This is a genomic window from Blastocatellia bacterium (genome assembly GCA_016713405.1).
Lineage (GTDB): Bacteria > Acidobacteriota > Blastocatellia > Chloracidobacteriales > JADJPF01 > JADJPF01.
In genome coordinates, this window is sequence record JADJPF010000016.1 from 1 (window position 1) to 109,258 (window position 109,258).

A 109,258-nucleotide genomic window follows, 5' to 3' on the forward strand; every position below is an offset into this window, starting at 1 on the left:
AGGTATGACAATGACAGGGGAAATCTTGGGAACACCTTGTTATATGTCCCCAGAACAAGCTCGTGGGCGCATTAGCAGTTTAGATAGACGCACAGATGTTTATTCACTTGGAATAACTCTATATGAAATACTTGTTCATCAGCTACCTTTTGAAGGTTTTAGCCCGATGGATATTTTGTTAGAAGTCTTAAATAAAGAAGCTCCTCTTTTAAGACAAATAGATCCAAACATTCCAATACATATAGAAACAATAGTTGCTAAATGTTTAGAAAAAGACCCTCAACGTCGTTATGAATCAGCAAAAGCATTAGCCGAAGATCTAAACCGTTATTTAGATGGGACAGCAATTCAAGCAAAGCCTGTTAGTTGGTCTTATCGAATGATACAAAAGGCCAAAAATCATAAAATTGCTGTTGCTTCTTTAGCTGTTGCGTTAATAGTTGTATTGGTTTCTGCTGGTGTTAGTTTAAGGACAAGACTAAATGCTGCTCAACAAGCTTACTTAGCACAACAATTTGGTCAAGAAGTAAAAGAAATTGAAAGCATTATGTTATTTGGAAATGTTTTACCTTTGCATAACTTAAGTAGAGAAAAGGATTTAGTAAAACAAAAAATAAAAGATATAAGCCAACAAATGTTAAAACTAGGCACTTTAGCAGAAGGGCCGGGTAATTATGCTTTAGGACAAGGCTATTTGGCTTTAGGTGATTATTCTAAAGCTAGAGAGCATTTAGAAATAGCTTTAGCTAATGGTTATAATAGTCCAGAAATCAATTATAGCTTAGGTCAAACCCTTGGCGCACTCTACCAAGAAGCTTTAATTGAAACAGAACGTATTACAAACTCAGAACTTCGTAAAGCACGGGAAGAACAAATAGAAAAAGAGCTTCGTAGTCCAGCACTTTTATATTTACGCAAAAGCAAAGGCTCAAATCGTGTTTCACCTGCTTATGCAGAAGGTTTAGTAGCTTTTTATGAAAAAAATTATATGGATGCTTTGGAGAAAACCCAAAAAGCTTTTAGTGAAATACCTTCTCTTTATGAAGCAAAAAAGCTAGAAGGTGATATTTATGTAAAATTAGCTGATAGCAAACAAGAAACAGGAAAATACCAGAAGCAAAAGAAGATTATAAAAGGCTGGAGAAGCTTATAAAGTTGCTATAACAATTGGAGAGAGTGCTGGAAATGTTTATGAGGGGAGAATGTCATAGATATTCCAGAATAATGGAAGTAGCAATTATAAATAGTGAAAAAGATCTTTATCAAACAGCTTATCAAGAAGCCTTATCTGCTTGTGATAAAGCTTTAATTGCCAATCCAGAAAGCGCAACTGCATATCGAAAAAAATCCCGCGTTTTTTGGCGACGTGGTGAAGAAATCATAAGCACAAATCAAGATCCAACAGAATATTTAGACAAAGCTATTGAAATGGGCCAAAAGGCTATTTTCTATAATGATAAAGATATTTATGCTTATAATAACTTAGGTAATGCATATTTAAAGAAGGCTACTTACCAACAAAAAATAGATTTAGATCCAGAAGAAAACTTAAGTTTAGCGGCAGAAAACTATCTTAAAGCAATTGAATTAAACCCTAATTTTGCTTTTACTTATAATGGTTTAGGGCTTGTTTATTGGCGTAGAGGTGCTTACTTAATTGAAAATGATAAAGATGGATGTCCTTTTGGATAAAGCAATTGAAAGTTACCAAAAATCTATTGCACTAAGTCCAAACTTTCCTGCTTATAATAATATTGGTCTAGCGGCCTGGGCCAAAGGTAATTATGAAATTGAACATAAAATAGACCCTATAAAATCTTATGATTTTTCAATTGAAAACTTACAAACTGCTATTAAACTTAACCCTAGGTATCCTGCTATTTATGATTCTTTAGCACTTAGTTATACTACCAAAGGAAATATCCTACTAAATAGAAATTTAGATCCTCTAAAGTTATTTGATCTAGCAATTGAGTGTAGTCAAAAAGCGATAAGCATGGATCTGGACGGAGTAGAACCTTATTACAATTTAGGTGTTACTTACAACAAAAAAGCTCTTTATTATTTGATGCAAAATCGTGATCCACAGGAATTTCTAAACTCTGCTAGAGAGGTATTAAAAACAGCTAATAAAATAGATTCTGATGATGCAGAAATTTACTTAGAACAAATTTATTCAGAAACTTTGGCAGCGCGTTGGCAAATATTACAAAATCAAGATCCAAGTAAATTTATTAACCAAGCTAGAACTATTTTAAGAAAACTTTCTAGTGAACCAAGTTCTGATTTTTACAAATCTATGTCAGAAACTTACTTATGGCAAGCAGATTGGCAAATGAAAAATAATAATAAAGCTGTAGAAACTATTAATATGGCAATAATGCTAATCAACAAAAGTTTAGAAATTGAACCTGAAAAGGCAGAATTTTTGGCTATAAATGGACATTTAGCTTTGCTTAAAGCCAAAGAGGAAAAAGATAAAACTAGAGACTTAGCAAAAGAAGCTGAAAAAATGTTAGAAAAAGCTATAGCAAAAGATTTGTTATTAAAATATTACGAGCCTCTTTTGATAGAAGCTCGTAACTTACAAAAATAGATAATGGCTAAATCTTACTTAGGGTTTTAAGCAAGGTTGAACATCCATAAAAAGTTTTATTAAATCTGTTTCCAATTGACTTGTATCAGCAATAGTTGCAAGTGATGTTAATAAACTATTTTGAATAATGGTTAGTTGAGTATTATTAATACCTGCAACTAAAACTAAATTGTAGAAACTAGCAACTAGGTTTTCTTTTTCTAAAGGGTCTATTTTTCCATCATCTATAACAATACTTAAATCATCAATAAATTTCTGCAATGTTTTTTGTCCAAATGGATTTAGATCCTGAGATATTAATTTCAAATCTTGAATAAACATTTGCAAAGCATTCTTAAAATTATTTGGGCTAGTTTGTGTAGAAATACTAGAAAGAGTAGTAAAAATATTTTTTACATCTATTAAACCTTTTGAGCCACAATCTGAAGATGCTAAAGCTGTCACCATTGTACAATTAGTTTTTGCAACATCAGTGCTAGTAGTTGAAATAGGTGAGTCTATTTTTTTTACAGTGTTTTGAATTGCCATATTAGTCAAATTCAATATACCATCACGTGGTTTACCTTTTGGTTTTTCTCCTATTTTGATGGCTAAATCTTTACCAAATAAATCTAAAATATTATTAGGGCCAGATAAGTTTATTTCTATATTTGCAGGAAGTAACTTGGCGGCAATAGCAGGATTTTGTAAGCAGGGAAGATTGGCTAAGATTCTATTAGGGTCAAATTCTACCTTTCCATCACCAATAATTAACTCTCCACTAGGAGCAACTTCCACTTGAGTAGTAAAAATTACATCAACAGCAGCAAAAAGACTTTCAGGACAACTTATTGAGTCAAAAGTATTTTTTCCTTTAGCAATATTTATTACTGCATCGCCAATTATATCTACTTGATTGATTGCAAGGCTTATAAAAAAGCGGTTAGCACTAATAGGAGATGTAGGAAGAAATTGTACTGAACCATAATGAAAGTCATAGCGTCCTTTTGTTGTAAGGTAAAAGATAGCTTTCCGCTATTTCCTTTAAGCTCTAAAAATGGCACTGCTCCTAAAACTGCTGGAGGATTAATATCAAAGTTTTGTTGAAATTCGTTAAGTTTATCATTTAGCTTTGGATCCGTTACAATTTGCACTTGGGCTAAAATATTAGTATTAGGTAATAATAATATAAAACAAATGGCAAAAACACATAAACATATGAAAATATAAAGATTGTAGTCTTTTACCCATACTCTATTCTCCTTAAGATTAGTTTGGGGTTTATTATTTTCAGCTAATGAATGCTAAGTTATAAAAAGCTTAAATAAAATTAATTTGTTATCCTAAGACTAAAGACAAAAATTTTTTATTCAATATAACAAATTAAATAAAACTTTTTGCAAAATTAATTGATTCATTTATTAAAGTGATAAATTAACTAAAAGACAGAAAAATATGTTTATTAGCAACTTAGTAACAAGTAGTATTATTAGCTTGGAGCGTTACTAGTTATGGCTAATATAACATATACAACACAAGACCTAATTGATTTAGCACTTAAAAAAAATTTACTTAGCCAGGAAAAGTTAACAGAACTAACAGAACTAAAAATAGTTGACCTGGATAGAGAAAAATTTCTTGATAAGATGCAAGAGTTAGGGCTATTTACTGAAACTGCTAGTAATGAGCTAAAAAGAGAACTTTTAATACTTAGCGAGTTAGACTTATTTAATTCAAACCCTACTTTAATTAAACAACATAATGAATTATCTGTTGAAAACCCTACTTATGATTACAAACTTTCTACACAAGATAATGTTCAAACTATCTTTACCCAAACTTCAGTAGAAAAAGATCCATTAAAAACATTTGCAACTGATAGCAAAAATACTATTAGCCGAGACACGCTTTTTTCTACGTCCAAAAAAATTTCTTCCTCTCGTAATAGCCTGTCAAATGAAGAAAAAAACATATTAAAGAAAATAGGGCGTTATGAAGTTTTTAAGCTTTTAGGTCAAGGGGGAATGGGAAGCGTCTATAAAGCTTATGATGTGGCTTTAGATCGTTATGTAGCATTAAAGTTTATTCATAATAATGATAGTGGAGCTAAACAAAGGCTGATTTTAGAAGGACGAACACAAGCTAGAGTAGATCATCCTAGTATTTGTAAAATATATGAAATAGGTGAAATTGGTAGCGAAATTTTTGTTGCAATGCAATATATTGAGGGCAATACACTTGCTAAAGTTGCCAAAGAATTAAGCTTAGAAGAAAAATTAAAACTAGTAATAGATATTGCAGAAGGCTTGGACGCAGCACATAAACAAGGGCTAGTCCATCGTGATATAAAACCTCAAAATATTATGGTAGAAAAAAAGGCAGATGGTACGCTGCAAGTATCTATCTTAGATTTTGGTTTAGTAAAAGAAGTTTCTAGCAAAGGTATGACTGTTACAGGTGAAATCTTAGGCACTCCTTCTTATATGTCTCCTGAGCAAGCTAGCGGTCAAGTTAATAAAATAGATAGACGAACAGATATTTATTCTCTAGGTGTTACACTTTATGAAATATTAGTTCATAGGCTACCTTTTGAAGGAATTAATCCTATGGATATTTTATTTAAGGTCTTAAATAAAGAAGCTCCCACCTTAAGACAAATAGATCCAAGTATTGCTGTAAATTTAGAAACCATTGTTGCTAAATGTTTAGAAAAAGACCCTCAACGCCGTTACAAAACAGCAAAAGACCTAGCCGAGGATTTAAGACGCTTTCTAGGTGGTAGTGCAATCCAGGCAAGACCCGTTACTTTGTCATATAGAATTTTTCAAAAGGCTAGAAATCATAAGACAGCCGTTATTTCTATAATCCTTACTTTTGCAATAATAATAGTTGCTGCTATTAGCAATTTACGAACAAGATTAAATGCCGCTGAACAAGCCTTTTTAGCTCAAGAATTTGGTCAAAAAGTAAAAGATATTGAACAAACTATGCTGATTGGTAATCTTTTACCTCTTCATGATTTAAGTAGAGAAAAAATTTAGTAAAACGGCAAATAGCTGATATAAAACAACAAATGCAGAAATTAGGTAAAGTTTCTTCTGGCCCAGATAATTATACTTTAGGTCAAGGCTATTTGTTTTTACACGACTATGCTAAAGCTAAATAACACTTAGAAATAGCTTTAGCTAGTGGTTATAATAGCCCAGAATTTTACTATAGTTTAGGTCAAACCCTTGGCGCACTTTATCAAGAAGCACTTATGGAAACTGAGCGTATTACAAACTCAGAACTTCGTAAAGCTCGAGAAGAACAAATAGAAAAAGAATTACGTGATCCTGCCCTTTTATATTTACGTACAAGTAAAACCTCAACTAATATCTCTCCTAGTTACGCAGAAGGATTGATAGCTTTCTATGAAAAGAACTATGAAAAAGCTTTAGAAAAAGCTCAAAAAGCTTTTACAGAAATACCTTTTCTTTTTGAAGCTAAAAAACTAGAAGGTGATATTTATATAAAGTTAGGAGATCTTAAACGAGAAAAGGGAAATTATCCACAGGCAAAAGAAGCTTATAGTAAAGCTGGAGAAGCTTATAAATTGGCTGTAACTATTGGAGAAAGTGCCGATAGTATTTATGAAGGGGAATGTGATCAATATTCTAAAATAATGGATGTAGGCATTATAACTAATGATAAGGAACTCTATCAAACAGCTTATAAAGATGCTATTTCTGCTTGTGATAAAGCTTTAATTGCTAATCCAGAAAGCTCTCCTGTTTATCGTAAAAAATCACGTGTTCTTTGGCGGTTAGGTGAAGAAGTAATGAATACTAATCAAGACCCTACAGAATATTTTGATAAAGCTGTTGCAACAGCCAAAAAAGCTGTTTTTTATGATAATAAAGATGCTTATGCCTATAATAACTTAGGTCATGCTTACGTAAGAAAAAAAATCTATTGAAATAAGACCTACTTATTCAGCTTATAGTAATATTGGCTTAGCAGCTTATCATAAAGCAGATTATGAAGCTAAACATGGAGTTGACCCTGCAAAGTCTTACGAGCTATCAACTAAGCATTTAGAGGAAGCTATAAAACTTAATCCTAAACGTGCAGAAGCTTACAACTATTTAGCTTTAACCTCTATGGGTAAAGCTAATTTACTAATGAATAAAGACTTAGATCCAAGTAAACTATTTGATTTAGCAATTGAGTATAGCCAAAAAGCTGTAGAGTTAGATCCTGATACAGTAGAGCCTTACTATAACCTAGGGCTTATTTATAATAAAAAAGCTTTTTATTATTTAACTAAAAACCTTGACCCTACAGGACTTTTAGAGCAAGCTAGAGAAAATTTTCAAGCAGGTAATAAGCTTGATCCTAATTATCAAAAAATTTATTTAGAGCAAAGTTATTTAGAACTTATGTCTGCTTGTTGGCAAATAATGCAAAATCAAGATCCTAGTAAACTTCTTAATCAAACTAGAAATATTTTAAGCAAAGTATCTAATAGTAAGTCTACTGTTTATAAAATTATGGCAGAAAGCTATTTATGGCAAGCACAGTGGCAAATAAAAAACAGCCAAAACCCGATGCTAGCTATTAATAATGGTTTAACACTAATTAAACAAGCTTTAGAAATAGACCCTGAAAAAGCAGAAATTTTGGCTATCAATGGGCATTTACTTTTACTTAGAGCCAGCCTTGAAAAAAATAATGATCTGGCAAAGGAAGCAGAAAATTTATTACAAAAAGCTATAACAACAAATTTACTCTTAAATCATTATAAACCTTTACTAGAAAAAGCTCGAAACCTACAAAAGTAATATCTTTGTAGAGGGATTTAAAATGGATTTTAAAGTAATGACTTTTAATATTCTTTTTGGTGGTGGCGACACATTACGCTTTCAACAAGTGTTAGAAACTATTGCTAAAGCAACCCCAGATTTTTTAATTTTACAGGAATGCTTAGATTGGCAAGAAAATAATCGTTTAGAACAAGTTGCTGAAATACTTGCAGTTAAGCCAACTAAAGAATTTGCTTATCTTGCTTTAGCGCGTCCTCGTGGGAGTGGTAGCCGCTATAATATTGCTTTGTTTAGTCGTTTTCCAATGATAGAAACCACTACTTATAATGATGATGCTTTTTTAGGCCATTGTATTGTACGCACAAGCATTGATTGGTTAGGTAGTAAAATAAATATTTTTGCTACTCATTTTGATTCACATAATGAAAACTTGCGATTTGTTGAGGCTCGTTATCTACGCTCATTAATTGATAAAAAAGATTTTGAGCAAGGATATTATTTACTAGCAGGTGACTTAAATTCTCTTTCTACAAAAGATCCTTATCCAACAAACTTAGCTGAACTTTTAGAAAAAAGCCAAACTAGCAAATATCACCTTCCTCCACGTTTTGATGTTATTAGTGAGCTAGAATCTTTTGGTTGGATCGATACACTTTATTATAAACAAGTTATTCAACCTAATTGGGTTACGGCTATACGTAGTCGTGGTGATATAAGAATTGATTATAGAACAGATTATATTTTTGCTTCTGCCAAACTAGCACAGAAATTAAATAGAGTGAAAATTATTGATTGTGTAAATGCTTCAGATCATTTTCCTGTCCTAGGAACATTTGAAAAAGAAAAAGCGAGCAACAATACTCGCTAAAAAGTAAGTAATAAAGGAAACTTATAGAGTATGAAAATTTAAGTGTTTATCATTTGCATCAAGTTTTCTATTGCAACAAACTCTTCTATATTTGTTCCAACTTTGGCAAATATCATTGAGGTGACAATTGCTGAAGCAGCATGTTCTGCCATTAGGCTAAATAATTCAAAGTCTGTTTGGGAAAAGGCAGATTTATGAGCTAGTAAATTATAAATTACTATTACACCAATGACTTTGTTAAAGGCTTTTAAGGGGATGCAAGCAATAGGGTCATGCGTTTCGCTATCAGCCATAGAAATAAAAATTTCTCCACTTTGAGCCGCTTTGCTAATAGCGTTATCTCCAGATGAAAACACTTTTTGGTTATTTAATGGCTCACCTTCACCAGCAATTACTTGAAATTGTTTTGTTGCTTCATCTTGCCAAAGAATAATAAACGACTCAGAACCTACATGATTAATAATTATTTCTTTAATAATTTCTACTACTTCGCTAAATTGGAAAGTGGAATGTAGGCGGGAAATTGTTACATAAAGATTTGCTAAAGTTTCATTTTGTTCTTCAAGCTCTAAATAACGTAAATAATGGTTATGAGATTCTGAATCTGCTTTAGTAAATTCTTCTTTTATTAAATCAAGTTCTTTTTGTAAACGGTTGTTTTCTTTAGCAATATATTCAAACCGATCTTCTAAAGAACCTACTAGTTCTTCGGGTTTTGTGCGTTCTGAAGTGCTTACTTCTGTATCAACTCTTCTTAATGTGGCTACCATAAGTCGTAGCCGTTCATTTTCTTTTAATAAACTTTGTGTAAAAAGTTTTGTTTCTTCTAAAACCTTAATAATTAATTCTTGCTTGCTATTAGACATAACACTTCCCACTGCTGAATTTTTGGCATTATAGCAAGCCATCCTAACCAATGCGAGAGTATTTAGCTATTTTTAATGTGTTGTAAAATAAAAGTCCTATTAGTTTTGAAACAATAAATTCTACCTAGGCAGATCTGTTATAACTGTCCTGCTTGAGTTAAGAAGTTTTGCACCTCATTTTGAGGACAATAACGAGCTAATTCTTGGATAAAAGAGCCATAAAATTTCTGTGGTTCAAAGTCCTGTAAGACTCTAGCTTGTTCTGCATGTTTGATCGCACTAACAACAAATAAAAGTACATCAGAAAGAGAACGGCCTGTAAAGCTAACCTTTTGTCTTGCCCAAGAAACAACTGCCTCAACTAAATTTGCTTGTTCAATATATGTTGGCGGTTTGGTACGTAGTAGCGAGGAAAGCGAATCAGCAACAAATAAAGGTGCTTTTCTATCTTCTAAATAATCAAACAAATCATTTAATGCTCCCTCAATATCAATTTTACCTAGTCTAGGCAAAGTACGTTGAGGAAATTTCTGCATTTGCATCCCTCCATATTGCTCATCAGAAATTGGTCGCATTGTCCCACGATTAGGAGAAGTATTTGACAAACTACTTGAATTTGTTGGAGGTGTAAAAGAAGGTTGTAAATAACTAGCTGCTGGTGATGATAAATTAGGCGAAACATAACCGCTTGTTGGATATTTAGGTGATTGGTAATTGGATGATGCTGGAATTTGATAATCTGAAGGTGGAGGAGCTACTTGATAAGGAGAAGATGCTTGTTGATAAGTCGGCTTATAACTAGATGGTGCAGTTTGCGCCGATGAACTAGGACTTTGTAAGCTAGCAGGTCTTGGTAAAGCAGCAGAGCTAATACTTAAATTAATTGGAGGCAAGCTAGCATTAGGCATTTCCTGTTGCAATCTGTTATAGAGCTTTGTCAAATTAGAAAAAATATAGTCTATATCTTCTCTTATTTGACGTGGGGCTTGAATAAATTTATCTGGGTGAAACTTAGTAGCTAATCTATAGTAAGCATTTCGGATTTCTTCCTCGCTAGGCTCGGGACTTAAACCAAAAACTACTTTAGCATCCTGTGATGAAACACGGTCTTTAATTAAAGAAATATCTCTTTTTACCCTTTCTAAATCTAGCGGTGCATCATTTTGGGGAATGTTTTGAACTGCATTTTGCGCTATGCTAGTAGGTGTGACAGGAGTAGAACTTGGCTCAGGAAAAGATAACTCTGCTGGTCTTGCAATTTGCTCTGTAGAGCGAACTGTATATGAGGCTGGAAGCGCGGCAGCAGCACGTTGTTGTAGCGATTCTGGGGCCTCCATTTTTCCTGTTGTTTCTGAAAGTTCTGCTACTTCTGCTTGTCTAAGCAGTCCAATAGAAAGCAGTCCATACAAAGATTTTAATGTTTTTTGTGCTGTCTCATTTGTTGAAACTAGGATTTTAACAATATCTGTTGGCTGTTTAATTAGCTCTAAAATACGATGTTCTATAGGCTTTAATACTATTGTTTGTAAACGTAGTAAAGGAAACTCTGTTGGGATAATAAGCCTATTAAGATCACCTAAACCACGTCTAATAACTTCATAATCTTCAATTCTACGTACACCTTCTAAAATTACTGTAGCAGTAGAGAATTTTAGCTTTAGGTCTTCTGGAGCCATATATTCTTCACCTTGAGCAAATTCATAAGCTCCTGTAGTCCAACTAAACAGAGAATAAATAATGTCTATGATTTGAAAATTAACATAGCTAATTAGTTCCCGATTATTAAGAAAATCCCTTTCAACTAAAGCATTGCCTAAATGTTGCCCTGACTCTAAACTATCAAGAAAAGCTGTTAGTTGCTCCCTAGAAAGCTTCCCATGTCTAACTAAAGTTTCCCCTAAACGGTCTTCATTACGGGTACTTGAGGCAAAAACAATTTGGCCTAGTTCAAAAAAAACTTGTTTTCGCACATCGCCTTGAGTAAGTATTAAAACGCCTGTACGTCTCTGAGTGTAAATAGTACGCAGTAAGTCCGGTAGATATGCAGTTGTTAAAGTCCCTTGCATTATTTTCCTCTAAAGTTAAATTTTAAGGCGATTTGTCGAAAGGTAAACAATTATAGCACACGAGCAATAGCCAAGAGAGAGGCTAAATTTAATAACTTCCTAATAAAAAGCTCTTATTCTACTAACAAATTAATTTTCTATTTACTGTTTTCTGTAAAAATTTCTTGCAATTCAACCATTACCGTTAAAACTTCTTTATCTGCTTGTTCTAGTTGTGTTTGACTGACTCGAATTTGCTGGAAATTATAAGCGGCTAGCCCTTGGATATAGCCTTGAACAGCACCATTATATTTGTTTATTGCAATGCTTAAGCTTTCCTGCTTGCTTTCTAACTGTGAAGGAGGTGCAATAGATCTTAAAGATGTATTAAGAGTAACAAGCTTTGCACTATGTTTTTTCATTTGCTCACGAAAATTATCTATTATCCGGCGCACCTCTTTATTATCTTTGCTATCCTTAATTGCATTAATTGATTTAAGAAAGTCTTTAATATCAAGCACTGTAGCCGTCATTTCGGCTCTAACATCGGACATTATTGGTTGCATTGTGGCTGAATAAGTAGTTATTAGCTCTGTTTTTGGGCTGGTATTAGTAGATGAAGAAATATTAGTTACAGGTGTTTGAGTGGCTATTGGTGTTATAGCTATTGGTGTAGGAGTGTTGACTAATGTAACTGTAGGAGATGATGATAGTGTTGCTTGAAAAACCAACAAGGCTATTGCTCCAAGCACTAAAATTGCTAAAACAGCACCAAAAATCAATATTTTTTGTGTCTTGTCTTGTGAGACACAATTTCTACAAAATTCATTAGGATTAATGGTTGTTCGACCACATCTTAAACAGGGATAACTCATAGATTTTTAGATATTTAAAAATTTATTGCTTTATATAAGCAATATAATGTCAAATTCTACTAGTAATTTTCTGATAAATTGGGTTTAATTTTAGCCCATATAATAGCAATTTAATAATCTTCAAGGAAGTTTTATGACAAGTGCAGAAAACAATAATTTAGAAAAAGCTGCTGAAATTTGGCGAGCAAGCAAGACGGCTGTTGCTTTAACCGGGGCAGGTGTTTCTGTTGCTAGTGGAATACCTGATTTTCGTAGTTCTGGAGGGCTTTGGGATGAATTTGAGCCTATGGAATATGCAACACTTAACACTTTTATTGATGAACCAGAAAAAGTTTGGAAAATGTTTTTAGCTGTTAGTAGCCAGGTTCGTCAAGCTAGCCCTAATCCAGCCCATATTGCACTAGCAGAACTAGAAAAAGCAGGAAAACTACGCGCTGTCATTACCCAAAATATTGATGGGCTACATCAAGTTGCTGGAAGTAAAACAGTAATAGAAATGCATGGTTGTGGGCGCACCTTAGCTTGTCCTGAATGTGGCTATCATGAGCCGACTCCTACAACAGGGCTACCACCTCAACCCATACCTTGTCCACGTGTTGCAACTGTACCGGGAAGCCATCAGCTATTTCATTACTTAAAACCAGATGTAATATTATTTGGCGAAGATCTAAAACGAGAAGTTATGCAAGAAATTATTCATTGGCAAAATAGCCTAGATTTACTTCTTATTATTGGCACTTCAGCAGAAGTTCATCCAGCCGCGGGACTACCTACAGCCGTACATGCCCTAGGAGCAAAGATTATAGAGATTAACACCGAACCAACTAGAATTACTAAGACTAGAACAGACTGCTTTTTACAAGGAAAAGCTGAAGAAGTATTGCCAGCATTACAAAAATTAGTTCTTGCATAGCTAAAATTTTATGGAAAACCTCACCCATTCACTTTTTGGTGCGGTACTTTATCGTAGTGGCTTTGACCGCTATGTTCCTAATATTTTACCACTTTGGGTAATTGGGGCTAATTTGCCAGATATTGATGTGATTGTTAATTTATTTGGTAAGACAGCTTATTTAAGACACCATCGAGGTCTAACACATGCTATTCCTGGTGTTATTATTTTATCGCTAGCATTAGCAACCGCTTGGTTTTTCTGGCAACGCTGGCAGAATTCTACAACTAGTAATAATACAACTATTAATCTTTCTTCTTTTTCCCTTTGGCTACGCTTATTTATCTCTTCATTTGTTGCTGTTGGCACTCACCCAATGCTAGACGGCCTTAATAATTATGGAATCCGTCCTTTTTTTACCTTGGAATGAAAAATGGTTTTATGGAGACCTTGTTTTTATTGTTGACCCTTGGATATGGTTAATTTTAGGTGGAGCAGTCTTTCTTACAGGAGTTCGTTCTAAAAATCTTACTGCTATTTGGGCTGTGCTAGCAGTTATTGCATGGCAAATAATGTTTTTTTCTGGTCGAGTTGCTAGCATTACTATTGCTATTTGGACTGCTGGAGTCGGGATTTTAATAAGTATTCGACTTTATTTTAGAGAATGGACAACTAACCAAGGCAAAAACTGGGTTGCTAGAATTGCTTTAATTTTGCTATGTAGCTATTTACTAACTCTTAATTACTTACAAACACAGGCTTTAACAAAAGCTGAAACCTATTTTCAAACACAAGTCAAAGAAAAAATAACAAAATTCTCTGTTTCTCCTACACCTGCTAACCCTTTGAAATGGGAATTCCTAGGCGAAAGTCAAAATAATTTTTACTTTGGCACAATTAATTTAACTAATAATAATTTGACTACTCCAAAACAAATTTTTGTTGATCGAGATAATTTAGTTTTCCAAAAAGCTTTAGCAACACCTGAAGGTAAAGAACTCCTTGCTTTTAGCCGCTATCTAATTGCTTTACAAGAAGATACATCTGAAGGAACTTTAGTAACTTTATGTGATGGGCGTTATGTTAGAGATTTCTATTCCCGACATCCTGAATTTGCTTGTATAAAAGTACTAGTTAAATAAGCAAGTTTTCTTAAATCAAATAATTAAATTTTTATCAAAATTTCTACTTAAATACCTCTTAGCGATAAAAAAACCCGTTCATCGATATAACTTCATTAAATAGAATAATTTAGCTGTACAAACATTTTTTATTAAATTATATTCTCTCTTGTAAAGACAGTCTAAAAAGTTGCTATCCCCAACACCTGTTAAGGTTGTTTATGAGCATAACCAAATGATGTTTTAGGGCTGTTGAGTAATAAAAATTTAAGATAAAGATTTTAGAAAATTTAAGGAGACATTTATGCGTAAAATTTTTGTATTTGCTACTTCCATTATGCTTTGCCTCGGTGTATTAGGATTTACTGGCAATTCTAACAGCACTTCTTTAACTCCTATTGTTTCCGCAGCACAAAACGAAGAACTTGATTTTACTCTTGTAAACAACACAGGTTATGACATCAAAGCTCTCTATATTGGTGCTACTGGTACAGGTGATTGGGCTAATGAAGACGAAGTTTTACATGGCAGAGCTTTTAAGCAAGGAGCAGCTTTAAAAATAGAATTTCATCCAAAAGCTACAGCAGAAAAATGGGATATTATGGTAGCTTGGGCTGATGGCTCTGGTAATGAAGAATGGGAAGGTCTTAACTTAACTCAAATTGAAAAAGTAACCCTAGTTTATGATAAAGAAAATAATGAAACTTCTGCAATTATAGAATAATTAAACATCTACCCATCTAAATTGTGCCACCTAAAATTTAAATAAATTTTAGGTGGCATTCTCTATTTTTACTTGTTTATTACTCACTGCTTTGTTTGCTTTTTATTTTACGCTGTAGTCTTTGTTAGCAACTTCCATAACACTTTCAGCAGACTGCAAATGATTACTTAGTTAAATAAGCAAGTTTTCTTAAATCAAATAATTAAATTTTTATCAAAATTTCCATTTAAATACCTTTTAGCGATAAAAAAACCCGTTCATCGATATAACTTCATTAAATAGAATAATTTAGCTGTACAAACATTTTTTATTAAATTATATTCTCTCTTGTAAAGACAGTCTAAAAAGTTGCTATCCCCAACACCTGTTAAGGTTGTTTATGAGCATAACCAAATGATGTTTTAGGGCTGTTGAGTAATAAAAATTTAAGATAAAGATTTTAGAAAATTTAAGGAGACATTTATGCGTAAAATTTTTGTATTTGCTACTTCCATTATGCTTTGCCTCGGTGTATTAGGATTTACTGGCAATTTTAACAGCACTTCCTTAACTTCAACTGTTTCTGCTGCACAAAATGCAGAGCTTGATTTTACCATTGTAAATAAAACAGGTTATGACATTAAAGCTCTCTACATTGGTGCTACTGGTACAGGTGATTGGACTAAAGATGATGAAGTTCTACATGGCAAAACATTTAAGAATGGAGCAGCTTTAAAAATAGAATTTCATCCAAAAGCTAAGGCTGCAAAATGGGATATTATGGTAGCTTGGGCTGATGGTTCTGGTAATGAAGAATGGGAAGGTCTTAACTTAACTCAAATTGAAAAATTAACCCTAGTCTATGATGAAAATAAAGATGTAACATCTGCTGTCATAGAGTAACTAAGAATAATTAAACATCTACCCATCTAAATTTATGCCACCTAAAATTTAAGTTTTAGGTGGCATTCTCTATTTTTACAGAATTTTCTTTTTATTTTACGCTGTAGCGTTCATTAGCAACCTTCATAACGTTTTCAGCAAATTGTGGATGATCGTGTAGAATGCGGTTAAAGTCCGCTTTGTCTAGCACAAAAAGATCACAGCTTGAACGAGCGCGAACATTAGCCATACGAGGAGTTGATTTCAAAAGTGCAACCTCACCAAAGAAATCACCATCCTTAAGCACCTTAACAACATTTCCAGAATCATCTAGCACGTCAACTTCACCACGAGCAAGTAAATACATTTCGCGGCCAATTTCACCTTTATTAATAATCATTTCGCCTGCTTCCGCCATTTTTGGACGTAATGCTTGGATAACTTGTGAGAGGAAAAGCATATCCCCATTTTGAAACAAAGCGACTCGCTTTAATAAATCATCTGTAACAACTTCAAACCAACGCCGTCCATCTTTTTCGATAAGGTCAGAAGCCTCTATTGGCCCCCAACTACCACGAGCATAGTTTGGAAAATTATTTGCAGGTGTAGCAGCCCAATAATCCATAATTGGTTGTGCTACTTCCCAAGCAGCTACAACTAAATCACCACGTGAAAAGAGTGTTGTATCGCCATGCGAACAGGAATATATCATTACTTCATAACCTGTATAACGAGAAGCTTTAAAGGCATCAGAATAAGAAAAACGCATATTGACAGGTTGTAATTGAAGTGTTGGCCCTGGGATTTTAGCTTGAAACTGCATTTCAATGCCTTGATAGGGTTGGATGTGGAAAATAAGCCGGTTAGGATGAAGTTGCTTAACAGGGGTATTACGAAAGAGAACTTGAGGAGCTTTCTTAAACTCTACAACAATTTCTGTCCCGCGTTTCCATAAAGCTTTTCCTGAGCGTAAATAAATGGGTGTACCTTCCCAACGCCAGTTATCTATATGAAAGCGTGCTGCTGTATAGGTTTCTGTCTTAGATTCTGCTGGAACATCCTTTTCTTGACGATAGCCGGGTTTGATAACATTGCCATTTTCATCAAGTTTTGGCCCATATTGACCGCGCACTACATAACGCTCTACTTCTTCGGGTGTGTAAACTCGAATGGATTGCAAGAGTTTAGCTTTTTCATTACGAATTGAATCAGGCTCAAAAGATCCAGGTGTTTCCATACAAAGACAAGCTAACATTTGAAACATATGATTTTGCATCATATCTCGTAAAACGCCTGAAGTGTCATAATAACCACCTCGTGAGCCTACATCTACTTCCTCAGAAACATTAAATTGAATGTTATCAATATAATTTTTATTCCATAGCGGTTCAAAAATACCGTTAGAAAAACGGAAAGATAATAAATTTTGTACAGTTTCTTTACCTAAATAGTGGTCAATTCGATAAATTTGGTTTTCGTCCCAATGTGCAAGCACTTCTTTATTAAGCTTGCGAGCCGATTCAAGATCAGTACCAAAAGGTTTTTCAACAATGATACGTTTCCAACCTGTACCGCCTTGAAAACCAGCATTATAAAGGTTATCGCAGAGCATCCCAAAAAATCGTGGTGCAACAGCAAAGTAAAAGAGTACATTACCTTCAGTGTTATGTTGAGAGTTAAGATTAGCAACTTCTGTTTTAAGTCTTTGGAAATGTTCAGGGTTACTTGGCTCACCTGACATATAATAAAAGCGGCTTACTAGTTTATCCCATACTTCTTGGTCAAATTGTTGGCGTGTATGGAATTTTTTAATGTCTTCATTCATTTGTTGACGGAATGCTTCAGTTGTCCAATCCGACCTTGCAAAACCAAGCAATGCAAAGTTTTCTGCAAGCAACCCATCACAAGCTAGATTATAAAGTGCTGGCACAAGCAATCTTTTAGTCAAATCTCCTGATGCTCCAAATATCACCATAACACATGGTTGACTTGGAATATCTGATGTTTGTGTTTCAACTCCATAGGAAGTTAGAACGTTGGATTCTGGCATATCATCACCTCTTCTTAAACTGGTTATAACTGGCTTACTATCCTACAATTAATCAAAAATAAAGTGTATTGAGCAAATTACAGTTGGTGACACCTTGACACAGAAAAGTTTTAGACCTCAATAGAGCTATTTATTTAATTTTCAAAGGCTTAAAAATACAAGTTTTAGGTGGTCAAAAAGGTGCTAACTATCTATCTGATCTTTACAAAATTTATAGAAATAATTTTCCAGATTTTTGCATATCTTTACATTTTTTCCAACATTTTTACTTAGTATTTTGGATAATTTACCTATATGTTAATCCATTAAATTTTATTAAGTCCATTATTATAATTAGCTTAGTGATAAATGGCTTACATAATTTTGCTTATGGCACTTGATTTGCCTAAAGGTTATTTTAACTACTCCAGCACATTTTCACTTTTAGCACTGCTCCAACACCATCACTTTCTTAAATAATTCAATAATAAATTTTTAGCCTAAATTTTAGGTGATAGGAGAGGTGTCTTTTTTATGAGTAAAAAAAGTTTTGAACAACGATTAAAAGTGCTTTCCCCTTGTTCAGCAGATTGGGAAAAAATGGTAGGCAATGACCAAGTAAGATTTTGTGAACATTGCAGCAAAAGTGTTAATAACATTTCTGAAATGACCCGCGAACAAGCCCTTGAGCTAGTCTTAAAGTCCAATGGTCGATTGTGTGTTAGGTACTATAAAACAAGTGATCAAAAGATTAACTTTCAGCCTTCTAATAATAGCGAGTTTAGGTTAAATCCATCACCGTTACTAAAATTTGCCGCAGGTGTTTTGCTAGCTACTGCCTTAAGCGCGTCTCCTGCTATAGCTCAAACTATGCTTCCAATAGGTGATAATGTTGTAGTTGAAACAAAACTAAATAATCCAAATTTACCAGATCCTACTTGGGAAGGGGGCTATGCTTCGATCCAAGGTACAATTACAGATGAACAAGACGCGGTTATTATTGGAGCAGACGTTACTTTAACAGGAGTAGCTTTTTTATATGAGAAAACCACAACTACTAATGAAAATGGAGAATTTTATTTTGATAACTTACCAGAACAAGAATATTCAATTTCAGTTGTTGCTAGTGGATTCAGCACTTTAAGAAAACAAATGATCATTGTTGGAAAAATGACAAATATAAGGCTTACACCTACGACAGGATATAATGGAGGTGTTATGTTTTTTCTCCAGCAGAGGAAATGTTAGGCTATTATGAAGAGCGAAAACAAATAGACAATAGCCAAGAAGAATTGCCTGAAATAGCTGAAGATGTTGAAGAGCTTTTTTCTACTGTTATCAACAATGAAATCAAAAAAGTCAAAACTCTGCTAAATAAAGGTGTAAACATAAATAGCACAAATATTTATGGTGAAACAGCTTTGATGTTTGCTGTAGAGGACAGAAAAATGCTTAAATTTTTGCTTAAATCCGGTGCAGATGTTTCGATTAGAAGTAGATTTGGCACAACTGCCTTAATGCATGCGGCTGTTCACGGTGATATAGAGATAGTCAAAATGCTACTTTCAGCAGGTGCTTATGTTAACGCTACTGATATTCATGGGCGGAGTGCGTTGCTTTTTGCTGCTGTTGATGGGCGAGATGAGATTGTCAACATTCTATTATTATCAGGAGCAGATACCAATCTAAAAGACTCTACTGGCAGCACAGCCGCTTGTTATGCTAAAGCAGGCGACCATAAAAAAGTTAAAAAACTGCTAAAATCTATTGGAGCAGAATAAATTGCAATTATTAATGGTAAATTGTTTCTAATTTAAGATTCACTAGTTTCTTGTGAAACAAAACTTTTTGTTGGAGATAACATAAATTTTGCTATCTCCAACAATGTTAAAAAATTATTAACCATTAACAGCTTTTGCTAAAGGCATGTTTTCTTGGGGAGTTATTTCATCTGCTACAGCTTGAACTTCTACCATAACACCATTAAAAGCGGCTGTTCCAATAAGAGCATCAATAGCTAATTCATCAGTAAGGTCATTGACGCTAACTCCTGCATGTTGTTTTGCAACCTCTAATAATACGTTATCGCGGTTATGACCCCAACCATGAGGAATGCTTACAACTCCTGGCATAATTTCATCAGTTATTTCAACTGTTATGTGGACTTTACCAACACGAGAGGCAACTAATACCTTTTGACCGTTAGAAATTTGGCGTTTAGCAGCATCTACAGGATTTATCATCAATGTACAAAGCGAGCGTCCTTTAACAAGTCTTAAGCTATTGTGTAACCAAGAATTGTTGCTACGTAAATGACGACGGCCTATTAAAAGTAGTTGATTGCTATTTGTTGTGCTGCTAAGAAATCTTTCTTTAACTCGCTCTAAGTCTTTAACTAAAGGCTGTGGAGCTAAATCAATACGTTTTGACTTGCTTTGCAAGCGTTCAGGTAAACAAGGTTTTAGTGCAGATATATCTATTCCATGAGGTAAAGATCTTAATTTGCTAAGGCTAAGTTTGTCTGAAAATGGATTTAATCCTGCTCCATAAGGGCCAAAACGCAAGCCTAGATCTAATAACCCAGCTGGGCCAAGGGCTTTTAATACTTTATGTTTAATTGTTGAAGTTAGCTGGCTAACAACTCCATCTGACTCCATTCTAGTTAGTAATTCCAGAAAGATTTCCCAGTCATGACGGCTATCAGGATCTCCATTAAATAGGGCTTGAGAATATTTTGTTGTGTTATGAATGGCTAAAAGATGAAAAGCTAAATCATAGTTATCATGCTCTAAAGATGAGGTAGGAGGTAAAATAATATTGGCATGTCTTGTTGTTTCATTAATATAAAAATCGATTGATACCATAAAATCAAGGCTAGCTAAGGCTTTATCTAGCTGTTGACCGTTTGGTGTAGATAAAACTGGGTTTCCAGCACAAGTTACTAAAGCTTTAATTTGTTTGTCTCCAGGAGTTAAGATTTCTTCTGCCATTGCTGCAACAGGCAATTCACCAGCAAATTCTGGTAATTTTCTTACTCGACTATGCCAACGGCCAAAGCTTCCTTTAGGAGCAATTGCGTCTGGTGCTGTTACAGGATCAAACGCTGGTAGGGTAAAAAGTGCGCCACCTTCACGGTCTAAATTTCCAGTAACAATGTTTATTACATTAATTAACCATTGACATACTGCACCAAATTCTTGTGTAGAAACTCCCATCCGACCATAACACACGGCTGTTTTAGCAGTGGCAAAGTCTCTAGCTAGGTTATAGATTTCTGTTGCAGAGATTCCAGTTATTGACTCGACTTTTTCAGGGGTAAAATCTTTTACTAGTTTGTTTATCACATCAACTTTATCTGTAAATTGAGATAAATGACCAAGGCGAACTAAATTTTCAGCAAATATTACTTGTAAAATAGCTAGTAGAAGGAAAACATCCGTTCCAGGACGGATAAAAAGATGCTTGTCAGATAAATCTGAAGTTTCTGTTCGACGTGGATCTATTAAAATAACTTTTCCACCACGTTTACGAATCTGTTTTAAGTGTCCAGCAACATCAGGCGCGGTCATTAAACTCCCATTTGATACAGCCGGATTTGCTCCTAAAATAATTAAAAATTCCGTGCGTTTTAAGTCTGGTACAGGTAGTAATAATTGATGACCATAAAGAAAATAGCCAACAAAATGATGTGCTAGTTGATCAACTGAAGTTGCCGCAAAATGATTACGACTATGTAGGCTCTTAAAGAACATTGGCCCAAATAGCATTGATCCGTAGTTATGAACCATTGGATTGCCAGTATAAACACCCACTGCGCTTTTACCATGTTTAGCTTGAATTTTCTTTATCCCTTGAACTACTTCGTCAAAAGCTTCATCCCAGCTAATACGCTGCCAAGTTGTACCATTGCGGCGTAGAGGATGTTTAACTCGATCTTTATCATAATAGAGATCTTGCAGGGCTACGGCTTTAGGGCAAATATGCCCCTGACTAAATGGATCTTGTTTATCTCCTCGAATGCTATGTATTTTGTTTTCTTTAACCGTTATTTCAACACCACACATTGCTTCACAAAGGTTACAAGTACGGTAATGTACAAATTCGTTTTTTTGATTTTCCATGGTTGCCCCTTATTTTTTGTTAAAGTTAAAAGTAAGTTTACTTAACCGTCCATAGCTTTAGATCGCTTTAATGGATCTATTTTTAAGCACGATCACTTGATTTTTCGATCAAAATGGATCAGATCGACTAGTCAACTATCTTAGCTGATCTTAGATCAACTCGATCACTCGATCAGTTGATCTCAAAATGATCGAGTATGATCACTTTAAGATCGTTAAACTAAGCATCGAACGGGCAACGAGAGGATAAACTAACTAGTAGATCTAACTAGCTCGACTAGTTGAGTTAATTCTTCAAGTTTTTCTTGAAGTTGTTTTTGATGTTCTTCTGAAAGTTGAGATAATTTTAATTCTTTTAATTCTTTTGCTGTTTGACGAGTTAAAACCTGTAAATGTTCCGTAGCTGTTACTTTATTTTTATCAACTGTTGTTAATTTGTTTTTTTCTGCTTCAATTAAACGTCTAATAGCTATTAATGATAAAGACTCTGTAATAGCTTGATTAAGAATAGTTTTTCTTAATGCTAGGGCTTGGCTTTCAGAACATTTTAAGGTTTCGCTAGTTAAACGACCTATAGCACGCGCTTTTGTATACTCAATTTTGCCATTTCGTAGAGCAGTTAAAACATCTGCCGGAAGTCGTCTTAAAGGTAATCGATGCTGAATAAAGGATAGCCAGTTAGTACGACCTATAGCAGAAAAAACAGATTCAACAATTGGGGTCAAGTTAATAACAACGTTGTTATTAACTTTGCTTCGTCCATTTTCTTGAGCTTCTTTTTGAGCCGTTCTATTGTTATTCATTGCAAACAGTAGCCTTAAGACATCGCCAAAGGGGTCTGTATCATTAGGACGAACAAAAGCAGCAAACTCAATTTCATCTCGTAGTTTCAGTTTAAGTAGGGCTAAATAGCCTTCAGTTTCTTCAACAGGGTTTAGATCTTCACGTTGCAAGTTTTCAACTAAAGCAAGTTGAAGAGATTCTTCATCTGAAAGGGTGCGAATAATGGCAGGAATTTCCGTTAAAGCGGCGAGTTTTGCAGCTTGCCAGCGACGTTCTCCAGCAACAATTTGATAAGGAGCTTCACCTGACGTTAACTCTCTTACAATAATAGGCTGAAGTATCCCACTTTGACGAATAGACTCAACCAATGCAGTCAAAGCGGCTGGTTCTAAACGTCGGCGCGGCTGATTTGGGTTAGGAATAATTTTATTTAATGCTATTTTTCTTACCGCTACAGCATCAGCATCAGGAACAATTGTACTAGCAAATAAAGCGTCTATTCCAAGTCGTTTTTTAGCCATTTAATAGTCCTTCTACAAGTTTTTTAATATCGCTATTTCCTTCAAACTTAGGTGCATGAAGTTGTACAGGCATAGCACGTGCGGCAGCCTCAGCAAAGGCTACACCACGTCTAACAGGTGGAAACACTGTTAATCGACTACCAAAACGAGTTTGAATTACTTCATAAGTTTCTGTATTTAGGCGAGTTCTTATATCAAGAAGCGTTGGAACAATACCAGCAATCTTTAGGTTTGGATTAAGAAGCCGTACTTTTTCGATTGTATCAAAAAGGTGTTTTGTTCCTCGTAGAGCCTTAATTTCACATTGAACAGGGATTAATATTTCATCAGCAGCAACTAAAACATTGATAGAAATATTTCCAAGTGAAGGAGGAGCATCAATAATTATAAAGTCATAGTTATCTTTAACTGCTCGCAAAGTTTCTCTTAATCTTAGCTCGCGCCCAATTTCTGCATTAAGAAGAAAGTCTGCTGTAGCTAAATCAATGGTTGCAGGAACTAGATCCATTCCGTGTATAGAATGAATTGGTAAGCTTTCCCGATGAATTATTGCTTCAAAAAGGCTATGTTCTAGTTGGTCAGTGTTTAACCCTAAAAACTCTGTTAAAGAGGCTTGCGGGTCAGCATCTACTAGTAAAACCTTTAAGTTATGTTGTGTTAGTTCATAACCAAGATCCCTAGTTAAAGAAGATTTACCTACTCCACCGGCTTGGTTAAAAATTGCTAAAGTGCGTGTTGGTGACAAGATCAACTCCTTATTTGAGTTACAGACTTTTATTAACAGTTGAAATAATTTTATTAACAGTTGAAGTAAAACTCTTAACAGTTGAAATAAAACTATTGGATTTTCTGTAATTTATGATAATAAGTCTGTCAGACCCATTAAGTTTGCGTATTTATCAGAACAAATATTCAGCTAAATACTTAACGGTTACTATCTCATAAATTATTTAATTTGTCATTACTTAGATACAAAAACGTTCTTTGAAGAAAATAACTCTTACTACAACTGTTAATAGTTGATTAATAGTAAAAATAAAGTGATCGAGTTGATCATCGAATAACCGAAATATGATCGCAGATCAATTTAAGGTGATCGCAAAGTTGATCATAATTGATCTATATTTTTGATCTGCTTTTGATCAGTTTCGATCTCAGTTGCGATCACATTGATCTCAAAAGATTTCTTATTAACAGTTGGAAATAAAAGTGTTAACAGTTGGAGTAACACCTTATTAATAGTTGGAATAAGTGTTTATTAACAGTTGGAGTGCAATCTATTAACAGTTGAAAACAAGTCCTAAATCGGGTTATTAACAGTTGGAATGCAAACTATTAACAGTTGAAAGTAAGAGTTATTAACAGTTGGGATAAATTTATATTAACACTTGAAATAAAACTCTTAATAGTTGAAATAAAATTATTAACACTTGAAATAAGTAAAAATTGTTAACTGTAATAAATAGAGTAAGATAGATTTTTCTTAAATTGCCATATATATATGTTTATATAAAGAATATAAATGTAAATGTAATGTATTCATATAAGCTGTAATGTTTTTGATGGTATTAGAAAATGGAATAAATGTTTTTGGAGGCAGTATGGAAAAACGGCCACATGAGGCACGCACAAAACAACACCGACCTAAATTACATACTAGCGAGCATGTAGAATTAGTACGTGTTTCTTTGGATGAGTTTAATTTAGCTACCTTTCCTGTTTCGGTTTTAGATAAAAAGGCGCAGCGTAGTCATGAACCATTGCAGTTTCGTGACACAATTGTAGTAGCAGGCCGACAAGTTGAACGGCATTGGAAGGTTTTCCCACACGGTGAAGAAGGTTTTCCTGGGCCCGCAGATGATGATGTATTAATGGCACTGTTTGAATTAACTAGGGAGCAAGGAGGGTCAAAGAAAATATTTTTTACCCGTTACCAGCTATGTAAAAAGCTGGGTTGGCCGCTTAATACTTTTTATTACAGCCGAATTGAGTCTAGTTTTCGCAAACTTGCCGGTATACATATTGAAGCAACTAATGCTTTTGCTGATAAGGAAAGAAAAAAGTTTATCAATATGGGTTTTTCCATCATTCAGGAATATAAGCTTTTTGATGAAACTGCTGGGCGAGAAAAACTTTCCTATGTTCTTTGGTCAGACCGTATTGCCGCTTCAATTAGCCAAAAATTAACTAAATATTTGGATGCTAGCTTTTATTTTGAAGAGTTAGAAACGCCTTTGGAAAAACGTTTATTTCGTTACTTGGATAATCAGTTTGAACAAGGTTTAGTGCAGCTTTCCTTAAATATTAATGATCTTTGTTATGAACATTTAGGAGTTGCTCGCCGCTATCGTTATACTTCTCAGCTAATGCAAAAGTTAGAGTTACCACTACAGAAACTAGTAGAAAAAGGTTTTCTTCTTCGTTGGCGGTTAGAAGGTCAAATTCTTTGGTTAATTCGTGCAGAAGGTTTTGCAAGCCGGGTCTCTTTATCTATCCCATATAGTGAAATGTTGGCAGATATTTCACCTAGTCCCCCTGTTAGTTCTAAAGGAGAAAATTCTAATTCTCAATTAGAAGGATCTTCATCTATAGAACAAAATATAGAGCAAAAACGAACTAGAGCAAAAAAACAAGTTAAAGAAGTTAAAGAAGTTAAAGAAGTTAAGGAAGCAAAACAAGAAAACACTGTAGAAGAACCCTTAGTAGTTAAAGAACTTTTTTCACGTGGGGTTGATATTGGTGTAGCACGAGATATTGTTAGCCGTTCACAAGGTTGTGAAAAAGATATTTTAGAAGCAATAAAATATTTTGATTCTGAATGTGAACGGGGAAAAAAATTTGATAATCCAGGAGGACTATTAGTTAGCTTAATTAGAAAATATCTACCTGCTGAACAACTACCTCCAGCACGTAGCACTAAAACTTCTACAAAATCTCCTACTAAAATAACTACAAAAAGAAGCTTAGTAGATAAGTATGAGTCTGATAACGCATCTAGTTTATTAAAAACCCGTGCAGAATTAGAATATCAAGAATATTTTATTGAAGTTGGGCGACATGCTTTTGAAGGCTTGCCACAAGTTGAGCAAAAGAAACTACTTACTAATGTACAATCTGAGTTACAATCAGGAATAAACGCCAGTAAATATCAGAAAATGCCAGCAGAAAAATTTGTCGAACATGTTCAAACAACAGTAGAATCGCAACTAAGCCGCAAACTGGCGATAGAATTTCCAGATTGGTATCAGCAATGGTTAGTAGATCAAAAAATAAGATTTAACTAAATTAAAAAGGGGGGAAAGCTTGTGAAGAGTCAAAAAAGAAACCTTAGCAGGTTACTAATAATTTTAGGGGTGTTTTTTGCCTTAATAATAAGTTTATTTCCAGCACATTATGTTGATGCTCAACAAAATATGAATGTGACAGTAGATTTAGCCAACACAGGTGCAGCAGATATTAGCATTTTTGGTAGGGCGGAAACTATGGCTGGGGCATCTGTAGCAGTTGGGGATCTTAATGGAGATAGAATAGATGATTTAGTTGTTGGGATGCCTAGTAGCGATGGAGGAGTTAATAGGGTTCGTTGTGGAGAAGTAAGAATATTTTTTGGTGGAGCAAATTTTCGAGGCACATTTGATTTAGCTAATAATGTTGGGGATGTGCGAATAATAGGTGCAGATGTAATTGACTTACTTGGCTCAAATGTTGGCTTATTTGATGTTAATGCTGATGGAAGACGAGATTTAGTTATAGCGGCTCCAGGTGGAGATGGTCTTAATAATTCTCGTAATGATGCTGGGGAATTATATGCCTTTTTTGGTGGCACAGGTTTTAATTCTTCAACTATTGACTTGGCAACTGTTAGACCAGGACTTTTGGCTATAGGCCCGGTTGCTGGAGCGCAAATAGGTGCAAGTTTAGCAGGTGCTGATTTTAATGGTGATGGAAATCAAGATCTTTTAATTGGCGCACCTCTTGCAGGTCAACAAGGCAATGGGCTTGTACTAGCTTTAAGAGGTATTAGCATTGTTGGAAATCAAGTAATAGACCTTGGTGGAAGTCAAGATATAGTTTTCTCTGTAACTATTAATAGCCCTAATGCTCGTTTTGGTACAAATGTAGCAGCAGGAGATCTAAATAGCGATGGAAGACAAGACATAGTTGTTTCTGCTCCAGGACTTACTAATAGTAGTGGGCAAGCTACAGGAGGGGTAATAATTATTAGTGGCCCAATTTCTTTACAAAGTAATCCAAACCCAGTTACACCTAGTTTTGTAGCCTTTGGCCCAAGCATTAATTCTCGTTTTGGCGAAGGCTTATTGGTTGGGGATGTTGATGCTGACCAAATAGATGATTTAGTCATTAGTGCGCCAGGACATATGGCTAATGGACGGGCTAGTTCTGGTCAAGCCTATGTATTTTATGGTAGTGCGCCGCTAGTTGGAACAAGAGATTTAGCTACTAGCATGGCAGATGCTTCTTTTTCAGGTGCTAATCCTGGGGATCAATTAGGTAGTGCAGTTTCAATTAATCCAGGAACACCAAATATAATTCCAAGCACTCCTCCAATGTTGTTAGCAGATATTAACCGGGATGGATTTAGAGATTTAATTATTGGCGCACCTAATTCAACTAATCCGGCTGGACGTGCGCGAAATGGACAAGCGTTGATCTTTCTTAAAGGTGGGAATCGTTTTGAGCAAAGGGATGTGCAAATTAAACCACCAGATAGCGTAATACTTGGCCCTCGAACAGGGGATCAAATTGGTAGCCGTTTTGCTGTAGGCGATCTTAATAATGATACTATGCCAGATTTAGTTATTACTGCCCCAGCTTCTATGGGAAATCAAGGCCGCAACAATGGCGGTGCTGTTTTTGTAGTTTCAAACTTTAATCTTAATGCTCAAGGTAATAATCAAGCTCCTGTTTTATCAATGGTTCCAAATCAAACTGTTCCAGAAACTAGTACTGTTATGGTTGATTTTAGTGCTGTTGACCCTGATGGAACTATTACTTTATCTGTTGACCGTCCACCTACTCCAAGCTTTGTCACCCTTCAAGATATGGGTGGTGGAAGAGGTCGTTTAATTATTTCTCCTCCAGCAGGTAGTAGAGGTAGTTTTGTTGTTGCATTACGCGCGACTGATAACGGTAATCCTCCGTTATTTGATGCCAAGAGTTTTGTTTTAACAGTAACACCACCTGCACCGATAATTATGGCAGCAGCATTTGATGGAAAAAATCTAACTATTATTGGTTCTAGATTTGGTACAAATGCTAGAGTTCTAATTAATAATGTTGATCAATCAAAGAAAATAAAAGCTAATACGGATACTTCTATAACTGTTAAAGGTAAAGCTAAAAAACTTGGACTTGTACCAGGTAATAATACAGTTGTAGTTGTTGATTCTGCTGGCAATGCTTCACAACCTGCCATTGTAGTTTTATAAAAGTTTTTTCTAAGTTTTTATGGAAAAAGCCTCAGTTCAATTAGCTGAGGCTTTTGTTTTTGTTGGTGATGGATTTTCCAGCATTATTAATACACTGCAATGTAAATATCGAAGATTTCTTTTCCAAATAGAAGTATAAAGATTAACAACTACAATGGCCTTTCTTATATCCACGCCGTTATTTTTCCTTTAATTATCGGAAAGTTCGTTTTTATTTACTTAAATTTACTTATGTGCATCTGCTTCATCATAATGATAAGTTTTTTCTCCTGCCTCAATTTTTATTGATAAGCGATTTGGTTGAGGTGGCAAAGGACAAGTAGCATAAGCAGTAAAAGCACAAGGAGGATTTACAGTTTTATTAAAATCTAAAATAACTTTTCCATCTTTTGGAGGGTCGGTATAAAGAAAACGACCTGCTGGATAAGTCGTCTTGCCATTGGTTAAGTCTTTGAAATTAATAAAGAGCCGGCCACCGCTAGAGTTTTCTGCTTGTAACTCAAACTTTTGACCATCAATTGTAAAAACTACATAGCCTGGGCTAGTTTCTTCTGTAATATCACCTATTATGCTGGTGACAGACAAAGTTTTTGGTTGCTCATGTGGGATGAATTTTGCTTCTATACGATATTTTTCATCTGCTTCATACCAGGTTAAACCTGTGAAATGTTTGCGGAAAGGGCTGTTTTTGTCTCTTAACCTGATACCATAACGATCCCCACGATGATCTCCACGTTTAATTAAAAACATAGATAAATCATTAATGGTTAAAATCTCTGGTTTACCGTCAACATCAGAGGTTAAAGTTAGTTCGGAAGTTAAAACGTTATCTAAAACAGAAACTTTAGCATCTTTTGTAGGTTGAAAAATGGCTTTACCCTTATTAAGCACTATTGAGCCAATATAAGCAGGAGCAGAGTCTTTTGGAAGGACTATCTGACCTTTTGGATCTGTACCTATACGATTTTCTCCTTCAGAAAGCCAATAAAGCCCTGCAACAGCTAACCAACCTTGGTCAGACTTTAATTTGGCTTCTGTTTCAGCACGCCATTTAGAAATTTCTGCTTGATAAAGAGATTTATCCGCAGGAGTTTCAAAGCTTGTAGATGTTTTATTAATTGTCATAGAAGTAGATAGATTTATTGGAAAATTAAGAGTAGAAAGGCTTAAGCTAGTTAACAAAACTGCAAATAATATATTACGAGTCATAAGATAATACCTCAAGTTTAAGTAACTTTAATTAATAGATAATAAAATAAAATTTTAGCATAATACATTTTGAGTTAAAGCATTTAATTGCTAAATAGTTCCTGCCATAATTTTAACTCTGCACTTGAAAAATATTGGAAATACTAGTTTAATAGCTTAACTTACAGAACAAAAAATTATCTAATTTATTCTGAAGAAAAAGATAAAATCCTTTAATTTCTTAATTTTTCAAGGAAACTTCATAATTTATTTTTGGAGAAAGCAATGACTCAAAAAAGCAAAACTTTGATTGTAGTGCTATTATTATTTACAATGCTAGCGTGTCAAAGACCAAGTAATATTCTGACAGAAGAAATATTTACAACTACAGCTAAAAAACAAGTAGAAGTAGCTAAAAAACAAGCGGAGACAGTAAATCTAGTAAATACATTTAAGATAATCGACGTTAGTAGTATAATTTTCCCTCAAGAAGAAGGTAATGCAGGTGAAATTTATTGGCCGACTTTTCAAAGACGACTTATAACTATTCCAGAAAACCAAGCTGTATTTGATAAAATGGATGTAGTTGCTCAAGCTTTTGATAGCGAATTTAGAGCAGAGGAAAAAGCTAAAATTACCCCGCAATTATTAGAATTAGCTAAAACAGAAGCCCAACAATTAGCAGAACTCCCAGAAATTGCAGAACTAGAAAAAGCTACTAGACTTAAAACTATGCGATTGGTAGGAGAATCTATTCCTATTGAAGAAAATATAAGTAATATTGGTTCAGCACCTATAGGACTTTTAAGAGGATATTCTTTAGCATTGTTAAGTAAGGGTTTATTAAAAGAATCAACTGGTGATAAAGTTGCTGCTGAATCAGCTATGCAAAGCGCGATTGCTTTGGGATATCATTTTGCCCAAGATGCTAACTATCTTCATTATGTTAATGGTATGTCTGTTGTTTTATCTGGGTGTTTGTCGTTAAAACAATTTTATGAAAGAGCTAATAATAATGAGAAAAAACAAGCTGTTGAAAAAATAGAAAAAGAAGTTGCTGACCAACTTGGTAATCTTAGTCAATTAACAGCAGTTGACCCAGATAAACGAAACTTTAATGTTATAGATGGATTAGGCTTTTTAGATGAAGGAGTTAGCGTTTTAGCTACTTTAGCAACAAACGAAAATGTTGCTCCAGGAATAAGAACTAGAGCTATAATTAGCCTTTTTTCTGGCTATACTTTTCGCTATGAAATGGTAAAACGTTCTGGTAGACCAATTGATACTGCTGAATATGCTTCTCCAAGTGATGTGCGATTACAAGCTTTAACTCAAGTTGCTTCCTCACCTAATAAAGCTTTATCACAAATGGCAAATAATGCAAAACAAGTTTTAGAAAAATGAAGGCTCAAAGTAATGCTGAAAGAGCAAAATATTGGGTAGAATTTACTAAGCCAAAAAGTTAAAGTTTTATATGATCATAAAATAACAGATACAGTTTTAGTATCTGTTATTTTTTCCAAGCGTTTCAGAAATTTTACTTGCCTGTAATAAATAAGTTACACCTACTTGCTAATCTCTAACTTCAGCTATAAATCAAATTAAAGTAGCGAAAAGTGTTTTATATCATCATAAAAATATGATGATAAGTCTGGCGTTAGATTTCTAGCGTCAGATAAAAATTTCTTTTTATCTCACCTCCTAGATCTAGAGTTTTAAGTAGACCTTTTTTGGGCTTCACAAGAAGCCCTTTTGTTTTTCCAGGAAAAATTAGAAAAATTTATGAAGATTTTTTTATTCTTGGATTACTTCATTTACACATCAATAAAAACTTTATCTTATCAATTTATTTCAAGGGGAAAATTTATGGTGACAGGAGTTAATAATAGTAACAACTCTCAATCAATATCTAGTGCTAGTAACAATACTTATACGGTTCGTTCTGGTGATACACTTTCTGAAATAGCTGCACGTAATAAAGTTAGTTTAAGTAATGTAATTTCTGCTAATCCACAAATAAAAAACCCTAATTTAATTTATCCAGGTCAACAAATTAATATACCTTCTCAAGCAGGGACAGGAAATTTAGCTGGTATGTCTGTATCAAAAGCTCAATCTCCAGCAGAAAGCCCTATGGCAGGAGGTAGTTATATGGTACGTCCAGGCGATACTCTATCTGGTATTGCTTCTCGTAGCGGAGTTGGATTAAACGACATGATGATGGCTAATCCACAAATAAAAAATCCTAATATGATTTATGTAGGTCAACAGCTTAATATACCTGGTGGAATAGATGGAGTAACTCGTCCAAGTTCTTCATCTACTCAAAGTCGTCCAACTGCTAGTAATGAGACTAATAATTCTGCTCCTGTTAGAAATACAGGCCCAAGTGGAGATATTAAAGGTGGAGTTTCTGTTGCAGAACTAAAGCGTATTATGCCTTCGCTATCTGATGCTAAAGCACAAGCTTATTTGCCTTCCTTAAATAAAGCAATGGCTGAATTTAAGATTAATACACCAGAACGCCAAGCTGCCTTTTTAGCCCAACTTGCTCAAGAAAGTGGAGAACTAAAATACTTTGAGGAATTAGCTAGTGGGCGTGCTTATGAAGGTCGTCGTGATTTAGGTAATACTCAACCTGGTGATGGAGTACGTTTTAAGGGTCGTGGGCCAATTCAATTAACAGGACGAGCTAATTATCGCGCTGCGGGTGCAGCATTAGGAATTGACCTAGAAAGAAACCCAACTCGCGCTTCTGATCCTGATGTAGGCTTTCGTGTTGCTGGTTGGTACTGGAATAGTCGTAACTTAAATTCTTTTGCTGACTCAAGAAATTTTGATGCTATTACCTACAGAATAAATGGCGGTTATAATGGCAAATCTGTTAGAGATATGTATTATCGACGTGCTTTAGATGTTTTAGGCGCGTAAAAGGATTTACAAAAAATTACAGAATTTATAAAAAGGCTATTAAGTAATTTTAATAGCCTTTGTTGTTCTAAGTTGTTTTTTTATTAATTATTTCCATGTTTTGCCAGAAGTAAATGGAAGTAACGCAACCTTTGTTCCTAAAGCTAGGGTCTTAAATAGTTCTGCTGTTTCTGAGCTTATTTTTACCCTTAGAAATAAAATTGTTACTACTAAATCCCCTCCAGGCAACAAACTTCCAAACCCTAACACAGATTTAACTCCATAAGGAATTACAAAGTCTTTTTGTGCAGGAATATAGGGACTACCTAAAGCATCAGCAATAAAAAACACATTGTAAAGTTTTTCCTCTTTATCTACTAACATTGTTGGGTTTGGTTTAATTACAGAATGAACTTCTAAACCTAATTGTTTAATTAATTGTGAAATCATTGGCAGTTTAATAATCACTGACTCGCTAGGCAGTGGTATAGCTTGATGGCCTTGAGAAAGTAGACGGGAATTCCACGAAGCTTTTTCCCCTATAGTTGCCATTAAGACTAAACAACGAGTTTGATCTGTTATATCTTGACCAATAGGTAATTTATTTGCAAAAGTACGTAAGGACGAATCTAGGTCTTTATAAGAAAAAGTCTTATAAATACGTGCTAAAATACAAGCTTTTTTTCTGTCTCATCTGTTAACTGATGATAGAAATAACGTACTATTTGCTCTGCTCCTTCTTCCATAGATTTAGACCCAGTGGTCAATTCTCTTAAACCGTTACGACAAGCAAGAATATCTCCAAGAGTTAGCTTATTTAAGTAATACATAAAACCTCCAGATGCAAGGATTAGTTAGGGTAGGGGCCATTTGTTTATTAAATTTATTGTTAGAAAATAAAAATAATTATATATAAGCTTTAATTGGAATTATTTATGAAAAATTAGATATTTTTTGAATAAGAAATTGTGAAAATTTTTGTCTAGATTTCTAATAACTTAGGTAGTTTTTCATTTCTCTCTTTTTAAGTCAAGATAAATAATTACTTAGCTTTAATTAGCAGATATATATTGCAATGTTATAATTGACATTTTTTAAGAACAGTGTTTTATGTAGGTAAGAAAATTACCGTAGTATGGATAGTATAAGAAAATAGTAGTATCTAAATATTTTCTAGATTTTCTAGGGTTATATCATTATGAATATTACCAGTATTTAGCGTAGATGCTGGCTCAATTAACATAACATGGCATTCTTCTTCTGCAACTGGCAAATGTTCTACACCTTTTGGGACAATAAAAAATTCACCTTCATTAATTGTTATATCTTGCTCACGTAATTTTATTAGTAGTTTGCCTTTTATTACTAAAAAGAGTTCATCTTCATTTTCATGAAAATGCCAAAAAAATTCACCTTTTAACTTGGCAAATTTTATTTGTTGACCATTTAGTTCTGCTGCTATTTTAGGTGTCCAATACTCACTAAATTTAGCAAACTTTTCTTTTATATTTACTACGTTAAATTTTTCTACCATTATATTTAACCTATTATTCTTAATACAAAATTTTTTTGGGCTTTCTCAATAATCAAAATAAAAACAGGCAATCCAAAGATTGCCCGTTAGAGAATTTGACATCTGAGCTACATTTAGAAATTAAAAGAAGTATTGTTCTACTCTTCCCAAACTACTTCGTAAACTTCTTGAGGCTCACTTTTTCCTTTTACCTCTATTGGTGGTAAGCGGTTAGCAACAATTTTGTCCTTAATTCTTTCATAAGTAGCAGAACTAATTAGAATATGAGTACTAGAATTTTTAGAATTTGCTTCTAAACGAGCAGCTAAATTTACAGGATCGCCTATACCAGTATATTCCATACGTCGGTTTGAACCTATAAAACCTACTGTTATCACTCCTGTATTAATACCGATACCTATATTAACTTCATGACCAAATTGCTCGTAGAACTTCTTTCTAAGCATTACCATTCGTCTTTGCATATCAATAGCAGCTTTTGCTGCATTTAGAGGAGCATTTTCTTTTGCTTCTTGGTCATCATAAGCTACACCAAATAGAGCCATCAAACCATCACCCATATATTTATCTAATATGCCTTGATGGGAAAAAATAATATCAGTCATATTAGTAAAATATTCATTTAAAAGCTCAACTATTTCTTGTGGTTGTAGTTTTTCTGAAAGGGGTGTAAAGCCACGTACATCAGCAAATAGAATTGTTGCTTCTACATTTGTGCCACCTAATTTAAGTGATTCAGGAGATTCTAAAATTTTATTTACAACCTTATCAGGTAAAAACCGCCCGTAAGCTTCACGTGCTAAAGCTTCTTTCATAAGACGATTATGAGCCGTTGCATTATCAAGTGCCATAGATGTTTGTGATGCAATAGCACTTAACAAATCTAAGTCATCAGAGCCAAAAACTTTCGGAATTTCAGAGCCTTTGGAACTTTTACGATTATCTACATAAATTACACCAACAGTTTGACCCCCTACAATTAGTGGAGCGCAAATAACAGATTGAACCCCTTGAAAAACAGCAGTCATACCTCCTTTGCCCGCATCTTGAGCATCTAGCAGAAGTAGTGCTGCTTGCTCCTGCATTACTTGTTGAACAATTGCACTAGGTGGAGTGATATGTTTATCTTGGTTATTTTCTTCTGATCGAAACTTAACAGCTTTAACCATTAGTTCTTTAGTATCTGTGTCTTTAAGTTGAACAATACAACGTTCGGCTGGAGTAACACGAAAGAGCATTTCAGACATCCGAGCAAAAATGTCTTCTAATGCAAAAACAGAATTAAACATATTACCTAATTCATAGAGGTAATTTAATACATCAGACTTTTTACGCAGTTGCTCCATTTCTTTCTTTAGTAAATCTGGAGTGCTAAAATCATCAGGCATTTTCCCGGAATCTACTTTAGGTATTAGCATTGAAGCATTTACCGGAGCGCGTAGTAAAACAGTGTGAGAAGGAGCCGATTGACTTGCTACAGTTTTAGCAACAGGCAAAACTTCTTTTTCACAGTGGAGTTTTAATAAGTATTTTCCTATTTGCAGTATATCTTCTGCACTAATTAAATGTTCTCCAGAAATACGATTCCCGTTGACAAAACACCCATTAGCACTTTGCAAGTCTGTTAAGAAAAAATATTCTCCTTTGCGGTTGATGGTTGCATGTTCACGTGAAATTTGAACATCAATCAATACAATATCATTACTTTGAGGAGAACGTCCTATTTTGGTTTCTGGCTTGACTATTTCATAATCAAACGATTCATTACCAACAGTAGAACTTATTTGTAGTTTTGCCTTCATAAGTTTAATTCCAAAATAAATAAAGGCTTAGTTATATTTACGAAAGTAACTTTATGGCCTTAAATTAATAATTTCACCTAAAGTAAGCTCGTGTCCTTTGGATTTTAAGCCACCTTTACCATTGTTATGACAAGGAATACAGGATTTAACAGCAGATGGAATTAAAATACCTTGTACTCGTTTAGATTTAGCTGCATCTTCGTGACAATATTGGCATTTAAGCTCTGGAAATGCTTTTACTTCTTTGCCATTTTTATCTAGGACAGGCTTTTTGTCTGGGCCTAGTTTTGTAACCTTTTCTTTTAGTAGATCTTGCTCATGAGAGCTATAAGAGTGAGTAAAAGGTATTGCTGTACTCTTATAAGGTTTATCAGGGTTGATTTTTTCAGGGTTAAATTTTGGTGGTGGATCAGTTTGTACAATTACATCTCTTACTACAGGACGTGGAGCCATAAAAGGTTTATGACATTCTAAACATTCCTTCATGTAAGGTTTTTCATTCTTTAGCTTAAACTTAGGATCGTCTTTAGCTGCCGCATCTGTTGGGGTTTCGCTATGACAACGAGCGCATTCTGGATGGTAGGGAACAGAAAAATTTTCTTCATCCTTATCTTTACCATCTTTAACATGACATTCGCTGCAACCAGAAGAAATAGAAACAGCTTGAAGTTGTTTTTGTTCATCTGTTAGTTCTTCTACTTTAGGGCCAACATTATAACTTTTTGACTTAATACCAACATGAATATCATGAGGAAACCTCATTCCAAATTGGTCGTCTCTTTGTTCAGGAAAAACAGAGAGGACTGTCTTTTTATCAGCTTCATGGCAGATTTGGCAAAATCCTTTTGTTGCAGGTACAGGGAAAGAAAATTGTACTATTGAGTGACATTCTTCACACGCAGCATGAGGAGGAAATTGAGTTACACGGTCATCATAAGTAAAAGGTTTTTTGGCAATGTCTGGTTGTTTAATTCGCTTATCGGTAAATGTTGGTACTCGATCAGGAATATGACAGCTAAGACAATCTGGACTATGGGAAGCATGGTCAAAGACAGAATAATCAACACCAGGGCGAACTGGTAAAGGTGTTAATTTAGGAGTTTTCTTTGTTTCAGTTGCTGTTGAGTTAGCTTTGGGCTTACCTTTTGTTTGAGCATCTGTAACAGTGAAGTCTAAGTTAAGTGCAATAGCACTTAAGAACACCAAAAGGAAAACAACTCTTTTTAACTTTAGCATTGGTGGTCTCCATTAGTGATTTGTTGTTAAGCACTCCACCGCTTTTCCTGAATTTTAATGATGGAGGAAATAATTCAAGCTGTTGAGTGAATAAAATTTTTTGCGTCGGTAAGTAAATATTAATTGAAATAGCCTTAAAAGATCAAGGTATCTAATTTAAAGCTTTTTAGACAAGAAATTAATACTTAACTTTAAGAGAAATTTTAGTTAATTAATATCACTTTTATTGATTAAAGAGAATTAAAATAGAACTATTAATTTTATTAACTTCTTCGTCATATTGACCTTGAGTTATTTTTCCTGCCTTTAGAGCTTTACCTAAATCTTCTAGTTGTTTAGCAACTTCCTTATTTCCTTCTATTTGGCTACGAGATTTTTCATATTCTTTTTTGCCTTCCTCTTTTTTCTCTTGGAAAGCTTTCTTAAAAGAATCTATAGATAAATTGCCACCTGATTCAAAATACTGTGTAGCAACATTGCCTAGAGCATAAGTAGTAGAAAATGCAGCCGTTGCACCTACAACACTACCCCAGCCTGGAACCAATTTTGCTAAACTAGAAACTGCTATTCTTGCTCCAGTACCTACACCTAGTGAACCTAACATAGCTTTAACCGTGGTTTTATCTAAGTTAAACCCATAAATCTTGCCTAAATCCATCATCATTTTCATTTGCAAAGGAATAACCATCAAGTCACCAATTAATGGAATAGGTATTGCTCCAGCAAGTGAAGTTAAGATTAGGTAATTACGGATAGTTTTTTGTACTACAGCACCACGCTCAGAAGTATCTACAGTTGCTACATTAGAAGTAACTGTAGCATTTGCAATATTTACACTATTATTAAGTTCTGTAACTTCTTCATTAGAAATATTCCAACGTTGTTGTAACATTGATAATAAATGTTGTTCTTCTTTAGCAAAATGTCCGTCAGCATGTGCTAGTAGGTAAGCAGACTTAAAAGCAGCTTTTTGAGCTTCAGGAGCTTTAACTTCATTAATTACAGCCTCTAATACTACTTCCTGAGAAAGTAGTTTATCTATGCTATAGTCTACTGGCAAAGTTAAATCTTTTAATGAGTCCTCTAAAGCTTCTCGTTCAGAAGTTTCTATTTTGCCATCTGCTTTAGCTACAGCAACTAATAATTGTAGTGACGCAATAGCTTCACGTGGTTGCATAGTAATCTCCTTAAAGTAAATATTAGAGCTAGATAAGTTTTATTTTTTGTAAGCTGCAATACTACTATAGTTAAGAGGTTTTGACTATCAATCAAAACCATTTATTTAATTTTATTTTTTAAGCTTAATGGCTAAGGAAAATCCTAATTTTTGTTTTTTACAAAGGTTGTGTTAACTAACTTATCTCTGATAAACTTGCACAAATTAAAATTCTTGAAATTCTTAAAATTCTTAAAAAAATACTAAATAATTATGCCAATTCCTGCTACTACATTTGTATCTCAAGGCCAAGCTAAAATTAATGAAATCCAAAATGTTATTGCTAATATGGGAAGTTCTTTTCAAAAACATAACCAAGGTGGAAATGAACTACAAACAGCTTATGATCAAACTTTAGACGAACTTGTTAGGGTAAACTTACCTTCATTAAATCAAGAGGCTTTTCGCAATGTCCGTGAGTATACAGGTTATGGTCAATTTGAGGCAAAAAACCCATTTATGACCATGAATGAAGAACATGCTAGGCTCACACAAACTATTAACAATATTGATAATGATGAGCGTTATTTACGCCGAGAAGAGCTAATAAACCCTGTTTCAGGTGAGCTAGTAATAAATGCCGATACAATTCGCCAAAACTGTACAATGTTAAAAGATGCAGTAATGCGTTATGAAAGTGAACCTAGATTTTTACAATTAATCCAACGAAGTTATGGAACACCTGATTATGTAGGTAGAGTTTGGCAACTAGATTATTATCGAGATTGGCGGGCAGGTAGCGCGATTGAAAAAAAATTTGGTAAAACTTTTTATGATATTCGTAGTAGCTACTTACCTATAAAACAACTACACGACGACACTTACCAAGAATTAACTGTAGCAGAAAAACAAATTAATGATGTAAAATACCTAATCGATTTACGAGAAAAATCTTCTTATCGTCTTAATAATCTTCCACAAGTAGTTTTAGAAGAATGTCAAACAGCACTTCGTCAACACCTTCAATATGTAGACCGAGAACAGCTTTTTCAATGGGCGCAAGGTGATCGTGTTCGTGAGGCATTAATCAAAAAACTTCATGGTCTAGAAAAAAAGCTTGAATATCTAAAAGAAATGGTAGTTCATCAACAACAAGCTGAAAAAGAAGTTTTACAAGAATACGTTTATAAACTTAATAGAAAAGTAGTTAAATATCAACGTCCAAAATATCACTATGGTTTTGTACCTGATAGGGACGCACAAATTCTAAATTTTGACCCAAGACAAAAGCTTTTTGAGAAGCGCAACAAGTTCTGGAAATCCTATGATACAGTCTATGACTTTGATGATTATGACTATTATGATTACCGCCGCGATATGCTTTGGTGGGACTTAATGACAGCAGGCCGATATAATGGCCGCTATATTAATGAAGTAAATTATTATTATACTAATCACCCTGGTTATAGTTATAGCCACGAATATTACTATCAAAAACCTACTTTGCAGCAAAGTAGCTATTATGATAGCAATGATGATTATGATTATTCATCTGTGGAGATTTCATGAGTAAACGCTTAAGCATAGTAGCTTATGCTATTAATGGTGCTGGGCTAGGTCATTTAACTAGAGTAATTGCAATACTTAAATGGGTACGTCGCTTAGGGCGTTTAGCTTCCATTTATCCAGATATTTATATTTTAACTTCCTCAGAAGCTTGCGCTCTTGCACTTACAGAAGGTTTTGCAGCTTTTAAGATTCCTAGTAAAACCTCTATTCGTGAATCTCAAATTCCTAAAGAAGACTACTTAAGACTTGCTCGGCAATGGGTTTGGCATAGCCTAGGGTTAATTAAACCTGATATTTTACTTGTAGATACTTTTCCAGGAGGCTCTTTTGGAGAATTGCTTTATGCACTTGATGGGCCAGGCTCAAAAGTTTTTGTTAACCGAGCAATGAAAGCAGATTTTCAAGCCCACATTCAACCCTTATTAAATCATTATGACAAGATTTTAGTTCCTCAAGAAATTGGTAGTCAGCCAACAGAATTTCCCGCACAAATTACTTCAAAAGTTAAATATTTAGGCCCAATTATGCTGCGCGAACGTGTAGAGCTAAGGTCACGTAACGAGGCTAGGAAACTTCTTGGTATTCCAGAAAATAAGTTAGCTGTTTGGATTACGGCTGGTGGCGGAGGTGATGCAAATGCAGCAATAGGGTTAAAAAATTTGGTTGCAAAACTTTTGGAAAATAAAGATCTTCATTTAGTTGTTGCTGCCGGCCCGCTTTATCGAGGTGAGCCTTTGCGAGGCGAGCGCGTAACTTGGTTAACAGACTTTAATGTTTCAGAAAATTATTTAGCCATAGACTTTGCCTTTTCTGCTGCTGGCTATAATTCTTTTCATGAGCTTTTATACTGCGGAGTTGCTACGGCCTTTTATGCTCAAGAAAAAATTGCCGATGAACAAGACCGACGTATAGAATTAGCTATAAAAGCTGGCTGTGCCTTAAAGCTAGAAACAAACCTCCAAACTGTGCCAATTGATAGCTCACTTAATGAAACACTTGCTATTTTTCTTAATGAAGATAAACGTAAACAACTATCTATTGCAGCACAAGCTTATGTTAGTCAAAATTGGGCGCAGGAAGCTGGGCTAGAAACCCTTGCCACTAAATTAACAAAAGCCTCTCTTTTACAAGTTAAAGAATTAGGAACAGCAGAATTTTTTCATAAAATTAACCAATATAATTTAGATTGTGAACTAGCTTATGAACTGCTACCTGTTTTTGGTTCAGCAGAATTTTTAGATCCAGATGAACGACAAACACTTTTTTATCAACTATTTGAAGAAAGTAATATTTCTGCTGAAATGACAGCAAAATTTTATTTATTGCTAGCACAAAAATTTGCTAAACCTACTAATGACTTTGAAACAGAAGAATTACTTGAATCTTTAATTCCCATTATTAATCAATTAGGTAAATTTCAGGATGAAAAAGCAGCCCTTTCATTCCTTAAATTACTTCCTAATGAGCGTTTAGCCTCACCTCAAAAAGTAGCAAAAGAGCTATGTCAATTTTTAAGTAAACTTTATGAGACAGGAGATTCTCTTTGGCGAGGGATTGCACTTTTTAACCAATCAACTAATAAGAATAACTAAATTTTTAGGTTGATTTTGTAAATGGTCGTTTGCTAAATAAAGCTTTGCTTTATATAATTGCTGAACATTACTAGATTTACAATGTAGTAAAAAATACTTAGTTAACTTGAATTAAAATTTCTGGAAAAATAGTTTAAGGAGCAAATTAATGGACTCAAAAGAAGCATTAGCCTCATTGCAATTATTAGTTGCTGTAGCAAAAGCAAATGGAGTAATTGCCGACGAAGAACGAGATGCAATCAAAGATGCCCTAGCCGATAGCAAATTGCCTGGAGAATACACAGTTGATAATTTATTAGCTGAAGATCTACAACTAGACACTATTTTATCTGTCTTACAATCAGAAGAAGCTAGACACCAATCTTTTTCTGCTGCTTACTTGCTAGCACATGCAGACGGAGATTGTGACCCAGACGAAAAAGCAGTGTTAGACAAATTACAAACACATTGGAATATTCCAGAATCAGAAGTTGCTAACTTGCAAAATGTATTAAAAATAAGCCAAGGAAGTGTTGCTAGCAGTCTTGGCGCACCTGGCAAAGCTGCTCGTACAGAAGAATCAAATGATGTCATTAAATTACACCGTGTTTTAGCTGCTCTAGCTGGTGCTGTTCCTGTTCCTCTAGTTGGGGATGTTATGGTGCTATCCTTACAAATGAAAATGGTAGTAGAACTAGGTAGACTTTATGGTCAAGAAATGAACAAAACCAGCATTAAAGCCTTACTAGGAACTTTGGGTGTAGGTACTGGTGCTAGAATGGCAGTTTCCAGTTTAGCTAAACTTGTTCCCGGTTTTGGTAGCGTTGTAGGTGCTGTTGCTGGTTATGCAACTACTCACGCCGTCGGACAAGTTGCTATTAAATATTTTGAATCTAATGGCAATCTTTCTGCTGATGCAATGAAAGGCATTTTCAAAGAGAAGAAAGCCGAAGGTGAAAAAGAATACCAAGCCAACAAAGCTTCTTTGGATGCTAATAAAGAAGCTGCTAATAAGCTTACTGAACTAGGTAAACAACTTAAGTCAGGTGCTATTACTCAAGATCAGTACAACGAAGAAATTGCTAAATTAGAAGTTAAAGCTTAAAAGCTAAATCCTAGGGTTAACAATATTTAACCCTAGGATTAACAACAGTTAAAACTTAGGAGTTTAGCTTTGGAAAAATCTGTTATAAAACGTTCGGATTTCAAAAGTTGGACAAGTGTAGATGTTCGTTGGGGAGACATGGACGCACTTGGACACGTCAATAACACTAAGTATTTTGTTTACTGTGAGTCAGCTAGAATTAATTATTTTGAAACCCTAGACTTAAAGCTACAACCCTCCTTGCTACAAGGCCCAACCCTAGCACACGCCAATCTTAATTTTATCCAACAAGTTCATTACCCAGCACAATTAGAAGTAGGTGTAAGGGTTTCCACTGTTAAAAATCGTTCTTTTCAAATGGATTACGCAATTTTCCTAGCTGGGACTGAAACCATAGTAGCATCAGGCTATAGCGTTATGGTCTGGGCAGATTATAAATTAGGCAAATCCATAGAAATGCCAGAAGAAATTAGAAAAGTAATCGAAGAAAGAGAAAAAACTAGAAAGCTAACAAATTACTTTAGCCAATTTACGAATTTTGAGCCAAGTAGTAGTATTGGTGTAACTGTACCAAGAGCAAATCCTATTATAAGTCCTAAAACTCCCATAGCTTCATAGCCACGTAGTCCAAAAAGTTCAAAACCTGTAAAAAAGTTTCCACCAATTAATGCACCTATAATTAAACCAACTGCTGAACTTATTAAACTATTAGTTGTTAAAATTATTATTGCTAAAAATATTTTCCAAAGCATTTTGCTTTCTCCTTAAACTAAATGTAATAGCAACAATAAAATTATAGGTTTGGACTAAGTTAAATATAAGTTAGGGTAGTACACTTTTTTTAGTGTCCTAATAATTACGGCGTAAACTAAGTAAGTTAATATTTCTTGAATTTCTTGAGTCTTGAAGGGACGAAATAATTGTAGCCTAGGTCGTAAGACCTAAGCCTAGTGATTATACATAACTAGAATCACGTAGCGACAACATAATAAACCTAATTAACACAATATTTAAATTATGTCGTCACTACGTGACTCTGTAAATACTATGCTATCATACGTAAGGTTGAGACCTTACGCTACAACTATGCCGCCCCGTTGGGGCTTTAAGAGATAAAACCTCAGAAAACTTTGTTTACAGTGTAATAATTTTAATTATCTAATTTAGCTTTTTCTATAAGGGTTTTTTCGGTATTTTCTGCTGACAAGATTCTTTCAATTACTGTCTTAAACTCTTCTGCTACAATCGGTTTGCTGGGGTTATAGATATGAATTGCATCAAAAAATAACTCTTCTTTGTTAGGTAATTGGTCAAATTTTGCTGCTAAATCTATCAACGGTATATTAGTTTCTTGAGCTATTTCTTTGATGATTTTATTGTACTTTTCTGTTAGTAAAATCATATCTGCACTGCTATTTGTAAAATGTGGCATTTGCGCTTTTGCTAGTGCATCAGGCGAAATTTTATTATGAAAAATAGATGGTAATGTTACTAGTATTGGTTTAGCATTGTTGCTTTTTACTAGTGAAATCATTTCTTTAACATTATTTATATACCAGCTAGGCACAAAGTCTTGATATTTAGCTGAGTTTATCGGTTCTGTTGTCTTAAACTTAGGCCGTAGTTTTAAGAAAATTAGACTACGTAACTTAGAAGCAAACCGTGAGTATTGCAGCATATTGGAAATTTTTGCAATTACCCCTGTTCGCGCTTCATTCATAATTCTTTCAGGATCATTAATGTAGAGATCATTCCAACCAATATAAATTGTAACTATATCAGGTTTATACTTTAGCGATAACTTTAATCTTTCCAATGCTTTATTTGAATCATAGCCTTCTACACCACCATTAATTACTTCAAAAGCTTTTTGCTCTTTACCTTGATTAAGTAAATCTTCTAGCTGCCTTGGATAAGGTGCTGTTTCTGGAATACCTTCAAAGGTGCAAGAATCACCAATACATAAAATTCTAGTCATGCTGGCGGCTTTTTCTGCACTGAATTCTGGGCCGCGATAGCCTAAAGAGTTGATTACAAGAGCCTCTCGGTTTTTCTTTTCATTAATTCTTTTGTGATTTGGAACTAATTCATAACCAAGCTTTGGGTTATCGGAAAATCTTTTATAAACATCTAGTTGGTTGCCTTGTGCGCGGTCAAGTAGTCGTGAACCGACTTCTAAAGTAATAAGTGCAATAAAAAGAATAAAAAAAGAAAAAAGTATTTTTTTCTTAGTCGTTAACTTAGGTTTTTCTGACATAGTTATCTTAAAAATTTTCCTCAAAAAAGATTTTGCTAAAAGCTAAACCGGATGCCTAATTGTAGTTGTCGTGCTGGGCTAGCATCGCGAAAACGGTCTGGTGTAGCGATAAAACGCCCGTTTTCCATTGGTGGTAGATTAAAGCTACCATCTGCATTAGGCGGAAAAACTCGGTTTAGTGAAAGAATATTTACTCTATTGAAAAGGTTAAAGGCTTCTAATGTCAAGTTAACTTGATAGCGATCCTTTAGGCGAATCATTCTAGTTAATCTCATATCAAAGCTAGCAAATTTTGGTGAAATGCCAGCATTGCGAGCAATTCCAGCCGGACGATCCCCTGGAGGATTATCACCATTGCGGTTTAAGTCTACACCCGCTAACAAGTTAAAAGGTCGTCCAGAATTTACAGTAATAATTGCTGATAGTTGAAAATCTTTTAAGAAAACATTTTGACTATAACCTATGTCAAATGTTCCGCTAGCAACAAATCGTTGTCTTACATCATTTACAGAAAAACCACGCTCACCAACCAAGTTTAATGAATCTCCAACTTCTTCTTGTTCAGCTTGAAAATCTACAAAATTATCTAATGTTTTTGAATAGGTATAAGTAATTAATCCACCAATTCGATTAGATAGCCGACGATTAACCAGTAAACTTACGCCGTGATAATAACTATCTCCGCTACCTTCAAAACTAAAAACATCTCCACGATCTGGAAAAACTCGTCCACCTGGATCACCAAGTTCAGGTCTGATAATGGGATTAATATTTCGACTTCTAAGCAAATGTAAGCCTCGAACTAACTGATAATTAACCGTTAAAACCGTATTGGAATTTATGGAATAATCAAAACCAAAGTTAGCTTGATGAGCATAAGCATTCTTAAAATTAGGGTCAGGGACAAATGTTCTAACAGGAAAAATTGTATTAGCTAACTCGGCTGGAAATTGTCCATTTTCAGGAAAACGCCGTCCGGGTTGGGAAAAAGCCTTTATCAATGCTTGATTAATAGCTGGTTGCCCAGGTCTTGCAGGATTTCCTAAAATTAACAGTGCTGTTTTAGTTCTTACTCCATCCACAATTTTAGTTGCAAAAATTGTCCCAACTTGAGTAACTCCATAAAATAGCCCATAAGCCCCATGAATTGAAAGTTTATTGCTTTTTCCGGGAGTGTAAGCAAAAGCAATTCTTGGGCTAAGGTGATTGCCGCTAGTGCTTGGATAAGGATCGTCTAAGCCTTCGCGGTCATAACGCGCACCTAGTTTTAAGGTTAAATTAGGCTTAATTTTAATGTCATCTTGGACAAAGAAAGAAATGTAATTGCTTTTAATTCCTGAAAAAGCATTGCCAAAACCTTGAACAAAGGCTGCTGGAAGCGGCAAATCACCTACAGCACCTAAGCCCGGAATTGTACCAAAAGCAACGGTTAAAAAAGCTTTTTGTGCAGGAGTTCGCAAGCTTGGATCTAAGTTTTGTAACGCGCTAATAGTTGGAAGTCCGGGAATGCCGGTTTGCATAGCAAAATCTATTGGCTGAAATACGGCTAAACCGCCATAAACTACAGGTAGCGCGGTTTTATCTTCATCAGAAGTAACAAAATATAAATCTGCTCCAGCCTTTATTGAGTGTCGAGAAGTTGAAAAGCTAAAGTTATTAAAAACTTGGTAAATTCTTTCTAGTCTTGGTTGTGGTAGCAATGTATTTCGTCCTGAAAAAATCAAACCTTCATCAGCAAAAATATTAAGTAGCGGGCCTAGGTTTGGGTCAAGGCTATCAATTACTTGTCTACGTCGGGCATATAAAAAGCGAGACTCTAAAACTAGTTGAGGTGAAAGAATTGCTGTATTTGTTGCAGCAATAGCATCATCGCGCAATTGTCCAAGTCCGCCAGCACTTTGGGCGACTAACCCGCCAAAAGCTTGTAAATTTTCATCTACACCACGAGAAAAATTATAGCGTAGCGATAATGTATCTTTATTACTTAGCTGGCTACGTGTAGAAATTAGAAAAGAGTTATTAAATTGCTCAAAAGGAATATCTCCATTTCTAGTAGGGAAACCTAAGCGATTTAATGCACCAATAGCAAGATCGCTAATTGTTACAAAATTAGTAGCAGTAACGTCTAGCCGTTCATAAGAGCTAAAGAAAAAATGTTTATTTTTAACAATCGGGCCGCCCATAGAAAAACCAAATTGATATTGTGAAAAAGGCGGATTGCTACGAGCAAAAGCGTTACGAGCGTTTAAGTCTTGGTTACGGTTAAAAAGAAATGCTGATCCATGATATTCATTTGTTCCAGATTTAGTAACAATGTTGACAATGCCACCTAAAGCCCGGCCAAACTCAGCAGAATAGCTATTGCTTACAACTTGAAATTCTTGCACAGCGTCTTGGCTAAATGTTGAACGAACAGAGGACGACCCTAAATCATTATTATCTAGTCCATCAATAGTAATATTATTTTGTCTAGGTGTTTGTCCATTAAAAGAAAGTCCACTTGCCGCAGCAGGGCCTTGAATAGGCAGACGGTCAATATTTACGCCAGGTGTTGTAAGCGAAAAATCTAAAAAATTTCGTCGATTAATTGGCAGATTTTCTATTCTTTGTCGGTCAATTGTGGTGCTAACTTCGGTTTTGTTTACTTCTAAAATTGGTGTAGCACCGCTTACTTCTATAACTTCCTGGCTTGCGCCTGTTGCAAGCTCTATTTCTAAATTAATAACTTGTCCAAGTGTAAGTAGCAAACGTCTTAATTGTGGGCTAAAACCATCTGCTGCAACTTTAATGTCATATTCTCCAGGAGGCAATAAACTCATAGTAAAGCCTCCTAATTCATTTGTGGTTGCTTCTCGCTCTAAACCTGTAGCAGGGCTTTTTACCAGCACTTGCGCCCCAGCAATTACCGCACCTGTAGAGTCTTTTATTGTCCCTGCTAGCCCTGCTGAAGTTGCGCCAGCAGATTGAGCAAAAGTATTTGTAGCTAAAAGACAAAAGCAACATAGCCAAAACGCAAGTTTGCAAGCTAGTAAAATATATTTCATACCTTATTCCTTAAAATTTATTGATTTTTGAGCGAGAAAACAAAGAAAAAACAATTATTCACCAATGATTTTAACTAAGACACGTTTTTTTCTCATACCATCAAATTCACCATAAAAGATTTGTTCCCAAGGGCCAAAGTCCAAATGTCCATTAGTTATAGCTACAACAACTTCACGCCCCATAATTTGGCGTTTCATATGAGCATCAGCATTATCTTCGCCCGTGTTGTTATGGCGGTATTGCGAAGTAGGTTCATGAGGAGCAAGTTTTTCTAACCATTTTTCATAGTCATGATGCAAGCCTGATTCATCATCATTAATAAAAACCGATGCAGTAATGTGCATTGCATTAACCAGTACAAAACCTTCTTTTACACCACTTTCTTTAAGGCAAGTTTCTACTTGAGGAGTGATATTGATAAAACCTCGTCGTGCAGCAACTTGAAACCAAAGTTCTTTGCGATAACTTTTCATTATTATTTTCTCCTAAGAGTTTTGGTTTTAGTAATTTATTTGTTTTATTTATAAATAAAATTGATTAATCTTCTGATTTTTGACTAGTCATTATTATATATGCTAAAGAGTAAATTAAGCCAAACAACCATTACAAAATAAAAATTTATTAATTTTTAAGCTTACAAAAAATCCCTCATCAAAATAAAAATTATAATTGATGAGGGGTTTTGCTTTGTCAAACTTTATCAAACTAGGTGTTAACTTGTGCATTGCTGTCAGAAAGTTTTCCTTGCATAGCAGTTTGGTGAGGAGAAATGCTGGTTGCTCTTACTATAAATTTTTCTATTTCTATAGCAACAAAAATTACTAAACTTAAAGCAACGCAAATAGCTAGATCCATTAAAGATAAAGCGACTGTATCAAAAAACTTTTGCAAAAATGGTACATAAGTTATAGCTATTTGCATCAAGATAGTTAAGCTTACTGCGCCAAGCAATGGTTTATTTGAAAGAATCCCTATTTGAAAGAGTGAATATTTATTAGAACGTACTGCCATTATTAGATTCATACGGGAAAAAATCAAAGTTGTAAGAATCATTGTTTGCCAAGTTGCTAAGTTATTGGTTTTATACCAATAACCAACCATAGCCAAGACAGAACCTACAAGCAACCCACCCCAAACTATTTGCGCTATAACTCTACGGCTAAAAATACTTTCATTTGGGTAGTTTGGAGGTCGTTTCATTATGTCTTGCTCTGCTGGTTCAAGACCTAAAGCAACCGAAGGTAGCCCATCCGCCACTAGATTTAACCAAAGGATTTGAAGCGGTTGCAGTGGCAAACCTAGACCAAAAATAGGCGCAATTAGAGTTACCCAAATAGCAGCTAAATTGCCTGTAAGAGTTTGTTTGATATATTTTTTAATGTTGTCATAGATGACACGGCCTTCTTCTACTGCGGCAACAATCGTGGCAAAATTATCATCTGTTAGCACCATATCAGAGGCTTCTTTGGAAACGTCTGTCCCAGTAATTCCCATTGCTACGCCGATGTCAGCTTTTTTTAGTGCAGGAGCATCATTAACACCGTCGCCCGTCATTGCTACAACATGCCCATTATTTTGCAAAGCTTGGACAATTTTAAGTTTATGTTCAGGTGCAACACGAGCATAAACCGCTACATCATTGACTACTTTATTTAGCTCTTCTACAGAAAGTTTATCTAGTTCTTGACCTGTTAAAATCTTGTCATTACTAGTAATACCTAAATCTTTAGCAATAAATTGTGCTGTTAATGGATGATCACCTGTAATCATAATTGGGTGTATTCCTGCACTTTTACAAACGGCCACAGCGTCTTTAACCTCTGGCCGAGCAGGGTCAATCATTCCCATCATTCCAATAAAAACTAAATCTTGCTCTATTTCAGCCATGCTTTTATTAATTTGATCAGCATCTAGCAGACGAAAAGCTATACCCAAAACACGTTTGCCGGTTTGCGTCATTTCATCGTGTGCAAGCATTATTCTTTCTCGCCATTTATCTGTTAGAGGCTCTACTTTTGCTTGGATTATTACAGATTTAGTCATATGCAATAGTCCATCTACAGCACCTTTGGTAAAAGCTAAATAAGGCAGGTTGGATGCTAAAAGTTGCTCTTTTACAGGTTGAATTAAAGCTAACATTTCACTATTTTTATCATCAGGGCTAGCAAGTTTATGAATGGTAGTCATTCTTTTACGTTCAGAATCAAATGGGACTTCTGCCACTCTAGGTAAAACTTTTTCAAGCTCTGGCTTAATAATATTGTGATTAGCTGCTGCAATAACTAAAGCATTTTCGGTTGGATCGCCTATTGTGCTAATGGCCTCTTTTTTAGCAAGATTTTTATCATCGTTAGTTTTTATTATTACATCTGTACATAACGCTCCACCAACTAAAAGCAAAGCTAGTTCTTGGTCTTTATTAGAAAGTGCAAATTTCTTTTCTTTATTAGTTAAATCTAACTTATCACCAGCAACATCTAGCATTGTCACCGTCATACGGTTTTCTGTAAGTGTGCCAGTTTTATCAGAACAAATAACAGTAATTGATCCTAGAGTTTCAACGGCTGGTAATTTACGGATTAAAGCATGCCGTTTAAGCATTCGTTGAGAGCCTAGAGCTAAAGTAATTGTTACAACGGCGGGTAAAGCTTCTGGTATTGCTGCAACAGCTAAACTTACAGCCATTAGCATCATAAAACCAATAGGCTCACCTCTTAATAAACCTAAAACAAAAATGATAGATACTAATACTAGAATACCTATAAGTAAGCTTTTTCCAACTTGGTCTAAGCGTTTTTGTAGTGGAGTAGGTTCTTGGTTGACATTTTGAATTAATGTAGCAATTTTGCCTAATTCAGTATTCATGCCTGTAGAATCAACAATTGCTTGGCCTCGTCCATAGGTGACAACTGTTCCCATATAGGCCATATTAATTCTATCACCTAGGGGAAGGTCTGTGCTGGCAGCAAAATCAGCCTTTTTTTCTACTGCATCGGATTCGCCAGTTAAAGCAGCTTCCTGGATTTTTAAGTTGGCACTTTCCAGAATCCTACAATCTGCTGGGATAATATTTCCTGCTTCAATTAAGACAATATCGCCTGTTACAAGTTCACGGGCAGAAACGTCTTGGACGGTTCCATCTCGGCGGACTTTAACACTAGGAACAGCTAATTTTTTAGCGCGGCAATGGCTTTTTCTGCCTTTAATTCCTGACTTAAGCCTAATAAAGCGTTAAGAACTACAATAGCCATAATTGCAATAGCGTCTTTGTAATCAGCCAACATAGCAGAAACAATAGCAGCAAAAATTAAAATAATTACCATTGTTGCTGTAAGTTGTTCCCAAAGTATTAACCAAGGGCTTTTTACCCCTTGTTCTACTAATTCATTATGCCCATTTTCTTCTAGCCTTTTGGTTGCTTCTGCACTTGTTAAACCATTGTTTATATTTGTATTTAGCTTTTTGACCACTTCTTCAAGGTTTAATTTATAGCTATTGTTCATTTGTGACTCTCCTTAAATTAGTACCTGACGACTAAGATGCAACCTTTATGCCTATTAAAATGTTTTGTTTTTCCAGGTAATTGGAAAATCTCTATCCATAGGCTAATCAATTAGTTAGCTAGTTTACTAGTTATGTTACTAGCTAATTTTATAAATTGTGGAAAATTTCCCACTTAGTTTTATTTAGTTTTAACGAAAATTGTATATTTTGCCAAAACTTTTGCCAGGCAAAATAATAATCTTTTATAAATTGGCATAAATTTTGCGGTTACTTAAATTAGCTAAGGTTTTTGGGAAAATTTCCCAACCAAATTTTGCAGCTTTATGTTTATTGAAAATTTAGTATTTTTATCTTGGAAATACTAATAGAGTCAGGAGGCAATATGTACAACAATAGTTATATAAGCCTTTGTCAGCAATGTGGCAATCAATTAACTCCTGACTCTTATTGTAAGTTTTGCAATAAGAGTTTTGCCCCACTCACACCTAGTTATGATAATGCAATTAATAATATTGACTGGACATTAGTAGGCATTAGTGGGGCTGAAGTAGGAACATATCGATTGCTAAACCCACAAATTAAGCTAGGACGTGAAGTAGATAATGATATTTGTATTTATGATAGTAATTGTTCACGTCATCATGCTTTGATCCGAAAAGACCCTGCTGGGATTTACATCCAAGACTTAAATAGCAGTAACGGTACTTATGTTAATGATATGCGTATAAGTGGCACTACTTACTTAAAAACAGGTGATTTAATTCGTATTGGAAATACAAGATTTATTTTAGAAAGTAGTTTTGATGCAGCCCAATCAACCTTAAAGTTAACAGATTTTCCAACTGTAAATTCTGCTGCATTAGCTGGTAATCTTGCACCTCAAATTAATTGCTCCCAGCCAACAGACCCATCCCAAAATAGTTTTTCACCTCCAGTTATAAACCCACTTCCAGCAAATCTACCAGCATCAAATGTTTTAACTCCATCTGCTGTAAGTCCCTTTGCTGTTAATCAAATGCCTATGTATAGACCTGTTAACCAAGCCATTAGTCAAGTAGCTTATCCTCAAACCCCTTCACCTGCTTATGCTCCAGTTGCACCAATGGCAACAGTTCAATTACCTGCATTAAATAACCCACAAAAAACTGTAGCTTTTTCTTGGCGTGCTGTATCAGGTTTTGCATTAATGATGATGGGCTTACCCTTTGCTATTGATATGGATATGATGAATGGAGGATTTGCACTAATTTTTATTAGTTTTTTTGTAATGTTGATGGGAATAATTACTTCTGTTATTTATTTTGTAAGGGCAAAAACTTTAGATAAATTATTATCAGGTCAGGAATTATTAGCTTATTGGACTTATAACCCACAAGAATGGCAACGCTACACAGAAAAAGAGTTTGAAATTTCTAAGTTTGAGAAAGTCCCACTTTTAATTTTAGTTAGTGTTATTTGTTTAATAATTGGTGGAATTTTTGCTATTGCTGATCCTGAAGCAGGGCTAGTTGTTTTTATAGTTATGTTGGGTTTAATTACATTATTAAGTGGTATTGTTTTTGTTGTTCCTCGTTTGCGTCATCAGCATAACCAAAATAGCTTAGGATATGCTTATATTGGGACTAAAGGACTCTACTTAAATGGCTATTTTCATAATTGGAATATGCTAGGAGCTTCTTTAGATAGTGCTGCTATATTGATGGATGAAATTCCAATGCTAGAGATAAATTATTCATTTCCTACTAGAACAGGACGACAAGAAGAAACTGTTCGCGTCCCAATTCCACAAGGCCAACTAGCTATGGCTGAAAGAATTGTTTATCAAATAAAAAGTTTCTAACCCTCCAACAGAATCTTTTGCTAGTGTGCCAAATAATTTGGTACACTAGCTTTATTTACCTAGTAGAAATTCATTAAATTATATTTATATTACTTTTTATAAAACTATTTACATTAGATGTTTATTTGCTTAGGCTATTTTAAGATATAAATATAAAAACCAGATTTAATACTAATTAAAATTTAGTAAGTTTTATACTTTTCAATGGTATTAAGTTAGCCTCTTTATGTATAATTTGCCTTACTTTCTTTCTTAGGAGTAAAGCATGGAAAAACAAAAATATACTTATAAGCCCCCAACAATTTTATCTTCAAAGAAAATTTTTTTATTAATTGGGATTCCTGTAGTAATTGGAATAGCTATTATAATTTTGTTAAAGATGGAAAGCTTTTTTTATGAAAAAAAACAAGATTTAATAGCTAATAAAGTCCTTACAACAGAACAAAAAGAAAAGTATAAAGAACAAGAAATAATCAATAAACAGCTTAATGCTGATGTAAAATCTGGTGTAATAATCGAATATATACAGCCTAATTCAATAGCAGAAAAAGGAGGTCTTAAAAGAAAAGACATAATAACGGAATATAATGGAATTAAAGTAAGAGATACTATTGAATATGGAAAAGCAAGAGAGCAATTGTTGGATAAAACAGATCTAAATAAAATTACGCTTACTTTTGTAAGAGAAGGAAAACCAATTACCATATCTGTTGCCAAAGGGGGAATAGGTATAGAAATAAAAGATTGGAGTCCAGTAATGGAAAGCCTTTTTGAAATGATGTATAGGAAAGATTTTGAACAAATGCAAGAAACAATTGCTGATGCTGAAAAAAATGATGTTCTTTCCCCAGCACAACTTCTTATTGCAAAAATAATTGCTATAAAAGATAGAAACTCTAAATCTCAAGACTTAAAGAAAATAGAAGAATTATTACAAAAGCTTATTGAAAGTATTGATAAAGAAGATTCTGCTAGTTTGGCAAGTGATTATTTTTATACTAAAGGTGTTTATTATCCAGCTTCTGTTCTTTTTGAACATTTTCTTAAGTTTCAACAAAACCCTTATGTAGAGTTAAATTTAAGCTATTGTTATGCTGTTTTAGGTAAGTTGGAAGAAGCTGAACATCTAGTAGAATCTGTAATGAAACGATACCAGGATAACATTGCTAGTCCAGGCTATCACACTGCACTATTTACAAAAGGAAGAGTTGCTATAGGACACAAAGACTACAAAACTGCTATAAAGCATTTTGATAAAGCTTTTGAATATTCATCAAACCCCAAAGAAGATTTTGCTTGTATGAATCTTTTACTTATTTCTTCTGCTTTGACAAAAAAGAAGGAATTATTAGAACAATCCCGCGCTAAGTGTAAAGAACTTGGAAAAGAAGAATTTGATAAAAGAATTAGTCCATATATTGATTCCCTAGAAGCTTATGTAGTAGCTGAAAATAATCCAGAGGCAGCACGTCAAATAGCAAAAAAATGGATTGATAATATACCTATGCGGGGCAAAATAGGCAAACATTGGGATTTTTTGCTTGAAGCAGAACCAATAGTAGAAAATTGGGGAAAATTAATAGAAGGGTTAAAAAATAAATCTTAGGGGGGCAAGTAATGAATAAAACACAAGAAATTTTTCTAGCCTGTATTTTGTTAATAGCAAGTTATTTTGCAGGTAGTAGTATTGCTAGTTTGCTTATAGTTTTACCAGTAGCAAAAATTGCTCCTCAAGAAATAAATTTTACTCTTAAAGATGAAGTAGGTCTTAGTCGTTCTCTTAAAGATATTCAATCAAACAAACCTACCTTTGTATATATTTTTGCTGGCGATTGTAATCACTGCATAGGACTTTTAAGAACTATAAATGCTAGTATTTTACCTAGAGTAAAAGAAAATCAATTTCGTGTAGTTGGAGTTGATGCCCTTGGCCCTCATGGAACACAAGAACAGCTTGTAGAAATTCGAGACACTTTCAATTTACCTTCTCCAATCTTAGCGGATAAAGATGATAAAGTTTGTAAAAGTTTAGGCATAAGTGAATTTACAGTTTTATTAGTTAATCCTGATGGAATGCTAACTTATAGAAAGACTATTCGAGAGACTTCCTGGCCCCAGGACGCATTATCTAGTGAGACATTAGCTGAGGCTAAAGTTTCCAGTAAATCTTTGGAAAACGCTTCTGAATCCTCATCAGAAAAATTAAATGAGTTTTCTGCAACAATACTTAAGGCAAATGAGAATCTTTTCCGTCCTATCCAATTTAGTTTGTTGTTACTAGTATTTATTTTTATGTCAGTAGTCATATATCGTTCACAAGATAGCTGTTTGGCCCCGCTTTCTGCTGTAGGACTTTTATTAATGGCAGTCATATCAAAAGCTTGGTTATTTTTACCAGTAAATTTGTTTATAGTAATCCTGGCTGCATTTTTGCTGATAAACAAAAAATGGGCAATATGGGCTTCTCTTTTATTGGGACTCTCTATTTATGGGGTACTCTTACTTCCTTTATTCCAAGCAAAACTGCCTTCTGTTTTATATCAAGAAGCCGCCTATGGTTTTCTACCCCAAACTATTTTAAGTTTATTGATGTTTTATTTGTCTTTTGTTTTAGCAGCACAAAAACATCAAAAACTTGTTTTTGATGGACGACCCATTTATCAAAGTTCAGAAAATTATAGTGGAAATATAGCTATCAAAAAGACATCTACAGCCGAACGATGTGATGTTTGTCACCAAACAGATCTGTTTGATAAACAAACTGGATTTTGCACACGTTGCCAGCAACATACAATTTAAGCTCAGTACAATTTTAAAGAATTTAAGATATAAAAGGTATAAGACAAGGGTTTTTACTAACTAAATTTTCCTAAACTTTGTCTTATATTTTCTATTATTGAGATACTTTTAATTGTGAACAAGTTTGTCTAAAAGCCACTCGCTAAAAAATTATTAGTAATAATTTTTTCTATTCTTATTACAACTCATTATGTCTTAAGCGCAAAAAGGATGTGTTTTTAGCTGGCGACTTATGGCATTATAATAAGCTAAGCAGCGAGGAGATAACGCTATGACAACAGAAGAAATGCTTCAATTATTGCTAGGTAAATTTACTGACCTAGAAAATGAAGTAAAAGAAATGCGAAGTGGGATTAAATCTCTCAATGACAAAGTAGATGCAAGTTACACACATATAATCAAAGAATTAAATAGAATAGAAAATAAAGTAGATGCAAATCATGCAGATGTAATCAAAGAATTAAATAGAATAGAAAATAAAGTAGATGCAAATCTACGTGCAGATATAATAGTTATTAATGGCAAAATAGATACTGCTATGGAAGAACAAAGATTAAATCGTCGAGTTACTCAATCAGCTATATCAGAATTGCAATTTAGACAAGAGCATTTAGAAGAAGACCTTAGACGATCTAACCGTAGGTTAGATAATGCAAGACAATTATAAAACCAATGCAGCCAAAAATAAGTGTAATAATTCCTGTTTTTAATGGTGAGAAATATATTAAAGAAACTATAAATAGCGTATTAGAACAAACTTTTCAGGATTTTGAAATTATTGTAATTGATGACGGCTCAATAGATAAAACAGAAGAAATAGTAAAAAGCTTTCCTAGTAGCAAAATTCATTATGAAAAACAAACTAATAAAGGTGTTGCAGCCGCACGAAATCGAGGTATAGAGCTAGCAAAAAATAATTGGATAGCCTTTTTAGATGCTGATGATTTATGGGTTAATAATAAACTAGAACTACAGATAGAAGCTTTCTTAAATAACCAAACCTTAGACATTATTTTAGGACAAGTTGAACATTTTTATAGCCCTGAACTTAGCCCCAAACAACAAGCTAAACTACATTGTCCAAAAGAAATACAAGCTGGTTTTTTGCCAGGTACAATGCTTGTAAAAAAAGAAGTTTTTAACCGCATAGGCGTTTTTGAAACTAAATGGAAAATAGGGGAATTTATTGATTGGTATGACCGAACTCGTCAGCATTGTATTAGCCAAGTGTTACCCAATGTTCTATTAAAAAGGCGTGTCCATAATGCTAGCTTAACTGTTACTAACAAGGCTGCACAAAAAGATTACTTACAGATTATAAAAAACTCATTGGATAGACGAAAAAACTTAAGTTAAGGGACTTTTTTCAAATGTCTTTGATGTCTTCAGAAAACCTTTCTAATGCAGGGTGTTGGCCTAGTCAAACGCAAGAACTACTACTTAAAGCAATATTAACATGCAATGTAGAAGAATCTATAAATTTTTGGCAAGAGTGGCAAAAACTCGTTAATGTGCAACAACTTGACTATGGTTCACAACGCTTGTTGCCAATGCTTTACAATAAATTAAAAACTACGGATATAACTCATCCTGACCTAAAAATTTATAAAGGTGTTTATCGGCAGGCTTGGTATAAAAGCCAAATGATGCTTCATAAAGCCCTACCTGTTTTGCAAACTTTCCAAGAAAATAATATTAAAGCAATAATTCTAAAAGGTTTAGCCTTGGCTGTGCTTTATTATAAGGATTATGGGCTACGGCCTATGTCGGATTTTGATATTTTAGTGCCTATTGAGCAAAAAAATAGTGCTATTAAAATGATGCTCTCTCTAGGTTGGGAAGAAGGCTTTTCCTGGTCTCACTCTCAATGTTTTACTAAGCAAGAACAAAAATGTGATTTACATTGGCATTTAATGTCTGACATTTGTTCATTAAAACCAAATGAAACAAATGAAGTAAACAAAGAATTTTGGAAAGCGATTGTGCCACTGCAAATCAAAGAAATTAGTGCTTATTCGCTATGTCCAACAGATATGATATTTCATATTTGTGTACATGGTGCTTGGTGGAATCCTGTTGCTCCTCTGCGTTGGATTGTTGATGTTATGATGATCTTAAGAGAACCTGTTGTAATTGATTGGTCACGTTTAGTTAATCAAACTTATAAACTCCAATTAGGACTAATAATTAGAAATGCTTTTAACTACTTAAAGAACTATTTTGCTGCTCCTATTCCTGATGAAGTCTTGAAAAAACTTGATGACTATAAACCAAGTTATAGTGAGCAACTAGATTACTTGACTAAAACATCTCCAACAAATGAACGTAATCCATTAGCAGCTTTTTGGGTTTGTTATCGGGAATATCGACAATATACTATCGGCAATAATGTTAAGCCTAATTTTTTAGGGTTTGTAAAATTCTTGCGAGATCGTTGGGGAATTGAAAAACTTTCCGAAATTCCGCTTCATTCTATAAAAGAGATATGGCAACGGCTATAAAGTCTATGTTATTTTTGCTGAAGAATTCAATTTATTAGGTAAGAGTTTTATGCAGGAAAAGTTTTTTCAAATCAACAGCCCTCAAGTTATTAGAGAATTTTTTGATGATGAAGCAGTAATTGTTAATTTAGAATTAGGCATTTATTATAGCCTTGACTCTATTGGCGCAATAGTTTGGGGCTTAATTGAACAAGGTGCTAGCAATACACAAATAGTAGAAAAACTTAGTCAAATGTTCAAGCTATCAACAAACATTGAAAAAGATATAGAGGAATTTATTGATTTATTGCTAAAAGAAGAGCTTATTGCTGCGACTGATAATGCTTCATTAACTTCATTTGATTCTATTAACATAGATAACAAACTAACTTATAGCAAACCTACATTAAATAAATACACTGATATGCAAGAACTGCTTTTGCTAGATCCTATTCATGAAGTTGATGAAGAAGGTTGGCCTAATATAAAAAATAAACAGGCTGCTAAATAGTTATGCTTTCTGATGAGCTAAACATAGATAAAGAAAGACTTAAGGCTAACTTAGAAGATTTTTTTGTAGAGCTTTATCAACTTTATTTAACCGCCAAAGCCAGTAGCAGTAACGCTTTTAAGCAAAGTTATTTAATTGCAGACGCTAAAGTTAATCTATGTTTTGCTAACGTTGCGCTAAAACCTTTAATTACACTTGCTATTGAACATCTAGCCACTAACTACAATCTAGAAGCAGATCTAACAGTTTTTATTGCTGATAGTTTATCAACTAACATTACAATACCTAAGCCAGATTGGTTAATTTATCATTATAAAACTTTAGGCGACATAGGCGGGTTATTAAGCAAAAATATTTATCTAAATTTTGACTTAGGCCATAACGCGCTTACTTTAATTAACTTTGAGCAAAAACAAGCTATTTATTGGATAGAGTCGCCTGATCGCGTTCCTGATTATGAATTAGGGATTCCGCTATATTGGTTGTGGCATTATTTTTTTAGTCCTCGTCAAACTTTTATGCTTCATGCAGGTGCAGTAGGTTTTAAAGATGGGGGAGTGTTAATAATTGGCTATGGCGGCGCAGGTAAATCTAATAGCTGTCTTTCCTGCTTAAATTCTAAGCTTTTTTATTTAAGTGATGATTATTGTTTGGTTAAAAGCGAGCCGACACCAACAGCTTATAGCATTTATGCTACAGGTAAAACTCATGCTCATGATTTAGATAAATTGCCATTTCTAAAACCAATTGTTAGCAATCATGAGAATCTTGGAAAAGAAAAGGCAGTTTATTTTCTTTACAAACATTACAAAGAAAAAATAATCTTAAGCTTTCCAATTAAAGCTATTTTAATTCCACAAGTTACAGGCTTAACAGATACTAATTTAGAAAAAGCTTCTGCAATAGAAGGTATAAAACTAATGGTGCCTCAGCAAATTTCCCGTCAACCTTCAGCAGGACGAGAAATTTTTCAAAATTTAGCAAAAATTTTTAGACAAGTTCCTTGTTATCAATTAAATGTGGGTACAGATAGACAACAAATACCAGAAAAAATTATTAATCTATTAAAAGAGCTTAAATAAAAATGGATAGCCCTTTAGTCTCAATCATTGTTGCAGCAAAAAACGCTGAAAGATTTTTAAGCCAAGCTTTAGATAGCATTTTTGCCCAAAGCTATCAAAATTTTGAAGTGCTGTTAATAAATGGTGGTTCAACCGATAAAACTTTAGAAATAGGAAAGTTATACAAAAATATTCAAATTATTGAGCAACAAAATAAAGGTATTGCAAATGCTTATAACTTAGGTATCAGTAATGCAAAAGGTGAGCTAGTAGCTTTTCTTTCTTCTGATGATATTTGGAAGCCAAATAAATTAGCAGTTCAAGTAAGCTTTCTTATAAATCATCCTGAAATAGCTTTGACAACAGCACATGCAGAGTTTTTTCTTGAGGCAGAAAGCCAAATTCCAGCAGGATTTCGCAAAGATTTATTAATAGGCTCTCATCCAGCCCATATTATGGAAACTTTAGTAACACGCAAGGAAGTATTTAAACAAGTAGGTCTATTCAATGAGGGCTTTTTTATTTCTGAAGATATAGACTGGTTTGCTCGTGCTAAGGATTTACAAATTCCCTTTGCCTTAATGCCAGAAACTTTATTAAGTAAAAGAGTTCATGACAAAAACACTTCTCTTAAAGATAAAACCAACAAAGATTTACTTTTAGCATTAAGAAAATCTATTGAGCGTAAAAAAAATAGCTAAAATAAAACTAGCGGCTTAAACCCACAATTTTAAGCCGCTAGTTAGAATATTTGGAGAAAGCATAATTTACTTATGCAAAACGCACATACTCAAAGTCTAATGGTTGATTGTTAATTCCTTTAGCTGGCTGTGCTATCCAATTAGCCATCTTGCCACGTTCATAAACAGGCTTCATTAATGATTGAACATATTGATAATCTTCATCGGTTGGTAGCCAACTAGATCTCTTTTGGTCATATTCTTGTTTGCTAATCATATTGCCTTGAGGGTCAAAATAATGACCTGAATAAACACCAATATTTCTAGCAAAACGTTGAGAAGGTAAATAAAGTCGATTGCTAAGACCAGCTTTTGTTAATGTATCATTCCAACGCTCTAAAGCTCGTTCACAATCTTCTTTATAAGCATCTCGTAAGACTAAATTCATAGCTCGTCTAAGTGGTATATCTACAGAAGATAACTTGCTTTCATTGGTGAGAATTTCAAAGTTATAAGCTTCTTCTAAAGCTACATGGTCTTTATAACGTTTAGGATCGCTTTCTCTAAAACGACCTTTCAAACCTGCACCAAAAAATGTTGCTGCATTTGAAGAATCTTCACCGCCAAATAAATCTAATGATGCTGTGTACCACTCATTAATGTATTTTTGGATAATTTCTAATGGAATACCACCTAATGTTTTAACATCTTCATTTTTAGCTTCTTTCATTAGTTCAGCAGTTCGTTTAACTACACGACCAACGCCCATTTCACCAACAAAAAGATGGTGTGCTTCTTCGGTTAACATAAATTGTGTAGAGCGTGCTAGAGGGTCAAAACCGCTTTCGGCTAATGCTGCGAGTTGATATTTACCATCGCGGTCAGTAAACATAGTAAAACAGAAAAATGCTAGCCAATCATTAATTGGTTTATTAAATGCTCCTAAAATTCTAGGTGTATCAGGGTTGCCACTACGACGGGTTAGCAAATCTTCGGCTTCTTCTCGTCCATCCCTACCAAAGTATTGATGTAGCAGATAAACCATTGCCCAAAGATGACGGCCTTCTTCAACATTAACTTGAAAAAGATTTCTTAAGTCATAAAGACTTGGCGCGGTTTTGCCCAGCAATCTTTGTTGCTCAACTGATGCAGGTTCAGTATCAGCTTGAGTAACAATAATACGGCGCAGTTCTTTACGAAATTCTCCAGGAACTTCATTCCAAATTGGTGAGCCAATATGGTCGCCAAAATGAATTGTTCTATCTGTTGGAGGGGTTAAAAATATTCCCCAGCGATAGTCAGGCATTTTTACATAATCAAAATGCGCCCATCCGCCGGCTTCAACACTAACTGCGGTACGTAGATAAATATCATCTTTTTGAAAGCCTTCTGGCCCCATTTCCATCCACCAATCAATGAAATTAGGTTGCCACTGCTCCAAAGCACGTTGCAGACGTTTATTGTCAGATAAATTTACATTATTAGGAATACTTTCAAACATCTTAGGTTCTCCTCCAATCAAATTCAGGGCTACCGGGTTTTCCATACATTATCAACGCGCCGCGTTCGCCTACTGCGTTAGGACGTTGGAAAATCCAGTTTTGCCAAGCAGATAATCTACCAAATATTTTTGTTTCTAAAGTTTCTGGGCCAGCAAAACGTAAACTTGCTTCTAGCCCTGTTAGCGCGTCTGGTGAAAGTGATGCACGTTCTTCAATTGCTACTCTAACTTCATCATCCCAATCAAGTTCATCAATTGCTAAAGTCACAAGCCCCATTTCTTCAGCTTGCTGTGCCTCAAAAGGTTCGCTTTGTGCTAAAACTTGTTCAACTATGTTTGGCTCACCTAAAAGCTTAGTTGTTAGCCTAGATAGCCCATTGCCCATTGGCAAAATACCTTTATTAAACTCTGTAATAGCTACTTCTGTACCTGTTAACATATAAGCACGGTCAGAAGCTAAAGCTAACTCTAAAAGACTTCCAGCAAAACAAGAACCTTGATCAACTATTGCAAAAAGACTTTTAGCCGATACATCAAAACGCTTTAACACCCGTTTCATTAGCAGTATTACTTCATTGATAAACCAGTGACCACGATGAGCAAACAATTGTTCATCAAGTTGAATAACTTTATTTAGCTCGCCGCGTGTATGAAGTGTAGTTAAACCAATTTCAGGGTAATTAAAACGAAGTTGCAACAGTGCATCTTCAAGCTCACGATACATTTTTATTGGATACCATTCACTACCAAGCAAGGTTGGATCATCTGGAATAGGAAGGATTTCTTCAGGTGCTTGGATTTCAAGATGTGCAACTCTGGTTTCTGGGCCAAAAGTTAATTTGACATACTTATAGCTAATTCCTTTGTCTGTAACAGTTGGATTTAAGGCTTCAAGCTTTATTCCTTTACGTTCTGTGTGTCCTTCACCAGCAAGCTTTTCTGCTCTAGCCATCACTTCTTCATTAAATTTTGAAGAAGGGAAAATTCCATCAACTAAATTCCAGTCTACTGCACGTTGACCTTTGATTCCTTCAGCTAAAGTAACAAAAATATCTGCACGATCTCGGCGAATTTTACGCTTATCAACCAAGCGTGTAAGTCCACCTGTACCAGGCAACACACCTAAATAAGGGACTTCAGGCAAACTTACAGCAGAGCGACGGTCATCTACCAAATAAATTTCTTTACAAGCTAGTGGCAGTTCATAACCGCCACCGCTAGCAATCCCGTTTAATGCTGCAATATAGGTTTGACCGCTATTTTCTGTTGCATCTTCAATTGCTAAACGAGTCTCATTTGTGTATTTACAAAAATTTACTTTGAAATTATGTGTAGAACTTCCCAACATAAAAATATTAGCACCAGCAGAGAAAAGACCTTCTCGTTTGCTAGTAATTACAACTACCGAAACTTCTGGATGTTCAAATCTTAGCCGAGAGACTGCATCAAAAAGCTCTATATCTACTCCTAGATCATAGGAATTTAGTTTTAGTGCATAACCAGGTTTTAATGGTTTATCTTCTTTAATATTGAGGGCTATTGTTGCTATCGGGCCAGTGATTTCTAGCTCTATATGCTGATAGCGGGAAGGGTCAGTCTGAAAATTAATAGCTTCCATTTAGCTCTTTCACCTTAAAAATTTTTCTTAAATTTAATTGATTTGATTTTTCTGGCTTGAATAATACAACCTCTTTTTATTAGAATCAAGCATAATAATGCTTCTTTTTTTACGAATATGAAATATAGTGCATCTTTATGATAGAAACTACCCCTGAAAAAATTTCTGTTGCTGAGACTGATTTACTAATCAGACTTGGACAACGTGTAAGAACTCTACGTAAACAACAAGGATTGACTCTTAAAGAATTAGCGAGTTTGACAGATTTAAGCCTACGTTTTGTCTCACAACTTGAAGTAGGTGAAGGAAACATTGCCATTACTCGACTTGCCCAAATAGCAAATGTTCTAAAAGTAAGTCTTTCAGAGTTATTACTAAATGTTGAACCTGCAAAAAATAACCTTAGTCAATTGCAAGCCGACATAGACACAATGTTAACAGGTCGTACAGAAAGCGAATTAAAACAAGCTAAACGTGTTTTAGCTCTAGCACTTGGGCAACATCAACAAACAACTATAACTTTGTTGGGTCTGCGTGGTGCTGGTAAAACTACAATAGGAAAAAAACTAGCTAATAAATTAAATGTTCCTTTTTGGGAACTAGATGAAAAGATTGAAGATATAGCAGGACTAAGCTTAACAGAAATTTTTTCACTTCATGGTGAAACCTATTACCGGAGATTAGAAACTCAAGCCTTGCTAGAGTTATTTTCACGTCAACAAACAGCCATAATTGCGTTGCCAGGAGGTATTGTTAACAATTTAGACGCTTTTGCACTTACAAAAGAAAAATCTATAACCGTTTGGCTAAAAGCTACTCCTACAGAACATATGCAGCGCGTTTTAGCTCAAGGTGATCGTCGCCCTATTGCTAATCGTCCAAATGCGATGACAGAACTTCAAACAATCCTAACTGCACGAGAACCACTTTATAAACAAGCTAAATTAATTATTGATACTTCTACTCTAGGCATTAACAAGAGCATAGAAACAGCCATCTCAGAATTAAAAAATGTAGGCTGGGTAAAATAAACAATCTCACTAGATTTTTCCTTGACTTTCCAGTATATTTCTCTTATATTTCATTGTCTGTAAATTTTTGATAAGTTTAAGGGGATTAATCATTATGTCATTTAATAAAGTTACATTAATTGGTAATCTAGGCTGTGAACCACAATTAAAATATACTCCCCAAGGAAAAGCTGTTTGTGAATTTACTGTTGCCACTAGTCAAAGAAAAAAAGATGGTAATGAAGCACGAGAAGAAACCGTTTGGTTTAATGTCACAGTTTGGGATCGTCAAGCAGAAATCGCTAGATCTTACTTAAGCAAAGGAAAACAGGTTTATGTTGAAGGGCCACTTAGAATTGAGGAATATACTGATAAATCAGGTAAACCCCGCTATAGTCTTGAAGTTACAGCTAGCCATTTAGAGCTAATTGGCAACCGTCCAGAAAATCTTGCAGCTAATAATAGCCAAACAGTAAATCGCACTGAACCACTTTTTGCACTTGCAAATAATCCTACAAGCTAAATTTAGCTTAATGTTTATTTCTTAAATATTAGCATTTAGTCCATTGTGGACTAAATGCTAACGCGACTCTCAAATTTTTACCTAATATTCTTGGAACTAACATTCCAAATAAAGCTATTTCATCATCGCAAGACTTAAGATTTTCCTGTACTCAATAACTAACAAGTTTCTTTCTAGCTTATTAATAAATATTGGCTATAATTAGCAAACTTGTTTTAAGAGTTATTTTGCAAAATACCCAAAAATCAATTAAGAAAAGTCTATGAGCGCATTTTTGTTAAAAAATGCTAATGTGGTTTGTTTTGACCCTATTAGCATTGAAAGTTCTGATTTACGCATTAACGCAGGCAAAATTATTGCACGAGATAAAAATTTAGTTCTTCAAGATGGCGAGGAGCTAATAGATTGCACAAACAAGCTTATTTTTCCTGGCATTGTTTGTGCGCATACTCATCTTTATTCTGCGCTAGCACGAGGGATGCCAGGGCCGAAACAAACACCTACAAATTTTTATGAAATCTTAAAGTTTGTTTGGTGGCGATTAGATCGCGCCTTAGATGAGGAAACTATTTATTGGAGCGCGATTGCTGGCGGACTAGACGCTATAAGAAGTGGTACAACTACTTTAATTGACCATCATGCTTCACCTAGTTATATTACTAACTCACTTTCCATTATCAAACAAGCTCTTTCAGATTTAGGACTGCGCGGAGTGCTTTGTTATGAAGTAACTGACCGCAATGGCGAAACGGACAGAGATTTAGGAATTAAAGAAAATGAGCAAGCTTTAGCTAGTAGTGGCGGGCTTTACCGGGCTTTAGTTGGTGGACATGCAGCTTTTACGCTTAATCCAACTTCATTAAAAATGCTGGCTGAACTAGCAGAAAATTTTAATTGTGGTGTACATATTCATGTTGCTGAAGATCGTTTAGATGAAAGAGACGCAAAAGAAACCTATAAAGAGCCGTTAATACAACGACTTGCCGAGTCTGGCGTTTTGCGTCCTGGGTCGATTTTGGCACATTGTACACACCTTGACCAATCAGCTTTAAGAGTTGCTAAAATGTCTGGTAGTTGGCTAATTCATAATCCACGCTCTAATATGAATAATAATGTTGGCTATGCGTCAATAAAGGATTTTGGCTCACGTGCTGCGTTAGGGACGGACGGCATTGGCTCAGACATGTTTGAGGAAGCTAAATTTGCTTTCTACAAGTCACGTGATGACAAGCTAGGACTATCAGCAGAAAATGTGCTAGAACTTTTAGCAGGTGGTCAACATCTAGCGAGTGAAATTTTTGACGAACAATTACAGCAACTTAATGTTGGTGCAACGGCTGATTTAGTTTTATATGACTATTTATCGCCTACACCATTAACAGCAGAAAATTTTGCTTGGCATTTTATTTTTGGAATGTCTGCTAGTCCTGTAAGTAGCTTAATGGTAAATGGTAAATTCTTACTTCGTGAAGGTAAGTATCAAACTATTGACCCTGTGCAAGCAACAGAAAAAACTCGTCAAGCAGCCATAAAACTTTGGGAAAAAATGCAGAAAATATAAGATTTTAATTATTAAAATTTTTAAGGAGAATAAAATTTAATTTATGCCGCGAATTGTTAAATGTGGTCTAATTCAAGCTAGTAATCCAACTTCCGTTGATCAACCATTAGATGTTATTAAGCAATCAATGATTGATAAACACTTGGCAATGATTGAACAAGCAGCTAGTCAAGGTGTGCAAATTCTTTGTTTACAAGAAATTTTCTATGGCCCTTATTTCTGTGCAGAACAAAATCCTCGTTGGTATGGCACAACAGAACGTATTCCCGATGGCCCGACTACACAACTAATGATGGAACTTGCTAAAAAGCACCATATGGTGATTGTTGTCCCAATTTATGAAGAAGAAATGACAGGCGTTTATTACAACACTGCTGCTGTAATTGATGCAGATGGAAAATACTTAGGCAAATATCGAAAAACTCATATTCCACATTGTTTACCTGGTTTTTGGGAGAAATTCTACTTTACACCTGGCAATCTTGGCTATCCTGTTTTTGATACTGCATTTGGTAAAGTAGGTGTATACATTTGTTATGATCGCCATTTTCCAGAAGGCGCACGTGCTTTAGGCTTAAATGGTGCTGAAATAGTTTTTATTCCTTCTGCTACTGTTGCAGGGCATTCAGAATATCTTTGGGAACTTGAACAAACTTCGCATGCTGTAGCTAATGGCTATTTTGTAGGCACAATCAACCGTGTAGGCTGGGAAGATCCTTGGAAAATAGGCGAGTTTTACGGCAAGAGCTATTTTTGTAACCCACGCGGCAAAATAATTGCTCAAGCTAGTCGTGATAAAGATGAGCTAGTTGTAGCAGACCTTGACTTAGATATGATTCAAGAAGTGCGTACACAGTGGCAATTTTACCGTGATCGTCGTCCAGAGCTTTATGATGATATCTCTCGTGTAAGAGGAAAATAGTTTATTTATGAGTGAAAATTTAAGTTTAGTGCTACGAGGTGGCACTATTGTTGATGGTTCAGGTAAAGAGCGTTTTTGCGGTGATGTTGGCATTAAAGATAATTTAATTGTCAGCATTGCCGCTAGCGGCGAACTAAGCGCGGCAGAAGAAATTGATTGCAATGGTTTAATTGTTGCACCTGGTTTTATTGATACTCATAGCCATTCAGATCTTAAAGTGCTAAATGATCCATCTTTGTTTATGAAAGTTCGACAAGGCATTACGCTAGAGGTATTTGGACAAGATGGAATTTCTGTTGCTCCAGTAAAAGAAAGCGACAAGACCCAATCAGAAAAGCAATTAGCTGGACTTTTAGGAACTTTGGGCCGACATTGGCCTTGGCAAACTGTAGATGAATATCTAAATAGCTTAACAACGGCAAAACCAGGCGTTGATTGTTCTTATCTTGTTCCTCATGGGGCTTTAAGGCTTTGGGTAATGGGTATGGAGGATCGAGATTCTACCACTGCTGAACGTGCTGCAATGGCAGAACTGCTAGAACAAGGAATGCGAGAAGGCGCGTTTGGAATGTCTACAGGGCTAATTTACCCACCTTGTTGTTATAGCAATACTGAGGAATTAATTGATTTATCTCGCACTTTAGCAAAACTAGATGGACGTTTAGTTGTGCATATTCGTAGCGAAAGCGATTACCTTATTGAAGGTATACAGGAAATGCTGGATATTGCAAAAGCTAGCGGGGTTCATGTGCATATTTCTCACTTTAAAGCAGCCGGAAAAGAAAATTGGTCACAGGTTGACGAAGTTCTAAAACGAATTGAAGCGGCTCAAGCTTCAGGATTAAAAATTACTGCTGATCAATATCCTTATATTGCTGGCTCTACAATGATGGGTGCAATTTTGCCTCCTTGGGCGCATGCTGGCGGTGTTGCAGGTACTTTGGAAAGGCTTGCTAATGCTAAAGATCGTGAGAAAATGCGCGAGCAGATTCTTAGCACTGAGCGTGCAGAATGGGATAACTTTTGGAAATGGTCAGGCCCAGAAGGAATTATCATTTCTGATATTCCATCAGGAAATAATCAAGATTTATTAGGGCTAAACGTTGCCGATGCTGCTAAATTAAGAGACAAAGCACCAATAGAATTTGCTTTTGACTTGTTGCTAGAAGAAAAAATGGGTGTTTCAATGATTTCTTTTAGCCAATCTGAAGAAGTGGTGCAAAAGATTTGGCAACTTCCTTATGTTAATGCCTGTACTGATGGGCTGCTAGGCTCACGTCCTCATCCAAGAGCTTTTGGAACTTATCCAAAAATTTTAGGACGCTACACCCGTGATTTAGGTATATTAAACCTAGAACAAACTATTTATAAATTAAGCTACTTAGCAGCAGAAAATTTAGGCTTAACAGGCTATGGATTAATTAAAGAAAATTATTTTGCTAACCTAGTAGCCTTTAATGCTGACACTGTGATTGATCAAGCTACTTTTAGCGACCCACGACAATATCCAATAGGAATTGAACATGTAATTGTGCAAGGTGTAGCAGTGATAAAAAATAACCAAGAACAAAATAAATTCCCAGGTCAAGTAACAAGAAAACAACTTGGAGGAAAAAATTAAATGAGTACAAAAACAGTTGAATTTACCCTCAATGGTTCATTAGTAACGGCTCAAATAGATTATGACACTACTTTACTAGAGGTTTTGCGAGAGCAGTTTGGTCTAATATCGCCTAAAAACGGTTGTAGTCCTCAAGGTCAATGTGGTTGTTGTACAGTGATTGTTGATAATCGTGCTACGGTGTCTTGTGTTGTTAATGCTGAAAAAATAGCAGGAAAAAATGTTTTAACCCTAGAAGGTGTTAGCGAACGAGAGCGAGATATTTTTTCTCGTGCTTTTGTGCTAGGTGGGGGATTGCAATGTGGTTTTTGTATTCCAGGAATTGTTGCACGTGCAAAAAATATGTTGGACAAAAAGCCTAATCCAACACGAGATGAGATAACAGGCGCGCTTAATCCTCATATTTGCCGTTGTACAGGCTACACAAAAATTATTGATTCCATAGAGCTAGCTGCAAAAGCTTTGCAGGGCGAACCACTGCCAGAACAAGACTTTTCTGGCCGTATTGGGTCAAGTTTGCCTCGTTATGATGGATGCGAAGCTGTGTTAGGCGCACGTCCTTACATTGATGACATGACATTTCCAGACATGCTTTATGGAGCATTGCTGTTTTCCCCACATCCACGCGCTAAAATTCTCTCTGTTGATCCTAGCAGAGCATTAGACATTGATGGTGTAATGACAGTTGCTACTGCTAAAGATGTCCCAGGACAGCGTTTTCAAGGCTTAATTTATCCTGATTGGCCGCTTTTTGTTGCTGAAGGTGAAGAGACTCGTTTTGTTGGCGATGTAATTGCGGCTGTTGCTGCTACTACACCAAAACTAGCTCGTAAAGCATTAGAATTAATCGATGTGCAGTATGAAGTTTTGCCGTCAGTTAGCTCACCTGAGGCCGCTATGCTACCCGACGCGCCAAAAATACATAAAAAAGGAAATTTACTCTCTACTTCACTTATCAAACGTGGTGATGCTGACGAAGCATTAAAAAACGCTCCTCACGTTGTAAATCATACTTGGTCAACACAGCTAATTGAACACGCTTTTCTTGAGCCAGAAAGCTGTATTGCTATACCAAATGATGATGGTTCAATGCAGGTTTATAGCCAAGGCCAAGGCGTTTTTGATGATCGTCGTCAAATAGCCTCTTTTCTAAATGTTCCAGAGGAAAAAGTTACAGTTACACTTATTTCTAATGGTGGTGCATTTGGAGGTAAAGAAGATTTAAGCATTCAAGGTCAAACCGCGCTGCTTGCAATGATGACACATCGACCAGTAAAAATCACAATTTCACGTGATGAAAGCATTTGCCTACATCCAAAACGTCATCCGATCAAAATGGAATATTGGGTTGGATGTGATGATGAAGGTAAGTTGCTAGGTGTAAAAGCTAAAATGATTGGTGACAAAGGGGCTTATGCTTCTGTAGGCTCAAAAGTGCTAGAGCGTGCTGCGGGTCATTCCTGCGGCCCGTATCGTGTTGATAATGTTGATGTTGAAGCTTTAGCTGTTTATACAAACAACCCTCCTTGTGGGGCAATGCGTGGTTTTGGTGCTAATCAAGCTGCATTTGCTTTAGAAGGAGCTTTAGACCTACTAGCAGAAAAAATTGGTTTAGATGGTTGGGAAATTCGCTATCGTAATGCGGTAGATGTTGGCGACACTTTTGCAACGGGTCAAGTTTTTGAACATAGCGTTGGACTAAAGAAAACTTTGCTGGCCGTCAAAGATGCTTATCAAGGATCTAAATATGCAGGCATTGCTTGTGGAATTAAAAATGTTGGTATTGGCAATGGAATGCCTGAATATGGACGGGTTTTATTAGTTATAGAAAAAGACGCGAGTGTCACCATTCGCCAAGGTTTTACCGAAATGGGACAAGGGCTTTATACAGTCTTAATTCAATGTTTATGCGAAGAAACAGGAATTGATCCTCGTCGAGTCCGGGCATTAGTTGACACTTCTAAACCGCTTTATTGTGGGATGACAACGGCTTCACGCGCTACATCATTGGGCGGGAATGCTGTACGTATTGCAGCAGCAAAACTTAAGGAAGACTTAAAAACTCATAGTCTAGAAGAATTAATTGGCCGTGAATACTATGGTGAACACGTCGTAGATTTTACCACCGCACTTAATGCTAAAGTAGAAAAAGTTATGACACATTTTTCTTATGGTTTTGCTACTCAAGTAGTGATTTTGGATGAAAAAGGCAAGTTAAAGAAAGTTGTTGCGGCTCATGATGTAGGTAAAGTGCTAAATCCAAAATTATTAGAAGGTCAGATAGAAGGCTCTATTCATATGGGTTTAGGCTATGCTCTAAGCGAAGAATTAAAGGTTGTTGATAGCAAATTGCCTAACACTAACATTAGATCTTTAGGCTTACTACGAGCTAAAGATATGCCAGAATGCGAGCTAATTTTTATTGAAGAAAACGACCCACAAGGCCCATTTGGAGCTAAAGGAGTTGGCGAAATAGGGCTTGTTCCAACAGCCGGTGCTGTAGCGGGCGCACTTTATAAATTTGATGGAATCCGTCGGTTTTCCTTGCCAATGAAAGATGCTCCAGCCGCAAAGAGCATTCCTAAAGGCTAAAATATTAATTTGGGAGATTATTTTCATATGTAGTAATCTCCCTAACACAAAAATTTCATAAAGAGTTTACTTAGCTTTTTTGCGAAGAAAATAAAGTAGAAAGGATAATAACCCAGAATATTTAAACTGCGAATCTATATATTTTTCAATAACATAGAAGGCATAATAATAAAATCTACAAAAGACCACACACAAACAAATAAAAGCAAGGCTATATTATAATTATCTAAAATTAATAATAAAGCTGTCAGAATACCTATTAATAAAAACAACCATCCTTTTAAGTGGATTAATTTTGTATTTTCTAAGTCTTTTATCATTTTAATTAGATTTAGTAACAGATTTTTGACCTAACTTTTTAACTATTGTTTGTCTTAAAACTAAATAATTATTTATTAATTTGTCATAGGTCAAAATAAATTCTTTGTCTGTCTCTTTTGCTTTATCTTCTTTCCATTCATTTATTTTGTCATCAATAAATTTTATTGCTTCAGAAAATTCAACATAGCGATAGTCTGACTTTTCTTTAATAACAGGATATTTTTCTTTAACTATATTTAAGTCTATGTCTTTATAAATTACTACATTAATAACATCTACTTGTTTAGGATCGCTTGAGCCATGACTATTCCATTGATAATACTCAAAGCCTATTAATGGATAAGCTACAACTTGTGGGCCAAATTTTGGTAAGGTAAAACCAAAGTATTTTTAGAAGTTTTACTTGGTTTTTGACTAAAGCTGGTAAAACTTATGCTAAAAATAAACAAAAATATGCTTAAGCAAATAAGTAGAGATTTTAATTTAATCCTAAAAATAAACATAAATTAATCCTTAAGGCTAATTTCCGGTAAAACTTTACAAGAATGTAACAAAGATGTAAAAAATATGTAACAAATTTGTAAAGAAATGTTATACTGGGCGAATCCCCTTTTCAATGAATTTATTACTAAAAAATCTTGGGGTTTATCTTAAATGCTAAACTAGCTAGGGTTAGAAGAGATGTCTTTATTTGGAGTTGCCAGTTTTATTTTTCAATTATTTTCCCAAGCTTTGATTAAAGAATTTGTGGTTAATGGTGCTGCTTGGTTTATTTTAGCTACTATTTTTGGAGCGGTTTTAGTAGCACGAATAGCCCCTGGCAAACGCAAAAGATTAAGATCTGTACTAATTCCTATACTTCTTTACGCAATTTCTTTACTAGCTGCAATACTCTTAGAAATAAATGCAGATGCAATTTATGGTTCTTATAGTAGGGCTTTTGCTACGGCTTTTATTAGCGTTGCTTTGATTAATTTAGGATCGCTACTAGTTTTTGATGTAATTTTGGATAGTTTACACTTAAAGTTACCTCGTTTACTACGTGACACCACAGTAATTTTAACTTATATAGTAACAATTCTAGTAATACTTTCATCTAGGGGAATAAATGTTGCAGGTTTACTAACGACATCTGCAATTATTTCAGCCGTTATAGGCTTATCTCTACAAGATACTTTAGGAAATATTATTGCAGGTTTTGCTTTGCAGATTGAGCATGTAGTTCAACCAGATGATTGGATTAAAATAGATCCTTATATTGGTCGGGTAAAGGAAATTCGTTGGCGGCAAACTGTATTGGAAACAAGAAATTGGGAAACGGTTTTGGTTCCAAACAGTCAATTGATGAAAAGCCAAGTATTAATTTATGGACGACGACATAACCAGCCTTTACAAACAAGACGTTGGGTATATTTTAATGTAGATTTTCGTTATACACCAAATGAAGTTATTGAATGTGTAGAGCAAGCTTTGCAAACTAACCCTATACCTAATGTAGCGGATGAACCTAGAATTAATGTGGTTTTAATGGATTTTAAGGATAGTTATTGCTCTTATGCAGTGCGTTATTGGCTAACTGATTTAGCAGCAGATGACCCAACGGATTCTAATGTACGTATTAGGGTGTATTTTGCCTTAAAACGTGCTGGAATACCTTTATCTATACCAGCACAAGGTATTTTTGTTACAGAATTAAGCAACAAACGAGAGATCCGTAAACAAGAACAAGAAATAGAACAACGTTTAGCCGATTTACGGCGTATTGAACTTTTTCATACAATGAATGAAACAGAGTTAAGGGAATTAGTTGGTCATCTTCGTTATGCTCCTTTTGCAAAAGGGGAGGTAATTACTAGACAAGGTGCAGAAGCACATTGGTTATACATAATTAATAAGGGTGAAGTTTCAGTACGAGTAGCAGTAGCAGGTAGTAGTCTTAATGGTAGTAGACCACCTAGCAAGTCTTTAGTAGTAGAAAAAGAAGTATCTCGTTTAAAAGCGGGTAATTTTTTTGGTGAAATGTCTTTACTTACAGGTGAACCTCGTACAGCTACAATAGTTGCTTTAGAGGAAGTAGAATGTTATCGCTTAGACAAGGCCGCTTTTCAAAATATTCTTTCTGAACGTCCAGAAATTGCCGAAGATATAGCTCATATGCTTGCTAGACGTAAAATTGAGCTAGAATCTATAACAGAAGGTTTAGATAAAGAGACTGGCAATAAACAAGTTGGAGAAAGGCAAGTGCATATCTTGCATTCAATTAAGGATTTCTTTGGTCTATAAAATAATAGTTTTAGAAAACAACCAGGGTTTTTAAAAATTTTTCAGACTTTTTTTCTTTAATGGCTTTCTTAATGCGGAACGTCACGCCAAAATAACTAAAAGTTAGTCTAACAAAAACAAATTTTAAGGAGGAAAGTTATTATGCTACGTTTGCCTAAAAGTATTTTAGTCATGGTTTGTTTAGTTATTTTTAGTAGCTTTGCAATGGCTCAAGATCTTGCAGAGAAAAAAGATAAGCCAGAAAAAGAAGTAAATAAAATTATTAGACTTAAGCCTACTGCAATGGCTCCAGATGCTACAGGAATTATACGTATCTCTTTTAAGACTCCAAAAGAAGGTGAAGCAAAACAAAGCTTTGAGCTAATTGGAGTTAATGTATTAAAAGATAATAACTATAGATTATTTGTCGATGGAAATGAAATTACTAGCCGTGAAGCAAAAGTAAATAAAACTGAAAGAGAAGCCGTTTTTGTAATTGAATTTACTTCTAAGAAAGATAAGGAAGATAGCAAAAAAGGAGGTTTCTCAAGTGGCATTCCTGCCCAACTAGATCCAGTAACAAATATTCGTCGTGTAGAAATTAGGGATACAAACAATCAAGTAGTTTTAGTAGGTGAATTTACAGAATAACTATTTTTTAATAGATATAAACAAAAAAGCCTAGAAATAATGCTTCTAGGCTTTTTTATTGCTTATTATTTTTACTAGACAGCTAGGTTTTGAGCAGCAGTTTTTTGAGCATCCGATTGTGAGCGAGATAGGTTGCTTACGGTTTCATTTACGCGATTTAGAGATTGTTGGAGTTGCTGTAAATTAAAGGTTAGCTCTTGAATTTTTTGGTTTAATGATGCTTGTCCACCACCTTTAGCACTAGAATTGCTAGTTGTTGGGCTAGTTTGAGGTGTTTGGTTTGTTGGAGTGGTAGAAGCATTATTTGTTGTTGGATGATTATGTACAGGTGCAGCATCAGTTAATTTATCTAAGTTGTTAAGATCTACAGAGGCTTTAGCCAAAGCTTCTTGCATCATTTTTGGCCCATCTGCACCTAGTTGTAAAGCTGCTTCTTGCAGGGATTTCATTTTATTTAATAGGTTTGAAAGTTCTGGGTTATTTTCTAAACTGCCAGAGCCAGTTAAATCAACTTCTTTCATAGTTTTAGCTAATTCTTGAACTATTTCTTCCATACCAACAAGAATTGTTTCTAGTTTTTTTAGCATTGGATCTAATGGAGAGTTGTCTATTTCATTTGCTCCACCTGCACCATTGTTTCCATTAGCTCCTTGAGTGTTTCCTTGTTGATTAGCATCTGTATTGCCAGTATTGCCAGTATTGCCAGTATTGCCAGCAGGGTTTGTAGGCTCTGTTGCTGGGCTAGAACCACTTGCGCCACCGCCTACAGCAGCATCAAGTTGTTTAGCAGCATCTTCCAGATTTTTCATAGTTTTTTCTATAGCTTTAACCATTATTGAGCCAACCATTGCTAGTAATGCTCCTAGTGACATTGGTGCGCTATCGGTTGCTGAAGCAGTAGCTTGATTGGAACTTGAAGCATTTGCAGCTTTAGCATTAGTTGTGGAAGCTTTTGATTTTCCATCACCAGTAAAATTATCTTGGAAAGCATCATTTCCAAATATTTGAGATACAGTCTTTTCTTTTGGTTCAAGGCTAACTTCTTTGCCAGAACGTAAATAGGATGACAAATTATTTTTTATATTTTCTAAAGAAACTTCTGGGCCATTTTGAAGTTGAGATGCCACAATTCTTGCTCCAATTCCATTTTCAGCACTTCGCATAGATGCACGTGGGTCTTTGCCAACTACTTGGGTTGTTGTAGTGGAAATGGATTCTGAACTAGAAAAATTGTTGTTTGTAGACTTTGTTTGATGGTTTTCAACATCATTTATTTTTACATTTGAAAGATTAGAAGAGCTATTTATCCTCATTATATTTATGGCCTCTTATTTATTTGATAATAATTTTTGTCGAATGAATAATCATTCATATTATCGATTGTTGCAACAACTAGTTGCTAAGCTTAGAATATAGAGGCATTTTATATTTTTAATTTTATAAATTATTTAGGGTAAATTATGCCTTCGCTATATTGGACTAAATATGATGAATTGCAATTTGCAGCACGACACATTTTAGAAAACTTTGATACAACCCAAATAAAAAACCATAATAATTTTTGGCCCGCTGGAACTAACCAAAAATATTTAGCCGTGTTGCTAGAATGGATTATTGATAACTATAGCTTAAATTTTACTTTACCAGAAAAAAGAAATTGTGGACCAGGTTTTACGACTTACGAAATTTTACTAGACTATGGTGTTACTGTCCGCGTAGGATTTAATAGCCAAGGTCGGATCCTTTTGCTGCAACCCCTAGACGGCCCTAATGTAATTAAAGTTAACACTCAAGAAGCTGAAAAATTATTTACTGTGCTGTTTTCTGCTAAGGAAGAGTGAAGATTTTAAAAAAGACTTATGTAATAGTTACATTCAGCAAATTAATGTAGGGTTTAATTATGTCCCTGTTCGTCAAACTTTAGTAACAGTTAGTTATCAATACTTTTGTGGAATCAAGTTGTTTTTAAGTCAGAATATAAATATTGTTGTTAATCTAATATCAAGAAACCTTTTACAAAGCTGTGTTTACGTTCAATTTATCTTACCAAAAGAGCGAACTACTTTTTCTTTTGCTCCTAGGCAATTACAATTAGGTTTTCGCTTTACTCTCTAATCAAAAATAAATCTAAATCTATTTAGGAGAGAGATTTTTCATCCTTTCCTAAAAATAAGGAAAAATAAATGTTTAAGTTTATCTTAGGCTTTTTATTCTTTTGTTTGATTTTTGTTAACCCTACTTTTAGCCAAACTAAAGACCTAGTTTCTACAAGGGAAATGAATAAAATTAATTGGCTAGAATTTAAGGAGGTTGTACCAGCAAAAATTAATACTGTAATTTTGCCTGTAGGCACATTAGAGCCTCATGGAGTTACTGCTAATGGGGCAGATAATATTGCACCTGAAGCTATTGCACAAAAAATTGCTCCAGAAATTAATGCACTAATTGCACCTACTTTGCCCTATGGGATGACCGGAAGTATGTCAAATTATCCAGGTGCTTTTGAAATTTCAGACACAGTTTACCGAGCATTTGTTAAGGAAATCTTACAGGGTTTAGTACAAAATGGTTTTAAGAATATTATTATTATGAATGGTCATGGAGGTGGGCAAACTGCTGCACTACAAGCGGTTGCAGGCGAAGTAGCTAACAGTAATCGTGGCAGTCGAACACTTGTAATTAACTGGTGGTCTTTTACTAGTGAAATTACTAAAGACGTGTTTGGTCAAGATGGCGGACATGCTGGAAATAATGAAACAGCTTTTATTCAAGCTATAGATCCTAAATTAGTACATCCAGAAAAATATTCTAAAGATATGGCAATTGCTTATCCTCGTCCAGGAACCTGGAGCGCGACCCCGTTTCCATCGTCTATTGGACTTTATCAACCGGGTCAAGGCTATCCTGATTTTGATGAGAAAAAAGCAAAAATTTACTTTGAGCGAGTTACCCAAGCTATAGCAGACTTAGTTAAAGACACTATAAAACGTTGGGATTTAGCTGGGGTATAGCTTTTTAATCCTTAAATTCATTTTTTAAGGTTTTTAATGCTTCTGACGAGCCATGACCATTGCGTTTAGCGCGGCTATGGATTTGAGCGCGTGTTTCATAATCATCAATTATTGATGATAAATACTTACGCAGTTTATTAAGCCTTAGCCCGCTAGAACGCAGTTCTAAAAGCATTTGTTTTTTTTCTGTAGATAGTTGTAACACTGCTCCTATGGCAAAAGAAAAATCTTCTGGTGTTTCGGGAAGTTCTTTTGGCAAAGTTTGTTCATCATTTAGTGCTTTTAATGCTTCTGCTGCACGGTCATAAAGTTTTCTAACTTCTAGCATCAAAGCGTTATTGTCATAGTCATCTGTTTGGTCAGAAATAAGCTCTACTTCTGCTTTTAAGTAAGCCTTATTTCCAACATATTTTAATGTTTTATAGCGAGTAGTTCCAACAGTTAAAATATTCATTCGTCCGCCATCCAAGGGAACTACAGCCATAATTTGAGCCAATGAACCAATAGCACCAATGGCAGGCGGCCCTGTTTCATTTTCTGCTGAGTAGGTTAGACCAAAAACTTTATCACTTTCTAAACAATCTTTGATCATTTCCTTATAGCGTTCTTCAAAGATATGTAGTGGTAGTAATGCACCTGGCAGTAACACTACAGATAATGGGAAGACAGGTATTTCTTTGGTGTTAAATAATTCTGTTGATGACATAAGGCTACTTTCATTTATATTTTAAGTTTCATCTACTCGAAGCACTGCTAAGAAGGCTTCTTGAGGAATCTCTACACGTCCGATCTTCTTCATTCGCTTTTTACCTTCTTTTTGCTTTTCTAATAGTTTTCTTTTACGGGTAATATCACCACCATAACATTTTGCTAAGACATTTTTACCCATAGCTTTTCTGTTTCACGAGCAATAATTTTGTTGCCAATTGCAGCTTGAATTGGGACTTCAAAAAGCTGTCGGGGAATAAGTTCTTTCATTTTAGAAACTAATGCTCGTCCTCGATGTGTAGCCCCTTCACTATGAATGATTAATGAAAGTGCATCTACTGGATCGCCAGAAACTAAAATATCTAATTTAACTAGTTTAGATTCTTGATAACCAGCTAAATGATAATCTAAAGAAGCATAACCACGAGAGACTGACTTTAGACGATCATAAAAATCTAACACTATTTCATTTAATGGTACATCATAGGTGAGCATTACTCTAGTAGAAGTAATATATTCAAATCCCTTTTGTACTCCGCGTTTTTCCTCAAGTAGTTTTAGAATTGGCCCAAGGAAATCATCATTAGTCATAATGGTAGCAGTAATGATAGGCTCTTCCATTTTATCAATTCTAGCTGGATCTGGAAGTTTAGAAGGGCTATCAATTTCTAAAACTTCGCCTGCTGTTGTAGTAATACGATAGCGTACAGATGGAGCAGTAGTGATTAGCTCTAAGGAAAATTCCCTTTCCAATCGTTCTTGTACTACTTCCATATGAAGTAAGCCTAAGAAGCCACAGCGAAAGCCAAATCCTAGAGCTAGCGAGGTTTCAGGCTCATAGAAAAATGAAGAATCATTTAAGCGTAGTTTTTCTAGTGCATCTCGCAATTCCTCATATTTATCGCTTTCTACAGGATAAAGACCAGAAAACACCATTGGTTTAATTTCTTGAAAGCCTGGAAAAGCTTCTGTAGTTGGATTAGCACTATTAGTTACAGTGTCACCAATTTGCACATCAAAAACATTTTTAATATTAGAAATTAAAAACCCTACTTCACCAGCACCTAAAGCTTTGATTTCCTTCATTTTAGGAGTAAGTACACCTAAGGCATCAACTAGATATTCTCGGTTAGTTGCCATAAAACGTATTTTCATACCAGGGCGAAGTTCGCCATCAATAATACGCATCATAACAATTACTCCGCGATAGTTATCAAACCAGGAATCAAAAATTAAAGCTTTAAGTGGTGCTGTTGGATCGCCTTTTGGCGCGGGGATACGATTAACAATACCTTCTAAAATATCTTCTGTTCCAAGACCAGTTTTAGCACTAGCAAGTATTGCATCACTAGCATCTAGTCCAACTACATGTTCAATTTGTTCTTTTACCTTGTCGGGTTCAGCCGATGGAAGGTCTACTTTATTGATTACAGGTATTAGCTCTAAATTGTTATTAATAGCTAAATAAGCATTAGCTAGGGTTTGTGCTTCTACTCCTTGTGAGGCATCTACAACAAGTAATGCTCCTTCACAAGCAGAAAGAGAGCGGGAAACTTCATAGGAAAAATCCACATGTCCTGGGGTATCAATTAAATTAAGAATATAATTTTCCCCGTTTTTGGCTTGATAGTTTAATCTAACTGCATGGGCTTTTATTGTGATGCCGCGCTCACGTTCTAAATCCATTGCATCTAACACTTGTTCTGACATTTCACGTTGTGACAACGCGCCAGTGTGTTCTAATAAGCGATCAGCTAAAGTAGATTTACCATGATCAATATGGGCGATAATAGAAAAGTTACGAATATTACTTAGCATGACGAAAATTTAGTACCTCTTAATGCTCCTTGAAAAATTAATATCAGCGAAAAGTTTATGTTTTCTTAAAAGTGTCTCGTGCTAGGATTGCAGCACCAATTACACCTGATGATGTACCTAGTTTTGCGGCTACTATTTGGCAATGGTCAAAAGAAGGTCTAAAGGCTCGTTGCTTAGTTTCTGCAATAATTGGTTTGAGCAAAATATTTCCTACAGCCATAACGCTACCACCAAAAACTACTACTTCAGGATTAAATAAATTAATTAAGCTTGCTACAGCAATGCCTAAATAATGACCAGTACGTTCAAATACCACTTGAGAAAGTTCATCTCCAGAAATAGCGGCTTGAACAATATCTTCGTGGGTCATTTCTCGATCTCGAGGGATAAAAAGACGAGTTAAAGAAGAAGTGCGATCTCTATAAAGACGTTGTTGCATTCGTCGGACAATGTTTGGCCCAGAGGCAACGGTTTCTAAACAGCCAACATTGCCACAAGCGCATTCTATCCCATCTACATTAATAGTTGTATGACCTAATTCACCAGCAAAACCTGTTGTTCCACGCCACATTTGACCATTAAGAATAATTCCTGACCCAATTCCAGTTCCAACAGTAACATAAATAATATTTTGATAACCCTGGGCTGCTCCGCATTGCCATTCGCCATAAGCCCCTAAATTAGCATCATTATCAAAAATTACTTCTACACCTGTAGCTTGAACAATATCATCATAAAGCGTATTAGTTGATATTTGTGGCAAATTAGGCAAAACTTCAATTTTATTAGTTTTAAGATTGATAAGTCCAGGTATCCCAACGCCAACTGCTACCAACTGCCCATATTGAGGAACTTTTTGCTTAAAGCTTGTAATTAGTTCAATTAATTGTTGAGTTAGTTCTGTTGTTTTACGCTGGGCAACTCTATTGGTTTGTTCTAACAAAATCTGACCAGAGCTATCAACAAGCGCGGTTTTAATCTGCGCTCCTTCTAAAACAATACCAATATATAGTTTATCTTCTTTCATGACTTCTCCTAAAAGACACTTGTTGCACTATAACAGAGAAACTTATCAACTGTTAAGACTTGTTGGTTGGTTAGCAAAAAGCTTTTATTAAGACAAAATAAATTAAACAAATCTTTCTCCACAACTAGAGCAAAATCTTGCTCCAGCTAAATTATTAGTTCCACATTTTTTACAAATAGGTGTAGAAGGTCTATTTACTTGGACTCCACAGCCAGAACAAAAAGTAGCACCAGGACTTAACCAACAACCACAGTTAGTACAATTTTGACTGATATTTCCACTGCCCCAGTTTGGTTGTGTATTAGGTGGATTAGCTGCCCACCCTCCAGGGTTATAAGGAGGTGCATAATTAGGATTATTAGGATTATTAGCCGCTTGTGTACGAGCAGCAAAAGAATCAATAATTCGCCAGGCTTCTTCACTAAGCCTATATTGGTTATACATACCAATGATAGGGAATAGTATTAGTGGAGGCAGTAGGACATAACCAATTACTCCAGCCGCAGCCTTGTCAATCCATTTAGATGAGCCTATTTCAACCATTGTTCCTTGTGGATGAGGTAAGACTTTAATTGTAAGTGCTGATGATTGACCAGTAATAGCACTAAGTGTGCTTTCTTTTAGTGCTTGCAAAACCTGTCCACCAGCAACAGGGACAATTTGAACCTGATGACCCTGCATACGAAAATAGTTTTCTAATTCTGATAGGAGTTGATCAATTCTAAGTTCTAAAGAATAGAGCTTATTTTTCATTTGTATTTCCTTACACAAAAGATGATTAGCAACATTTTATAATTTGTTTACGTCCAACTTTACAAGTTTGCACATATGAGTATTGCTTTAAGAAAGAATAGTCTTATAATTTTAAGCTCAAAGCAATACTCATACTTTATAAGCAACCAACAATTTAATTCAATAATATTTTTTAGCCATAATTATTTATTTTTAGGAGTGTTTTTCATGAAGAAAAAAGCAACTTGGTGGTCAATTTTTGCCCTAGTTTGTGCATTTTTGCTTACTAACTTATCTGCTGTTTCTGTAGCAGCAGAAGGTGGTTGTAATGCTCCAGACTTAATTTGTAAAGCTGCAAGAAATCAAGATATTTCTTTAACTCTTCGAGATCATTGCAGCTATAGACAAAGTGTTAAAGTAGAGCTTTACAAAAAAGAAAAAGATGGTAGAGAAGGAAAATTAGATAAATTACGCCTTACCACCGTAATGGTTGAACCAAGCACTGCTCCAGATGAAACCGGGCAATATCCTGTTAATAGCCGTGTTGTTGCAGATACTGATGATAAAGGTAAACCAAAAAATAATGTTGATCCTAAAGCAAGAACTGGTCTAGCCTCAGGTGCCTTTCTAGACTTGCTCTTTTTCCCATTATTGCCAGAAAAAGTTGCAAATATGCAGTTTGAAGAAATTCCCGCTTCTCAAATTTCAGAAAAACATAAAGGGGAAGTAGCTTTTCGCTTTTGGGCCAAAATCTGGTGTTACTACTGTAACCTTAGCATCAGGCGTAGTTTATCTTAATCCTCAAAGCGGAGCAGTTTTAACTGTTCAAATAGATGGGCTATATAACCTAAAAGCATTTGATAAAATACTAGATAAACTACAAAGCATTAATGCTACTGTTGATTACTCGGAGTTTGATACTAAGTATCGTATGCCTACTATTGCAAGCGGTGGGGGAGTTTCTGAAGTTACTAAGTTTAAGGGAATTTTTAAGTTTACCTTTGAAGAAGGTAAATATGTACAAGTATTAAAACTTCCATAATTTAGATTGGTATTTGCTAAAAGAGGAAAGCTTTTTGCTTTCTTCTTTTAGTCGCAGTAATGTTACTTACTTGTATTTAGCAGATAAATAACTTTTGAGGCATTACCAATACTTAAAACCGTTAACATTAAACCTACTAATCTCATCATAAGCTTAGAAGGTAACTTTTGACAGATATAGCCTGACAATGGTGCTGCTATTAGTCCTCCAAAAACTAAACAGACAGCAATTTTTAAGCTACCTAAACCAATTAAAACAAAGAATGTTGCAGATTGGGCTAAAGTAACAAAAAACTCAACAGCATTTGCAGAACCAATGCTAAATCTAGGTTCATTTCCTTTTGAAACAAGCGAAGATGTAACAACCGGGCCCCAACCACCCCCGCCTATAGAGTCTAAAAACCTCCTATTAGTCCTAGTAAACTTAAGTTAGCTTTAACGGGTTTTGGATTTGTTTTTTGAAAGGTTTTATAAATTATCCTAATACCCATAACTAATAGATAACAAGCAACAAAGGGTTGTATTAGTTTTGTTGGAATAGAGGTAAGAACATAAGCACCCAAAATACCGCCTAACACACCAGGCAGCAAGAGTTTCTTAAAAATTTCTCTGTCAATGTTGCCAAATTTTAAGTGTGACAAACCAGAAAAGCCAGTTGTAAATATTTCTGCACAGTGGACATTAGCACTTGCTATTGCTGGAGGAGTGCCAATGCCAAGTAAAAAGGAAGTTGATGTAACGCCATATCCCATTCCTAAAGTGCTGTCAATTAATTGAGCTAGAAAACCTACAAATACAAAAATGGCAAATTCATCCCACATCTAAGGGAATCTCCTTATATTAATCTATTAAGTACAGAAAATTTTCTTGGCATAGAGTAATTACTTTTTAGTAAGTTATCAGTTATATCAACTGCCCAAGGGCCATAGCATTTTTTTACAGCTACAATTGTGTTGAGCCAATCAGTCCCTATAGCAATACCATTAATTTCTATAACAAAATCAAAACCTTCTTTAGCTAAGGCTTCTTTTGATGAGTCGTCTGGATCACCAATTGCGAAACCTTGACCATTATTTTGACCTAAATTCCAGGATTGATGGATTTTTTCTTGCCAAAGGCTTTGGCTTAAACGGATAGATTTGACAATTTGAGCTAGCTTAGTTTGCATTTTTTTCTCCATAACTAACTAAGTTTAATTAATTACACTTAAAAAAGTTCATTTCCAAAACTTATTACCTAAAAACTAAAAGCCGCCCATTTTTGAGCGGCTTTTTGGTTGGTGCAAAAACTTGTTACTTACATCCTACACCGATGCCGCCTAAATGGTAGGCAAGATTTAATACAAATAGACATACAGCAGCCAAAATAATTGCTGGCAATTTCATTTATTTGTGTAGGTGTTAAAAGTTGTTTACTCATAAGTACAAGGATTTTAGAAATCAAGCTTATAACTGTCAATCAGTTTTAGTTGTTATTTGCTGAAATTGCAATAATACCTTAGCTATGTACTGCATGTTAGTGATTAGTTATTTTTATTTACTATTTTTTTAGCTACCTCTAAAGATATATGTGGAGGTGGTTGAGGAGCTTCTATTTTCCACTGCCCTTTATCTTTAACTAATTTATAATTTAACGTTTCTGTAGTTAGGCCAATTTTTTCTATTTTCAGTTTTCCTTTTTCATCTTTCTTTATTTGTCCAATATTATTGTAGGTGATAGCAATATTAGCTCTATCTTCTACTATAGCAGAATTGACTATTCTAAAATCTGAGACAATAGTAGCATCACCAGTTAATTCTTCTTCCCAAAGAATATAAGGGATAATTTGCTGATACGTTTCTGGACTAGTTCTTACACCCTTAAAATCTGCCGTGCAAAAAGCTAGTATAGTGTCTTGAGGGGAAAATTTAGTTTCATTAGCTTCATTAGCTTCATTAGTTGAGGAGTTATGAGTATTTTCTTCAGTTTCCGGGCTAGCAATTGGGCTAGAAGGGTCAGAAAGAACTGTTAATTTTGGCTGAGGAGTGTTCTGGCTTTCGCAGTTAGTAAAAAATACTAGTAATGTAGCAATAAAGAACCCACAAAACAAATTCTTAAGCATAAAGAAAAACTTCCCCTTATTTTAAGCAGCAACCGCAAAACAATAGTTTAATCAAAAGTGGTTCTATTAGCAAATTTAAGCTAAAATACAGCTTTTAAAAGTAAAAGTATATAAAATCCAAAAAATAAATTATTTTATGAGGTTTTAATTATGGCTAGACGTTTTAATTATTTTTTAATTACCATAATTTTTCTATTAGCAAGTGTTTCACTAACAAAAGCGCAAGTATCTAACCCTAATGGGGTTAATGATCCTTCAGAAACAGGAACACTCTTAAAACCACTTAAACCCCCAAAACCAAAAAAACAACCTAAATTAAGAAGCGCGGAAGAATACTTAATGCGTGGAGCAGGATTTTTTGATAGACAAGACTATGATCTTGCGATTCAGGACTATACAGAAGCATTAAAAAAGAAAAAAGACTATACACAAGCTCTTTTAGAACGTGGTAATGTTTATATGGCAAAGGCAGTTACTTTTTTAAGTGAAGAAGATAGGGAAAAAGGCTTTGCTGATTATAAAGAGGCAATTAAACTTGACCCAAATTACCTAGAAGCTCGATTTAACTTAGCTATAGCCTATTATCAAACAAGTAAAATAGATGATGCAATTGCCGAATATAGTCAAATAATAAGTATTAATCCTAGCTATGTTGATGCTTATAATAACCGTGCTTATGCTTACCGTAAAAAAGGAAATCTTGACCAAGCAATAAGTGATTTTAGCGAAGCAATTAAACTTAATCCAACTTATTCAGAAGCCTTTTTTAATCGGGCATTAATTTATAAAGCAAAAGGAGCGCGTGAAAAGGCTATAGAAGATTTTAAGAAAGTTGTAGAATTAAATAATGTTGCTAACGCAGTACGTTTTGCTAAAGAGGAATTATTAGAATTAGGTATTGATGCAAATGAGTATGAAGACTAATAAAACTAGCTAGACTAGCTAGTTAATGCTTGAGCTAGAATTTCTGGGGCTATATTGCCACCACTTAAAACCGCAACGGTTTTTGAAGGCTGAGGGATTTTTCCTTCTAGCAAAGCAGCCACAGCTAAAGCTCCTGTAGGTTCAACTACTAGCTTAGAGTAAAGAGCTAATAGTTTTATAGCTGAAAGTAAGCTAATGTCTTCTACCGTAACAATGTCAGTAATACGCTCACGCAGTATTGAGAAAGGTATTTGCCCAATAGCAGTAGTTCGCGCTCCATCAGCAATTGTTTTTGGAGGGGCAATGCTAACAATTTTTCCAGTTCTTAGAGACTCTTGACCATCATTGCCAGCAGCAGGTTCAACAGCATAAACACGAATTTTAGGATTAATACTTGTTGCTGCTAGTGTGATTCCAGAACTCAAACCACCACCGCCTAAGGGTACAACAATAGTTTCTACTTCTGACCAATCTCTAAAAATTTCTAGTGCAATAGTTCCTTGACCTGCAACAATAAAGGGGTCATCAAATGGCGGAACCATTATTGAGCCTGTTTTTTCTACAATTTCGGCTGCAACTTTACTACGAGTTACAGCATTTACCCCTGATTGTACTACTTCGGCCCCATAAGCTTTTGTAGCTATTACTTTTAACTCCATAGCATCTTCAGGCATTACAATAGTAGCTTGTAGATTAAGCAATTTAGCAGCTAAAGCAACTCCCTGAGCGTGATTACCAGAAGAAAAAGCTACTACACCTTTGCTACGTTCTTGGTCTGTGAGGGAGAGAATTTTATTTAATGCTCCTCGAATCTTAAATGCTCCAGCACGTTGTAAGTTTTCTGCCTTTAGTCGCACTTCGCCACCAACAAGTTTTGAAAGGGTTTTACTAGAGAGTAATGGTGTTTGATGAATAAATGGGTTGATTTTGTTAGCAGCTATTTGAATATCTGAAAGTTGCATAATAGATTTTGGCCTAAATAATTTTGGGTGCTAGCAACAGCACCCAAAGATTTAATATAGCGGAGGGCAGGATCGAACTGCCGACCTTGGGGTTATGAATCCCACGCTCTAACCATCTGAGCTACCCCGCCATTGATTTTTATAGAATTTATAGAAAGCGATAGTCTACTTATCAGGCAAAGGGCTGTCAAGTCTCTTAAGCTTTAAGAAACAAAAAAAATTTTAATTAAGGCTATGATCTTGTTTAATAAAGACTAGCGGTTAATAAAATCTTGACAAGCATTACCTAAGAGTGTAAATTTCCTGACAAAAATTCAACAGTGAAAGAAGTATTTGGTTACGTAAATTTGTCTAGCCAAAATAACTTCCCCTAGTATCGCTACCAAATGCTACTCCTCATTTTTGTTAGTGTGGTTAAATATTATTAGTTCTAACGAACCCTAAAAAAGAGGGTTAAGACCTTACTTTGCAAGTTTTAAGCGATCTTAGTTTGGTAGCAAGTAGGGTTAGTTGGTAGAATGTAACGAATTTTTTATATTTTCAATACTTTAATTTAAAGCCAGTATAACAATCTTACTTCATTTTTATTAAACAGATTTACTATTTTATTAGTTGTATTTGGCAAGAAAAAAGCTTTAACTTGCTAGGAGGCCTTAACTTTAAATGACTAACAACCTAAACCAAGCTGGTACTGAAATGGCAGAAAAAGACTATAGCCAAGATGTTGCTGGCAAAACCCCACAAAATTCCGTCGAAGACTTTGGTGCGTTGCTAGAAAACTTTGAAGCACAATCGACTTTAACTCCAGGAGAAATAGTTAATGGTCGTGTAATCAAAGTTTCTGATCGAGGTGTAATTATTGATATTGGATTTAAGTCAGAAGGAATTGTACCAATAGAAGAGTTTATGGACTCAACCGATGGAAAAGTTTTGGTACAACCCAATGATGAAGTTGCAGTAATGATTAAGCAACTAGAAAATAGTGAAGGCTATGTTGAGCTTTCTCGCGCAGAAGCCGTTCACTTGCAATGTTGGGAATTAATTGAAAAAAGCTTATAATACAAAGGAAAACTTAAAGGGTCGGGTACTAGAACGTATTAAAGGCGGTCTAAAGATAGACTTAGGTGGTATTACTGGTTTTTTACCTGGTAGTCAAGTAGACATTAAGCCTGTACGCAACCTAGATGCTTGGAAGGGAAGAGAAATCCCTGTCAAAGTATTAAAAGTAAATCGTCGTCGTTCTAATATTGTGCTTTCTCATAAAGTAGTTTTAGAGGAAGAAGTTTCTCAGCGTAAAAACTCTACTTTAGAAATGATAGATGAAGGCGTAATTTTAGAAGGAAAAGTCAAAAATATTACTGATTACGGTGTTTTTATTGATTTAGGTGGTATTGATGGCTTGCTTCACGTTACAGATATATGTTGGGGAAGAGTACAAAACCCCAATGATATGTTTAAGGTAGACGATGCTTTGCAAGTAAAAGTATTAAAATATGACCGTGAAAAAGGTCGAGTTAGCTTAGGCTATAAACAACTTTTCCCAGATCCTTGGGACACAGTTGAGGAACGTTATCCAATCGGGCTTCGTGTTAGAGGTAAGGTTGTTTCTATTATTGATTATGGTGCGTTTGTTGAGTTAGAAGAAGGTGTAGAAGGTTTAGTACACATTTCTGAAATGACTTGGTCAAAACGCACTAAACACCCAGCAAAAATAGTCTCTATTGGACAATTAATTGATGCAGTTGTGCTAAATATTGATACTAAAGAAAAACGTATTAGCCTAGGCTTAAAGCAAGTCTTATCTAATCCTTGGGATTCAATTGCAGAACGTTATCAAGTTGGCTCAAAAGTACATGGAAAAGTAAGAAATCTTACAGACTTTGGGGCTTTTGTTGAAATTGAAGATGGCATTGATGGTCTTGTACATGTTTCAGATATTTCTTGGACTAAGAGAATTAAACATCCTTCAGAAGTTCTAAAGAAAGGCCAACAAGTAGAAGCTATTATTACAGCATTAGAGCCAGATAAATCTCGTATTAGCTTATCAATAAAAGATTTAGAACCAAATGCTTGGGATAAATTCTTCCAAACTCATAAAGTTGGGGATGTAGTAAAAGGTAAAGTCGTACGTTTTGCTAATTTTGGTGCTTTTGTTGAGTTGGCAGGAGGTATTGAAGGTCTTTGCCATATTTCAGAGCTTTCTGATCAAAGAGTTGAAAAAGCTGACTCAGCTTTTCAGGTTGGTCAAGAGTTATCATTTAAGATATTAAAATTAGATGAAGCACAAAAGAAAATTGGGCTTTCTGCACGCTCTGTTGGTAAGGAATTAGACCCAGAAGATGTTAACACTTACCAAAATCAAGAGTCTGTTGCATCTTTAGGTGAAATTGCTCAATTCTCTTCTTTAGCAGCTAGCTCTGATGATGGACAAGAGCAATAAGGAAAATTAATAGCTATTTGTAGTTTTGGCTTAAGAGCCTGGAAAATAACTTCTAGGCTCTTTTATTTCTAGTAGGCTCGGTTTTAATTTAAGTTAAGACGGGCTAATAGTTTTAATCAAATAACCAAATTCTTATCTATCAAATAACAAATTTATCTGGAGGAAAATAAATGATAACTAGAAGAGATGCAATGAAAGCAATCACCCTAGGAACTGTTGGAGCCGCAGTAGCAGAAAGTGTTCCAGAGGTAAGCGGTTGGAATACAATTCAAGATGCTTTGCCACCAGCATATGCTGGCACTCGTAAAGTAAAAGATCTTCCTTATCCCCCTTCAAAATTAAAAGGTTTAGATGAAGTAATGATGACTAACCATCATGCTAAAAATTATACTGGTACTGTAGGTGCAGTAAATAAACTAGAACAACAATTAGCTACTCTTAATAAAGATACTCCTCCGTTTGTACGTGCTGGTCTAAAGAGACGACAAATAATAATGATGAATTCAGTAATTTTACATGAGCATTATTTTGATAATCTAGGTGGAGATGGTAAGCCATCAGGCAAAGTAGTAGATTTAATTAAAGCTAATTGGGGAAGTTTAGAAGCATGGGAAGCTGAATATCGCGGTACAGGTGCAGGTTTAGCAGGTGGTTCAGGTTGGGTAGTTTTAACTTACTCTTTAGTAGATGGATCACTACATAACATTTGCCAAGATGATCATTCAGTAAATTATGCTATGGGGCGACCATTGCTTGCTATGGATATGTATGAGCATGCATATCAAAAGCAATTTGGCCCAGTAGTTGCTGATTATATGAAAGCTTTTTTGGAAAATGTTAATTGGGATATAGTTAACAAACGACTAGAACAAGTAGCAAGTCTTAAACTTGGGTAAATTATAATTTAGGGCGCGTTTTGCGCCCTTTTCCCTTTATGAATAAAAAACAACTTATCCAAGCAATCAAAAAAGATACCCAGCTAAATAACTTACAAATTAATCAATTAATAACTGAAATATTTGAAACAATTACAAATACATTAGATGAAAATAAAAAGGTTAATTTGCAAGGCTTCGGCGGTTTTTCTGTTTGCCAGGCTAGGCCACGTAAAGGACGAAACCCCAATACAGGACAAATGATAACAGTTCCTGCACGTAAAGTAGTACGATTTCAAACCAGCAGAGTCTTAAAAAAGCAAATAAAAACAAATAAATAAAGGTTTATTTATAAACATAATTTATGGATAGATTATGGAATCCTTGGCGCTACCAATATATTACCGCTACAAAAAAGAATCTGGATGTGTTTTTTGTCGCCTGGCAAATGAAAATAACGATGAAGAAAATTTTATTCTTTATCGTGGTAAATATGCCTATATAGTGCTTAATATTTATCCTTATAATAGTGGGCATTTATTAATTATTCCTTTTGTTCATACTAAGTTACTAGCAGATTTAGAAAAAAATATTAGTGATGAAATAATGGACTTAACTAAAATGTGCCAAATAGCAATAGAAAAAGAGTATCATCCACATGGATTTAATTTAGGGATGAATTTAGGAGAGGCTGCTGGGGCTGGAGTAGCTCAACATCTACATATGCACATTTTGCCGCGCTGGTTTGGAGATGCAAATTTTACTACTGTTATTGGAGAGACTAAAAACCTGCCAGAAATGCTAGTCAATACTTACCAAAGACTAAAACCTTATTTTAGTTAACTATTTATGAGCAAACTAATAGTCTTAAACCAATCAGGACAACTAGCTAACAACTTAGAGGATAAAGACTTATTAATCGCCTACCTTACAGGAAAATTTTCTTTTTCAGAAATACTAGAAATAATTGCTATACCATTAATCTATTCTAGCGAAGAAAGCCTTTTTGATTTTGCAGATGCAACAAATTTGCTAGCTAAAGAAATGCCAAATAATTTTTCCATTTTGGTAAAAAAAATTGGTTATGCTAATAGTTTAGAAATACTGTTTAGTAGTAATTTAATTACTTCGCAAACTGCTTATCACTTAAGGCTTATAAATAAAATATGTTCTTTAGAGGAATTTAATCAACAAGTAAGTAAAATTTCAAAATTAAGTTTAAGTGCTATAGAACTTGCTCTAAATGTTAGTCAAAAAGGAATATATTTAAGTAATGATAGGGCAGAAATTTTAGAAAGGTATGCTTTTGCCTTAAGGTTTTCTCACATAGATCAAAAAGAAGGAATGCAGGCATTTTTAGAAAAACGTCCTCCAAATTTCTCCAGTAACAAATAAATTACCAAAATTTTAATTTTGCTAGCCATCCTTGCTTGGATTCTTGATTTTTAGCTTGTTCAGCTTTTAATTTTTCTATACGTTCGCGCTCAAGTGCTAGCTAGGTGGTGGCATAGCAGGTAGCCCAGCAGTTGGCCTTGGAGGTGGTATGGGTGCAAGCCTGCTTTTAGAACATGGAACAGCATTTTCAGTAGAAAGTGTTGTTGATATACAAATTTTTTTCTTGTTATTTACAGCATCCTCAAATAAAGCTAGGCGTTGCTCATCATTGAGAGGGTCAAGATTTGTAACTTGGAACTGGCACTTCTCACCAAGAAAACGAGCAAGGATGCCCTGTCGTTCACAGCAGGGAGGAATTGCCGTCTTATAAAAATATTTCTTCCGTATTTTACCGTAAGTTGTTATAGTGTAAACAACTATGAAAACAGTATTGAAAATCAAGCTAGAGCCAACAAAAGAACAAAAAGAAATGTTGAGACAAACAATGTTTCAATACAATGCTGCGTGTAATTACATAGCTGAAGTTGCATATGAGAAGAAAATATCAAGTAAATTTAAGTTGCAAAAACTTGTTTATAATACTGTAAAAAAAGACTTTAATCTATCAGCACAAATGACAGTTAGAGCTATTGCTAAGGTCTGTGAAGCTTACTCTAGAGATAAAAACATACTTCCCAAGTTCCGCCTAGATGGAGCTATTGTCTATGATGACTGCATTATGTCTTTTCTTGCAGATGAAAAACTTAGTCTTTGGACTGTTAATGGTCGCCAAAAAATACAAATGATTTTTGGTGACTATCAAAGACAGCAATTCCAATATAGAAAAGGACAAGTTGATTTAGTATTAGTTAGTAATACTTTCTATCTATTTGTTACTTTGGATATTAAAGAACTTCCTAAAACTTCCCCTAAAGAATTTATAGGAGTAGACCTTGGTATTGTAAAACTCCTAGTAGATAGCCTTGGCTATGAAGCTAGTGGTGAAATCATTGAAAGAATTAGGCTTAAATATCTTAAACTTCGTAGAGATTTGCAAAAGTGTCGTTCAAAAAATGCGAAACGTAAACTAAAAAAGATAGCTCATAAGGAAAAAGAATTTCGTCGCCAAATCAACCACATAATATCAAAAGCATTGGTAAAACGCGCTAAAGACACAAATTCTGCTATAGCATTAGAAGAACTAAAGCATATACGCAGTAGGACAACGGTTCGCGCCAAAGACCGAGCTAGGATAAGTGGATGGGCTTTCGCTCAACTTCAATCTTTTATTCTTTATAAAGCTAGAATTGCTGGAGTAGTTGTTATCTTCGTAGATGCTCGTAATAGTAGCAGAGAGTGTAACGTTTGCCATTTTGTTGCTAAACGTAATCGTCCTAATCAATCTATATTTTGTTGTGCCAAATGTGGTCATAGCGATAACGCTGATCATAACGCCGCTAAAAACATTGCTGATCGTGGCAAAATTCTCTGGGCATCTGTCAATATGCCTATCGCAGTCCATGCTGATCCTACAATTGTTGCCTCTCTGGAACTGCAAGCTCGGCTTTTCAAAGCCGAGTAGTTGACAAAAACGGACTTCATTACTTGTTCCTTGTAACTCTGAAAATTGCTTTTCACAAATAAATGAGAATTTTACATTAAGTGCCATTTTTATTTCCTCCAATTTGTGAAAATATTATTCTCTAATTTCTGCTGTAATTCTTTTAACTCCTTCCTCAATAGTTTTATTTAAGCTTAATTGTTTAGTAGTATGTTCAGTTACAGAAGGTTGAGGCATTAGGTAATTATTATTGGTGTTATCTTGTAGTCTATTATTATTAAATAAACTAATAGGTGGTTGCTCACCAATATTGCTATTATTAATTAAATTACTATTAGAGGTTTGGTCAAAAGCAAATTGGGAATGTCTATCTAAAGTACGATCAGGAATAGACTGAGGAGGAGTACTAAAAAGAACTCCATTAATAATAATACCTACACCAATTAAAAAAACTAGCAAACCTGCGGGCCAACCAATTAATGCTAAAGGCATAATTACAACTTTACCTAAAAGCATTATAAGTGTCACCCCTAAACCTACCGCAGCCGTAATAACACCAGCACGAAGACGACGCAACCGACGCTCAACTGGGGATTCTAGAAATTTTTCTACCTCTGGTAAAACTTCTTCAGCAACCTTTTTTAGATCACTAGCAGATTTTAAGGTTTGAATTTTTGTCGCAATTGCTCGTCCAATTTCTTCACGCGCAGAAATTGCAGAAACCGTAATGGAATCAGGTTTTTGCAGTAAGTTGCGCAAAGTTTTCATATCCGAACCACAAGCCCTGCAAAATTGACTAGTTTGGCGTTCTTCTGTTCCACAACTAGGACAATACATTTTCCACCTCTTTTTTAACTGCTATTAAGTTTGGAATGTGTTTAAGTTTTGGTTATCTTAGCATCTTAACGCTTATTTTTCTATCTTAGATCAATTGGTTTTTAAGGTTGAGAACTTAAGATTTCTGCTAAGCGGGTATGGTCAATGGAAAAAACTTTTACTGTTTCATTTTGATAAACTAAGCTTAAAAAACTATCATCTCCTGCACGTTTAAGAAGATGGCGAAAGTCCCTAGCCGATTGTGCTTCTTGATTATTATTAACTAATTTCTCATCTATAAAAATAATATAACTTACTTTAAGTTGTTGGCAAACTTGGGGGTTAGTAGGAAGTGGAATTGCTTTGCGCTGGCAATAAATATAGGCGTATGCTTCTAATGCAGGTATACAGCCCATTAAACTATCTTTAGGAGTATTTTCTTTAACCCATTTATAAGCTGCTACAGTATTTTCCCCAAATTCTGCTGCTTGTGGGTTAAAGTCTCCAGTACGCCAAACTGTAGTAATAAAGCGCATATCACTGATTAAGTGAGAAAAAACTAGGCAAATTACTAGTGTGTTAATTACATATGCTGCTAAATCATTCTTTTTCTGTAATTTAGTTGCTAATAAATTTAGTAATTTTTCTAAGCTATTAAAAAATGCTAGACAAAGAAAAGGAATTATTGGAATCAAAAACCGGCTTGGCTCCCAAGGCCAAACTAAAAGTAACCCTAAGTAGAACAATAAATAAAGTGTAGTAATTTTAGGTTTAGGCCATAAACTAGCTAAAATATTTAAGATAACTAATAGGCTAATAAATAACCTAATTGGATAGGAAAGTAAATTAAGAATTTGATTTTCTAAAACTGTTGAACTCGCAGCTAGCGAAAAAATAATACGAGGAATTTCTTTACTAACTATTAATTGAGCATTTTCTTTTGCCTTATTAGCTAATGCTTTAGCTAAACTTTTTTCTGTCTCGCTATCTGTGTTTGTATACTGCACCACCATATCAGTCAAATAGCGGCTTGTCCCACCTCCACCAGTTCGCTTAGCTAAGAGTAACCAAGGTGAAAGTAGCAATATTACTAAAGAAATTAACAAAAAAACTTTTGTAAACTCTCGTCTGATAATCCAACTAACAACAATTGCTGGTAGGAGTAAAACACCTATTGATCTAGTAAGTATACAAATAACTAGTAAAACAGCAGAAATAAAAGGTATCGAGACAGATTTGTTTTCTCTTGATAAATATTTAGGGAGATTAACGCTAGGATAGAAAATAGCAAGTAAGCTGTTTCTGATGCTACTCGGCAGCTATGACCAACTAAAGCAATAGAAGTAGCAGAAATTATTATTGAATAAGTAATTACTTTTAAGTTATAACCTTCTTTTATAGCTAATTTAGTAAAAACATATAAACCTGCTGCTCCAAAAATGATTAGTATTATCTTAAAAATAATTAGCTTAGTATCTAATGCTAAATTAAACCAACTAGGCAGAGCTAAAAAAACTGATAACATAGGAGGGAAAAGCTTATGTATTTGTGGAGTAGGTAAATTAACATCTACATAACCTTGACCATCTGCTAAAGCTTGGGCAAGCATTATATAATAAGCATCATCAAACCAATTAAACCGGTTATTAAGTACCAACAAACCAGCAATTACATAAAAGCTAATAGCAATAAATAGAAAAATTTGTTGGTATTTAGCAGTATTTAACAAATGCTGTTGTCCTTGAAAGCCTTGCCTTGAAAGGCATGGCTACTTTCAAAAGCCACTTTGTGGCTAATTATTTCTTTAGCCCTGTAGGGCTACTGATAATAGCCCGGCCCTGTAGGGCTGGGCTTTAGGGCAAGGCGTTAATTTAATACAACGTAAACAAAGTTTTTTGACATTTTTATTTCTTAAAGCCCCAACGGGGCGAAAGATAGGTAGCCTAGGGTTTCAACCCTAGGTATAATAATCAGGCATTCCCAAAAGCCCCTTCAGGGCTTGAAGAGACTTCGTTATTATTTCCTAGGGCGTATACCCTAGGAAATAATAGTTAAGTCGCCCCGTTGGGGCTTAAGATTAAAATATCAGTAAATTTAGTTTACAGAGTATTTAATTAATTTTATTTTGCAAGTCTTTCTTGTTTTATTTCTAACGCAAATTTTATTGGAATACCTAGATTTGAACCTTGTACTGGCACGCCACGATCAGTTGTTAAGATAGATGAGTTGATACCGATTACATCACCTTCACTATTAAAAATAGGACTCCCTGAGCCACCTTCTGTTGTTGCGGCATCATGGATTATTCTGCCAGCATTTAAGCCATTAATATGGCCTTGGCTAATTAACGGATGAATTAAACCTCGCTCAGAAACTTCATTAATTCTTTCTTCTGGGGAAAATGCTTTACGATTAATTTCATTTTTTACTTTATCATCTAGCCGTTCAATCAAACCGTCTACCCCTGTTGGATAGCCAACCAGAACAATAGCTTGACCAATAGTTGCTGCTTCACTTGCTGGGTTAATAGGAAGTTTAGTAATTGCTGCATCTCCTTGGTTAAAAATGCAAAGTGCTACGTCGTTTTCCTTAGAAAACGTTTTTACTTTTAATTCAAACTTAGGTTTAATTCCAGGAAAATAAGCATATAACTCAACTATTTCAGGTTTACCACCTTGGGCAATTATTAAGCGGTCTGTGTCGTCTTGCCACCAAGGATGAACTACATGGCGGTTAGTAAAAACTTCTCCTTCATCAATTAAAAAACCTGTTCCAGAGAATGCTTCATAGAAAACTGCTCCTGTACCATCAAAACTAACATTTGATTGACCTGTTTCGTCTATCAAAGGTCGGTTGTTAAAAGCACTATCCAAGTAACGTAACTGTTTGCCAGTTTGAGGATTAATATAAGTATAAACACCTTGAATCAAACATACTCCACCTTGATATGTTTCATTAATGGTTTGTGCTAGGTTAAAGCGTTTACGGTCTTTATTCCATGCTTCTAGTAGTTGTTCATTTTTTGTTTTTAGCTCTGAAATTGTACGAAGGTTTTTTTCTTGCTCCTGGTTTAACGTAGTAATTACTTGAGATTGATTTTTAAGTGATTGAAATATATAAACTAAAGGAAACATAAGTCCTATCACACTTAGTAATGATAGAACAACACAAAAAATCTTAAATGCTTGAGGTATTTCGCTCCAAAGGCCAGAAACTAATCCTTTAAGAAATCTAGTTGCTGTTTGTGGGTGAATATGCCCCACCACGTCAACTTCTGGAAAAAGATGTGCTTTGTTGTTATTTGTGGTAGGTTGTTTAGGTTGAGGTAAAATAGATTTATCTTCAATTATGTGCATAGAATAGCGTGATTCTTTATCCCTAAGCTGAAACCCTAGTAAATCACCATCTTGTAATTCTACTGTATTATCAATAAGTATTTTATCAATAGGGTTATCGTTAATAAAAATAGTACATTTTTCTTTGTTATGGTGTATTAAGTGGAATCCTGTAGGCTTAAAGATGATTTCTGATGCAACAAAATTATATTCTTCTGTAGTTTCTTCTATAGGAAGAAGTAAATCACAACTTCTATCTGTACCTATTAGTATAATTTCTTTATCAAATATATATGTTTTACCTCTCTCTTTACCTGAGAGGGAGACGAGCATCAAACTTGGCATGAGTTAATTGTTTTACTTAACACAATAGTTATTTTGATGTGTTAGTTTACCTTATCATAAAAACTTATTAGTAATACTTTTTTAAATAATTCTTATTAGTAAACTATTATTGCTAAATAATTATTTATATAGTTAGTTAACAATAGCTTATCAATAAATTCTAACCATCCAAAATACTTAAAGAATACTCTTAATTTTGGAGTGAGGCTTTTTAATATAGTACACCTTTTGTTTAGTTTCAGACAAGGCAAAGATCAAGATTGTTTGCCCCTAGAGCAACCAGTAAGGATATGTTTATTTTATTTGTTTTTGGCACATGTGCTTGTCAATTGTTGTTTAAGAAATTACGATAGTTAGCTAATTTTCTAGTTTTAGGAGCAAAAATTAATGAAAAAAGTTATGGTGATTGGGCTAGATTGTGCAGCCCCACAGCTAGTTTTCGACAAGTGGAAGGATGATTTACCTAATCTTAGATCTTTAATGGAAAAGGGGGTTTGGGGTAAATTACGATCTACTGATCCACCTATTACTGTTCCAGCCTGGATGTCAATGTTAACCTCAAAAAGTCCGGGTAGGCTTGGTTTTTATGGGCTACGTAACCGAGCCGACTATTCTTATGCCAAAATGTCTATTCCAAATTCTGCTCAAGTTAAAGAACCTACAGTTTGGGAAATTCTTTCAAAAGAAGGAAAAAAATGTATTGTTTTAGGTGTTCCACAAACCTATCCACCTAAACCATTAAATGGTTATTTAGTCTCTTGTTTTCTAACACCTAGCACTAAAAGCGGTTTTACTTATCCTAAAGAATTTAAGGCTGAAGTAGAAGAAGTTACTGAAGGCTATATCTTAGATTGTAATAATTTCCGAACAGATGACAAAGATCGAATCCTAAACCAAATCTTTGAAATGACAGACAAACGCTTTAAGCTAGCTAAACATTGTCTACAAACTAAAGAATGGGATTTCTTTATGATGGTAGAAATGGGAACAGATCGCATTCATCATGGTTTTTGGAAATATATGGACACAACACACTTAAAGCATGAACCAGGCAACCCCTACGAAAATTCTATTAAAAACTACTACAAGTTCTGTGATGAGCGTTTAGGTGAACTCTTAAAAATAGCTGGGCCAGAAACTACCGTTTTAGTTGTCTCTGATCACGGTGCAAGAAAAATGGATGGTGGAATTTGTATTAATGAATGGTTAATAAAAGAAGGCTACCTTACCTTAAAAGAGATGCCAAAAGAACCTGCTCCAGTAGAAAAATGTGATGTTGATTGGGAAAAAACCCGCGCTTGGGGTTCAGGTGGCTATTATGCCCGTCTAATGGTTAATGTAAAGGGCAGAGAGCCACAAGGAACGGTTGCACCAGGTGAAGAATACGAAGCTTTTCGTAATGAATTAATCGCAAAACTAGAAGCTTTGCCAAATCATGAAGGCAAGCCTATGCAAACAAAAGTTGTCCGCCCAGAAGATGTTTATCCAATTTGTGAAAATATTCCACCAGATTTGTTTGTTTATTTTGATGACTTAAACTGGCGTTCTGTCGGCTCAATTGGACTAAATGAAATTTATACTTTTGAAAACGATACAGGCCCAGACGATGCTAACCACGACTGGCATGGAATCTTTCTAATGCAGCGTCCAACGGATGACACTAGCGTTAATCGTACAGATCTAGACATTAAAGACGTTGCCCCTACAATCTTGCATTATATGGATCAAGTTATTCCACAAGATATGGAAGGCAAAGTAATTAAGTAATTATTTAGGTTTTTAAGGAAAGAAACCAGGTATTTCTTTCCTTAAAAATTTTTCTGCTAAAACAAAAGTAGCTAAATTAAATGTATTACAATTTTGAATATTGGCTAGAACATGCAATAGAAAAATCCTTACGCATTTATAGTGCTATTTTTTTAAGAAAACCTCCTCAACCAAACCCATCAGAAATTAAAAAAATCCTTATTTGTGCTTATCATGGCTTAGGTAATTTTATTTTATATACTCCAACAATTGCCGCGCTAAAAAAACATTTTCCTGATGCTGAATTTCACCTCCAAACAGGCAATAACACAGGTTGTGAGTATGTTTTAGAAGGTGCAGGATATTTTACAAAAAACTATGATATTTCTAATCGTCAAAGCTGGTCGGACTGGATTAAGCATATTCTCAAAGTTCGACATAGCAACTATGACATGATTATTAGTGAATTTCATAGTAATTCATATTTCTTAGCTTTAATGGTAAGTTTTAGCCGTGCTAAATACCGAGTTGGGCATGTTCGTAGTCCGGGTTGGCCGGATCGTTACGGGTTTATCTACAATGTAGGCGTAAAAATGGAGGAAGCCCAACATGAAGTTGATCGCTATTTTGCTCTTGCTCAGGCTTTAGGCGTAGATGAAAAATTACTTAATCAACCTCCTTTTATGTATATTGCTGATAGCGATCAAGCTATTGCCCGGCAATTTTTGACAAGCCGACAAATTAAACCTAACTCTTTAATAATTGGGATTCAAATGGGAACATCTCCAACAATGCGTTGGAAACAATGGCAACCTGCACGCTATCGAGAGTTAGTTATTAAGCTAACTAGCCGATTTCCAAAAGCTTTTTTATTAATGCTAGGGGCCAAAAATGAAGTAGCAATGATTAAGGAAGCTTTAGAAGGTTTATCAGGAAATATTATTATTGCCGCAGGTGAAACAAACATCCCTCAAGCCGCTTCTTTAATTGACCAATGTGATTTGCTAGTTTGTAACGATAGTGGACTAATGCACATAGCCGTAGCGATGCAAACACCTGTTGTTGCTATTTATGGGCCAACTGATTATCGCCGGACTGCTCCATTAGGTAAACTTCATGTAATGATTAGAAAAGAATTGCCTTGTAGCCCATGTTTTAAGCTAACAGGTGATAGCCAAGTAACTACTTGTCCTCATCACGATTGCCTTAACACTATTGAAGTTGCCGAAGTTTTTGATATGGTAGTAAAAAAAGTAACTGAGCTAGGAAAAGCATAAAACATGTTGTTTTTATCCAACAAGTTAAACAGATATTTTTAGTTGTCCTAGGCCAAATGCCGTGGATGTTCCTATATTTAAGTGTTCTCCAAGAAGTAAAACAGGAAGAAATTTTCTTAAATTTTCACCTCTAAAACTTATACTGCCCATCAAACCACCAATTCTTAATCTAGCCTTTTGACGATTAGAATATCGTTCTGTATCAAACCAATAAGTATTGTCATTTGTTAGAGTTACACTAGATGCTTCTTTTAAAAGTTTGTCAAACAACTCTGTTTCTTTCAGACTTAACTCGTCGCCATGAAATTGTTCTAATAAAGAAAATCTACGAATCAAGTTTTTTATAAGTAGTTCAAAAGTTAATTGGTTTTCATCATTCATGCCAACATAAAAATCTCTGCCAGTACGAAGCCTTAAAGGTGTTAAAAGCTCTATTTTAAGCTCTTTAGGATCATTAAAACTTGTTAAACGGCTTTCAATTAAGCTTTTAAAAGGTATTCGTTTAACAGTTAAACCCGTTTTGCACATATCTTTAACGCTATTAATAATATATGGCAGATAATAACAGGCTTTTCCTATTAATTTTATTCCAAAAACCAGTTTATCCCCTTCAACAAACTTTTTAAGTGTTTCAGTTCCCTGAAGCGGAGGTGGGACTACTATATAAGGATTTGGTGTATCCGCTTGTTTTTGCAAACGTTTAGCAGCAGATTTAGAGGCTGTTTCAAAAAGATAATCATAGGGGCAAAAATCTTCATAAGTACAATAATTAGAACAATTTGCAATTCCTAATCTACAAGCAACTAGTTTTAGGGACTGCCCAAAAGCACCTCGTAAAGTTGTTCCAAGGAAACTAGGTAAAGAAACTGGCTGACAAACTCTAAGTTCAAAGGCTACAGTTAAAATTTCTAAACTAGCAAAACTATCTAGTATCATAGGAACACCTTTTAGAAAAATGTAAGTTGGGGAATATTTTTTTCAATGCTAAAATACCCATAAACATAGTTAATTGTACAGAGAATGTCAAAATAGTTAGGTAAAAGGAAGGTGTATATGGGCGGTTTCTTTCAAGAACAAGACCAAAAACAAAATTCTTGGGGTGGTGCAAATAATTGGGAAGTAGCTAGCAAACCTACTGCTGCAACAGCACCCCTAGCAGAAAGAGTAGGTTTTATTCGTAAGGTATATGGACTATTTTTTGCTGGAATTTTATTTGCAATGGTAGGCGTTGGAATAGGATTTTCTTTTCCTCCAATAATGATCGCAATTATTGAACATCGTTGGATTTCATTGTTTGTCTTAATTGGTGCTGTAATTGGGACACAAGCTGTTAGGCTAGTAAAAGGTATTAATCTATTAGCTTTATTTGGCTTTACTACTTTAATGGGAATATTCCTTTCTCCACTTCTAGCAATTCTAGCTATTAATAATCCAGCATCCATTGTTCAATCTGGAGTTTTAACCCTAGGCATTTTTGGTGGGCTAACAGTTTACGCGTTTGTATCTAAAAAAGACTTTAGCTTTATGAAGGGAATGCTTACAGTAGGTTTAACCGTTGTGGTTTTATCAGTTGTGCTAAATATTTTTCTAGCTTCTAGTGCTTTTTCTTTTGGTATTGCTGTTGCGTCATTACTACTATTTTCTGGTTATGTTTTATATGACACGCAACAAATACTACACCGCTACCCAACTAATGAATATGTTGCAGGTGCTTTAGATTTATTTTTAGATGTCTACAATATTTTTGTTGCATTGCTTAGAATTCTTAATGCTGGAAGAAATTAATTAATTTGGTAATGGTGAAAAGGTAATACTGAACAGTTGTTCAGTATTACCTAGAAAATAAATTTTGAAACTTGTTTCAAAACAACAGACTTTCAGTATTGCATTTTGCACAATATATTGATTTTTTCTGTCTCTAAAACTACTGAAGTTCTACAGCCCAATTGCCAACTATTGGATATTTCTCTTCAAAAGGAGCAAGCTGTTTAGGAAAGCGAAATGTTAAGTCAGCAAAACCTTCTGTGTTTGAGTTTCTTAAGTAAAATATTGATGTAGGTTTTTCATATAAACCTATTGTATCAATATTATCTCCATTAAAATCTCCAACTATGGGTAAAAAACCTCTATTTGGTGATCCATAAAGAAATGTTAAGTCAGCAAAACCTTCTGTGTTTGAGTTTCTTAAATAAAATATTGATGTAGGAACTTCATATAAACCTACTGTGTCAGTACCATCTCCATTAAAATCTCCGACTATGGGTAAAAAACCTCTATTTGGTGATCCATAAAGAAATGTTAAGTCAGCAAAACCTTCTGTGTTTGAGTTTCTTAAATAAAATATTGATGTAGGAACTTCATACAAGCCTACTGTGTCAATACCATCTCCATTAAAATCTCCAACTATAGGTAAAAAACCTCTATTTGGCCCCCCATAAAGAAATACTAAATCTGCTGGCCCACTGCTATTTGAGTTTTTTAAGTAAAATATTGATGTTGCTGGGTCGTATAAACCTATTGTGACAATACCATCTCCGTCAAAATCTCCTGTTATTGGTATAAGACCATTATTTGGAGTTCCATAATTGAAAATAAGGTCTGAAAAACCAGGTCTTTTTAAGTTAAAAGTGGCTGTATTATTTATAAAGACTCCTACTGAATCACAAGAGGGACTAGTGCAGAAATTATCTTCTGTAAAAATAATACCGCCACCGCCACCACCCTCACCACCAAGACCATCTTCAAAATCTTCTTGTGCATAGGTTTCTGAACCAAAACAAAAAACTAATAAAAAAAGTAGAAAAAGAGTTGTTAGATATCTGTTATATTTTTCATCTTTTCTCCTTATAAGTTTAAGAAATTTATTGCTTCCTACTTTACAGCCTTAAAAAAACCTACTAGTGGGAAAATAGTAATTCCGAAATTCACTCCCTCTAAAAGTAAAATCTGATTAGTATTATTCTTTTATAAGTATTTGTTTTAATGAGTATTTAGAAAGTATCTGATTAAATAGATGTATAAAGCTCAATTGAGTAAAGAAGATTTGCTAAATGACCAAGAAGACTTATTAGTTAGAGCTTTCCAGCTAGCTTTTTTTATTCATCCAAATAAAGATATAGCACTTGAAATAACTTCTAATGCTTTTGAAATGTGGGAAGTAATTTGTGAACGTCAAGATAAAAGGCATTATTACAATCTTAGAGGTCGTTTCTTAGCTAATCAGGAAAAGAAAAAACAACGATCAAAGGTGTATATGCATTAAGAGCAATTATTACAAAGGCTGATTTATAAGCTTTCAGAAAACTATGAGTTAACTGCCACTTGGTCTAAAAGTGTTGACGAAGAAGGATTATTGGTATGTTACCTTAAGCGTTTATTGTCTATGATGCTTAAACATAATTCTTTTAGTGCAGTAGTAGGTATGAGCCGAATACTACACAAATATAGTAATAGGGAAACAGTTAAGATTTATATGTCATTGGCTCCTAATCGTACTACTCAAGATATTGCTAACATTGAACGAGAATCTAAGCGATATAAAAGCAAGTTTTTTAGTCAACTAAAGGAGTCTTTTGGTAACTTTTTAAGTATTTCTAAACAGGAAAATGAAGAACGCTTTGAAATAGTCAAAGATCCTGATAAGTTTCTTATATTATTGGAGTTAGTTGAAGATTGCTTAGATCGTTTTAAACCTTGGGCAACAGAATGTATTAGCTCTTTTAATGATTTTATTTTTAATGATGATAATCCTGATAATGAATTCCTTGTTGAACTTAAAAGAATTCATTCAGTAATTCATTACAATTGCTACACACAATTAACAACAACACTAAACTTAGTTTATCCTAAAGATCGTTTAGAGATCCCCTTATTTTCTTTAACAAAAAATTTAAATGATAAAAATTCCCAAAATAGACGTAAGCCGCCTGATGCAACAAAAGAACTATCTATTATTCCTCAAAAGCTAGAAGAAACTGCAAAACGTCGTAAAAATACTCTGTCTGGAATATTATCAATAATTGTGGATGGAAAGGAAAAAACGGTTTTTAACCTTTTTATAGAAAAATATAAAAGCCTCCAGCTATCAGAGGATGCAGAACTTATAGAAATTCGTGCTAAAGAAACCGGTTTATTATTAACAACACACTTAATTACACAGGAAATTACTATAAAACGACAAAAGTCGCAAAATTACAAAATCAAGCTTGAAGGAGGACAAACAATAGATTTAATTATTGATTTTTTAGAAAATGAACAAACAAATCAAGAAGGAAAAATTTCTCTACATATCTACTACAAAGAAACATATTTCCCAAGAATATTAGTTTTTATGTGGAGAAAATTAATTTATAGAATAAATATATCTTTTCAACCTTATGCTGTTAGACCCCAAATAGCAATTGTACTAGCTTGTTTTATTGTGCTAACGGTTTTATCCTATTTTTACTTCAGTTATATTTTATCATCACAAAAACCTCTAACTAGCAAAGAAGAAATAAAAAAAACTGAACCAATTTTAATTAAAGAGCCATCATTTAATATTCCTACTAATACTAATCCTAGTTCTAATCCCAAACCTGATAAATTAGTTAAACAAAAAAAATCTTTGCCTAAAGTTTCAAAACGAAACCTTAAAACAAATCTTCCTATAATCCCCCAAATTTTACAGAACGTGGAGTAAGACAAGCAAAAAGAATTATTTGCTGTAAAAAACTCTATATAAAACTCCAAAATCAAGAAAATCAAGAAATTCAAGAAGATATAGAAGATTTTATAACTCAAAATAGTACCTTAAAAGTAGCGGATTTTGTTATTCAAGCAGATGCAATCTTACAATATTCAGAAGAAAAAAAAGCTGTTTTCTTAGTTAACAAAACAGGTGATGTACTTTGGCAAAGAGAATTATTAAAAACCAACTTTAATAAAGATAATCTAATAAACATCATTAATGAATTACTTAAAGAGATTGAAAGGCTTACAAACCAATAACAACTAGTTTTATTTTTACCATTCCCCTTGTAACTGAAAAGCTGCCCAATAATAAGGCAATTGCCATTTAGGTTCTTTCATCAGTGAAAGTTGTGCTGTTCGTAATGCTTCTGAAGGTGTTAGTTTTGAATTAAATATTTCTCTATAAAACTTTACCATTAATTCCGCAGTTGCTTGATCATTAGTATTCCATAAACTTACTACTAAACGTTTTGTTCCTGCATGCATAAAAGCATGTGTTAAACCTATTAACCCTTCTCCACTAACTTCTTTACCTAAAGCAGTTTGGCAAGCACTAAGTGTTATCATCTCAGCATCAAACCTTAAATTAAAAATTTCATTGAGTGTTAAAAAGCCATTTATTTCTTTTCCCTCTTTATCTATCAAAGATAACACCAAAGCTGTAAATTGTGGGTTTTCACTATCTACTAGTCCATGTGTAGCAAAATGAATATATTGATATTTCTTCAAATTTCTATTAGTTATATTGTTAAGATTAGCATCAAAACCAAGACAAGCCTCTGATTGGTCATAAGGTAAAAAGCTAGTTATAGTTTTTATTTCTTCACCTGTAAATTTTAATCTTGTTAGTTTGCCACCAAATCTAATAAATGGTTTCTCTAAAATAGTTCTGGATAATTTTTCATTTTGACTCTTTAGATGTCCTATTTTCTTAAGTTTCTGCTTTGCTTCTTTACTAAATAAACTCTCTCTAATCCTTACATCGTCATATCCAAATATTGGATCACCAAAAAGAATTATTGTTTTAGCGGTAGCAATATTATGTGAGTTTTTTTGTTTTAGTAATAGTAGTGTAGAAATAGAAGGCTCAGTTACTATTGTATGGTTAACAATTAATGGTAAATATTGTTTAGAAGGGAGTTTTTTTATTTTTGGTTCTGCAAGTGTACTAAATGAAATAAAGTTGAGTATTCCATCAGCAACTATCACAAGACGTTTTTTATCCAATTTATCAATGGCAGGTAGTAGTAATAAATCGCTTAATTCAGTAGCTAGATTCTCATAGTCTTTTCTAACAAGCCTTGCTTTTCCTTTTAACCCAAAGTCCATATTTGTACTTAAAGAATTATATAGATCTTTTGCTTTTTTATTGATAATACTTCGTTTTGCAAGCCGATAACTAGCAAAGTGATTAAAGCTAACTACCCATAAATAACTATCATTTTCACCTAAACAGTATTCTAAAAGCACAGTATTTTGATCAAGTATTTCTCTTTGAATTTCTTCTAAAGAAATTGGTTTAGGTTTATTTAATGTAGCATAAATAGTGCTTCCATTTTTTATTTTAAGCTCAATTTGTTCTAGTTCTTTATTAATTTCTTTAATTTCTTTCTGTAACTTAAAAATTTCCTCTTTTGATAATTTTTTATCACCTAATTGAGCTTTCAATAAAGCCGCCGTTTTTTCATTTAATTCTTCATTTAAGTCTTCTTCTTGTTTAATAAGTTCTACATTTAAGCCTTTACGAATATCTACTTTACTTTGATTTACTAGGTCTAATAGAGTGTGTGCATGACTATTTTCATTAACAATAAATGCTTGTATATCATAGCCAACTAATGGTTGTTGTCTATGTAATTGCATTAGTAAGTCAATATAAAATTTATACTTATCTTGCGCGGATGAAAAATAGCTAGTACGCAAATCCTGTATTTTAATGTTATCTCTTGAAGATTCAACTATTTCTATGGATTCTTTAATACTTTCTAAAGCTTGGTCAAGATTGTTAGTGTTGCATTTAATAGAGGCTATTATAAATAATGCTTCTGATTGTCCAATAGGGTTTTTTATACTTTTGTAAATTTCTAGAGCTTGATTAGAGAATTCTAAAGCTTTTTCTAGTTCTCTTTTAGCCTCATAAACTATTCCAAAATTAATCAAATTTGAAGCTTCTTGAGAGAGGTTTCCTGTTGTTTTGTTTAATTCCAAGGATTTCTCAAGATAATTTAATGCTTTATCATATTTTTTTTGCTCAATATAAATTACTGCAATAGTATTTAATGTAACTGCTTGGGCAACAATTTCTTTTAGTTCTAACTGGATATTTAATGCTTTATTTAAGCATTTTAATGCTGCTTCCTTGTTTCCTTTTTTTTTTTTATAAATAGCTCCCAAATTAGAAAGGATTTCATTTATTCCTATTAAGTCCCCTAGTTTGGTACGTAATTCTAAAGCCTTGTTAAAAAATTCTAAAGCATCATCAAAATTTGCTAAATAGAAGTAAAAACCACCTATTGAATTGTAAGCTGTAGCTTGACCAGAAATATCTCCTAGTTTTATGTTTAAGTTTAATGCTTCATATAAAGCTGCTAAAGCTTTTTGGTTATCTCCTAATTCTATGTAAACGACCCCTATAAAATTAAGTGTATGTGTTTTACCTGAAAGGTTTCCAATTTTAGTATCAAGCTCTAGGGATCTATTCAATATTTCTAGAGCTTTTGATTGTTTCCTATATCCCTGTATACTTTACCAATATTAAATGCTATTGCAGCTTCTATAGTAATATTTTTCTGCTTCATTGGCAATCTTTAATGCTTGGTTAAGATATTCTAAAGCTTTTTGGTTATCTCCTATAAAATTATAGATTTCGCCTATAAGTTGTAATGTATTAGCTTCACTGCTAGGGTTATCTAACTGTTTCCATTTAGCAAGTGCTTTGTTCAAACATTCTAAAGCTTGATCATTTCTCCCTATTGTGGTGTATGCTGTTCCAAGAAAAACATTTATGTTAGCTTGCCCTTCAATATTTCCTATCTTTTCATATATAGATAAAGACTTAATATAATTTT

The 109,258-nt window shown here is 34.6% G+C and carries 91 protein-coding genes, 1 tRNA gene and 4 pseudogenes; 57 read left to right on the forward strand and 39 right to left on the reverse strand.

Translation table 11 applies throughout. From position 1 onward, the window contains the following. Positions 1–10: 10 nt before the first annotated feature. Genes IPK14_17485 through IPK14_17495 form a run of 3 tightly spaced genes read left to right on the forward strand, consistent with a single transcriptional unit; the run spans position 11 to position 2,596 of the window. Positions 11–1,153 carry a protein kinase gene (locus tag IPK14_17485; GenBank protein MBK7995103.1) on the forward strand — a complete coding sequence of 381 codons (1,143 nt, stop codon included), beginning with the start codon at positions 11–13 and terminating at the stop codon, positions 1,151–1,153. A 38-nt stretch (positions 1,154–1,191) separates the two neighbouring features. After that, the gene (locus IPK14_17490; protein ID MBK7995104.1) at positions 1,192–1,692 is read left to right on the forward strand and encodes a tetratricopeptide repeat protein; all 501 of its coding nucleotides are present in this window, start codon (positions 1,192–1,194) and stop codon (positions 1,690–1,692) included. After that, on the forward strand, positions 1,685–2,596 hold the full coding sequence (locus IPK14_17495) for a hypothetical protein (protein ID MBK7995105.1): 912 nt from the start codon (positions 1,685–1,687) through the stop codon (positions 2,594–2,596). The genes IPK14_17490 and IPK14_17495 overlap by 8 nt, the downstream gene beginning before the upstream one ends. 18 nt (positions 2,597–2,614) lie before the next feature. Here the strand turns inward: IPK14_17495 and IPK14_17500 are convergent, their stop codons facing one another. Further along, positions 2,615–3,373, reverse strand: coding sequence for a hypothetical protein (locus IPK14_17500; protein MBK7995106.1), 759 nt, complete (start codon positions 3,371–3,373; stop codon positions 2,615–2,617). Positions 3,374–4,086: 713 nt separating this feature from the next. On the opposite strand from IPK14_17500, the gene IPK14_17505 reads away from it, so the two are divergent. The 4 genes from IPK14_17505 (at position 4,087) to IPK14_17520 (ending at position 8,248) form a co-directional block, all read left to right on the forward strand. After that, positions 4,087–5,616: a serine/threonine protein kinase gene (locus IPK14_17505; GenBank protein ID MBK7995107.1), complete on the forward strand. Its 1,530-nt coding sequence runs from the start codon at positions 4,087–4,089 to the stop codon at positions 5,614–5,616. Between the two features lie 218 nt (positions 5,617–5,834). Continuing rightward, positions 5,835–6,533 carry a hypothetical protein gene (locus IPK14_17510; GenBank protein ID MBK7995108.1) on the forward strand — a complete coding sequence of 233 codons (699 nt, stop codon included), beginning with the start codon at positions 5,835–5,837 and terminating at the stop codon, positions 6,531–6,533. Between the two features lie 184 nt (positions 6,534–6,717). Then, a complete protein-coding gene (locus tag IPK14_17515) occupies positions 6,718–7,398 on the forward strand; it encodes a tetratricopeptide repeat protein (protein MBK7995109.1) in 681 nt (226 codons plus the stop codon). A 22-nt stretch (positions 7,399–7,420) separates the two neighbouring features. Continuing rightward, positions 7,421–8,248, forward strand: a complete 828-nt coding sequence (locus IPK14_17520) for an endonuclease/exonuclease/phosphatase family protein (protein MBK7995110.1) — start codon at positions 7,421–7,423, stop codon at positions 8,246–8,248. Between the two features lie 38 nt (positions 8,249–8,286). Here IPK14_17520 and IPK14_17525 read toward each other — a convergent pair whose 3' ends face one another. The 3 genes from IPK14_17525 to IPK14_17535 all read right to left on the reverse strand — a co-directional run bounded on the left by IPK14_17525 (position 8,287) and on the right by IPK14_17535 (position 12,034). Further along, entirely contained in the window at positions 8,287–9,114 is an 828-nt protein-coding gene (locus IPK14_17525; protein MBK7995111.1) for a GAF domain-containing protein, read from the reverse strand. A gap of 137 nt (positions 9,115–9,251) precedes the next feature. Continuing rightward, positions 9,252–11,180, reverse strand: coding sequence for a DUF4388 domain-containing protein (locus tag IPK14_17530; protein ID MBK7995112.1), 1,929 nt, complete (start codon positions 11,178–11,180; stop codon positions 9,252–9,254). Positions 11,181–11,317: 137 nt separating this feature from the next. After that, the gene (locus IPK14_17535; protein MBK7995113.1) at positions 11,318–12,034 is read right to left on the reverse strand and encodes a hypothetical protein; all 717 of its coding nucleotides are present in this window, start codon (positions 12,032–12,034) and stop codon (positions 11,318–11,320) included. Between the two features lie 133 nt (positions 12,035–12,167). On the opposite strand from IPK14_17535, the gene IPK14_17540 reads away from it, so the two are divergent. From IPK14_17540 to IPK14_17560, 5 genes are all read left to right on the forward strand, one after another. Beyond that, positions 12,168–12,947 carry an NAD-dependent deacylase gene (locus IPK14_17540; protein MBK7995114.1) on the forward strand — a complete coding sequence of 260 codons (780 nt, stop codon included), beginning with the start codon at positions 12,168–12,170 and terminating at the stop codon, positions 12,945–12,947. 10 nt (positions 12,948–12,957) lie between these two features. Beyond that, the gene (locus IPK14_17545) at positions 12,958–13,356 is read left to right on the forward strand and encodes a metal-dependent hydrolase (GenBank protein MBK7995115.1); all 399 of its coding nucleotides are present in this window, start codon (positions 12,958–12,960) and stop codon (positions 13,354–13,356) included. Beyond that, positions 13,325–14,068: a hypothetical protein gene (locus IPK14_17550; protein ID MBK7995116.1), complete on the forward strand. Its 744-nt coding sequence runs from the start codon at positions 13,325–13,327 to the stop codon at positions 14,066–14,068. Before IPK14_17545 ends, IPK14_17550 begins: the two co-directional genes overlap by 32 nt. A 283-nt stretch (positions 14,069–14,351) precedes the next feature. Then, positions 14,352–14,771: a hypothetical protein gene (locus IPK14_17555; GenBank protein MBK7995117.1), complete on the forward strand. Its 420-nt coding sequence runs from the start codon at positions 14,352–14,354 to the stop codon at positions 14,769–14,771. A gap of 462 nt (positions 14,772–15,233) precedes the next feature. Continuing rightward, positions 15,234–15,653, forward strand: coding sequence for a hypothetical protein (locus IPK14_17560; GenBank protein MBK7995118.1), 420 nt, complete (start codon positions 15,234–15,236; stop codon positions 15,651–15,653). A 91-nt stretch (positions 15,654–15,744) separates the two neighbouring features. Here the strand turns inward: IPK14_17560 and zwf are convergent, their stop codons facing one another. Beyond that, the gene (gene zwf / locus IPK14_17565) at positions 15,745–17,682 is read right to left on the reverse strand and encodes a glucose-6-phosphate dehydrogenase (GenBank protein ID MBK7995119.1); all 1,938 of its coding nucleotides are present in this window, start codon (positions 17,680–17,682) and stop codon (positions 15,745–15,747) included. Between the two features lie 513 nt (positions 17,683–18,195). On the opposite strand from zwf, the gene IPK14_17570 reads away from it, so the two are divergent. Both IPK14_17570 and IPK14_17575 read left to right on the forward strand, forming a co-directional pair. Next, positions 18,196–18,909, forward strand: a complete 714-nt coding sequence (locus tag IPK14_17570; protein ID MBK7995120.1) for a carboxypeptidase regulatory-like domain-containing protein — start codon at positions 18,196–18,198, stop codon at positions 18,907–18,909. Next, positions 18,903–19,442, forward strand: coding sequence for an ankyrin repeat domain-containing protein (locus IPK14_17575; protein ID MBK7995121.1), 540 nt, complete (start codon positions 18,903–18,905; stop codon positions 19,440–19,442). Before IPK14_17570 ends, IPK14_17575 begins: the two co-directional genes overlap by 7 nt. Positions 19,443–19,559: 117 nt before the next feature. Here IPK14_17575 and IPK14_17580 read toward each other — a convergent pair whose 3' ends face one another. The 3 genes from IPK14_17580 to IPK14_17590 all read right to left on the reverse strand — a co-directional run bounded on the left by IPK14_17580 (position 19,560) and on the right by IPK14_17590 (position 23,831). After that, positions 19,560–21,782 carry a molybdopterin oxidoreductase family protein gene (locus tag IPK14_17580; protein ID MBK7995122.1) on the reverse strand — a complete coding sequence of 741 codons (2,223 nt, stop codon included), beginning with the start codon at positions 21,780–21,782 and terminating at the stop codon, positions 19,560–19,562. A 251-nt stretch (positions 21,783–22,033) separates the two neighbouring features. Beyond that, positions 22,034–23,086 (reverse strand): ParB/RepB/Spo0J family partition protein, encoded by a 1,053-nt coding sequence (locus tag IPK14_17585; protein MBK7995123.1) that lies wholly within the window; start codon positions 23,084–23,086, stop codon positions 22,034–22,036. Continuing rightward, positions 23,079–23,831 carry a ParA family protein gene (locus IPK14_17590; protein ID MBK7995124.1) on the reverse strand — a complete coding sequence of 251 codons (753 nt, stop codon included), beginning with the start codon at positions 23,829–23,831 and terminating at the stop codon, positions 23,079–23,081. Before IPK14_17590 ends, IPK14_17585 begins: the two co-directional genes overlap by 8 nt. Before the next feature lie 856 nt (positions 23,832–24,687). Here IPK14_17590 and IPK14_17595 point away from each other — a divergent pair. Beyond that, positions 24,688–26,370 carry a replication initiator protein A gene (locus tag IPK14_17595; protein ID MBK7995125.1) on the forward strand — a complete coding sequence of 561 codons (1,683 nt, stop codon included), beginning with the start codon at positions 24,688–24,690 and terminating at the stop codon, positions 26,368–26,370. Positions 26,371–26,391: 21 nt separating this feature from the next. Beyond that, on the forward strand, positions 26,392–28,536 hold the full coding sequence (locus tag IPK14_17600; protein MBK7995126.1) for an FG-GAP repeat protein: 2,145 nt from the start codon (positions 26,392–26,394) through the stop codon (positions 28,534–28,536). 225 nt (positions 28,537–28,761) lie between these two features. On the opposite strand, the gene IPK14_17605 is transcribed toward IPK14_17600, so the two are convergent. Then, entirely contained in the window at positions 28,762–29,745 is a 984-nt protein-coding gene (locus IPK14_17605; GenBank protein ID MBK7995127.1) for a DUF1684 domain-containing protein, read from the reverse strand. 264 nt (positions 29,746–30,009) lie between these two features. On the opposite strand from IPK14_17605, the gene IPK14_17610 reads away from it, so the two are divergent. Both IPK14_17610 and IPK14_17615 read left to right on the forward strand, forming a co-directional pair. Continuing rightward, a complete protein-coding gene (locus IPK14_17610) occupies positions 30,010–31,128 on the forward strand; it encodes a hypothetical protein (GenBank protein ID MBK7995128.1) in 1,119 nt (372 codons plus the stop codon). Positions 31,129–31,506: 378 nt separating this feature from the next. Continuing rightward, the gene (locus IPK14_17615) at positions 31,507–32,655 is read left to right on the forward strand and encodes a LysM peptidoglycan-binding domain-containing protein (protein ID MBK7995129.1); all 1,149 of its coding nucleotides are present in this window, start codon (positions 31,507–31,509) and stop codon (positions 32,653–32,655) included. Between the two features lie 87 nt (positions 32,656–32,742). Here IPK14_17615 and IPK14_17620 read toward each other — a convergent pair whose 3' ends face one another. The 6 genes from IPK14_17620 to IPK14_17645 form a co-directional block, all read right to left on the reverse strand. Further along, positions 32,743–33,186 carry a hypothetical protein gene (locus IPK14_17620; protein MBK7995130.1) on the reverse strand — a complete coding sequence of 148 codons (444 nt, stop codon included), beginning with the start codon at positions 33,184–33,186 and terminating at the stop codon, positions 32,743–32,745. Between the two features lie 113 nt (positions 33,187–33,299). Continuing rightward, a complete protein-coding gene (locus IPK14_17625) occupies positions 33,300–33,464 on the reverse strand; it encodes a hypothetical protein (protein MBK7995131.1) in 165 nt (54 codons plus the stop codon). A gap of 332 nt (positions 33,465–33,796) precedes the next feature. Next, positions 33,797–34,168, reverse strand: coding sequence for a cupin domain-containing protein (locus IPK14_17630; GenBank protein ID MBK7995132.1), 372 nt, complete (start codon positions 34,166–34,168; stop codon positions 33,797–33,799). Between the two features lie 137 nt (positions 34,169–34,305). After that, positions 34,306–35,970: an FHA domain-containing protein gene (locus IPK14_17635; protein MBK7995133.1), complete on the reverse strand. Its 1,665-nt coding sequence runs from the start codon at positions 35,968–35,970 to the stop codon at positions 34,306–34,308. Positions 35,971–36,021: 51 nt separating this feature from the next. After that, a complete protein-coding gene (locus tag IPK14_17640; GenBank protein ID MBK7995134.1) occupies positions 36,022–37,206 on the reverse strand; it encodes a hypothetical protein in 1,185 nt (394 codons plus the stop codon). Between the two features lie 223 nt (positions 37,207–37,429). Then, entirely contained in the window at positions 37,430–38,383 is a 954-nt protein-coding gene (locus IPK14_17645) for a DUF533 domain-containing protein (protein ID MBK7995135.1), read from the reverse strand. Positions 38,384–38,635: 252 nt separating this feature from the next. On the opposite strand from IPK14_17645, the gene IPK14_17650 reads away from it, so the two are divergent. The 4 genes from IPK14_17650 (at position 38,636) to IPK14_17665 (ending at position 43,225) form a co-directional block, all read left to right on the forward strand. Further along, the gene (locus IPK14_17650) at positions 38,636–39,931 is read left to right on the forward strand and encodes a hypothetical protein (protein ID MBK7995136.1); all 1,296 of its coding nucleotides are present in this window, start codon (positions 38,636–38,638) and stop codon (positions 39,929–39,931) included. Then, on the forward strand, positions 39,928–41,523 hold the full coding sequence (locus tag IPK14_17655; protein ID MBK7995137.1) for a hypothetical protein: 1,596 nt from the start codon (positions 39,928–39,930) through the stop codon (positions 41,521–41,523). Before IPK14_17650 ends, IPK14_17655 begins: the two co-directional genes overlap by 4 nt. A gap of 148 nt (positions 41,524–41,671) precedes the next feature. Continuing rightward, entirely contained in the window at positions 41,672–42,607 is a 936-nt protein-coding gene (locus IPK14_17660; GenBank protein ID MBK7995138.1) for a DUF533 domain-containing protein, read from the forward strand. Positions 42,608–42,676: 69 nt separating this feature from the next. Continuing rightward, positions 42,677–43,225 (forward strand): acyl-CoA thioesterase, encoded by a 549-nt coding sequence (locus IPK14_17665; GenBank protein MBK7995139.1) that lies wholly within the window; start codon positions 42,677–42,679, stop codon positions 43,223–43,225. Between the two features lie 532 nt (positions 43,226–43,757). Here the strand turns inward: IPK14_17665 and IPK14_17670 are convergent. The 4 genes and pseudogenes from IPK14_17670 to IPK14_17685 all read right to left on the reverse strand — a co-directional run bounded on the left by IPK14_17670 (position 43,758) and on the right by IPK14_17685 (position 51,412). Further along, complete coding sequence (locus IPK14_17670; GenBank protein MBK7995140.1) at positions 43,758–44,864, reverse strand: hypothetical protein; 1,107 nt, start codon at positions 44,862–44,864, stop codon at positions 43,758–43,760. A gap of 35 nt (positions 44,865–44,899) precedes the next feature. Beyond that, positions 44,900–47,908 (reverse strand): TonB-dependent receptor, encoded by a 3,009-nt coding sequence (locus IPK14_17675; protein MBK7995141.1) that lies wholly within the window; start codon positions 47,906–47,908, stop codon positions 44,900–44,902. A gap of 54 nt (positions 47,909–47,962) precedes the next feature. After that, on the reverse strand, positions 47,963–48,382 hold the full coding sequence (locus tag IPK14_17680) for a YjbQ family protein (GenBank protein ID MBK7995142.1): 420 nt from the start codon (positions 48,380–48,382) through the stop codon (positions 47,963–47,965). Positions 48,383–48,614: 232 nt separating this feature from the next. Continuing rightward, positions 48,615–51,412: pseudogene (locus IPK14_17685) on the reverse strand (cation-translocating P-type ATPase). Positions 51,413–51,795: 383 nt separating this feature from the next. Here IPK14_17685 and IPK14_17690 point away from each other — a divergent pair. The 9 genes from IPK14_17690 to IPK14_17730 all read left to right on the forward strand — a co-directional run bounded on the left by IPK14_17690 (position 51,796) and on the right by IPK14_17730 (position 60,805). Then, positions 51,796–53,253 carry an FHA domain-containing protein gene (locus tag IPK14_17690; GenBank protein ID MBK7995143.1) on the forward strand — a complete coding sequence of 486 codons (1,458 nt, stop codon included), beginning with the start codon at positions 51,796–51,798 and terminating at the stop codon, positions 53,251–53,253. A gap of 265 nt (positions 53,254–53,518) precedes the next feature. Continuing rightward, on the forward strand, positions 53,519–54,859 hold the full coding sequence (locus IPK14_17695; GenBank protein MBK7995144.1) for a hypothetical protein: 1,341 nt from the start codon (positions 53,519–53,521) through the stop codon (positions 54,857–54,859). Between the two features lie 11 nt (positions 54,860–54,870). After that, positions 54,871–56,052, forward strand: a complete 1,182-nt coding sequence (locus IPK14_17700) for a redoxin domain-containing protein (GenBank protein ID MBK7995145.1) — start codon at positions 54,871–54,873, stop codon at positions 56,050–56,052. A 271-nt stretch (positions 56,053–56,323) separates the two neighbouring features. Continuing rightward, positions 56,324–56,719 (forward strand): hypothetical protein, encoded by a 396-nt coding sequence (locus IPK14_17705; protein MBK7995146.1) that lies wholly within the window; start codon positions 56,324–56,326, stop codon positions 56,717–56,719. 5 nt (positions 56,720–56,724) lie between these two features. Beyond that, complete coding sequence (locus IPK14_17710; GenBank protein MBK7995147.1) at positions 56,725–57,408, forward strand: glycosyltransferase family 2 protein; 684 nt, start codon at positions 56,725–56,727, stop codon at positions 57,406–57,408. Between the two features lie 14 nt (positions 57,409–57,422). Next, on the forward strand, positions 57,423–58,553 hold the full coding sequence (locus IPK14_17715) for a nucleotidyltransferase family protein (protein MBK7995148.1): 1,131 nt from the start codon (positions 57,423–57,425) through the stop codon (positions 58,551–58,553). A gap of 49 nt (positions 58,554–58,602) precedes the next feature. Beyond that, positions 58,603–59,043, forward strand: coding sequence for a PqqD family protein (locus IPK14_17720; protein ID MBK7995149.1), 441 nt, complete (start codon positions 58,603–58,605; stop codon positions 59,041–59,043). A 2-nt stretch (positions 59,044–59,045) separates the two neighbouring features. Continuing rightward, positions 59,046–60,125, forward strand: a complete 1,080-nt coding sequence (locus IPK14_17725; GenBank protein ID MBK7995150.1) for a serine kinase — start codon at positions 59,046–59,048, stop codon at positions 60,123–60,125. Between the two features lie 2 nt (positions 60,126–60,127). Next, positions 60,128–60,805, forward strand: a complete 678-nt coding sequence (locus IPK14_17730) for a glycosyltransferase (GenBank protein MBK7995151.1) — start codon at positions 60,128–60,130, stop codon at positions 60,803–60,805. A 70-nt stretch (positions 60,806–60,875) separates the two neighbouring features. Here IPK14_17730 and boxB read toward each other — a convergent pair whose 3' ends face one another. Together boxB and IPK14_17740 are read right to left on the reverse strand one after the other, a co-directional pair. Continuing rightward, positions 60,876–62,285 carry a benzoyl-CoA 2,3-epoxidase subunit BoxB gene (gene boxB / locus IPK14_17735; protein MBK7995152.1) on the reverse strand — a complete coding sequence of 470 codons (1,410 nt, stop codon included), beginning with the start codon at positions 62,283–62,285 and terminating at the stop codon, positions 60,876–60,878. A gap of 1 nt (position 62,286) precedes the next feature. Then, on the reverse strand, positions 62,287–63,903 hold the full coding sequence (locus tag IPK14_17740; protein MBK7995153.1) for a benzoyl-CoA-dihydrodiol lyase: 1,617 nt from the start codon (positions 63,901–63,903) through the stop codon (positions 62,287–62,289). A gap of 137 nt (positions 63,904–64,040) precedes the next feature. On the opposite strand from IPK14_17740, the gene IPK14_17745 reads away from it, so the two are divergent. The 8 genes from IPK14_17745 to IPK14_17780 all read left to right on the forward strand — a co-directional run bounded on the left by IPK14_17745 (position 64,041) and on the right by IPK14_17780 (position 75,366). Further along, positions 64,041–64,934: a helix-turn-helix domain-containing protein gene (locus IPK14_17745; GenBank protein ID MBK7995154.1), complete on the forward strand. Its 894-nt coding sequence runs from the start codon at positions 64,041–64,043 to the stop codon at positions 64,932–64,934. A 94-nt stretch (positions 64,935–65,028) separates the two neighbouring features. After that, entirely contained in the window at positions 65,029–65,436 is a 408-nt protein-coding gene (locus IPK14_17750) for a single-stranded DNA-binding protein (protein ID MBK7995155.1), read from the forward strand. 262 nt (positions 65,437–65,698) lie between these two features. After that, positions 65,699–66,997: an amidohydrolase family protein gene (locus tag IPK14_17755; protein MBK7995156.1), complete on the forward strand. Its 1,299-nt coding sequence runs from the start codon at positions 65,699–65,701 to the stop codon at positions 66,995–66,997. Between the two features lie 43 nt (positions 66,998–67,040). Next, entirely contained in the window at positions 67,041–67,919 is an 879-nt protein-coding gene (locus IPK14_17760; protein MBK7995157.1) for an acyltransferase, read from the forward strand. Positions 67,920–67,926: 7 nt separating this feature from the next. Beyond that, on the forward strand, positions 67,927–69,540 hold the full coding sequence (locus tag IPK14_17765; protein ID MBK7995158.1) for a D-aminoacylase: 1,614 nt from the start codon (positions 67,927–67,929) through the stop codon (positions 69,538–69,540). Beyond that, positions 69,541–72,132 (forward strand): selenium-dependent xanthine dehydrogenase, encoded by a 2,592-nt coding sequence (gene xdh / locus IPK14_17770; protein ID MBK7995159.1) that lies wholly within the window; start codon positions 69,541–69,543, stop codon positions 72,130–72,132. It abuts the gene before it with no gap. A gap of 1,002 nt (positions 72,133–73,134) precedes the next feature. Beyond that, positions 73,135–74,736: a mechanosensitive ion channel gene (locus IPK14_17775; protein ID MBK7995160.1), complete on the forward strand. Its 1,602-nt coding sequence runs from the start codon at positions 73,135–73,137 to the stop codon at positions 74,734–74,736. A 141-nt stretch (positions 74,737–74,877) separates the two neighbouring features. Then, positions 74,878–75,366: a hypothetical protein gene (locus IPK14_17780; protein ID MBK7995161.1), complete on the forward strand. Its 489-nt coding sequence runs from the start codon at positions 74,878–74,880 to the stop codon at positions 75,364–75,366. Between the two features lie 74 nt (positions 75,367–75,440). On the opposite strand, the gene IPK14_17785 is transcribed toward IPK14_17780, so the two are convergent. Further along, positions 75,441–76,679 (reverse strand): hypothetical protein, encoded by a 1,239-nt coding sequence (locus tag IPK14_17785; protein ID MBK7995162.1) that lies wholly within the window; start codon positions 76,677–76,679, stop codon positions 75,441–75,443. 147 nt (positions 76,680–76,826) lie between these two features. Between IPK14_17785 and IPK14_17790 the strand changes: the two genes are divergently transcribed. Together IPK14_17790 and IPK14_17795 are read left to right on the forward strand one after the other, a co-directional pair. Further along, positions 76,827–77,207, forward strand: a complete 381-nt coding sequence (locus IPK14_17790) for a hypothetical protein (protein MBK7995163.1) — start codon at positions 76,827–76,829, stop codon at positions 77,205–77,207. Between the two features lie 342 nt (positions 77,208–77,549). Next, entirely contained in the window at positions 77,550–78,377 is an 828-nt protein-coding gene (locus tag IPK14_17795) for a creatininase family protein (GenBank protein ID MBK7995164.1), read from the forward strand. Between the two features lie 4 nt (positions 78,378–78,381). Here the strand turns inward: IPK14_17795 and IPK14_17800 are convergent, their stop codons facing one another. The 4 genes and pseudogenes from IPK14_17800 to IPK14_17815 all read right to left on the reverse strand — a co-directional run bounded on the left by IPK14_17800 (position 78,382) and on the right by IPK14_17815 (position 82,683). Continuing rightward, positions 78,382–79,083: an LON peptidase substrate-binding domain-containing protein gene (locus IPK14_17800; GenBank protein MBK7995165.1), complete on the reverse strand. Its 702-nt coding sequence runs from the start codon at positions 79,081–79,083 to the stop codon at positions 78,382–78,384. A gap of 21 nt (positions 79,084–79,104) precedes the next feature. Continuing rightward, positions 79,105–80,903: pseudogene (lepA, locus tag IPK14_17805) on the reverse strand (elongation factor 4). A gap of 55 nt (positions 80,904–80,958) precedes the next feature. After that, positions 80,959–81,930: an ROK family protein gene (locus IPK14_17810; protein ID MBK7995166.1), complete on the reverse strand. Its 972-nt coding sequence runs from the start codon at positions 81,928–81,930 to the stop codon at positions 80,959–80,961. Between the two features lie 102 nt (positions 81,931–82,032). After that, positions 82,033–82,683, reverse strand: coding sequence for a zinc ribbon domain-containing protein (locus IPK14_17815; protein ID MBK7995167.1), 651 nt, complete (start codon positions 82,681–82,683; stop codon positions 82,033–82,035). A 207-nt stretch (positions 82,684–82,890) separates the two neighbouring features. Between IPK14_17815 and IPK14_17820 the strand changes: the two genes are divergently transcribed. Continuing rightward, positions 82,891–83,460 carry a hypothetical protein gene (locus tag IPK14_17820; GenBank protein MBK7995168.1) on the forward strand — a complete coding sequence of 190 codons (570 nt, stop codon included), beginning with the start codon at positions 82,891–82,893 and terminating at the stop codon, positions 83,458–83,460. A 306-nt stretch (positions 83,461–83,766) separates the two neighbouring features. On the opposite strand, the pseudogene IPK14_17825 reads toward IPK14_17820, so the two are convergent. From IPK14_17825 to IPK14_17835, 3 genes and pseudogenes are all read right to left on the reverse strand, one after another. Then, positions 83,767–84,524, reverse strand: a pseudogene (locus tag IPK14_17825) (sulfite exporter TauE/SafE family protein). A gap of 14 nt (positions 84,525–84,538) precedes the next feature. Further along, a complete protein-coding gene (locus tag IPK14_17830; GenBank protein MBK7995169.1) occupies positions 84,539–84,871 on the reverse strand; it encodes a hypothetical protein in 333 nt (110 codons plus the stop codon). Positions 84,872–85,225: 354 nt separating this feature from the next. Next, a complete protein-coding gene (locus IPK14_17835) occupies positions 85,226–85,804 on the reverse strand; it encodes a hypothetical protein (protein MBK7995170.1) in 579 nt (192 codons plus the stop codon). A 150-nt stretch (positions 85,805–85,954) separates the two neighbouring features. Between IPK14_17835 and IPK14_17840 the strand changes: the two genes are divergently transcribed. Further along, a complete protein-coding gene (locus IPK14_17840; GenBank protein ID MBK7995171.1) occupies positions 85,955–86,728 on the forward strand; it encodes a tetratricopeptide repeat protein in 774 nt (257 codons plus the stop codon). Positions 86,729–86,742: 14 nt separating this feature from the next. Here the strand turns inward: IPK14_17840 and IPK14_17845 are convergent, their stop codons facing one another. Together IPK14_17845 and IPK14_17850 are read right to left on the reverse strand one after the other, a co-directional pair. Further along, positions 86,743–87,690 (reverse strand): threonine/serine dehydratase, encoded by a 948-nt coding sequence (locus tag IPK14_17845; GenBank protein MBK7995172.1) that lies wholly within the window; start codon positions 87,688–87,690, stop codon positions 86,743–86,745. 57 nt (positions 87,691–87,747) lie between these two features. After that, positions 87,748–87,821: transfer RNA gene (locus IPK14_17850), tRNA-Met, on the reverse strand. Positions 87,822–88,353: 532 nt separating this feature from the next. On the opposite strand from IPK14_17850, the gene IPK14_17855 reads away from it, so the two are divergent. The 8 genes and pseudogenes from IPK14_17855 to IPK14_17890 all read left to right on the forward strand — a co-directional run bounded on the left by IPK14_17855 (position 88,354) and on the right by IPK14_17890 (position 93,961). Further along, complete coding sequence (locus IPK14_17855; GenBank protein ID MBK7995173.1) at positions 88,354–88,749, forward strand: S1 RNA-binding domain-containing protein; 396 nt, start codon at positions 88,354–88,356, stop codon at positions 88,747–88,749. Then, positions 88,733–90,130 (forward strand): 30S ribosomal protein S1, encoded by a 1,398-nt coding sequence (locus IPK14_17860; GenBank protein MBK7995174.1) that lies wholly within the window; start codon positions 88,733–88,735, stop codon positions 90,128–90,130. The genes IPK14_17855 and IPK14_17860 overlap by 17 nt, the downstream gene beginning before the upstream one ends. Positions 90,131–90,300: 170 nt before the next feature. Then, complete coding sequence (locus tag IPK14_17865; GenBank protein MBK7995175.1) at positions 90,301–91,026, forward strand: superoxide dismutase; 726 nt, start codon at positions 90,301–90,303, stop codon at positions 91,024–91,026. A gap of 38 nt (positions 91,027–91,064) precedes the next feature. Next, a complete protein-coding gene (locus IPK14_17870) occupies positions 91,065–91,346 on the forward strand; it encodes an HU family DNA-binding protein (GenBank protein MBK7995176.1) in 282 nt (93 codons plus the stop codon). Positions 91,347–91,369: 23 nt separating this feature from the next. Then, positions 91,370–91,848 (forward strand): annotated as a pseudogene (locus tag IPK14_17875) (HIT domain-containing protein). A 6-nt stretch (positions 91,849–91,854) separates the two neighbouring features. Further along, a complete protein-coding gene (locus tag IPK14_17880) occupies positions 91,855–92,400 on the forward strand; it encodes a hypothetical protein (GenBank protein MBK7995177.1) in 546 nt (181 codons plus the stop codon). A 148-nt stretch (positions 92,401–92,548) separates the two neighbouring features. Beyond that, positions 92,549–92,770: a hypothetical protein gene (locus IPK14_17885; GenBank protein ID MBK7995178.1), complete on the forward strand. Its 222-nt coding sequence runs from the start codon at positions 92,549–92,551 to the stop codon at positions 92,768–92,770. Positions 92,771–92,818: 48 nt separating this feature from the next. Continuing rightward, a complete protein-coding gene (locus tag IPK14_17890) occupies positions 92,819–93,961 on the forward strand; it encodes a transposase (GenBank protein MBK7995179.1) in 1,143 nt (380 codons plus the stop codon). A gap of 114 nt (positions 93,962–94,075) precedes the next feature. Here IPK14_17890 and IPK14_17895 read toward each other — a convergent pair whose 3' ends face one another. From IPK14_17895 to IPK14_17910, 4 genes are all read right to left on the reverse strand, one after another. Next, positions 94,076–94,777: a hypothetical protein gene (locus IPK14_17895; GenBank protein ID MBK7995180.1), complete on the reverse strand. Its 702-nt coding sequence runs from the start codon at positions 94,775–94,777 to the stop codon at positions 94,076–94,078. A 101-nt stretch (positions 94,778–94,878) separates the two neighbouring features. Then, on the reverse strand, positions 94,879–95,862 hold the full coding sequence (locus IPK14_17900) for a hypothetical protein (GenBank protein MBK7995181.1): 984 nt from the start codon (positions 95,860–95,862) through the stop codon (positions 94,879–94,881). 92 nt (positions 95,863–95,954) lie between these two features. Next, complete coding sequence (locus tag IPK14_17905) at positions 95,955–96,485, reverse strand: hypothetical protein (GenBank protein ID MBK7995182.1); 531 nt, start codon at positions 96,483–96,485, stop codon at positions 95,955–95,957. Between the two features lie 391 nt (positions 96,486–96,876). Next, a complete protein-coding gene (locus IPK14_17910) occupies positions 96,877–98,436 on the reverse strand; it encodes a trypsin-like peptidase domain-containing protein (protein MBK7995183.1) in 1,560 nt (519 codons plus the stop codon). Between the two features lie 387 nt (positions 98,437–98,823). On the opposite strand from IPK14_17910, the gene IPK14_17915 reads away from it, so the two are divergent. Beyond that, on the forward strand, positions 98,824–100,203 hold the full coding sequence (locus IPK14_17915; GenBank protein MBK7995184.1) for an alkaline phosphatase family protein: 1,380 nt from the start codon (positions 98,824–98,826) through the stop codon (positions 100,201–100,203). A gap of 80 nt (positions 100,204–100,283) precedes the next feature. Next, the gene (locus IPK14_17920; GenBank protein MBK7995185.1) at positions 100,284–101,459 is read left to right on the forward strand and encodes a glycosyltransferase family 9 protein; all 1,176 of its coding nucleotides are present in this window, start codon (positions 100,284–100,286) and stop codon (positions 101,457–101,459) included. A 24-nt stretch (positions 101,460–101,483) separates the two neighbouring features. Here the strand turns inward: IPK14_17920 and cas6 are convergent, their stop codons facing one another. Then, positions 101,484–102,395 (reverse strand): CRISPR system precrRNA processing endoribonuclease RAMP protein Cas6, encoded by a 912-nt coding sequence (gene cas6, locus IPK14_17925; GenBank protein ID MBK7995186.1) that lies wholly within the window; start codon positions 102,393–102,395, stop codon positions 101,484–101,486. A gap of 117 nt (positions 102,396–102,512) precedes the next feature. Between cas6 and IPK14_17930 the strand changes: the two genes are divergently transcribed. Further along, entirely contained in the window at positions 102,513–103,244 is a 732-nt protein-coding gene (locus tag IPK14_17930) for a Bax inhibitor-1/YccA family protein (GenBank protein ID MBK7995187.1), read from the forward strand. Between the two features lie 139 nt (positions 103,245–103,383). Here IPK14_17930 and IPK14_17935 read toward each other — a convergent pair whose 3' ends face one another. Next, complete coding sequence (locus IPK14_17935; protein ID MBK7995188.1) at positions 103,384–103,824, reverse strand: hypothetical protein; 441 nt, start codon at positions 103,822–103,824, stop codon at positions 103,384–103,386. Between the two features lie 220 nt (positions 103,825–104,044). Between IPK14_17935 and IPK14_17940 the strand changes: the two genes are divergently transcribed. From IPK14_17940 to IPK14_17950, 3 genes are all read left to right on the forward strand, one after another. Continuing rightward, positions 104,045–104,221 (forward strand): hypothetical protein, encoded by a 177-nt coding sequence (locus IPK14_17940; GenBank protein MBK7995189.1) that lies wholly within the window; start codon positions 104,045–104,047, stop codon positions 104,219–104,221. 266 nt (positions 104,222–104,487) lie between these two features. Next, positions 104,488–104,721: a hypothetical protein gene (locus tag IPK14_17945; GenBank protein MBK7995190.1), complete on the forward strand. Its 234-nt coding sequence runs from the start codon at positions 104,488–104,490 to the stop codon at positions 104,719–104,721. A gap of 159 nt (positions 104,722–104,880) precedes the next feature. After that, positions 104,881–106,140: a hypothetical protein gene (locus IPK14_17950; protein ID MBK7995191.1), complete on the forward strand. Its 1,260-nt coding sequence runs from the start codon at positions 104,881–104,883 to the stop codon at positions 106,138–106,140. A 323-nt stretch (positions 106,141–106,463) separates the two neighbouring features. Here the strand turns inward: IPK14_17950 and IPK14_17955 are convergent, their stop codons facing one another. Both IPK14_17955 and IPK14_17960 read right to left on the reverse strand, forming a co-directional pair. Continuing rightward, positions 106,464–108,893 carry a CHAT domain-containing protein gene (locus tag IPK14_17955; GenBank protein ID MBK7995192.1) on the reverse strand — a complete coding sequence of 810 codons (2,430 nt, stop codon included), beginning with the start codon at positions 108,891–108,893 and terminating at the stop codon, positions 106,464–106,466. Positions 108,894–108,944: 51 nt separating this feature from the next. Continuing rightward, positions 108,945–109,258, reverse strand: a 314-nt coding sequence (locus tag IPK14_17960) for a tetratricopeptide repeat protein (protein ID MBK7995193.1), incomplete at its 5' end; no start/stop codon positions are given.

Excerpts from the sequence above, each read along its gene's own strand:
- IPK14_17520 (MBK7995110.1), top strand. The coding sequence starts at position 7,421 with ATGGATTTTAAAGTAATGACTTTTAATATTCTTTTTGGTGGTGGCGAC.
- IPK14_17485 (MBK7995103.1), top strand. The coding sequence starts at position 11 with ATGACAGGGGAAATCTTGGGAACACCTTGTTATATGTCCCCAGAACAA.
- IPK14_17870 (MBK7995176.1), top strand. The coding sequence starts at position 91,065 with ATGAATAAAAAACAACTTATCCAAGCAATCAAAAAAGATACCCAGCTA.
- IPK14_17545 (MBK7995115.1), top strand. The coding sequence starts at position 12,958 with ATGGAAAACCTCACCCATTCACTTTTTGGTGCGGTACTTTATCGTAGT.
- IPK14_17510 (MBK7995108.1), top strand. The coding sequence starts at position 5,835 with ATGGAAACTGAGCGTATTACAAACTCAGAACTTCGTAAAGCTCGAGAA.
- IPK14_17585 (MBK7995123.1), bottom strand. The coding sequence starts at position 23,086 with ATGGCTAAAAAACGACTTGGAATAGACGCTTTATTTGCTAGTACAATT.
- IPK14_17670 (MBK7995140.1), bottom strand. The coding sequence starts at position 44,864 with ATGTCAGAAAAACCTAAGTTAACGACTAAGAAAAAAATACTTTTTTCT.
- IPK14_17635 (MBK7995133.1), bottom strand. The coding sequence starts at position 35,970 with ATGAAGGCAAAACTACAAATAAGTTCTACTGTTGGTAATGAATCGTTT.
- IPK14_17550 (MBK7995116.1), top strand. The coding sequence starts at position 13,325 with ATGGAATCCGTCCTTTTTTTACCTTGGAATGAAAAATGGTTTTATGGA.
- IPK14_17790 (MBK7995163.1), top strand. The coding sequence starts at position 76,827 with ATGCCTTCGCTATATTGGACTAAATATGATGAATTGCAATTTGCAGCA.
- zwf (MBK7995119.1), bottom strand. The coding sequence starts at position 17,682 with ATGCCAGAATCCAACGTTCTAACTTCCTATGGAGTTGAAACACAAACA.
- IPK14_17835 (MBK7995170.1), bottom strand. The coding sequence starts at position 85,804 with ATGCTTAAGAATTTGTTTTGTGGGTTCTTTATTGCTACATTACTAGTA.
- IPK14_17630 (MBK7995132.1), bottom strand. The coding sequence starts at position 34,168 with ATGGTAGAAAAATTTAACGTAGTAAATATAAAAGAAAAGTTTGCTAAA.
- IPK14_17845 (MBK7995172.1), bottom strand. The coding sequence starts at position 87,690 with ATGCAACTTTCAGATATTCAAATAGCTGCTAACAAAATCAACCCATTT.
- IPK14_17675 (MBK7995141.1), bottom strand. The coding sequence starts at position 47,908 with ATGAAATATATTTTACTAGCTTGCAAACTTGCGTTTTGGCTATGTTGC.
- IPK14_17570 (MBK7995120.1), top strand. The coding sequence starts at position 18,196 with ATGAGTAAAAAAAGTTTTGAACAACGATTAAAAGTGCTTTCCCCTTGT.
- IPK14_17645 (MBK7995135.1), bottom strand. The coding sequence starts at position 38,383 with ATGCAACCACGTGAAGCTATTGCGTCACTACAATTATTAGTTGCTGTA.
- IPK14_17810 (MBK7995166.1), bottom strand. The coding sequence starts at position 81,930 with ATGAAAGAAGATAAACTATATATTGGTATTGTTTTAGAAGGAGCGCAG.
- IPK14_17555 (MBK7995117.1), top strand. The coding sequence starts at position 14,352 with ATGCGTAAAATTTTTGTATTTGCTACTTCCATTATGCTTTGCCTCGGT.
- xdh (MBK7995159.1), top strand. The coding sequence starts at position 69,541 with ATGAGTACAAAAACAGTTGAATTTACCCTCAATGGTTCATTAGTAACG.
- IPK14_17560 (MBK7995118.1), top strand. The coding sequence starts at position 15,234 with ATGCGTAAAATTTTTGTATTTGCTACTTCCATTATGCTTTGCCTCGGT.
- IPK14_17660 (MBK7995138.1), top strand. The coding sequence starts at position 41,672 with ATGGACTCAAAAGAAGCATTAGCCTCATTGCAATTATTAGTTGCTGTA.
- IPK14_17890 (MBK7995179.1), top strand. The coding sequence starts at position 92,819 with ATGAAAACAGTATTGAAAATCAAGCTAGAGCCAACAAAAGAACAAAAA.
- IPK14_17625 (MBK7995131.1), bottom strand. The coding sequence starts at position 33,464 with ATGTATTACTTAAATAAGCTAACTCTTGGAGATATTCTTGCTTGTCGT.
- boxB (MBK7995152.1), bottom strand. The coding sequence starts at position 62,285 with ATGTTTGAAAGTATTCCTAATAATGTAAATTTATCTGACAATAAACGT.
- IPK14_17740 (MBK7995153.1), bottom strand. The coding sequence starts at position 63,903 with ATGGAAGCTATTAATTTTCAGACTGACCCTTCCCGCTATCAGCATATA.
- IPK14_17620 (MBK7995130.1), bottom strand. The coding sequence starts at position 33,186 with ATGGCAACTATAGGGGAAAAAGCTTCGTGGAATTCCCGTCTACTTTCT.
- IPK14_17815 (MBK7995167.1), bottom strand. The coding sequence starts at position 82,683 with ATGAAAAATAAGCTCTATTCTTTAGAACTTAGAATTGATCAACTCCTA.
- IPK14_17775 (MBK7995160.1), top strand. The coding sequence starts at position 73,135 with ATGTCTTTATTTGGAGTTGCCAGTTTTATTTTTCAATTATTTTCCCAA.
- IPK14_17885 (MBK7995178.1), top strand. The coding sequence starts at position 92,549 with ATGGGTGCAAGCCTGCTTTTAGAACATGGAACAGCATTTTCAGTAGAA.
- IPK14_17690 (MBK7995143.1), top strand. The coding sequence starts at position 51,796 with ATGTACAACAATAGTTATATAAGCCTTTGTCAGCAATGTGGCAATCAA.
- IPK14_17865 (MBK7995175.1), top strand. The coding sequence starts at position 90,301 with ATGATAACTAGAAGAGATGCAATGAAAGCAATCACCCTAGGAACTGTT.
- IPK14_17525 (MBK7995111.1), bottom strand. The coding sequence starts at position 9,114 with ATGTCTAATAGCAAGCAAGAATTAATTATTAAGGTTTTAGAAGAAACA.
- IPK14_17615 (MBK7995129.1), top strand. The coding sequence starts at position 31,507 with ATGAAGATTTTTTTATTCTTGGATTACTTCATTTACACATCAATAAAA.
- IPK14_17915 (MBK7995184.1), top strand. The coding sequence starts at position 98,824 with ATGAAAAAAGTTATGGTGATTGGGCTAGATTGTGCAGCCCCACAGCTA.
- IPK14_17840 (MBK7995171.1), top strand. The coding sequence starts at position 85,955 with ATGGCTAGACGTTTTAATTATTTTTTAATTACCATAATTTTTCTATTA.
- IPK14_17760 (MBK7995157.1), top strand. The coding sequence starts at position 67,041 with ATGCCGCGAATTGTTAAATGTGGTCTAATTCAAGCTAGTAATCCAACT.
- IPK14_17515 (MBK7995109.1), top strand. The coding sequence starts at position 6,718 with ATGGGTAAAGCTAATTTACTAATGAATAAAGACTTAGATCCAAGTAAA.
- IPK14_17650 (MBK7995136.1), top strand. The coding sequence starts at position 38,636 with ATGCCAATTCCTGCTACTACATTTGTATCTCAAGGCCAAGCTAAAATT.
- IPK14_17700 (MBK7995145.1), top strand. The coding sequence starts at position 54,871 with ATGAATAAAACACAAGAAATTTTTCTAGCCTGTATTTTGTTAATAGCA.
- IPK14_17855 (MBK7995173.1), top strand. The coding sequence starts at position 88,354 with ATGACTAACAACCTAAACCAAGCTGGTACTGAAATGGCAGAAAAAGAC.
- IPK14_17795 (MBK7995164.1), top strand. The coding sequence starts at position 77,550 with ATGTTTAAGTTTATCTTAGGCTTTTTATTCTTTTGTTTGATTTTTGTT.
- IPK14_17745 (MBK7995154.1), top strand. The coding sequence starts at position 64,041 with ATGATAGAAACTACCCCTGAAAAAATTTCTGTTGCTGAGACTGATTTA.
- IPK14_17920 (MBK7995185.1), top strand. The coding sequence starts at position 100,284 with ATGTATTACAATTTTGAATATTGGCTAGAACATGCAATAGAAAAATCC.
- IPK14_17830 (MBK7995169.1), bottom strand. The coding sequence starts at position 84,871 with ATGCAAACTAAGCTAGCTCAAATTGTCAAATCTATCCGTTTAAGCCAA.
- IPK14_17725 (MBK7995150.1), top strand. The coding sequence starts at position 59,046 with ATGCTTTCTGATGAGCTAAACATAGATAAAGAAAGACTTAAGGCTAAC.
- IPK14_17765 (MBK7995158.1), top strand. The coding sequence starts at position 67,927 with ATGAGTGAAAATTTAAGTTTAGTGCTACGAGGTGGCACTATTGTTGAT.
- IPK14_17820 (MBK7995168.1), top strand. The coding sequence starts at position 82,891 with ATGAAGAAAAAAGCAACTTGGTGGTCAATTTTTGCCCTAGTTTGTGCA.
- cas6 (MBK7995186.1), bottom strand. The coding sequence starts at position 102,395 with ATGATACTAGATAGTTTTGCTAGTTTAGAAATTTTAACTGTAGCCTTT.
- IPK14_17880 (MBK7995177.1), top strand. The coding sequence starts at position 91,855 with ATGAGCAAACTAATAGTCTTAAACCAATCAGGACAACTAGCTAACAAC.
- IPK14_17695 (MBK7995144.1), top strand. The coding sequence starts at position 53,519 with ATGGAAAAACAAAAATATACTTATAAGCCCCCAACAATTTTATCTTCA.
- IPK14_17680 (MBK7995142.1), bottom strand. The coding sequence starts at position 48,382 with ATGAAAAGTTATCGCAAAGAACTTTGGTTTCAAGTTGCTGCACGACGA.
- IPK14_17640 (MBK7995134.1), bottom strand. The coding sequence starts at position 37,206 with ATGCTAAAGTTAAAAAGAGTTGTTTTCCTTTTGGTGTTCTTAAGTGCT.
- IPK14_17895 (MBK7995180.1), bottom strand. The coding sequence starts at position 94,777 with ATGTATTGTCCTAGTTGTGGAACAGAAGAACGCCAAACTAGTCAATTT.
- IPK14_17720 (MBK7995149.1), top strand. The coding sequence starts at position 58,603 with ATGCAGGAAAAGTTTTTTCAAATCAACAGCCCTCAAGTTATTAGAGAA.
- IPK14_17910 (MBK7995183.1), bottom strand. The coding sequence starts at position 98,436 with ATGCCAAGTTTGATGCTCGTCTCCCTCTCAGGTAAAGAGAGAGGTAAA.
- IPK14_17580 (MBK7995122.1), bottom strand. The coding sequence starts at position 21,782 with ATGGAAAATCAAAAAAACGAATTTGTACATTACCGTACTTGTAACCTT.
- IPK14_17605 (MBK7995127.1), bottom strand. The coding sequence starts at position 29,745 with ATGACTCGTAATATATTATTTGCAGTTTTGTTAACTAGCTTAAGCCTT.
- IPK14_17800 (MBK7995165.1), bottom strand. The coding sequence starts at position 79,083 with ATGTCATCAACAGAATTATTTAACACCAAAGAAATACCTGTCTTCCCA.
- IPK14_17595 (MBK7995125.1), top strand. The coding sequence starts at position 24,688 with ATGGAAAAACGGCCACATGAGGCACGCACAAAACAACACCGACCTAAA.
- IPK14_17535 (MBK7995113.1), bottom strand. The coding sequence starts at position 12,034 with ATGAGTTATCCCTGTTTAAGATGTGGTCGAACAACCATTAATCCTAAT.
- IPK14_17785 (MBK7995162.1), bottom strand. The coding sequence starts at position 76,679 with ATGAGGATAAATAGCTCTTCTAATCTTTCAAATGTAAAAATAAATGAT.
- IPK14_17930 (MBK7995187.1), top strand. The coding sequence starts at position 102,513 with ATGGGCGGTTTCTTTCAAGAACAAGACCAAAAACAAAATTCTTGGGGT.
- IPK14_17490 (MBK7995104.1), top strand. The coding sequence starts at position 1,192 with ATGAGGGGAGAATGTCATAGATATTCCAGAATAATGGAAGTAGCAATT.
- IPK14_17530 (MBK7995112.1), bottom strand. The coding sequence starts at position 11,180 with ATGCAAGGGACTTTAACAACTGCATATCTACCGGACTTACTGCGTACT.
- IPK14_17610 (MBK7995128.1), top strand. The coding sequence starts at position 30,010 with ATGACTCAAAAAAGCAAAACTTTGATTGTAGTGCTATTATTATTTACA.
- IPK14_17540 (MBK7995114.1), top strand. The coding sequence starts at position 12,168 with ATGACAAGTGCAGAAAACAATAATTTAGAAAAAGCTGCTGAAATTTGG.
- IPK14_17750 (MBK7995155.1), top strand. The coding sequence starts at position 65,029 with ATGTCATTTAATAAAGTTACATTAATTGGTAATCTAGGCTGTGAACCA.
- IPK14_17655 (MBK7995137.1), top strand. The coding sequence starts at position 39,928 with ATGAGTAAACGCTTAAGCATAGTAGCTTATGCTATTAATGGTGCTGGG.
- IPK14_17715 (MBK7995148.1), top strand. The coding sequence starts at position 57,423 with ATGTCTTTGATGTCTTCAGAAAACCTTTCTAATGCAGGGTGTTGGCCT.
- IPK14_17710 (MBK7995147.1), top strand. The coding sequence starts at position 56,725 with ATGCAGCCAAAAATAAGTGTAATAATTCCTGTTTTTAATGGTGAGAAA.
- IPK14_17575 (MBK7995121.1), top strand. The coding sequence starts at position 18,903 with ATGTTAGGCTATTATGAAGAGCGAAAACAAATAGACAATAGCCAAGAA.
- IPK14_17730 (MBK7995151.1), top strand. The coding sequence starts at position 60,128 with ATGGATAGCCCTTTAGTCTCAATCATTGTTGCAGCAAAAAACGCTGAA.
- IPK14_17505 (MBK7995107.1), top strand. The coding sequence starts at position 4,087 with ATGGCTAATATAACATATACAACACAAGACCTAATTGATTTAGCACTT.
- IPK14_17705 (MBK7995146.1), top strand. The coding sequence starts at position 56,324 with ATGACAACAGAAGAAATGCTTCAATTATTGCTAGGTAAATTTACTGAC.
- IPK14_17780 (MBK7995161.1), top strand. The coding sequence starts at position 74,878 with ATGCTACGTTTGCCTAAAAGTATTTTAGTCATGGTTTGTTTAGTTATT.
- IPK14_17950 (MBK7995191.1), top strand. The coding sequence starts at position 104,881 with ATGAGCCGAATACTACACAAATATAGTAATAGGGAAACAGTTAAGATT.
- IPK14_17755 (MBK7995156.1), top strand. The coding sequence starts at position 65,699 with ATGAGCGCATTTTTGTTAAAAAATGCTAATGTGGTTTGTTTTGACCCT.